Below are 115,343 nucleotides of genomic sequence, written 5' to 3' on the forward strand. Positions count from 1 at the left end.
TCCGGTCAGCCGGAAACCACCGGAATAGCGGTTACAGGAGGCCCGGCCAGCAACCCGCCCTTCGTCAAGAAACTCGATCGTGATCCGAGACCGGTCGATGATCCCGCTGCCGGCAAGGTCCTCAACAACCCATTCTGCACCGCGGAACAAACGTTCCCGGTCACCACCGCAGCCCATGAAGGTTTCACCGTCCAGGGTCAACCGAACCTGCGCCGGATACTGGGCCCCGGCCATATCGTCCTCGCACAGCTGGTGGGCTATACGGAATTCCAGTACCTGACTGTCGAACCGTGCCTCGTAGGTTCGCCCGTGCCGGTTGGCCAATGTTTCATTCAGCACGATCTGCTCGCTGAGCTGCTGATCGTATGGACGGCTCAGGGTCATCTGGTTCTGCTCAATCTGCACCGACCAGAATGGCTCGGTACCGATGGCACGAAACGAACTTTCGATCGCTCCCGGCTCCAGGCACTCGGGATAGACCTGTCCGCGCAATGTCAGTGTGCCCCGCTCTCCCTTGCCCCAGAAACTGGTATCCGGGTCGCCCGGCGCCTTGTAGAGCGCACCGGAGGCAGCCACTGCCGGCTTCAGAAGTACCCGCTTGTTCAGGTATTCCAGCCCCACCAGGTCACTGCCTTCGGAGCTGGTCATCCGAACATCCAGCTGACCGCAGCGATATTGGCCAAAATCGGACAAGCCCTCGGTTTGTGGATGGGAGGCACAGGCTGCCAGGGTGAGGCCCGTCAGCGCCACGACGGACAACGGCAATACTCGTCGCAAAAACATGAACACATCCTCTGTTGTTCCACACTACAGGTCGCCAGTTTAGAGATTCCCGGCCCGATTAACCATCATTGCGGACACGGGAACCTTGCATCCCGGAAAACAACCTTCGACGTGTCTCAGACAACCAGCGGAGCGGATTACTCCTTACCGCTGGGCTGTGGTACCGCAGTCATTCTTGTTCCATCGGCCGTTTCAAGCACCAATCGGCCGTCAGCCTCGAACTGATAATGCCGTATATCCCCCAGCAGCTTCAAAAACCGGTTTTCCTGCTGCATCAGAGGTTCAGGGCATGCCATGCGGGTGGCCGCCATGCGAGAGAGTTCAAGCTGGTTGCCATTGGCATCCCAGCCACCCTGGTAGCGGTTGCAGGAGGAACTTCCGGAAACCCGCCCTTCGTCAGTAAAGGCAATGGTGACATCACTGCCTTCTGCAACCGGGTCACCATCAATTTCCTCGACCTGCCACTGACTCCCTGCCAGGTTCATGGTTTTTTCCGTCACCCGTTCCTGGGACAGGGAACATCCCCATAACGACCCAGTGACCAACAACATAGCGAGAATATTCTTTGCAAGACTCATATAACCCCCTGAAATTTATGGAACAACCCTCACAGTCTACGCCTCGCCTGGTGGGAAATCGCTGACAGAAGCGTTAATCTTGCGTCATCAAAACACCGGGAGCACACCCATGACCGTCGAGCTCTACCAGTTCTGTATTTCCCACTATTCGGAGAAAGCCCGCTGGGCACTGGACTACAAAGGCGTCAACTACAAGCCGATCAATCTGCTCCCGGGCCAACATGCGCGAACCATCACGCAAATGACCAGGGCGGATTCCTCGGTGCCGGTGCTGGACCATGACGGCCAGATCGTTCAGGGTTCAGCGCAGATCGTGGATTATCTGGACCAGATGTTCCCCGACAACCCACTGACACCGGAAGACCCCATACTTCGTGAACAAGCCCTGGAATGGGAAAAAAAGCTGGATGAACAGGCTGGACCTGCTATTCGAACCTGGGTCTATCACTACTTTCTGCAACGGCCCAAAGTGGTGGTTCCTTTGCTCGCCGCCGGCACCCCATTCTATAACCGGATTCTGCTCAGCCTGGCCTTCAGCCGGGTGGATGAGATCATGCGCAAGTGGATGAAGATCAACCAGAAAACGGCAGATGCGGCGCAACAGACCCTGGAACAGCTGGTCACGGAACTAACCGACATCTACCGCCAGCGGCCCTACCTGGTGGGCGACCGGTTCAGCCGGGCAGATCTGGCCGCCGCAGCCCTGCTGGCGCCCCTGTTCCAACCGCCCCAGTATCCGGTGCCCTGGCCAAAACCCGCCCGTATTCCCAAACCGGTACAGAGCTGGCTGGAAGAGTGGCGCCCCAAACTCGAGCCGATCGAAGCCCTGTACCAGAAGCATCGCTGAGGGTGTTGATGTGTCGGAAACCGCCACTTTCGCTGACGTAATAGGACAGCGTGTTTGGCGGTGATTGTGCCAAGATAGACCCTGAACAAGAACAACACGGAGTTCCTTAATGGCACTGATAGACATGATGCAGGCGGTGCTGGAAAACAGCGGCCTGCTGGCACTGTGGCAAACCGTAGCCCCCTGGCTGGCACTGGATGAGCGCCAGCTTATTTTTGTGGTAGCCACACCGATTTTTGTCGGCGTTACCCTGTGGGAATACCTGAAAATCCGCCACGACCCGTCGCTGATGGATACCCGCGAGGCAGTCCGGAATTTCGCCCTGGGCGCTGGCTACCAGACCACAGAGCTGCTGTTCGCAGGCATCATCGCTTTTCCGGTTTATGCCCTGTGTTATCACTTCCGACTGTTCGACCTCGAGCTCAACTGGCTCACGGCCTTCCTTACCTTTCTGGGTGTCGACTTCTGTTTTTACTGGATGCACCGGGCCAGTCACCGGATGCGCTGGTTCTGGGCCGCCCACGTAGTGCACCACTCGTCAGAGCGGATGAACTTCTCAACCGCAATGCGCCAGAACGCCACCAATATTTTCAACGGCATGTGGATGTTCTATCTGCCGCTGGCACTGATCGGTTTCAATCCTGTCTGGATTGGCGTGGCCTATGCGTTTTCCCTGGTCTACCAGTTTTTTATCCACACTACGCTGGTGGGGAGACTGCCCGCCTGGGTCGAAAAGGTATTCAACACGCCAAGCCATCACCGGGTACATCACGGTCGCAACCCCGGCTACATCGATCGTAATTATGGCGGCACGCTGATCCTCTGGGATCGACTGTTCGGCACCTTCGTGGACGAAGATGCCAAGGACCCGCCCGAGTACGGCATCACCCGCCCGGTGGCCTCAAATAACCTGATTGTGCTGTGGACCCACGAATACGTGGACCTGTTCCGCGACATGCAGCAGCCAGGCGGACTATTGTCTCGACTCAAACACCTGTGGAAACCGCCGGAGTGGCAACGCCCGGCCGCAAAGGAACCCGGCCAGGAACATGCGCAAACAGACCCTGCTACTGACAACCCCTGACAACCATCAGATCAACGCGACCCTGTTTGAACCAGAGCCGTCACCCAACTGCTGCCTGATCATCAGCCACGGCATGGCCGAACATGGCAACCGCTATGCTGCCCTGGCCTCCTGGTTAGCCGGCCAGGGCGTGGCGGTCATCAGCTATCACCACCGCGGTCATGGCCCGGGCAGTGGTCACCCTGGACACTACGCAGACTCGGACGGCTGGCAGAAAGTGGTGGACGACCTGAACCAGGTGGTCCACTACGCCCGGGAACAGATGCCGGGCATTCCGGTCGCCCTGCTGGGGCACAGCATGGGCTCGTTCATTGCCCAAAGCTACGCCCAACAATACGGCCAGAACCTGGATACGCTGATTCTCAGCGCGACCAACCGAATCCACACAGCTGAACTTCGGCTCTCGCTGCTATTGGTGCGCCTGATACGGGCGCTGCGTGGGAAGCGGCACGCCAGCAAGACCATTGCCCGAATGACTTTTGGCAAATTTAACCGGATGTTCAAACCCAACCGCACGCCCTGCGACTGGCTCAGTCGGGACCCGCATCAGGTGGATCTGTACCTGGCCGACCCGTGGTGCGGATTTGAATGCACCACCGGGCTATGGCAAGACTTTATCCAGGGTATGCTGTCGATCAATCTCGCCCAGTGGCGCCCGGACCTGCCCGTTCACCTGTTCGCCGGCACCGATGACCCGGTGGGCGAAATGGGTAAGGGCATACGCCGTCACTTTCAGGCCATTCGGGAGGCCGGTGTGCAACAAGTCACCCTCCGGCTGTTTGAGGGCGGGCGTCACGAAACGCTGAACGAAACCAATGCTGACGTGGTCTGGCAGCACCTGCTGCAATGCTTGCCCGGCCGTAAGCAAAGCCTCCGCCGAAACCAGGCCCTGGCAGGCTGACATCACCGGCATGGTTTCTGGCCTGTTTGGCCGCAGAGCCTGCCACCGGATACCGCTAACCTGATCAGACTTCAACGCCACCACAAGGTAATGATCAGCGTGAGTATCGAACAAGAACATTGGGTGACCAGCGGTGACCTGCTCCTGTACGCCAGAGTCGAAGGTAATCCCCAGGCCACGCCATTGGTGTTGGTACACGGCTACCCGGACAACCACAGTGTCTGGGACAAGGTGACCGAGCAACTGAAAAAGGACTATCTGGTCGTCCGATACGACGTTCGGGGCGCTGGTCGCTCCGACAAGCCTGCCAGGACCAGTGCGTATCGAATGAAGTGGCTCGCGCAGGACCTCAAAGCCGTGGCCAACGCGGTGATACCCGGCCGCAGCTTCCACCTGGTGGCCCACGACTGGGGCTCTATCCAGAGCTGGGAAACGGTGACTACCGGAGCCCTGGACGGGCGCATTCGATCCTATACCGCCATTTCGGGGCCTTGCCTGGATCACGTGGGCTACTGGTTTCGGGACCAGATCATGGCGCCCCGCTCCGGGGGCACCACCAAGGTTCTGAAGCAGCTGGCCAGCTCCTGGTACGTGTTCATGTTCCAGTTGCCGGTGCTGCCCGAAACCCTGTGGAAGGCCGGCCTCGACCGCTTGTGGCCGGGGTATCTTCGCAAACACGAACAGATTGCCGATGCCCAGTTCAGCGAGTACCAGAAAGCCGACGGCCACTATGGCGTCAAACTTTACCGGGCCAACTTTATCCGCAAGCTGCTGCGACCAGAACCGCGACTGGCAGGCTGCCCAGTACAGGTGATCATCCCCACCCGAGATGCGTATGTGGGCCGCCAACTCACCGAGAACCTGGCCCGCTGGACCGGCAAGCTAACCCTGCAGGAACTGGATACCACGCACTGGGCACCCATCACCGAACCGGCGGCCGTGTCACGGTCGGTACGGGAATTTGTCGAAGCCCATCGCTGATATGGACGCCCCCCAAAACGCAAAAGGCCGCTGAAATTCAGCGGCCTTTAAGGCAGTTGCCAGGGGGGGAATCGTTCAGCGGGTGCCGTACACCACCATGGTTTTGCCCTTGACCCGAACCAGGCCCTGGTCTTCCAGCGTTTTCAAAACGCGGCCCACCATTTCCCGGGAACAGCCAACGATACGGCCGATCTCCTGGCGAGTGATTTTGATCTGCATGCCATCCGGATGCGTCATGGCGTCTGGCTCCTTGCACAGGTCCAGTAGGGTGCGCGCCACCCGTCCGGTCACATCCAGGAACGCCAGGTCGCCAACCTTGCGGGTGGTCTGGCGCAGGCGGGACGCCATCTGCTCGCCGATGAAATAGAGCACCCTTGGGTCCTGCTGGGCGATCTCACGGAACTTGGTGTAACTGATCTCCGCCACTTCACACTCGGTCTTGGCCTTGACCCAGGCGCTGCGGGAGTCCATGTTGTCAAACAGACCCATTTCGCCGAAAAAGTCTCCGGCGTTCAGGTAGGCCATGATCATCTCGCGGCCATCATCGTCTTCAATGATGACGGTGACGGAACCCTTGACGATGTAAAACAGGGAGTCGCTTTTGTCACCGGCATAAATAATGGTGCTTTTGGCGGGGTAACGCCGACGGTGGCATTGGGAAAGGAAATAATCCAGGTGTTTGGTTTTCTGCTCAACCGGCTTGACGATGGTAGCCATAGTGCGGGACATGCCTCCTCAGAGTCTGGCGATTCCTGATGTTTTTCTGCCCCGCATTTCCTTGCGGGTTTCGCGATTTTTATTGTTTGCAGCGCAACTTATAACAAGAAGGTCATCTTTCGGCAACTCGAAAGCGGATACAAGATGTATCTGGGATCAATGCCTCTTTGGTCGCAAGCGGTAGCTGTCGCCACTATCAGACTGTGCTAGCATCCTCCATCAAGCTCCGGAGCAACCTTGATCACATCCGGCCATTAACCATCATCCATGGGAGAACCAGATGAAAGCAACCGTCGACTGGACCGGCAACGCCAGTTTCAGGGCTACCAGTGGCAGCGGCCACAGTGTGCAGATGGACGGTCCGCCTGATCATGGCGGTGAGAACCTTGGGCCACGCCCCATGGAAATGCTGCTGATGGGCGTGGGTGGTTGCTCGGCCTTTGACGTGATGAGCATCCTGAAAAAGAGTCGGCAAGACGTCACCGCCTGCCATACAGAACTTGAAGCAGAGCGGGCCGATGCCGTACCGGCTGTCTTTACCAAAATACACCTGCACTTTGTGGTTACCGGCCACAACCTCAAAGAGAAGCAGGTCGAGCGGGCGGTAAGCCTGTCTGCTGAAAAATACTGCTCAGCGTCCATCATGCTCGGAAAAGCCGGCGTCGAGATCACCCACAGTCACGAAATCCGAGCCGCAGAGTAAGCGATTTCCGTAGCCAGCGCGCCCCATGCCGCCAGTGGGGCCACCGTAACCAAAAATGTCATTGTAGATACTATTCATTGACACACACGGTATGCATAATACGCAACTTTCTCCGCAGGTCTGCGCAAAAGGTGAGCAATTATTATGGAAACCAAACTCCAGCTGCACGGTTTCAACAACCTGACCAAATCCCTGAGCTTCAACATCTACGATATCTGTTACGCGCAGACCGAAGAACAGCGTGAAGCCTACATTGATTACATCGACGAGATGTACAACGCCGAGCGTCTGACCCAAATACTGTCTGACGTGGTCAAAATCATCGGCGCCAACATCCTCAACATTGCCCGTCAGGACTACGAGCCCCACGGCGCCTCTGTGACCATGCTGATTGCCGAGCATGAACTCACAGACAGCGAAGCCAACAATGAGGAATCTCCGGGCCCGCTGCCCGACACTATCGTGGCGCACCTGGACAAGAGCCATGTGACCGTTCACACCTATCCGGAAAGCCACCCCCACGATGGCGTCAGCACCTTCCGCGCCGATATCGACGTGTCTACCTGTGGCCTGATCTCGCCCCTGAAAGTGCTCAACTACCTGATCCACAGCTTCGATTCCGATGTGGTCACCGTGGACTACCGGGTACGTGGCTTCACCCGTGATGTCGATGGCACCAAGCACTACATCGACCATGACATCAACTCGATCCAGAACTACCTGACCGAGGACACCCAGAACGCCTATCAGATGATCGACGTGAATGTGTATCAGGAGAACCTGTTCCACACCAAGATGATGCTGAAAGAGTTCAACCTGGATAACTACGTGTTCGGTGTGAATGCCGGCGAACTGGACCCGGCCGAAGCCCAGTCCATCGAAGACCGACTGCGCCGTGAGATGCTGGAAATCTTCTATTCCCGAAACGTGGAATAACCCTGAACAGCGGTGGCCAGTTGCCACCGCTGTTCTTCTTCAGTTTTTTTGATCTGTCCCGCCAGAATTCTGCGTTTTCATCCTTCGTCTCTCCCCGGTTTAATAGAACTATCATCAACGAGAGGAGGACGACATGACGCTTCGCTCCCTGAAACAGATTATTCCCGCCCTTGGCACCTCTGATGGCGCCGGCGTAAAAATCAAACGCTCACTGGGTCAAAGCCAGGCTATTCGCATGGACCCGTTCCTGATGCTCGACGAGTTTGGTTCGGATCAGCCCCAGGACTACATTGCCGGCTTTCCGGCGCACCCGCACCAGGGTTTCGAGACAGTCACCTACATGATCGAAGGGCACATGCTGCACGAAGACCACCTGGGCAACCGGGGCAACCTTCGTAATGGTGGTGTGCAGTGGATGACCGCCGGCCGGGGTATCGTGCATTCAGAGATGCCGCAGCAGGAATCGGGCGTCATGCGGGGCTTTCAGCTCTGGCTGAACCTGCCGGCAGCCGAGAAGATGAAACCCGCCGGCTACCGGGACATCCAGCCGGAAGATATCCCGGTGTTCAATCAGCCCGGAGCCTCGGTGAAGCTGATTGCGGGGGAGATGAGTGTCAGCGGTGTGCAGATATCCGGAGCAGTGACCGGAGGCAGCACCGAGCCGGTGTACGCCGACATTCACCTTGAGCCCAACGCCCAGCTTTCGCTGCCCGTGGCACAGCCCCTGAACGCCATGCTGTACCTCTACGAGGGCAACGCGAGCCTGGTTACTGGTGAGGCGCAAACCCAACTTCGGCTATCGGCTGCAAACCTGCTGGATGACGGCGACGAGATCCTGCTGGCCGCTGGCGCATCCGGTGCCCGGATGCTGTTGATTGCGGGCCGACCGATAGGTGAGCCGATTGTTCAGTACGGGCCGTTCGTGATGAATACCCGTGAGGAAATCGAGCAGGCCCTGAGGGACTACCAGACCGGCCGTTTGACCGCCGCCTGAGCATCACGCGAAGGTTCGGCCCGACATCAGGCGTTGGATCATGGGGCGGATGATCAGCTCCATGGCCAACGCCATCTTTGGCCCGGGAATCACCAGGGTGTCGTGGCGAGACAGGGTACTCTGGGGAATGGCCTGTAACAGCCAGGAGAAATCCACCCCGTTGGAATCCCGGAAGTGGATCACCACCATGCTTTCATCTTCACTGGGCACGTCCCTGGCGACTAAGGGGTTGGAGGTATCCACCAGCGGTATCCGCTGAAAGTTGATATGAGTATGGGAAAACTGGGGCACGATGTCGTGCACGTAGTCGTCCATACGATTGATGATGGTTTGCACCACCGCCTCCTGGCTATACCCCCTCTGATTGGTATCCCGATGAATTTTCTGGATCCATTCCAGGTTCACAATGGGCACCACGCCGATCAGCAGGTCAACATACTGAGCTATGTTGTAATTGTCGCTGATCACTCCCCCATGCAGTCCTTCGTAGAACAGCAGGTCTGTATCGGCCGGTAATGGCCCCCAGGAAGTGAACGTCCCCGGTTTATGGCCCGCCTCCACCAGTTGGCGATCCTCATCGTGAACATACTGCCGGTATCGACCATTACCGGTATGGCTGTAGTCATAGAACAAGGCTTCCAGGCGATCAATATGGTTGGCCGCCAGGGCGAAGTGGTTACGCTCGCCAAACTGCCCCTTGGCCGCCAGCCGGGCCATTTGCTCCCGGGTATACCGGTGAAAACTGTCGCCACCCACCATGGCGGCCTTCAACTCTTCACTGGCAAACAGTCGCCTGAATATCTGGCTGGTGGTTGTCGTACCGGCTCCGGAAGAGCCGGTCACCGCAATGATAGGGTGGCGTTTGGACATAATGAGCAATTTCCCGGATCAGGTCAGGCTGGTGAGCAAGCGTGGTTTTTCAACAACAAAGCCCTGAGCATAGTCCACGCCCAGCTGTCTGAGCATATCCAGAACGTCACGGGATTCAACCTGGGAGGCAATCACTTCCCGGTTCATGTAGTGCGCCATGTCCACCATGGACCTCACCATCGCCTGGTCCGTCTGGCTCGACACCAGTTGGCCGGTAAAGGCACTGTCGATCTTGATCAGATCCACCGGCAGGGAACGCATGAAGTGGAATGAACTCGGCCCACTGCCGAAATTACCCAGACAGAATCGACAGCCAAGTTCTTTCATCTCCATGATAAAGTCGGCCACCGCCTGCACGTCATTAATGGCGGACGCCTCGGTCAGCTCAAACCACAGCCGTTCGATGGGCGCGTCTTTTTCACTGAGCTTCTCGTAGATAAATTCCAGCAAACTCTGATCATTCAACGAATACCCAGACAGGTTGATACACACGCCACCGACGTGTCGGGGGTCCGGTGCCTGGTCCCTCAGCCAGTCCAGCATATGCCCAACCACCCAGCGGTCCACCGCCTGCATGCGATCATAGCGCTCAGCCATGCGCACAAAATCCTGGCCGGTTATCAGGGCGCCGCTGTCATCGTACATGCTGATCAGAATCTCATACTGGGCCGTCATCCGGGCCTCGGCATGAAGCGGTATGATCTTCTGACAGCGCAGCAGCATGCGTTCGTCATCCGGATCCGACAGGCTGGCGACGCGCGCGGCGATCTGCTCCTGGCGGGCCTGGTCATCGGCATCCAGAGTAAATTCGGCGATCTTGCCCGGCCCCATTTTCCGGGCCTGGGATAACGCCTGCTCCGAACTTCTCAGCCAGCGTTCGGCACTCACCAGAGCCGGCAACTCGGCCACCAGGCCAACGTTGGCCGACAACGTATACTGGCGGCCGCCAAAGGCAAACTCAGCCGATTCAATGGCCTCGATCAGGGCCGCGGCCACATCCTGGCCCTGCTCTTCCGCAACCAGCATGGCGAATTCATTGCCGGCCAGGCGCGCCACCGGCATGCCATCACCCACATGGCGGCACAACAGCTCTGCCACTTGTTTAAGGGTTTCGTCACCGGCCTGGTAGCCAGCGGTATCATTGAGCAACCGGAAGCCACGGAGGTCCAGATGCAACAGAGTGCGGCTGTCTTCACGACGGGCCAACTGCTGCTCCAGCATCCGTTCAAACTCCCGGCGGTTAAGCAAACGGGTCAGCTCGTCATGGGTGGACGCCCAGGACAGCTGGTCATAAACGTTGCGGACCATGCGGTCGATACTTTCATCCACCAGCGGTCGGTCGTACTGGTTATCCGGCACAATAATGCCTTTGCGCATCTGTCGGGCCAGCGCGTCCAGCTCCAGCTCAACCACCCGCATGCCCTGATGATTGACAAAAACAAAGCGGCTAAAGCCCCGGGCGATCCAGACCAGCCGGATATACTGGGGTTCGTCAGGCCGGGTCTGGTCCCGCAGCCAGTCGCCGGTACGCAGCTGCTGCGACCGGTTGATCCAGCGTTGAAGGCTGCGCTGTTCCCGCTCGTTGAGGGTTTGCGGGTCTTTCTCCGCTGGTTTTGCCGGCGGCACTTCGACCATCTCAGGGGTTTTGTCGGGCCTGCGAACCAGGAATTGCTTCAATTCATCGCGAATCTGGGAAGACGGCATGTGATTGCTGGATATCGACGCCAGGCCGTCCTGGATCAGCCGCAGAAGCTCCGGCAGGTTGATACTGCTCTCCGGATCATCGGCAAAGGCCAGCAGCGAATCAATCACCGCCAGGTAGTCCTGCCAGAGCTGACTGTTTGGCCCCTGGCGAATCCAGGTCAGTGACAACAGGTCCCGCCAGCCGCCTTCCAGCAAACTGACCAGCGCCCGGGGAACCTTGCGACCGGCAATGCGCTGATCAATCGCGGCGCTCACCGCCGCCTTGGACTCAGACACCTTCTGGGCACCCTCGGCCGCTGCCGTTACACGCTCGACGTTCCGGCGGTAGACCAGATTCTGCCGGTCAATCAGGGTGTCCAGCTCGGTCACTGTCTGTTCAAACACGCCGGTGTCCTGCTCGAAATCCGTGGCAATGCGCTGAACCAGCTCGTCGACCCGTCGCTGGACCACCGGGTTCAGGCGGCCACCCTTGACCCCCAGCTGGGCCAAACGGTTCATCACGCCGCGGACAGGGCTGTCCTGATCCTCAAAAAACGCCGGATCCCGCATCACCACCTTGAGCACCGGCACTTCCAGCTGACGCATCCGGGCCTGCACATAGTCACTGAGTTTGGGGCTTTCCACGACACTTTTGAAAAAGCGATCAACGACATCCAGGGTTTGCTGCTGCTCGTCATCCAGCCGGGCTTCGCCGATTTCCTTGATCTTCTCGACCACCCGCTCTTTCAGCGGGGCGGCGGATTCTTCCGGGCCCGCCGCGCGTACCTGCAACTCCTGCAATTCCCGGTGCAGTTCACCGGTCGACAGTGGGCGCGCATTGGGGGCAAAGTCCTCCCGGGGACTTTCCCCTCGGGAAACCCGGCTTGCCTGCAGGGTTGTGAGCAGATTGCGAACGGTGGAAAACGCCGTCTGGGCGGCCTGGGCGTAGCCTCGGAATTCACCGGATAGCCGGCTTTTCAGGGCTCGGCTTGCGGGCGTGGCGCGGGATTCCTCGATGGGCTGAACCGGGCTCTCGGCTGGGGTCTCTTCTGGCCTGGTGACTGTCGGCGCAGGCGTGGACTCGTTCTTTGGCGGTGCCTGCTCACTGAGGTATTTGGACAGGTCCAGGTCTGGCAGCACGCCATGACGAATAAGAATGTTGTTCAATTCCCGGTACAGCGGCGCCAGTTGTTTAAGCACGGTTTGCTCAAAGGTCTTCAGGCAGACTTTCTCCACCTCTCTGGTTGCCTTGAGCTGTAACAGGGCATGATGGAAGGCCTCACAGACCAGCGCTGGCCCAAGCGGGTTGTGGTGGCCGGTGCGATTGGCAATACCGAGCTTGTCCAGTCGCAGCTTGAGCTGAAGCAGGTCGCCCCGGTACTGGGTATCGGCCCGAGTGACCATTACCCGGATGGTCAGCCAGTCTTCGAACTCGTTCTTGTCGACCACAGACAACTCAGCCCCCGGCACCCCCTTCTGGGCTGGTTTCAGAGGAGATTCCAGAAACCTCGCCATATGGTGCCAAAGAATCCTCTGGCGTGCCTGGAGCTGCCCTGAGGCGTCCATATACTCATTAGCCAACTGATCGCTGGGAGCCTTCTGGGCAGCCTTGCGGAGCGCATCGACCATCTGCACGAAACAGGCATCCATCAGCGGTTCGATGAAACTGGTCACGGTTTTGGCAGACTGATGCAGCACAAACTGCAACCGCTCACTGGGCGCCCGCAACGACGACCTGGCCTGATCACCACTGCTGCCGCAAAGCTGCAGCATGGCATTCAGGGCGTCCGGATTGGAGCGGGTGAAGTTCACCCCCATAGCGCCATCTATGCGCCGCACGGGGCTGACATGCAATTCATATCGGCGCTGGCCGTCCACACCTCGAAACCGAACCACCAGCTCGGACGGCTGGCTTTGATCGAACACCCGGTCCAGTTTTCGGGAGGTTTCACCGGAATAGCGGATGAACAGGCCTTCGGCGCAAAAATCAGCAATCTGGCAGGGCCAGGTATTACCGCCACCTGCGTCGATCTGTGCCGCGAGTTTAATGGGCTGTCGGGTACTGCTACGACGTTCTCTCGGATCCATGAACTACCTGACCAATTGATAAGCCGGCCTGGTCGCCAATGACCGTCGCCCTGGCGAACATCCCTGAGTTAGTGGCTGTGATCTGCTGTTATGATAAAAAGAGTATAGCCAGCCCCGGAAAACAGCCAGCGAGCCTGTCACGACGAGCACCAGGGCAGAGCCGGAAAGACCATCAATCACAACGTACGGATACATGAGACAGCTTAGTCAGATCTATCTTCTTTTGCTACTGTTAACAGGGCTCCAGGGGTGTTCGACCATTGGCTACTATGGCCAGGCAGTGGGCGGCCATCTTTCACTGATGCTGCGGGGACAAACCGTGGAATCGGTTGCCCGCGACCCACAAACCGACCCGGAACTGAAACGCAAACTGGCCGTTGCACAGTCCGCACGCACCTTCGCAAATGACGTACTTCAGCTACCCGTCGGCAAGGCCTTTACCAAATACGTTGAGCTGGACCAGCCCTGGGTTGTGGTCAACCTGGTTGCTGTACCCGAATTCTCGCTGGACCCTCACCAGTGGTGTTATCCCGTGGTGGGATGCCAGGCCTATCGAGGCTACTTCAATCTGGAGCGGGCGCGCAAGGAGCAGGCCCGGTTCAACGCACAGGATTACGACACCTTCATCGGCGCCGTCACTGCCTACTCTACCCTGGGCTGGTTCAATGACCCTCTGCACACCGGTTTTACCAGCCTGCCAGATGATCGCATGGTGGCACTGATGTTTCACGAACTGGCCCATCAGGTGGTGTATATCAAGGAAGACACCGCGTTTAACGAAAGCTTTGCCACCGCCGTTGAACTGGAAGGCCTGAGAATCTGGCTGGAACAGCAGGCGTCCGAAGCCGGTTTTGACCGCGCCCTGCAGCGGCTGGAGCACCGTAATCGGACCCTGGACCTGGTCAACGACGTCGGCGCACAGCTCCGACAGCTCTATCAGCAACAACAGGTACTGGCCGCCGACGTGCTAAGGGGCCGCAAGGCAACCCTGTTGGAGGAACTGGCCCATGCCTACGCCGAGCTATCAGAACACTACCCGGAGCCTGGCCCATTTGGCACACCGCCGGTGCGCCTGAACAACGCCAACCTGGCTCTGTTCCAGCAATACAACCAGCATGTGCCGGCATTCCGGCAATTGTTGCGGGATCACCACTACGACTTCGGACAGTTCTATGACTCGGTCAAGACCTTGTCCAGGGCCACGCCGGAGGAGCGGGAACAACAGCTCAGTGCCCTGTCACAACGGTTTGTAGAACACCTTTGAGTTGCGCTGAGTGTTGTAGGACGCCAGCTTTGGCCCGGGCAAATCCTGCACCGCCGTGGGCAGAAAACCCCGCTCCCGGAACCAATGTTCGGTCTGGGTAGTCAGTACGAACAGTTTGCGGATGCCCTGCCCCTTCGCCAGCTTTTCAATCATCGCCAGAATATCATCTCCCCGCCCGGCGCGCCGGTAGGAGGGGTCGACCGCAAAACAGGACAGTTCACCGGTACCTTCGTCCGGGTAATGATACAGGGCAGCACAGCCAACGATGGTGCCATCCCGCTCAGCCACGACGAAGCGGTCCACTTCGGTTTCCAGCATTTCCCGGGAGCGGCGCACCAGGATGCCCTGCTCTTCCAGGGGCTGGATCAACTCCAGAATACCCCCGATGTCTTCCACCCTGGCCTGGCGGATCTGCTCGTAGTTATCGCCGCTGACCAGGGTACCGGAGCCATCCCGGGTAAACAGTTCCTCCAGCAATGCGCCATCTTCCACGTAGCTGATGATGTGGGCCCGGCGCACGCCCTTCACACAGGCATCACAGGCTGCTTTGAGCAGTGCCGCGTCATGGCCGGTCACCACATTGGTATTGAGGCGTTCCGATGCCTGGCGAGCCGACAGCTCCCGAATCAGCGAACCGTCTTCCTCAAGCAGGCCTTCGTCATCGATGAACACGATCAGTTTTTCTGCCTGCAAGGCAGCCGCCACCTGGCTGCCAACGTCCTCGTAAGACAGATTGAAAGCATCACCGGTGGGCGAGTACCCCATGGGCGGCAACAGAACGATGTGGCCCTGTTCCAGCAGCTGTTCAATACCCCGGGTATCCACCCGGCGCACTTTCCCGGTGTAGCCGAAATCCACGCCATCCAGCACCCCCACCGGCTTGGCAGTAACATAGTTGCCGCTGGTGACCCGGATTCTGGCATTGTGCATGGGCGAGTTAACCAGGCCCATGGACAACTGGCTTTCCAGATAGGCCCGCAAGCCCCCGATGGCTTCCATGACCAGGGGCAAGTGATTATCCGGGGTGATGCGCAAGCCGCGGGCAAAGGCCGATTCAAGACCGGCGTCGTCCAGCCGGGACTGGATCTGCGGGCGGCCACCAAAGGCCACCACCAGGCGCACACCCAGGCTGCTGAGCAAGGCAATGTCGTGGATGATATTGATGAAGTTCCGGTGCTCAATGGCATCGCCGGGCATGGTCAGCACGACGGTTCGGCCGCGATGAGCATTGATGTACGGAGATGAGTGGCGGAATCCGTGCAGCCATTCGTTCGATTTCAAACCTTTTTCCCCTTCCATCACAGACAAAACTGCTTGATCAGACCGCGCAGAATATCCACGGTGGGCTGTAATTGCGCCATCTCAAGAAACTCGTCCGGCTGATGCGCTTGGTCAATGGAACCTGGTCCCATCACCAGGGTTTCCAGGCCTAGCTTCTGCAGCCAGGGCGCCTCGGTGGCGAAGGCAACCGCGTGGGCGGTATGGCCGGTCAGCGTTTCACAGGCTTTGACCAGGGCCGCGTCTGCCGGCGTTTCAAACGGCGGCACACCGTCGAACAAGGGCTCGAAAGTCAGGTTCAATTGCCGACGTTCTGCCAGGGGCTGCATCCGGTTGAGAATCGCCTGGCGCAGGGTTTCCATGTTCATCCCCGGCAACGGACGCAAATCGAAGTGGAGTTCGCACTGAGCGCAGATCCGGTTCGGGTTGTCACCCCCGTGAATGCAGCCCAGGTTCAGCGTCGGTACCTGCACTTTAAAGTTGGGGTTTCGGTATTGTTCCTGCCATTCCGTGCGCAGATTCAGCAGTTCCCCCAGGGCCTCGTGCATGCCCTCCAGGGCATTGCGACCAAGGTCCGGGTTGGAGGAATGGCCGGATTGACCATCAAACCGCAGCCGCTCCATCATGATGCCCTTGTGCATGCGCACCGGCTTGAGGTTGGTCGGCTCGCCGATGACCGCATACCGGGCCTTCGGTTTGCCGGCCTCCGCCAGTGCCCGGGCGCCGTTCATGGAGCTTTCTTCGTCCGCTGTGGCGAGGATGATCAGTGGTTGCTGAAGCGGCTGGTCGACAAAAGCTTTGGCCGCTTCAATGGCCAGCGGAAAGAAGCCTTTCATATCGCAGGTGCCCAGGCCGTACCAGCGATTGTCCTTTTCGGTCAGGGTGAACGGATCACTTTGCCAACGCTTGTCATCGAACGGTACGGTATCGGTATGGCCAGACAGCACCAACCCGCCCGGGCCGCTGCCAAGCGTGGCAATCAGGTTGTATTTGCCCGGCATACCCGGCACTTCCAGGATTTCCACCGCAAACCCCATGGGCTCCAGCCATTCGGCCAGGGTTCTTACAACCGCTTCGTTACTGTGGTCCCAGTCCGGTGATGCGCTGCTGATGGAGGGCAGCGAAATCAACCGGGTCAGCATGTCCCGGATGTCCGGTACGGTCTGTAACTTGTCAGTGCTGTGCGCCATGGTAGCCTCCCGGCCGTTGATCTCAGTCTGCCCTGCCCCGCCGCCAGACATCTAACTGGGTGATGGCCCGAATCAATATTGGATAAGCCACCTCTCCGCCGGCAACGGTGCGTGACACTTCCAGCTCACGCTCCCCCACGCTGACCAGGCGACCCTCTACCTGATTGCCGTTAGACAGCGTTACCCTCACCTGCCGCCCAAGCCAGGTCTGCGCCCCTTCCAGGTCCGCCGGGTACCATTGCTGAACACCGGGCTCCTCCCGGGGGATCACCGGTTCCAGTGCTTCCAGAGGCAACTGTGGCTCGGGGGCTTCCATTTCGGTCAGGTAGATATCGGGAACCCCGGCACCATTATAGTCAACCGGCCAGGCGGCTTCGGGCGCGGATTCAGAGCGAACGGGTATGCCAAAAGTGCCAGAGCCGGGTGTAATGGCAAATTGCAGCTCGCCACCTTCCATCAGCCACTGGCGGTAAAGTGCCAGCAATTGATCGCTGCCATCGTAGCCACGGGCTTGCAGGCCTGCCGCCATGACAGCGACCGCGTTACGGGCCCATTCGTTCACGTCCTGCCCGGTTTCCCGGGCACAGTAAGCCGACAGGCGGCGCATCAGGCCAGCGTCCCGAGAGGTAATACGAACCGGTTCAGCACTGCTCTCCAGGGTTGCCGCCAGGCTGGAGAGATTAACCCGGGCGCCCGGCCATTCCGCTTCCAGGCTGCCGGTTTCTGCACTATTGATCTCCAACCGGACACCTTCAGGGCCCTGCTTCAGGTGCACGTCGCCGTGAATAGCCGAAATCCCCATGCGCATCAGGTCGCCACTGCCCAGTTGCTGCCGGGGATCCGGCGCACAGGCCAGCGACACCAGCGGCGGCAGCCGTGATTGTGACTCGGCACCCGCGGTCAGCCAGTTCCGAAACATGGTCGGCTCCAGAGCCATGCTGGCCTGCTCTGCCGTCAGCGACCAGGTCGCTGGCAGCGGTGACGGGTTGGCCAGGGTGGTCAGAAGGGTCACAGGCGAACCGGCATCAAATTCAATCAGACCCAGCTGCAACGGCTGGGTCAGTCGAAAGTCTTCCCAACGGGACTGCCTCAAGGTCACCCGGCCGTCCAGAGCCGAGCCGATCTGGCCTCGCTCCAGCACACCATAGCTGGAGAGCTCCGACCGCGCTTGTGCCATGCGCTGATCCGTCAGCCACCAGACGCCGGCCTTGAAACCGACAAAAGCCACAATTCCCAACGTGATCAGAAATGACAACAGGCGCTTCATCCGGTTGCTCCCGGGTCAGGTTGTTTAGTTCCGGGAAATCAGGGTACCAACGCCTTCGTCGGTAAAGATTTCCAGCAAACAGGCATGGGCAACACGGCCATCAATGATGTGGGAGGTACGCACGCCGTTCTCCACCGCACTGAGCGCGCAGCGAATCTTCGGCAGCATGCCGCCGTGGATGGTGCCATCATCAATCAGGTCGTTAACCTGCTGGGCGGTCAGGCCGGTCAGCACCTTGTCTTCCTTGCTCTTCAGGCCGGAGACGTTGGTCAGCAGAATCAGCTTTTCCGCCTTCATGGCTTCCGCCACCTTGCCGGCCACCAGGTCGGCATTGATGTTGTAGGATGCGCCATCAGGGCCCACACCGATGGGGGCAATCACCGGAATCACGTTGCTGCGGGTGAGCATGTCGATCACATCGACATTAACACTGGCAACCTCCCCCACGTGGCCAATGTCGATGATCTCCGGTCGTTCCAGTTCCGGTGAACGGTCAACTACCTCCAGCTTGCGGGCACGAATCAGGTTGGCGTCTTTACCGGTCAGGCCCACGGCGGTGCCGCCCTGGGCGTTGATCAGGGATACAATTTCCTTGTTTACCTGGCCACCCAGCACCATTTCCACCACATCCATGGTTTCGGCGTCGGTCACGCGCATGCCGTTCACAAAGCGGGATTTGATGTTCAAACGCTCCAGCAGCTCGCCAATCTGAGGGCCGCCGCCGTGAACCACGATGGGGTTGATGCCCACCAGTTTCATCAGCACCACATCCCGGGCGAAGCTGCTTTTGAGCTCTTCGTTTTCCATGGCATTGCCGCCGTACTTGATCACAACGGTCTTGCCAGTAAATCTTTGGATATAGGGCAGGCCCCGGCTCAGTACCGAGGCCACCTGCATTGCTGTTTTACGATCCAGCGCCATGGTGATGTGTAATTCCTTGCTGTCAGAGAATGTGTCTTGTCAGAAGTCCGCAACCAGGTCGGGTGCGGACTTCTGTAATTGCTCACGGAAGACGGTCTTGATCCGTTCAAGAGCCTCGTCGGTTTCAGCCTCAAACCTCAGTACCAGAACCGGCGTGGTGTTGGACGCCCGGCACAGCCCCCAGCCATCGGTATAATCTACCCGAATGCCGTCGATGGTGCTGATGTTGCCGTCACCAAATTCACCCAGCTTGCCAAGGCGTTCAATAATCGCGAACTTCTCGGTTTCCGTCACCTCGACATTCAGCTCAGGCGTGCTGATATCCTCGGGGAAGTCGGCAAAGACATCGTCACTGTGACGATCCTCAATACCCAGGATCTCCAGCAACCGGGCGGCCGAATACAGCCCGTCATCAAAGCCGTACCAACGTTCACCAAAGAACACGTGGCCACTCATTTCACCGGCCAGCAGCGCGCCACTTTCCTTCATCTTCGCTTTCATCAGTGAGTGGCCGGATTTCCACATGATGGGCCGGCCACCGGCTTCGGAAATCACGCCTGCCAGGCGACGACTGCATTTCACATCGTACAGGACATCCGCCCCCGGGTTTCGGGACACCACATCCCTGGCGAACAGCATCAGCAACCGGTCCGGCCAGATGATCTTTCCGGTGTTGGTTACCACACCCAGGCGATCACCGTCACCATCAAAGGCCAGACCGATATCGGCGCCGGTTTCCTGAACTTTGGCGATCAGATCCTGCAGATTGGTTGGCTTGCCGGGGTCCGGGTGGTGATTGGGGAAGTCGCCATCTACCTCGCAATACAGCGGGGTTACCTCACAGCCAAGTTCCTCGATCAGCATGGGGCCGAGTTCGCCCGCGATACCATTGCCGGCATCCACCACGACTTTGAGCGGGGCAGCCACGGCGATGTCACCGACAATCCGGTCCAGATAGGCCCGGCGCACATCTTCCCGGGACTGGGCGCCCTGACCAGAGGTGAAGTCGGCGGTCTGAATACGCTGGTAAAGTTTCTGAATCGCCTCGCCAGACAGGGTTTCACCGCCCAGCATGATTTTCAGGCCATTATAGTTGGCGGGGTTGTGGCTACCGGTCACCATCACACCGGAGCCGGTTTGCAGCTGGTGTGTTGCAAAATAGAGCACCGGCGTGGGTACTGCTCCGACATGGATCACATTGCAGCCGGTTGCCATGATGCCACCGGCCAGCGCATCGGCCAGCTCCGGGCTGGAATGGCGACCATCGTAACCAATGCAGATGGAGGTAACTCCACGGGCCGAGGCCTCGGAACCAATGGCAAGACCAATCACCCTCACCACTTCGGGCGACAGGGTCTCACCCACCACTCCCCGGATGTCGTAGGCCCGGAAGATCTCAGAGGCAACATCCACAGACGGCAGCTCGGCTTCCACCACCTCGGGGATATCCTCATCGAACAGCGCATCATCACCACTGCCAAAGCCAAGCACATCCTCGTCGCCATCGAGCATGTCGATATCGGGCATGTCCTTGTCCTGGAACAGTGGCTCTTCTTCACCCGAAGCGGGCGCTCTGGTCTTTGCTGCCGCCGGCTGCGGTTTTGCGCTCTCGGCGGCTTTTGCCAGCCGTTTATCAACCATCTGCGACAGGCGGAACAGCACCTCGCCGGTAGATGCCACCATATCCCAACGGAAGGTCGGCAGTTTCACCCGCTCGCCGCCAAACACCTTGTGCGACCACTGGATCAAGGCCGTCACATCCTGGCGAATGCCTCGCTGGGCGCCGCCCAACAACACCCAGACAACAATTGCGGCCACCAGTGCCGGAATGCCGACCAGCACGGCGGCCACGATGGTATTGACCGGTGCCTCTGGCGCCCGGGCCGGCTGGAACACCACTGACCAGTCAGGATTCGACAGGGTTCTGGCTTCAGAAGGGCCCGTCCCCCGGCCGGCGCTGACCACGGTGCGCTGGGAACCCGATGCCGCCTGCACCAGCGACAACTGGCCTCCCAACTGGCGGTTGCCAACGGTCAGAAGCGGCTGGAGCTGATCCGCGCCGTAAACCACCAGCACACTGCCCTGGACGGCGTTGCTGACCGGATGTCGAACTGGCGCGGCGTACTGAAGATACCACTGATCGTTACGGGGAAAGGCGTCCGGCAATAGTGACTGCCCGTTCTCTGCCCTCCGTGCCAGCTCCAGGCCGGCAAACCCGAGCAGGCTGTCGCTGCTGCCGGTGCGGGGAATATCGCGGTAACGGAAGACAAAAACCGCCTGGGCTCCCGGCAACGCCGCCTGCAGCTGGCGCGCCAGCTCGTCCCGGTCACCTTGTTCGGCAAGCTGATTGCTCACATAGCGCTGATTGGCCAGGGCACGCACTTGTTCCTGCTGGGCACTAAAATACTGGTTCAGCCTCTGTTGGGCGCCATCGGCCTCAACCACCCGGGCCTGCTGGTAACTGCGCTCACCGGCGGGCACAATGACCAGGAAATGAAGCAGAGCCACCGCAACCACGCCGGCCAGAACCACCACCAGCGCCTGGTTGAGTGCTACAGTGTTGAGTCGCTTGAGGCCTGACCCTGAAGATTCTGCTTTTCGCTTGTTTTTCTTTCCCGGCTTCTTTTCGGGATTGTCATCCACCGACGGCTCTTTGATTTTCTTTTTACCGAGTTTCATAGTGCTTCCCGCAATGATTTTTACGTCCCGGACAATCAGTTACCAGCAAAGTATAGACGCCGACCTGCATAAACGCTGCCAGCCTCCGGTAACCGACTCAGTGCGTTCCGGTTGAACCAAACCCGCCCACGCCGCGGGTACTGGCGCCGAATTCCGACACCACTTCAAAGTCTGCCTGTACAACCGGCACCAGAACCAGCTGGGCAATACGTTCACCGATGGCGATGGTGAAAGCGGTTTGGCCCCGGTTCCAACATGACACCATCAATTCACCCTGGTAATCGGAATCGATTAACCCCACCAGATTGCCCAGCACGATGCCGTGCTTGTGGCCAAGACCGCTGCGCGGCAGGATCATTGCCGCCAGCGACGGGTCGGCAATGTGCACGGATAGTCCGGTCGGAATCAGGTGTGTCTCGCCCGGCTCGACCGTTAATGGCGCATTCAGGCAAGCACGCAGATCCAGGCCGGCCGAGCCCGGCGTTGCATACTCCGGAAACGGTATGTCGGTGCCAATTCGATCGTCCAGGATTCGTACCTGCAGTTTCTTTTGCGTCATGAGTTCCCGACCTTGTTGCTGTGTTCGGCGATCAACGCCACCAATGTGTCTGCGATGGCCTGTTTGCTATCCGGGCCAATCGCCTGCTCCCCGCTCGGCCAGAATACCGTGACGGCATTCTGATCGCTGTTAAAGCCCAGCCCCGGGACGGACACGTCGTTGGCCACGATCATATTGAGCTTCTTGCGTTGCATTTTATCGTTGGCATAGCGGGCGACATCTGTGGTTTCCGCGGCGAAGCCCACGGTAAACGGAGGATTCTTGCGGGCGGCAATGGTCGCCAGCGTATCTGGATTGCGCACCAGCGACAGCGTCATCGCTTCGTCCGTTTTCTTGATTTTGTCGCCGGCACAGGCCGCAGGCCGGTAATCAGCCACCGCCGCCGTGGCAATAAAAATGTCGCAGCCCTCCGCCACAACCCGCTCGGCTTCCTGCAACATGTCTTTTGCCGTCATCACCGGCCGGACTGCCACGCCATCCGGCACCGGCAGGTTAACCGGGCCACTCACCAGTACCACCCGGGCGCCCGCATCTGCTGCCGCCCGAGCCAGGGCATAACCCATTTTGCCGGAGCTGTGGTTGGAGATATAACGCACCGGATCAATGGGTTCACGGGTAGGGCCGGCAGTGATCACCACCCGTTTTCCCGCCAGCGCTCCGACAGTGGCCCGGGTTGCATCAGCCAGAATCCGGCTGGCAAGGGCGTCCGGCTCCAGCATCCGGCCAGGGCCTGTATCACCACAAGCCTGCTCGCCCTGATCCGGCCCCCAGACGGTAATCTGCGGGTCTTCCGCCAGCAGAGACATGTTTCTCTGGGTCCGGACATTCTTCCACATGGCCTGATTCATAGCGGGGGCCACTGCAATGGGCGCCTCAGTGGCACAACAGACCGTGGTCAGCAGGTCATCCGCCATGCCTTGGGCCAGACGGGCCAGAAAATCCGCAGACGCGGGCGCCACCACTACCTGATCGGCCCATTTGGCCAGCTCAATATGGCCCATGCCGGCCTCGGCCTCCGGGTCGAGCAGCGATGTGCGCACCGGCTCGCCGCTGAGGGCCTGAAACGTCAGCGGCGTCACAAATGCCTCGGCACCCCGGGTCATCACCACCCGCACTTCAAGGCCCGCTTTCTTGAGCAGCCGGACCAGTTCGGCGCTTTTATAGGCAGCAATGCCACCGGTGATTCCCAGCAGAATTCGTTTGGCAGCCATGAAGGGCTCCGTAATCCCGTAAAATGAAAGGGTTATAAGATAGCACGCCCGGGCCCGGCAGGCAGCCTGCAAGAGCACCCGTTCGTTTACCAAATGTTACTTTTTGGAGTAACCTTTGTAATTCTGAGAACCGATGCAGGATGCATCACAATCTGACACGCAAGGACGCACAGCATGAACAACCCTGCCTGGCCAACTGATGAACGGCCCCGTGAGCGCCTTCTGGCCCACGGCCCGGAAGCCCTGTCTGACGCCGAACTCCTGGCCATTTTCCTGCGCACCGGCACCACTGGCATGCCGGTGATGGACCTGGCCCGCCATCTGATCTCTGAATTTTCCGGCCTGCGGGGCTTGATGACTGCCTCCCGCAGGCAGTTCTGTGAGGTCAAAGGCCTGGGCACGGCCAAATACGCCCAGGTTCAGGCCGCCATGGAGATGGCCCGCCGGGTGATGGACGAACCACTGCGCCAGGGAGATCCGCTGCGCTCACCAGCTGACACCCGCCGCTTTCTCACCAGCCGGCTGGGCACTTACCCCCACGAAGTGTTCGCCGGCCTGTTCCTGGATAACCGCCACCGGGTAATTCAGTACCGGGAGCTGTTTCGCGGCACCATTGACGGTGCTGCCGTGTATCCCCGGGAAGTGGTTCGCCAGGCCCTCGAAGACAACGCCGCCGCTGTCATTTTTGCCCACAATCACCCGTCTGGCGTCGCGGAGCCCAGCCAGGCGGACATTTCCCTGACCCGCAGACTGAAAGAAGCGCTCGGACTGGTGGATATCAGGGTTCTTGACCATATGGTTATCGGCCACGGTGAGGTAATATCCCTGGCTGAACGAGGGTTGATGTAGCTGCAGCAGGGTCGCTTCCGGAAAACTGGCCAAATTCCCAACAATTTTTTGCGTTGGTCGGTCAGTTCTGGTATAAAAGCGTCCCTTTCTCTGGCGGCGTCTGGCGAGCAGCGTTCAGTTTAGAGGCGCGAACCGGTGGCAGTTATTGCTCCGGAGCAACCAGAGACGCATTAAAAAACGAATTCGTATTGATAGACCATTGCTCAGGTCGGAGGCAAGTATGTCCAGAGTTTGTCAGGTTACCGGTAAGCGTCCGGTTACCGGTAACAATGTATCCCACGCGATGAACCACACTCGTCGTCGTTTTCTGCCGAATCTGCAGAACCACCGTTTCTGGGTTGAGACCGAGAAGCGTTTCGTGAAGCTGCGCGTATCCACCAAGGGCATGCGCATCATCGACAAAAAAGGCATTGACGCTGTGCTGGCCGATCTTCGTGCCCGCGGCGAGAAAGTTTAAGGAGCCGCATCATGCGCGAGAAAATCAAGCTGGTTTCATCAGCAGGCACTGGTCACTTCTACACGACTAAAAAGAACAAGCGTAACACTCCGGAAAAAATCGAGATCAAAAAGTACGATCCGGTTGTCCGCAAGCACGTTGCGTACAAGGAAGCCAAGATCAAGTAATTGATCCTGCCTCCACAAAAAAACCCGGCCAGCGAGCCGGGTTTTTTTATACCTGAGCAAAACACCCCTGCACCGAAAGGGTCTCCAGACCTTAGAAGGTTTCCAGATACCCTTTCGGCAATGCCACATCCATGGCGATGGGCAAATGGTCCGATACCGGATAACTAATCACCTCGGCACGTCGGATTTCCAGGGAAGGACTGACCATAATGTGGTCCAGGGCCTTTTCGGGCCGCCAGCTGGGGAAGCTGTGAGCCGTGCCCGGCAGGGGAATCAGGTCGGTTTCTCTCAAGGGCGTTTGGGTCAGCAGCTGCTCTGCATGAGCATTCATATCCCCCATCAGGACTACGTGCCGGTAGTCGGCAATGAGATCCCGCACGTAACCCAGTTGCCGCTGCTGTGCCGCCTTGCTGAGAGACAGGTGCATTTGTACCAGTATGAGCGGATCGTCTTCCGAACCATAGCGGGCAATGATCGCTCCACGGCCAGGAATCAGGCCGGGCAGCTTGTGCTCAGTGACATCCAGAGGCCGATACCGACTCAACAGACCGTTACTGTGCTGCGCGATCTGACCAAGATTGCGGTTTAATTGCTGATACCAGTAGGGAATACCGGCGGCTTCTGCCAGATACTGAACCTGGTTGATATAGCCACTGCGCAAACTGCCACCGTCGCATTCCTGCAACGCCACCACGTCGTATTGCCGCAACAGGGTGGCAATACGGTCGAGATTCTCGATGCGGCGACGATGAGGCAGAAAGTGCTGCCAGCTGCGGGTCAGGTAGTGATGGTAAGACGAGGTATTGATGCCCACCTGGATATTGAAGGTGAGCAGCCGGATATGACGATGGGGCTCGAACTCAGGCACATGCTCGCTACCAGAACAGGCCCCCCGGGGACCTTCCGGCCCCCGGAGAATGCCATTAATCTGATTGCGCAGACGCTTATACATAACAGGGGATTCCCACGCTGAACCTGAACGCGCCCCTCAATACCGGCGGCTCACTCTGCCGCAGCACGTTCCTGCTCGACCAGGTAGTCAACCACAGACAGTACGGCCTCATGACCACCTGCCATTGAGGCGCTGACCACGTACTTGCCATTTACCAGCATAGTCGGTGTACCGGTGATGCGCGCGCCGCGGATCTTGGCCTGAGCCTGCTGAACCCGTGCACGAACACCGAAGCTGCGGTAGTTGTTGAGAAACTCCTCGGCATCAACGCCGTAGCCGCTAACGAAATCCGCCAGAGCTTCGGGGGAATTCAGGGGGCGACGTTCGCCAGCCAGCGCCGTAAACAGGGCGTCATGCACCTTGTCCAACTCACCCATGGCCTCCAAAGCATAAAAGGCGTAAGCGTGAGGCTCCCAACTTTGACCCAGTGCTGCCGGCAGCTTCACGAAATTCACGTAGTCAGGCGCCTGGTCTGCCCAAGACTCGATAAGCGGCTTGAAGGTATAACAGTGAGGGCAGCCGTACCAGAACACTTCGGCAACTTCTACGCCTTCGTCCGATGCGGTGCGAACCGGATTATCCAGGGTGCGGTAATGAGTGTTCTCAACCCATGACTGAGCCTGCGCAACAGCACCAACCGCCATAGACAGCGCGAAAACAACAACTGTGCCTAGTGTTCTTATCATCGGGAATCTCCGAGTTCGATGTTCTGATGTGACAACGATTATGACCCAGCAAACCGGGAAAGTTCCACTGCTGGCCAGAAGGGAATGGTTACGGAAAGGTAAGCAGTAAAAACCCCGCCTTGGCGGGGTTTTTACAACTCACTACGTCAAGCCGGACTCAGTTCAGGCCAGAAACGTAGTTTGCCAAGGCCTTGATCTCGGCATCGGTCAGACGGGTAGCCACGTCCACCATGATGTTGGCGTTGGTGGTACCTGCACGCTCGCCGTCACGGTAGGCTTTCAGCTGCTTCTCTACGTACTCAGCGGTCTGACCGCCCAGGCGAGGGTAGCCAGCTGGCTCGTTGCCAGCACCGTTCGGGCTGTGGCAACCGGCACATGCGGCAACGCCGGAGGCCATGTTACCGCCACGGAACAGCGCCTGGCCACGCTCGACCAGATCCGGATCGGCCTGGCCAACAACCATTTCCTGCTCGTTATAGTAGGCAGCCAGATCCCACAGGTCCTGATCAGACATATTATTCAGCAAGCCGGTCATTTCCGGAATCGGACGGTCTCCGTTTTTGATATCGACCAGTTGGCGATACAGGTATTTCTCGCCCAATCCGGACAATTTCGGATACACCGCCATGATCGGCTTGGCGCCGCCCTGGCCGTGACAGCTGGCACATACCGCTGCGTTCTGTTCACCCGCTGCCGGATCTCCTGCCCCGTGAGCCATTGCCGTCAGGCCAACTCCGAGAACAACTCCTGCGATCAGTCTTTTCATGCTCGCTCCGCTTCTCTCATCTTTGCATCTTGAAAGTATTCTTCGTTGTGCAGCCGGCAGGCGCCAATTTATCTGGCTTATCACCGGGGCTGACAGCGGCAACGCGCAGCGTCCCGCCGGAATTTGGTGTAGCATTATACATTAATCGCCGATAACTGAAATCCAAAGGAATACCAACCATCGTGGACCCTGATCTGACTCAAAAAAGCGTTTCGTTCAACAGTGCCCGTTTTCTGATCAGCGCGTCCAAACTGGACGAGTGCCCGCCAGACATCGGTGCCGAGGTTGCCTTCGCTGGGCGCTCCAATGCTGGCAAGTCCAGCGCGCTGAACGCCATTACTGCCAACGGCAAACTGGCCCGGACCAGTAAAACACCCGGCCGGACCCGGCTGATAAACTTTTTTACACTCAATAAAGAGAACCTGCGCCTGGTCGACCTGCCCGGTTACGGCTACGCCAAAGTCTCCCGGGACATGAAAGACGACTGGCAACAGCATCTGGGGCATTACCTGAATGATCGCCGCTGCCTGCGAGGCCTGGTGCTGGTGATGGATATCCGGCACCCACTCACCGACTTTGACCAAATGATGGTGGAATGGTGCGAGCATAACAACCTGCCGTTGATGATTCTTGCCACCAAAGCCGACAAGCTGAAATTTGGGCAAGCGAAAACGGCCATGCTGGGCATTGCCCAGAAGCTGAAACCCTATGCGTGCGTAGCACACCTGATCATGTTTTCCGCCACCTCAAAACGTGGCGTGGATGAATGCCGGGAAGCATTGACAGACTGGCTGGAAGCGCCGGAATCGGAAACCCCCTGATGAAAAAAACCGGCCTGCCATCAGACAGACCGGTGAAACGTCAGGGTTTGCGACGTACCTGAGAACTCACTCAGGAGACGCAGGAAATGTCCGGTTTCCCACGTCACTACCTTTGAACGCGATCGCGGAAAAAAGTTCAATTTTTAACCAATCCCGACAGAAACCCCGGTTTCAGCCCGCGAGGACTCACCGTTCTGCTCCGGATTTTCCGGCAGCGTTGGCCGATACTTTTCACGTAACGCCAGCACCTGCTCGCGATAATCCGGGGTCAGATAAGGCAATTCCAGAGTCAGCACCTGATAAATACCCTGCTTGAGCTCGGTGAGGGTGAGACTGGCAGGCTCGTCACTGGCGTGGGCTGTCTTCAGAAAAGCCATCCAGTTGGTGATGACCAGCCAGACGTTGAGCGACATGGCCGAACGTAAATCTTCCGGCTGCGGCTCGATAATGCCCGCCTCCGCCAGCTTGCCGAAGATCCGGTTGATGGCGGCCAGACATCGATTGGTGAATTCCCGATAGTCCTGGCGCAGCCTGGTATCGCTGTCCAGCAGGTATTCCAGGTCCCGGTGAAAAAACCGGTAACTCCACAAACCGTCAAACACCGATTCCAGATAAAAGGTCAGGTCGTCAAGCGTCAGCAGCCGATCCTCCGGAATATCGAGGTAATAATCCACCAGTTTTTCATACTCCTGGAAGATCTCGTAGATGATGTCGGACTTGTTCCGGAAGTGGTAATACAGGTTGCCCGGAGAAATCGCCAGGTGCGCGGCAATGTGATTGGTGGTGATGTTCCTTTCACCCCGCTCGTTAAAAAGCTCCAGACTGGATAGCAGAATCTTGTCTCTGGTTTTCATCGTCCCACCAGTGATTGTTGTTATCTGCATCACGGATGGCCCGATGAGCCAACCGTCATTTCTTGACTGCCTAGAGTATATACTCTAATAATAGCCTCAAGTGCAAATCGTCCAGATTTTAGCCAACCAAAAACAACAGGCTCAGGGTATCGCCCTGCAGCCAATGGGGAGAGAAACATGGGAGCCACTGTCGTCCAGCTCACCGAGAGCAAAAAGCAGATTCAGCACACCCATCGCGTGTTTGAGGACCAGAAGAAGGCGTTCCGGAACAACCCGATGCCGTCTCTGACCGAACGCAAGGAGAATCTGAAACGGCTCAAGCGTGCCTTGCTAAGCCATCAGGACCGTCTGGTAGAGGCCATTGACAGGGACTTCAGCTGCCGCTCCAAAGATGAAACCCTGATTGCAGAGGTAATGCCATCCATCCAGGGTATCAACTACACGCTCAAACATCTGAACGAGTGGATGAAGCCGTCCAAGCGGCACGTTTCGGTCCTGTTCCAGCCCGCCAGTAACAAGGTGCATTACCAGCCCAAGGGTGTGGTCGGTGTAATCGTGCCCTGGAACTATCCGCTGTATCTGGCCGTTGGTCCACTGGTGGCGTCTCTGGCTGCCGGCAATCGCACCATGATCAAGATGTCGGAATTCACTCCGCACACCTCCGCACTGTTCAAGGAAATCATTGAATCCATGTTCCCGGAGGACCTGGTGTCGGTGATTACCGGCGAGGCGGACGTGGCCGCCGATTTCTCCCAACGCCCCTTTGATCACCTGCTGTTCACCGGTTCCACTTCGGTAGGCAAACTGGTGATGCGCGCGGCCGCAGAAAACCTGACGCCGGTGACCTTGGAACTGGGCGGCAAATCGCCAGCGATCGTGTCTCCGGATGTGCCGATGGAAGACGCGGCCCAGCGAATTGCTTTCGGTAAGGCATTTAACGCGGGCCAGACCTGTGTGGCACCGGATTACGTTCTGTGCCCGGCAGACCGCGTGCAGGGCTTTGTGGACGAGTTTCGTTCGAAGTTTGCGGAGATGTATCCGAGCCTGCGAGACAATGACGACTTCACGGCGATCATCAATGAGCGCCAGTATGATCGCCTGCAGAGCTATCTGGAGGACGCCCGGGCCAAGGGCGCCGAGTTGGTGGAGATCAATCCGGCCAATGAGAACATGAAGGACGGTACCCGGAAGATTCCGCTGACGCTGGTGCTGAAAACCACGCCGGATATGAAGGTGATGCAGGATGAGATTTTCGGGCCGATTCTGCCGGTGGTGAACTACGGTGGTCTGGAGGAAGCGGTTCATTACATCAATGATCGTCCGCGGCCCCTGGCGCTGTACTTCTTTGGCTATGACAAGTCGCACCAGCAGTTTGTGGTGGATAACACGCTGTCTGGCGGTATGTGTATCAACGATGCGTTAATGCATGTGGCGCAGGATGATCTGCCGTTTGGTGGTATCGGTGATTCCGGTATGGGTCATTACCATGGCAAGGAAGGGTTCCTGACCTTCTCGCACCACCGGGCGATCTTTACCAAGCAGAAGTTCAACAGCGGCAAGTTTGTTTACGCGCCGCACGGAACGGCGGCCCATCGGATGGTTTATAAGCTGTTTATTCGCTGAAGCCCCGCTCGCCCCAGCCTTCGGGTTGGGTGCGGGCCGGGAGGTGGGATGCCTTTCCGGGACACGCCGTGAATACCCCTGTGGGGTCCAGCCGGCAATCATAGATTGCCGGCGTCAGTTTGTCGCATGAAGCTTCGCTTCATAATCGCTCGAACTGACCCATGTAGGCTTGAGCAAAACATCTCTGTTTTGCACAGTCTTGGAAAGACGCACCAAACCCCAGCCACCGGCACAGTGCCTGCCGCCCTATAACAATAACGTTAAAAGAAGCCTCAACAATGACCACGCCTTCCCAGAAATACTGCCCTGAAGATCAACCGGAACTTAGCCGACGCAGTTTCCTGAAAACCGGCCTCGGCGGCGCCATGTTCCTGAGCACCGTCAGCCTGACCGCCGGCCTCACGGGCTGCGCTACCGCTCCTGCCGGGCGGGTGAGTGCCGTTGATTCCCGGATGGACGCCAGTTACCAGTTCGAGTTTCTGAGCCGGGATGATATTGCCCTGTTTGAAGCACTGTTACCGGCGATGTTTGCCGGTGCGCTGCCGGAGGAGCCGAATCAGCGGCAACATGCGATTGCCGGGACCATTGAGCGGATTGATCAGGGCATTGTGATGTTCGGGCCAGCGAACCAGAAGGAGCTGCGCAAGCTGTTTGATCTGCTGAATTTCGCGCCCACCCGGATAACCCTGGCGCGGGTGTGGTCGGACTGGCCCTCTGTCAGTACCGATAGTGCCGAGGCGTTTCTTAACCGGTGGCGGGATAGCCGGATTGGTCTGCTGAACAACGGCTATATCGCCCTGACCAAGATCAGTAACGTGGCGTTTTATGGCCACGATCAACACTGGCATTTATCTGGCTACCCCGGGCCACCCGCCTGGGCGGTTGACGCCCTGCCCCAGTTCCACAACGCCTGACCCCATCGCAGATTACGGAGAGCAGTATGTCCATGAACGATCCTATCGCCCGGGGCCTGGCTTCTGGCTGGAATGTCACTGATGCCAGCAAACTGACCTCCGATCAAACCGTGGAAGCGGATGTGGTGGTGATTGGCACCGGTGCCGGTGGCGGCACCACGGCGGAGATTCTGGCCCGGCAGGGGCTGTCGGTCATTCTGGTGGAAGAAGGCCGGCTGTATTACCAGAAAGACTTCAAGATGGATGAGCTGACATCCTACGCCAGTCTGTACCAGGAAGGCATGAGCCGGGTGACTGCAGACGGTGCCATTGCCATTCTTCAGGGCCGCTGCGTGGGCGGCTCTACTACGGTGAACTGGACCAGCAGTTTCCGCACGCCGGACGAAACCCTGAACTACTGGAGCCAGAACCTGGGCCTGAGCGACCTGGCCCCGGACACCATGGCCCCCTGGTTCCAGGGCCGGGAAGAACGCCACACCATGGCGCCCTGGGTGACACCACCAAACCTGAACAACGACATTCTTAAGCAAGGTTGCGAAAAGCTCGGCTACTCCTGGCAGGTAATTCCGAGAAACGTCAAAGGCTGCTGGAACCTGGGTTACTGCGGCGTCGGTTGCCCCACCAACGCCAAGCAGGGCGCACTGATGACCACCATCCCCGGCGCCCTGGACAACAACGCCCAGCTGTTTCACGGCCTGCGAGCTGACCGGCTGGTGATGAACCAGGACCGCATCGACCACCTGCAGGCCAGCGCCATGGGCCCGAACGGTGTCACGCCCTCCGGCGTCACCGTCACCCTCAAAGCCCGCCATTTCGTGGTCGCGGCCAGCGCCATCGGCTCCCCGGGATTGCTGCTGCGCTCGGAACTGCCGGACCCCTATAAACGCGTGGGCAAACGCTCGTTCATCCACCCGGTCAACGCCACCGTCGCCCGCATGCCCGCCAAGGTTGATCCCTTCTACGGCGCGCCGCAGTCCATCTACTCCGACGAATTCAACTTCAAACACGGCGTCGACGGCCCGGTCGGCTACAAACTGGAAGTACCCCCGCTGCACCCGGCCATGGCCGCCGGCGTCGTCCCCGGCCACGGCCAGGAACAGAAAGACAACCTCGGCCAACTGCCCTGGATGCAATCCGTCATCGCCCTGCTGCGCGACGGCTTCCACGAAGACAGCCCCGGCGGCACCGTCAGCCTGCGGGACGACGGCAGCCCGGTACTGGACTACCCCATCACAGACTACCTCTGGCAAGGCATCCGCCAGGCCTACCTGGACATGGCCGAAATCCAGTTCGCCGCCGGCGCCGAAGCCGTCCAGGCCGTACACCTGGACTCCGGCTGGTACACCAGCTGGACCCAGGCCAAAGACGCCATCAACCAACTCCCCATGAAACCCCACCGCGCCCGCCTGTTCACCGCGCACCAGATGGGCGGCTGCGGCATGGGCGCCGATCCGAAAAACTCCGTGGTCAACGGCTTCGGCGAACACCACCAGGTGGCCAACCTGAGCATCCACGACGCGTCCATCTTCCCCACCAGCATTGGTGCGAACCCGCAGTTGTCGGTGTATGCCTTGGCGGCAAGGAACAGTAACCGTTTGGCGCAGAAGTTGAGCGGGGCATAATTGGATTGCCGGAGCGGCATGCAGATTGTCAGCTCGCATAGGCAGCGCCTCCCCTCCCGGGAATGTCGAAGGCCAGGGATGGCCTGAGTCAAGCGCACATGGATGTGCTTGTAGCGTTTCCCGGGAGGGGAGGCGCTGCCTATGCATGGCACACAACTAAGACAGCGTTGAACAGGGCTCTGGACTACAGCCCACCAAAGGTTCCTGCTATCCTACGGCCCATCAACAAAAGGAGCTGTGCATGCCAAAAGTCATCTACCCAGGCACCTTCGACCCCATCACCAACGGCCACACCGACCTCATAGAACGCGCCGGCCGCATGTTCGACGAAATCGTCGTCGCCGTCGCCTACAACCCGAAGAAACAGCCCCTGCTCAACCTCGAAGAACGCTGCGAACTGGTCCGCAAAGCCACCGCCCACCTCCCCAACGTCAGCGTCACCGGCTTCAGCAACCTACTGGCCGATTTCGTGCGGGAGCAGAACGCCACCGTCATCCTGCGCGGCCTGCGAGCAGTTTCAGACTTCGAGTATGAATTCCAGCTCGCCGACATGAACCGCCGCCTGGCCCCGGAAGTGGAAAGCGTATTCCTGACACCCGCCAACCACCTGTCGTACATCTCGTCGACCCTGATCCGGGAAATCGCCTCGCTGGGTGGCGACATCTCCGAATTCGTCGACCCCGCAGTGGCAAATGCCCTGAAAGAGAAGTTCAGCAAGTCCTGAGCAGAAATCGATAAAAAGCCCAGCCGGCGGCAGCCATCGGCTGGGCTTTTTCAAGAAGGAATTAAAGCAGTGGCGGCATCGGAATCTCGATGCCATTGATATCCAGAACCAGATCCTGCAGGCGGCCAGTCATGACCAGTTGGTCGCCGGCATCCACCAGCCACCCCTGTTTGATCAAGGGTGCCACCTGCATGCGCACGGCCGGATAGTTCTCAGCCAGGGCCAACGGCATACGGAAGTCCAGCGCCCCGGTTAAACCCTGCATCACCATCAGCATGTTGGCCCGCTCACTCTCAGACAACTCCGGGTGGGACAGGTCCAGGCTTCCCTGTACGGCTCCTTCGGGCGTATCCAGGCTCAACTCCCGGATGCCTGCGGAAAATCCGGCGGCCGCTAGCCCGCGAACCGAATCGTTAAACCGCTGCATCAGGGCCATCTGCTGCTCGAACGCCGCCTGCGGGGATTGACTGGCCTGCGCCGCCATCAGCTGCATGTCTGTCATCACCGAACTGAACTCATTCCAGCTGGCAACATCAAGACCATCTACAGCGAACTCAATCCGGTGCGGGCCGAAGGTACCGTCATCAAAGACAACGGAGTCCAGCGCCAGGGCAATCGAGGAATCCAGTCGCTCGCCTTTTCGGTCTGCCTCGCTATGACTGCTCAGCGCGATACCGTTAAACGCCATGGGCGGCACCTGAGGACCCTGCATGGTCAAGGCATCAATCGTGACCGCACCGGCGCCGGTCCAGATATCACCGGATAACCAGGCAAGGCTCTGCTCCATGTGCACGTTTTCAATGGTGACGTTCATCTCCGGCCCGGACAGCACTACCGCCGGCCAGACCATCAGCATGTCGGCTTTTTCACCCAAACGGCCAATGTCAATCCGTGCCAGACCACCGCTGCTGCGCAAAACACTACCACCGTGTGGCTCGCTTATCTCGATAGCAGGGGCCTGCAATTCCAGCGTGGCGGAACCCCAAACCCGGGTTTCCAGTGTCAGTTTTGGTTCGTCGTTGGGGAACCAGCCTGCCCCCTCCGGCTGCCAGCCTTCCGTAGGTCTGAAATTCAAGTGGCTGCCAGTAATGCCGTGAGAAACCTGAACCTCAAAATCTATGCGGTTACTCTCGCCCGTGGCGGGGTCCAGAAAGGTGGCTGTGCCAGAGACTTCGGAGCTCATCACACCGCGCCGGTAACGATCGGTTTCCATGCGCAGGAACGGCTGGGCATTGTTGACTTCCTGGGTCGCAGTCAGCCAATGTTGCTCAGTCAGATAGCCCACGCCCCAGGGGGCTACGCCAGCCACTACCAGTATCGCCGTGCCGGCGATGGTCCAACGTTTAAGATTCAAGGTTCCAATCCTGTTGTGTTTTTATTTCCTGCGGGCCGGGGGCCAGCGTATCAATTCGGTTTAGAGGTTAACCGGTCCAGCAACACCAGCTGCGAAGCCAAGCGTTCCTCTCCTTCTTCTGGCTGATTCTGTAGATAACTGCCATCAGACTGCAATACCCAGGACTGGCAGTTATCAGAAAGATAGGTATCCAGATCCTCGGTCACCCGCTCGATCAGCGCCGGCTCTTCGATCGGGAAGGCGGTCTCAACCCGGCTCAGCAGGTTCCGCTCCATACCATCGGCGCTGGAACAGTAAACGTCGGGTTTGCCGTTGTTGCCGAAGTAATATACCCGGGTATGCTCAAGAAAGCGCCCGATGATGGACCGCACCCGGATATTCTCTGACAGGCCCGGCACCTGGGGACGCAAGCAGCAGATACCGCGAATGATCAGATCAATACTGGCACCGGCCTGGGACGCCCGGTACAGGGCTTTGATCACCTGCGGCTCGGTCAGGGCATTGAACTTGAAGATAATGCGTCCGTTCTCCCCAAGCCCGGCTTCCCGCTCTATCAGACTGATCAGGCGATTGTGCAGTGTGAAGGGGGCGTGAAACAACTTCTTGATCTTCAACGCCTTGCCCATGCCGGTCAGCTGCTGGAACAGCTTGTTGACATCGTCACCGATGGATTCGTCGCAGGTCAGGAAGCTGTAATCGGTGTACAGCCGGGCGTTACCGGCATGGTAGTTGCCGGTACCCAGGTGCACATAACGGCGCAGCCGGCCTTCTTCCCGGCGCACAATCAGGATCATCTTGGCGTGGGTTTTGTAGCCCACCACGCCGTAGACCACAATCACCCCCGCCTCCTGCAGACGGCTTGCCAGCTCCAGGTTTTCTGCCTCGCTGAACCGGGCCCGCAGCTCGATAACGGCGGTCACTTCCTTACCCCGCCGGGCCGCATCCGCCAATGCCTCGACAATTTCAGAGTCGGCTCCGGTGCGGTACAGGGTCTGGCGAATCGCCAGCACATGGGGATCTTTCGCCGCCTGTCGCAGCAGGTCGACCACCGGACTGAAATTTTCATAGGGATGCAACAACAGCAAGGGCCGCTTGCGGATGGCATCAAACATGGATTCCTTGCTGCGAATCTGGCGCGGAATCGAGGATGAAAAACTGGAATAGGTCAGGTCGGGGCGATCCACCAGGCTGCCAACGGCCATCAACCGGGTCAGGTTGACCGGTCCATGCACCTGATACAGATCCCGCTCGGTCAGACCGAACTCCCGCAAGAGAAACTGCACCAATTCCTCCGGGCAGTTGTCGGCCACCTCCAAACGCACGCCGTCACCAAACCGGCGACTCAACAATTCGCCGCGCAGGGCTGACGCCAGGTCTTCCAGGTCGTCTTCCAGTTCAAGGTCAGCGTTACGGGTCAACCGGAACTGGTAACAGCCTTTCACTTCCATGCCCGGGAACAACTCGTCCGCATGGGCGTGAATCATGGATGACAGAAACACCAGGTTGTCGCCGCCGTCACAGACGTCATCCGGAAGCCGAACCAGGCGAGGCAAGGAGCGGGGTGCGGGCACAATGGCCATGCCGGTTTCCCGACCGAAGGCGTCTTTGCCATCGAGTTCAACGATGAAGTTGAGGCTCTTGTTCACCAGGCGTGGGAACGGGTGCGACGGGTCCAGCCCGATGGGGCTGACCACCGGTAATATCTCTTCCTCGAAGTAGTTCCGCACCCACTCTGCCTGGGCCGGCGTCCACTCACGGCGCCGGACAAAGTGAATGTTCTCTTTCTCCAGCTCGGGGATCAGCACGTTATTGATGATGTCGTACTGCTCGTGGATGTAGTCGTGGGCCACCCGGCTGATCTCCGCCAGCACCTGGTCTGGCTGCATGCCGTCCACGCCCACGGTCTCCCGACCGTACTTCATTTGCTGGCGCAGGCCCGCCACCCGAATTTCAAAGAACTCGTCCATGTTGCTGCTGAAAATGCAGCAGAAGATCAACCGGTTGATCAGCGGATGAGTGGTATCCAGCGCCTGCTTCAACACCCGGTAGTTGAACTGAAGCTGGCTCAGCTCGCGATTGAAATAGTTTTCACTGGCGTCCAGATTGATGTCTTCCCCCACCGGCGGTACATCTACCGGCGCTGGCACACTCTGATCACTGATCTCTGCGGTTTGCGCATTCTCGGTTGTCATTACTCTTCATATCCATGGTTATTTCGGGCGCCTTCAAGCCCTTCTATACCCGCGAACGATCCCTCATCAGTCTCGCTGCGCGCACTGCAAAATAGGTCAGGATGCCGTCAGCACCGGCACGGCGCATGGCCATCAGGCTCTCCATCATCACCGCATCGCCATCCAGCCAACCGTTCTGCGCAGCGGCCATATGCATGGCGTACTCACCACTCACCTGGTAGACAAACGTTGGCACCTGCAGTTCGGTTTTCACCCGGTGCACAATATCCAGGTAGGGCATGCCCGGTTTGATCATTACCATATCGGCACCCTCGGCTAGATCCATCGCCACTTCATGAATGGCTTCGTCACTGTTGGCCGGATCCATCTGATACGTCGCCTTGTCGGCCTTGCCCAGGTTGGCGGCAGAACCGACCGCATCCCGGAACGGGCCGTAATAGCTGGAGGCATACTTGGCAGAGTAGGCCAGAATCCGGGTATTCACATAACCGGCGCCTTCCAGGGCATCGCGGATAGCCGCCACGCGACCGTCCATCATATCTGAAGGGGCAACCACGTCAGCCCCGGCATCGGCATGGGACAACGCCTGGTTCACCAGAGCTTCAACGGTGACATCGTTCAACACATAACCGTTGTGATCAATAATGCCATCCTGACCATGGGTGGTGAACGGGTCCAGGGCAACGTCGGTGATCACGCCCAGTTCCGGCTGAGCTTTCTTCAGGGCACGAACCGCCCGCTGAGCCAGGCCGTCCGAATCCCAGGCACCCGAGCCAGACAGATTCTTCCTCTCAGCAGGGACGACCGGAAACAGCGCCACCGCCGGAATGCCCAGCTCCACCAGTTCCGCAGCCTGCTCCACCAGAAGATCGACGCTCAGGCGCTCCACCCCCGGCATGGACGGCACCGCCTCACGCTGGTTCTCGCCTTCAAGCACAAACACCGGGTAGATCAGGTTATCAGGCGACAGCTGGCTTTCCCGAACCAGTCGGCGGGAAAAATCACTGGCGCGATTACGGCGCAAACGGGTCGACGGATAGGCTCGGCTTGAAATCGGCGGGCGCTGTTTGGACACGGATAACCTCCTGAATATGGATGGCCTTGGAAAGTGATGACATCATACACCCCAGAGGCCACGCATTGCAGGTTTGAGCCCAGTGTGCCGTTGACCGATGACAATCCAGTGACAAAAAACGGACGGCCCTGCCACAAGATGGCAGTCGCCGCCCGCCAGTGAAGGGAATCAGATGGATCGGTTGTTAAACCCTACTTCCACCTTGCGTGGGGAGTCCGCACGGAACGTGGTGTCCACTTCCTGTATCCGACCGCCACTTTGCAGGAATGCTTCGATATCAGCCTGCAACTGGGCCCTGACCCGTGCCCTGCCGGCAATGGAATGGTTATCATCACTGTCGCTGGTCCAGTTACCGGACTGCTCCAGATTGCTTTCGTCGAATTCACTCATGGTATTTTCTCCATCAACGAAAACAGAACTACAAGCACTGTTGGCTCTGCGCCTGACAGCACCCCGTCTCGACCGCCGGCCGCCTGCGGCCCCGTCTTGGCGTCTTTATAATCCGGTTTTGGTGACGACGCTATTTCCTGACAACCACTTTTTTGTAACTTTTTGTATCCAATTTCAAGCCCATGATTTTAAAGATGTCTTGCATGACAAAACAAACAACCGCAAATTGACACAAAGAATGAACAGTGATTCACTACTTGTAAGGAGCCGGTATGGCCTATCGTGAAACCGAAAAGATGCGCGAACGGAAAGCCCGGGCACGCCAGAACATCATCGAGCGCACCTGGGAATGTGTCGCTGAAGGTGGCTTCCGAAGCGCCCGCATCACCCGGATTGCTGGCCTGGCCGGCGTTGCCACCGGCACCATCTATCGGCATTTCGAGTCCCGCGAGGACCTTTTTGCCGAAATCTTCCGGTTGGCCACCCAGCGGGAAGTCGACAAGGTGGCCGAAGCGCTCAACGTATCCGGGAACGCCGTTGAACGCCTCGACAACGCCTTGAGGACATTTGCCCAGAGGGCCCTCAAAGGCCCCATGAAAGCCTGGGCCCTGATCGCCGAACCGGTGGATCCGAAGGTAGAAGAAGAGCGACTGGTTTACCGAAAGGCTTACGCCAGCCTGTTTGAACAAGCGATCCGGGATGGCATAGCCGAAGGCTGCATACCGGACCAAAACGCACGGCTCGCCAGTACCTGCCTGGTGGGCGCGATATCAGAATCCCTGGTGGGGCCTCTGTCACCAACCCAGACAGACGTACCGCCGGGGCAAGACAACAACGAAGATGAGCTGGTCAACACCATCGTCTGCTTCTGCATACGGGGGTTGACCGGCACCAGGAGCTAACCATGAACAGCCCGCAGCGCAAGACCGAGTCCACCGCCGACAACCGCTACCTGTCGGCCACCCACGAGGTGATCAACCAGCCACGGCCGCTGGAGAACTACAACCTCTACGAACAGGACACCGCTCTGCGGGAGGCGGTACTGCGCGAGGGCGCCGGCTTCGCCAACGACGACCTGAGTCAGTTCGGCGCCTGGGCCGGCCAGGCAGATACCATTGACCTTGGTAACCAGGCCAACGCCAACAAGCCCTCCTTCCGCACCCACGACCGCTACGGCCACCGGGTAGATGAGGTGACCTTCCACCCGGCCTACCACGAACTCATGCGCGTGGCCCTGGAGAATGGCCTGCACAGCTCGCCCTGGACTAACCCCGGCAAAGGCGCCCACGTCGCCCGCGCCGCCAAATACTACCTGCACTCCCAGGTAGAAGCGGCGCACTGTTGCCCGATCACCATGACCTTCGCGGCCATCCCGTCGATCCAGAACCAGCCAGACCTGGCCAAACTCTGGGCTCCGAAAATCCTGGCCAACGAATACGACAGCCGCAACGTACCAGACACCGACAAAACCTCCGTCACCATCGGCATGGCCATGACCGAGAAACAGGGCGGCAGTGACGTACGCGCCAACACCACCGTGGCCTACCCGACAGGCCAGGAAGGCCCGGGCCAGCCCTATGAACTGGTTGGTCACAAATGGTTCGTATCCGCCCCCATGTGCGACGCCTTCCTGGTGCTGGCCCAGACCACCAGCGGCCTGTCCTGCTTCCTGATGCCCCGGTGGCGCCCGGACGGCACCAAGAACCCCTGGCAGGTACAGCAACTCAAGAACAAAATGGGCAACGTCGCCAACGCCTCCAGCGAAGTGGAAATCCGCGGCGCCCTGGCGTGGATGGTCGGTGACGAAGGCCGCGGCGTCAGAACCATCATCGAAATGGTCGCCATGACCCGCTTCGACTGCATGATCGGCAGCGCCGCCGGCATGCGTCAGGCCGTCGCCCAGGCCAGCCACCACTGCCACAACCGCAGCGCCTTTGGCGCAACCCTCAGCGACCAGCCGCTGATGCAGAACGTCCTGGCTGACCTGATCATCGAAAACGAAGCCGCCCTCGCCTACACCATGCGCGTAGCCCGGGCGATGGACAACCAGGACAACGAACACGAACGCCTGCTGGCCCGCCTGGCCACCCCCGTAGGCAAATACTGGATCTGCAAACGCACCCCCAACCACGCCTACGAAGCCATGGAATGCATCGGCGGCAGCGGCGTAATGGAAGACTGCATCATGCCCCGACTGTTCCGGGAATCCCCGGTCAACGCCATCTGGGAAGGCAGCGGCAACGTCCAGTGCCTGGACACCCTCCGCGCCCTGCAGAAAGAACCCGAAACCCTAGACGCCTTCTTCAAAGAAGCCACCGAGGCTCGTGGCACCGACCGCCGCTTCGACCAGTTCCTGGCGCAGCTCCAGCACGACTTCGCCGACATCAGCCACTTCCAGTACCGTGCCCGCAACCTCGTCGACCGCATGGCCCTGACCATGCAAGGCTCCCTGCTGCTGCGCTTCGGCGATAAAGACGTCGCAGACGCCTTCTGCGCGTCAAGACTACAATCCAGCGGCGGCATGAACTACGGCAACCTGCCCTCCGGCACCAACCCGGCGGCGATTATCAAAAGGGCGACGCCTGTAGTAGGCTAGAGGAAGAATTCGTCAGCTCGTCATTTCACCCCACAGAGGCGGACGAGCAAAGACTCCCCGAAGAAAGTCCGGGAAGCGGTGAGGGTGGGCTGTTCAAAACCTTGCGGAGCCATGGATGGCGGAGCAGAGCGTACAAGGACGTATCCACAGCGTGTTTTGAACAGCCCACCCTCACCGGTTCCTGCACCAAACGAGCCAGACCAAAAATGTCAGAAGCCCTGAGAAAACTGCTCAAAGAAGGCAAAAACCCACAACAGCATCAGGACATCACCCCCCACGTAGGCGTCCTCACCCTGCATTTCCAGCTCTACGCCTGCGAAGACCTCAAAGCCAAACGCAAAGCCTTCACCGCCATGAAAGCCATCTGGGGCAGAGAACCCGACCTGGCCGTTGCCGAAACCGCCGACCAGGAAGCACTGGACTGCGCCACCTGGACCATCGCCGCCCTCGGCGCCAGCGCCCAGCAAATCACCCAGCGCCTCGACCAGATCGAAAAGGACATCCAGGAGCGCATCGACGCTGCCATTCTGGATGTTCACCGGGAAATACTCTGATAGCCCCGGCGCCATAACACCAGCGCCCACAGGGCATAGCGTCATTCCTGTTCAGGCCTTATACTACCGCCCCTCAGGGAATACATGACCTGCAAGCACGCAGGCTATACTACGAGTGTCGGGCAACGCCCGGCTTCGTCCGCCGGGTTTCCGGAACCGACCTTGCGGATAACCACTGAAAGAAGTGTGTGGCTCTATGACCGGAAAGAAAAAATCCGCCCAGGCCTCCGTTGAGGCCATGTATCGCGTATTCACGGTGCCCGAGGCGCCGGAATCCACCCTGAGCCGCATCGACCAGAACATCTCCCGGAACCTGGCCGGCTTCCTGCAGGAACACATCGTCGCCGTTGAACGCGACCTGAGCGATGTCGAAAAGAACTTCGCCGACTCCGTGATTCCGGAAAAGCCGGTATTCGTCTCCGAACAGGCCCAGTTCCTGCTCGACAAACTGGTCGCTAACTCGGTGCACACCGCCTCACCGGCATTCATCGGCCATATGACTTCGGCACTGCCCTACTTCATGCTGCCGCTGTCAAAAATCATGATTGCCCTGAACCAGAACCTGGTTAAAACCGAAACCTCCAAGGCCTTCACCCCGCTGGAGCGCCAGGTACTGGGCATGATCCACCGGCTGGTGTACCAGCAGGACGGTTCCTTCTACCGAAAATGGATGCACGACCCCCGGCACGCCCTGGGCGCCATGTGCTCCGGCGGCACCGTCGCCAACCTCACCGCCCTGTGGGTCGCCCGCAACCGCGCCTTCCCGGCCGAAGGCAGCTTCCGCGGCCTGCACGAAGAAGGCTTGTTCCGGGCGCTGAGGTATTACGGATGCGAAGGCGCCGCCATCGTCGTCTCCAAGCGCGGCCACTATTCCCTGCGCAAAGCCGCCGACGTACTCGGCCTGGGCCGCGACGCCCTGGTGCCGGTGGAAACCGACGAATTCAACCGTATCCAGCCCGATGCCCTGCGGGACAAATGCCTGGAACTGCAAAAGCAGAAAATCAAGGTCATGGCTATCTGCGGCGTGGCCGGCACCACCGAAACCGGCAACGTCGACCCTCTGGACGCCATGGCCGACATCGCTAGGGAATTTGGCGCCCACTTTCACGTCGACGCCGCCTGGGGCGGGCCAACCCTGTTCTCCCGCACCCACAAACACCTGCTGCGCGGCATCGAAAAAGCCGACTCGGTCACCTTCGACGCCCACAAACAGCTCTACGTGCCCATGGGCGCCGGCCTGGTAGTCTTCAAAGACCCCGGCCTCGCCAGCGCGGTAGAACACCACGCCCAGTACATCATCCGGAAAGGCTCAAGAGACCTCGGCAGTACCACCCTGGAAGGCTCCCGCCCGGGCATGGCCATGCTGATCCACTCCGGCCTGAAAATTCTCGCCAGAGAAGGCTACGAAATCCTCATCGACCAGGGCATCGACAAAGCCAAAACCTTTGCCAACATGATCGATGAACAACCGGATTTCGAGTTGGTCACCCGCCCGGAACTGAACATCCTGACCTACCGCTATTGCCCGGAAGATGTGCAGCAGGCACTCGCCGTGGCCGACGAACTCCAGGCAGAGAAAATGAACACCTGCCTGAACCGCATCACCAAGTTCATCCAGAAAACCCAGCGGGAGCGGGGCAAGGCATTCGTCTCCCGTACCCGACTGGAGCCGGCCCGCTACTACCACTTCCCGTGCATCGTCTTCCGGGTGGTCCTGGCCAACCCGTTAACAACACCGGAAATTCTGGAAGATATTCTCAAGGAACAGCGGGAACTGTCGAACGAGGATGGCATTGCCGATGAGATTGCCATCCTGCACCAGATGGCAGCGGCCGTTCTAAAGCAGGATCAAAAACAGGCCAGGCAGGCCTGAGAGGAGTCAAATGTAGCTCGGCCCAATTGAGACCGTGTTACGGAATCCTTTCCACATCTTGGCGCAGCAGGTCAAAACCACGCAAAGTTTCGGGGCGGGGCTTGTGGGCGCCCTTTCCAAAACCTTGCGAAGCCATGGATGGCGGAACAGAGCGTACAGGGACGTATTAACAGCGTGTTTTGGAAAGGGCGCCCACAAGCCCCAACCTACTCCGAAAACGAACTTACTCCGAAGCCCGAAGCCCGAAGCCAAAACCAGAATCAGTAAAGCGCCTCTTCGTCATCCAGCACCTCGTGCAGGATCTCCAGAAACATCTTGTCTGCCTCGCTCCAGTTTTCCGGAATACGGATGGTGGTGTTGGCGCTGATCTCGCGGGCGATCAACTCATCGGAGTTGGGCTGCCCCTTGTATTTGCGGGCAATATCCATGGATTTGACCGCAATCGTCGGCTCGCTCATCACCTTCTTGATGAACACCCGCAACTCTTCAATCATCTTGGCCTGACGGCTCTCGGAAGATGAACTCATTCCTGACTCCCCGATTATGGATAGCGTTAAAGCAAACCGGCCCGCTCAGGGCCTGATGCCCATAGTATGGCCAATCCGCGGGGCGGTAACCAGCCCCGCATAAACCATCAGATCATCAGACCACGCAGGGCGAAGAACAGGAACGCCGCCATCAGGGCAGACGCCGGCACAGTGATGATCCACGCCGCAGCAATCCGGAACAGGTGCGAGCGCTTGACCATTTCTTCCTTGTAGATATTCTTCAGGCGCTTGCGTTCAGACTTGGACAGCGGCACCTGATCCTTCTTTTTCTTGGCCTGCTTCAGCAGATTCTCCATTTCCTCAACAGACGCATTCCGGAAATCATCCAGGAACGGCTTCAGTCGCTCCTGCTCAGCGGGATCATGATGCTCCATGATCTTGTGCAATTGGGTGGCATAGTTGGATTTCAGGTATTCCCTCAGGAAACCAACCCCGAATACGCCACCAATGGCAATATGGGTGGAGCTGACCGGCAGCCCCAACTGGGAAGCAAGGATAACGGTGAGTGCTGCGGACAATGCAATACAGAACGCACGGGTTTTGTCCAGCTCGGTGATTTCGCTGCCAACCGTCTTGATCAGGCGCGGGCCAAACAGCATCAGGCCCACCGCAAGACCCAGAGCACCGACCATCATCACCCAAAGCGGGATGCTGGCCGAGGTGACCACACCGCCACCGGCCTGGATGGCATCATTAATGGCCGCCAGCGGACCAATAGCGTTGGCCACGTCGTTGGCGCCATGGGCAAAGCTCAGGAGTGCTGCCGCGAAAATCAGCGGCCAGGTGAACAGCATATTCACACCATCGGTGCTGTTCTCCATGGTCGCCGCCTTACGGCCAACCAGGGTTCTCATGGCGAAAAACACCACTGCCGCCAATGCCAGACCAATCAAGGCGGATTGGGTGAAGTCCAGCTTCACCAGCTTGCTCACACCTTTGATCATCAGATAAGTGCCAAAAGCCCAGGCCATGATGGCCACCAGCCAGGGCACGAAGGTGCGGGCCGCTGACACCAGGTTCTTCTGGTACAGCACGGTCTTTTTGATCACAAACAGGAACAAGGCCGCCAGGGCGCCACCCAGTACCGGGGAAATCACCCAACTGGCAGCGATCTTGCCCATCACCGACCAGTCGGCGATGGCCCAGCCGCCAGCGGCAATACCGGCCCCCAGAACGCCACCAACAATCGAATGGGTAGTTGACACGGGCGCGCCCATCCAGGTGGCCAGGTTCAACCACAGGGCGCCTGCGAGCAGGGCTGCCGTCATCAGCCAGACAAAGGCGCGCGGGTCATCGAGACTGGTGGGATCAATAATGCCACCCTTGATGGTTGAGACCACATCGCCACCGGCAATGATCGCGCCACCGGCCTCAAACACCGCCGCCAGCAAAACCGCAGCGCCAAGCGACAGGGCACCAGAGCCAACGGCCGGGCCGACGTTGTTGGCAACATCATTGGCGCCAATGTTGATGGCCATGTAACCGCCAATAACAGCCGCCGCCATCAACAGCATATTATTGGGCAGGCCCTGGCTAAAGGAGCCAACCACAAGCCAGACGATAAGCAGGAACAGAACGCTCAGCCCGACCCGATACCGTTCCGTGGCGGGGCTGGTGAGCAGGGTATCCAGAAAGTTGCTGGAGCGGGCCATAAGCAATGTCATCTCTTGTGAGCTGAATGGACATCGGGCAGTCATGCCACGGGGGGCAAACTATAAAATTTTTGCCATAAAATTGAAACAAAACTGACACGCAAGGCAGGCGTCACATTCCCGTAAAGAGGGACTGCAAATGCTACATAATTTGGCGCATACTTCCGGAAAGAGCGTCAAAAAACGATAAAAGCGCCCATGACCTACGACACCCTAGCCGACCACGCCAGCTCCCGAGAACAGGAAGAGCGGCAAATCTCCCGATTGCTCAATGGCCTGTCCGTGATGGCCGTCGTGTTTCTGGCGGGCATTGGCACCAAGGCCTGGTATGCGGAGCACCCGGTTCATGCCTGGGTGCTCTGGCTGTTTATTGTTCCTGTTGCGTTCAACATGATCTGGTACGCCTGGACGCGGGATCGGGTTATGCAGAAGGCCGGCCTGCTGACCACCGTCGGTCTGTTGTTTGCCTACCTGCTGGCATCCGGCGGCGAGGGCAACACCGGCCCGCTGTGGTTCTATGTATTCCCGCCCTTGCTGTTCTACCTGACCAGTCTGAAAGGCGGCACCGCCATTCTGCTGTTCTGTTATCTGCTGGCGATCATTGTTTTCCAGTTCCCCGGGCTGCCACTGGTGACTGCGGAATATTCCACCGACTTCAAGATTCGTTTTTTCGCCACCCTGACCTTTGAATCCATTTTCTGCTTTGTACTGGAAGCGGGGCGCCTGCGCGCCAGGAACAGGCTTCTGGCCCTGGCAAAAGCCCATGAACGTGCGGCCCGAACTGACGAACTGACCGGGCTGGCCAACCGTCGGGAAATGCAGAACCGGCTGAATACCGAGTTCTCCCGCTTTAAACGCGCGGGCCACCATTTCTCGGTGGTGCTCATTGATCTGGACCTGTTCAAGCGCATCAACGACGGCTACGGCCACGACGCCGGTGACGCGGTGCTCCGGCAGTTTGCCGACCTTACCCATACCGTGGTGCGACAATCCGACCTGGCCGCCCGCTGGGGTGGGGAAGAATTTCTCCTGCTACTTCCAGACACCAGCCTGCTGCAAGCTCTGTCTCTGGCAGAGCGGCTGCGAGCCGAGGTGGCCAGTACGGAATTCCAGCATCAGGGAAAGATACTTCCGGTCACCATCAGCGCTGGAGTCTGTTCCATTTCCAAGGCGGGCTCAGTGAATGAATTACTCAAACAGGCTGACATCCAGTTGTATAACGCCAAAGACGCGGGCCGAAACCGCATTGCACCCCGGGTACGAAGCCAGGACACCCCGGAAGCAACCGAAACCCGGGCTTGAGCCCACAGGACACCATCGCTATGATCAGCCCCGGTTGGCCAAAGGGCCAAAGTCCTGACAAAGCAAAGGTGGTGACATGGCAGCAATTCGAGTTCTGGTTGGCAGTGTTTATGGTGGCGCCCTGCTGACAGCCCGCAAGATTCGCGAGGAACTGGAAGCCGACGGTCACCAGGTGGCGGTCCTGGAAAATCCGACCCTGGATGACATAACCTCCAATGATGATGCCCTGTTAGTCTGCACCTCCACGACGGGCCAAGGCGAAGTTCCGGCCAACCTTCTAACGCTCTATGTTGACCTTCGGGACCAACTCCCCCAGCAACCAGGCCGGCCGTTCGGGGTCATCGTGCTGGGCGATAGCTCCTATGGAGATACCTTTTGCGGCGCCGGCGACCTTATGGAAGAAGCTCTTTACGAGACCGGTGCCCGCAAAGTGGGTGAAACATTGAGGGTTGATGCCCTGGAAACCATGGAGCCCGAATCCGAGGCCCTTCCCTGGGTCAGGGACTGGATTAACGGGATTTGACCAACCGTTACACAAGTTACCAAATTCACGTGCCGTGATGCTTGAGCCGCCTCCGGCGACAGGCCATACTCGTCAGCATAACGACAATAACGGTAACCTGTGACTCTGATGAATTCGGCTAAGCTTCTAGCCCTGCTGTTTCTGTTGATGACGCTGCCGCTGAACGCTCAGCCGGCCGATCTCTCGTATATTCCAGACATGGACTATCTGCGATTGACGCCAGATACCCAACTGTCGCCCCAGCAGGCACTGGCCTCGGAGCATTGGCGGGCGCTGCCAGAGCAGACTCCAAATTTCGGTTACATAAGGGACCACATCTGGCTTCGCTTTCCAGTCAACAACCCGGAACTCATCACCCTGCTGGAAATCAGCTATCCCCAGCTTGATCACATCGACTTCTACCTGATCCGCAATGGCGATATCGTCCGCCATGACAGCACCGGCGACCAGAAACCCTTCCGGGAACGGCCGGTTCAGCACCCTCACTTTCTTTTTCCGTTTCAGCTGCAGCCCGACGCCAATTACCAGATCCTGCTGAGAGTCGAGACCCAAGGCGCCATGCAGATTCCCCTGAAGCTATGGAACAACCGCGCCTACTTTGAAAAGGCCTCGGTTGAAAGCCAGCTGCACGCCGGTTACTACGGCATTCTGATCACCGTTATCTGCTTCAACCTGTTTGTGTTTCTGGCACTGCGGGAACCGGTCTATCTACTCTATGTGTTGTCCACCTTCGGATACCTGATCCTGGTTGGAAGCCTGAACGGCGTTACCTATCAACTGCTCTGGCCAGAAGTCCCCGCCATACAGAACCGGGCCATGCTGTTAACCGTGCCCTTTGCCATGGTTTTCACGCTGCTGTTTTCACGGTCATTCCTTAGGCTGAAGCGATCCAGCCCAGTGCTGGACCGGCTGATTCTGTTTACCATTGCGCTCAATGTGCTGGTGGCGGCACTCACCTTTTTCACCGACTACAGCACCGGCAGCCGACTGACCGTTGCCCTTGCCATCCCCAGTTGTTTGCTGTTGACTGTGGTGGGGCCGCTCCAATGGGTCCGCGGTAATCCCCAGGCGGTCTACTACACCCTGGCCTGGGGCGCGCTTACGCTGGGCAGTGCCATTACCGCAGCCAACAAGTATGGCCTGATCCCCACCAATTTCATCACCGCCTATGGCATGCAAATCGGCTCTGCCCTGGAAGCCATTCTGCTGAGCCTGGCACTGGCTGTGCGCATCTACCGGGAACGCCAGGACAAGGTGCTGGCCCGGGAGGCCGAATTACGGGCACTGGAAGCCCGCCGATCCGCCGAGCTGCGGCTGATGGATCAGGCCCTGCATCACCCGCTGACTGGCCTGCCCAATCGCAGCAGCTTTGAGATGAAGCTCAGTGAGCTCACCCAGTCGAATGATCGCAAACGCTATGGCGTGGTGATTATTCACCTCAACAATCTGAACTCGGTAACCAAGACACTCGGCCACCGCAACAGCGATCGCATTCTGGAGTTGGCCTCCAAGCACTACAATGCGGTGATTCGGGATGTGCCGGGTGCCATTGCTATTGAACAGAGCGATATCCGCAATTTTTACGTGGCCAGCCTGGACCCGCAAACCTTTGCCTTCCTGGTCAATGCCAGCGAAGCCGAAGCTGCCACCCGGGCGGTACTGCGGAGCATTGAGGAGGTTCGTTACCCGGTCGATTTCCTGGGCATGCAAGTGCCACTGGCTCCCCAGCTGGGGGTGGCAATCTTTCCGGAACACGGTGCAGATGCCAACACCCTGATTCGGCGTGCGGTGATTGCTGAGGGCTCTGAGCGTGCCCGTGACCGCGGCATTGCCTATTACAAGCCATCCCGGGATTCCTACAGTGCGGAACGACTCACTCTGGTATCGGAACTGCGACACGCCATCGACAACAACACGCTGGCGCTGTACCTGCAACCCAAGCTGTCGCTCAAGTCTGGCCAGATAAGCGGATTGGAAGCCCTGATTCGCTGGCCGGACCGGGAACAGCCAGTGGCACCCGACCAGCTCATTGCCCTGGCGGAGCAAAGTGGTCTGATCAAGCCCCTGACCCGCTGGGTGCTTCAGGAAGCGTTACAGATACGCAGCCGGTTGCTGGAGCTGGGCTTCAACACGGGAATAGCCGTCAACATCTCACCCAACAACCTCCGGGAACCGGATTTCGCCGTGTTTGTTCAGCGCCTGATGCAGAGCTTTCACTCCCATCTGGGCGCCATCACCTTTGAGGTAACGGAAACCTCCATGATGCAGGACCCCGTGAACTCTCTGAAGGCATTGAATGCCCTCAACGCGGCGGGCATCCCGCTGTCCATTGACGACTTCGGCTCCGGGTATTCCTCGCTGTCTTACATCAAACAGCTGCCGGCCAGTGAGATCAAAATCGACCGATCGCTGATTACCGAACTGTCGCACCGGGAAGAGGACCGGGTGATTGTGCGGACCACCATCGATATGTGCCACAGTCTGGGCTATATGGTGGTTGCCGAGGGGGTTGAGGACGAGGAAACACTGCGCCTGCTGGAAGACATGGGCTGCGATCTGATCCAAGGGTACATCCTGACCAGACCGCTGCCCTTTGACGAGATGATTGACTGGATGTCTGGTCAGCCCAGGCGCTCGCGAATCAACGCTTCCTGAGTTGTTGAAGCCACCAGCACGCCGTCCCGGGTAAAGAAATTGCCCCGGTTAAATCCCCGGGCACCGGACGCACTGGGGCTGTCCTTGTCATACAGCAGCCAGTCGTCCATGCGGAAATCCCGGTGGAACCAGATAGCGTGGTCCAGACTGGCCACCTGCATCCCCTTGCTCATGAACGTCCGGCCGTGTGGATTCAGCGACGTGCCCAGAAAGGTAAAATCCGAGGCGTAGGTCAGCAGGCACCGGTGCAGAACCGGATCGTCCGGCAGGGGGCCGGCCGCCCGAAACCAGTTCTGCCGATGGGGCGGACGTTTCTCCGGTTTGAACGGATTCATCGGATTGACCGGGCGGATTTCTATAGGACGATCCTTGGTCATCACGTCCCGCAGTTTTTCCGGCAGTTTTTCGGCAATCAGCTTGCCCCAATCCTGCTCGGAACGCAGTGATTCAGGCTCTGGTGCCTCAGGCATCGCTAACTGGTGGTCAAGCCCCGGCTCAGTCACCTGAAACGACATGGAGCCGGTCAGGATTTCCTTGCCATCCTGGCGGGCGATGACGCGACGTACCGAGAAGGTGCCGCCATCACGAACCCGCTGCACCTCATAATCAATCGGCATACTGTGGTTGCCCGGTCGCAGAAAATAGGCGTGCAGCGAATGACATAGCCGGTCCTCAACCGTGCGACTGGCTGCCATCAGAGCCTGCCCCAGCACCTGGCCACCAAACACATGGGGAAACCCCAGGTCCTCGCTCTCACCCTGAAAATGATCATCACCGATGGGGGACAAGTCTAACAACTCCACCAGCTTACGGGTTACCTCTAGCATGCCTGCTCCTGTGTTTTGTTAGCTCACGAACGGGTTTTCTACCCCAGACAGCAAATTTTCGCAACGACAACAACAAGGCAAGGAAGAATATCGGGGCCGGATGGCCCCGATGGCAAGCTGATCAATCCTGGTGGAGAGGCGGCACTTCCCGCGCCAGCGCCTGCTTTTCAACGGCAAAGCGTCCGGTCACTGCAAAGCCCAGTGTTTCGCCATCAGGCGACTTGAACAGTGCTTTCACATCTGAGGCTTCCTGCTTTACCTGCCAGCTACCCTCGGCACCGGCCGGCGGCGGGCACACGGCTGTCGGGCAGCAGGGTGTCTTGACCATGATCGGCATGGTGCCATAACGGACCTCCGTGCGTTCACCCGAGAGGGTTTTCGCCAGAGCACGGGCACAGGCCATCAACGGCAGTACATACAGCAGCACCTGACCGTCCACTTCGGCGCAGTCGCCCAGGGCATAGACATCCTCTGCCGAGGTTTCCAGCGCACGGTTTACCTGTATGCCCCGCCCGGTGTCCAGCCCCGCGGCTTTCGCCAGCTCGGTTCGCGGCCGCAAACCAACCGCTGAAATCACCAGGTCAGCCTGCAGTGTTTCACCGTTACCTAGTGTCAGCCGGACACCGTCTCCGTCCTCATCAACCTGCTCGACAACGGTTCCCAGGTGGAAACGAACCCCAAGCTCCGTCAGCTCATGGCGAACAGCCTCAGCGGCGGGCTCCGGCAACAGGCTGGGCATCACCGTGGCGTCCGGTGCAATCACGTCGACCTCATAACCACCATTGCGAAGATCGTTGGCAAACTCACAACCAATAAGCCCGGCCCCCATGATCGCCACCCGCTTACCGCCTTCCAGCGCTTTGCGGAATGCCCGGTAGTCCAGCAGGTCGTTAATGGAGTACACACGGTCCAGGCCGTTACCAGCCAGACCAAGGCGGATCACGTCAGCCCCCCAGGCCAGCACCAGCTTGCTGTAACCTAGCCGTTCATCACCCAGGATCAACTCGTGCTTGCCGGTGTCTATGCCGGTCACCGTGGTGTAGGTGCGTACTTCCACCCCGAGCTGCTCAGCCATGGCTTCGGTATCGGCCTGGGCCAGCCCCTGGGCGTCTTTATCTTTGGTAAACCCGGTAGACAGCATCGGCTTGGAATAGCTGACGCCATCATCGGCGGTGACCATAACGATCGGGGTGTCTTTGTCCAGCTTGCGGAATTCGCGTACCAGCGAGTAGCCCGACAACCCGGTGCCTACAATCACAATCGGTGCCTGGTTGGTCATTCATCTGCTCCGTTTATCAGCCGATTTCGATCATCTCGAAGTCTTCTTTGCCAACGCCGCAATCCGGGCAAACCCAATCCTCGGGCACGTCTTCCCATTTTGTACCCGGCTCGATTCCATCTTCCGGCCAACCTTCGGCCTCATCGTAGATCAGGCCACAAACCACACACTGCCACTTCTTCATGCTATATCTCCCATCGATGTTGGCGGAATATTATTGTCTGACAATGCAACAATCAAGCATCACTTAAAATATTTGTCCGGGCAGGCCAGACAACCGTAGGGGCCATAATACTCGTCCCATTGCCGATGACCAATGCCAGCACGGACGCTCATCCCGGTATATTTGTGCCAATAGCTGTAACTATAGATAGCTTCCTGGTGCCACCCCCCTCCCTTCAATGGGCCCACTTCGGTATAATCGCCGGTTTTACGACAGGATCCGACCGTTATGACCGATACCGTCGCCGACATGAACCAGGTCATGGCCAAAGCCGACTGCCTGGTGAATGAGCAGCAGGTGAGCGCCGCCATCGACACGATGGCCACTGCCATTACCGAGCGCCTTAAAGACAGCAACCCACTGCTGTTCTGTGTGATGAACGGCGGTCTTATACTGACCGGACAACTGCTGCCCAGGCTTCTGTTCCCGGTTCAGGCGGAGTACCTGCACGCAACCCGCTACCGCCAGGAAACCACCGGCGGCATCCTGGAATGGAAGCTCCAGCCTCAGGCCGACATGAAAGGCCGCACGGTATTAATTGTCGACGACATCCTCGACGAGGGTACGACCCTCTGCGCCATTGCGGATTACTGCCTCGCTCATGGTGCCCGAGAAGTCCTGACCGCAGTTCTGGTCGACAAGGAGCATGATCGCAAGGCCCGCCCTGGCCTGAAAGCAGACTTCACCGGCCTGTATGTGGAAGACCGATTCCTGTTCGGTTATGGCATGGACTACAAGGGATACTGGCGCAACGCGCCCGGAATCTATGCCGTCAAAGGACTCTGACCACCGCAACGGGCCGATCATCCCCCCCACGCGCTGGTACCGTTCTCTTGCTGCCGCCGGGCTTCACAATCCGGCGGTGCACGGCCCGGCCCGGCACTGGCTCCAGGTGGAGGGCTCGTTTACCCGGGCGATCCAACAACAGTGCCGTTACCGCTTTCACGTGGAAGTCTGCAATGAGGGCTTCGCCGTGCCAACACTTGAGGAAGCCCGGCGCCTCGGCCTCGCGCCCCGGCAGCGGGCCTGGATCAGGGAAGTTCGCCTGTGCGGCGATAGCCAACCCTGGGTTCTTGCCCGCACCGTCATTCCCCTTGCCTGCCTCGAAGGCAAGGGCCGACGCCTTCGCAACCTCGGCAACAAGCCTCTTGGTGCCTATCTTTTCAGCCGTCCTGAATGGCTGCGCGGCCCACTGGAAACCGGGCTGTGCCAGAACACCGATGACCAGCAACCACAATTGGCCCGGCGCTCCCTGTTTCACCGGGGCAAAGAGGCCCTGATGGTGGGCGAGTACCTGCTGCCAACACTCTACCAGCAGTAAACGCGGGTTTAACCGGCGCCGCCAGGCTGGCTATAATCAGCCACTGCCAACGCACCCGACCGATGGAAGACCCTTGCCATGCTGCAGAACGCCCTGCCAGAACACGTCCAGAGCCGTCTGGCCGACTACGCGAAGCTGCTGCGCATCGACCGACCTATTGGCAGCCTGCTGTTACTCTGGCCTACCTGGTGGGCACTCTGGCTTGCCGCGGGCGGAATGCCGTCCCTGGCCAACATTGTGATCTTCACACTGGGTGTGTTCTTCATGCGCGCGGCAGGCTGTGCCATTAACGACTTCGCTGACCGAGACTGGGACCGTCATGTCAAACGCACCAAAGACCGCCCCCTGACTACCGGTCGCATCCGGGCCTGGGAAGCCGTCGCCCTGTTTGCCGGCCTGTGCCTGATGTCGTTCCTGATGGTCGTGCTGTTTACCAACTCGCTGACCCTGTACCTGTCATTCGGTGGCGCCCTGCTGGCGTTCATCTACCCGTTCATGAAACGCTATACCCACCTGCCACAGCTGTTTCTGGGTGCCGCCTTCTCCTGGGCCATACCCATGGCCTGGGCCGCCGAAGCCAACGAGCTGAGCCAGCTGACCTGGCTGCTGTTCACCGCCAACGTGCTCTGGACCGTTGCCTACGACACCCTCTACGCCATGGTTGACCGGGATGATGACGTCAAGATAGGCATCAAATCGACCGCCATCCTTTTTGGCGAGGCCGACCGGGCCATTATCGGCGCCTTGCAGGCGATGGTGGTTGTCATCCTGATCATGGTCGGCCGCCAGGCCGAGCTCGGCAGCTTCTACTATCTGGGCGTGACCGCCATGGCCAGTCTGTTTGTCTACCACCAGTACCTGGCCCGTGAACGCTCCCGGGAGGGCTGTTTCAAAGCCTTCCTCAACAACAACTGGGCCGGCTTTGCGGTGTTCGCCGGCGTGGCGCTCGATCTGATGCTGTAACGCCCCATCCATGTCATATACTTGTAACAAAGACGCGTTGTAATGACCCAGCAACATTACTGGGGAGCCATATTCGCTCCCGGGGTCTGACACAGGTTAATGCTCATGACTGGAAAAACTGTCCTGATCGTCGATGACGAAGCACCTATCCGCGAGATGATCGCGGTCGCGCTCGAAATGGCGGATTATGACTACCTCGAGGCAGCGGATGCCCGCGAAGCCCATGCCCTGATCGTCGATAAACAGCCCGACCTTATCCTGCTGGACTGGATGCTTCCAGGCACCACCGGGGTAGAACTCGCCCGGCGCCTTAAAAAAGAAGAAGCGACCGCCGACATACCTATCATCATGCTCACCGCCAAGGTTGAGGAAGACAACAAGATCCAGGGTCTTGAAGTGGGTGCCGATGATTACATCACCAAACCCTTCAGCCCGAGGGAGCTGGTGGCGCGCCTGAAGGCCGTACTCCGCCGCGCAACGCCGGCCGGCGTCGACAGCCCTATTGAAGTGGAGGGCCTGACCCTGGACCCGGTCGGCCATCGGGTTACCTCACCCGAAGGCGCCCTGACCATGGGGCCGACCGAATACCGGCTGTTGCAGTTTTTCATGACTCACCAGGAACGGGTGTATACCCGCTCACAACTGCTGGACCAGGTCTGGGGCGGCAATGTGTATGTTGAGGAACGCACCGTTGACGTGCACATACGGCGCTTGCGCAAGGCGCTCGGCGACAAGTACGATCATCTGATTCAGACGGTACGGGGCACCGGTTACCGTTTCTCAACACGGGCCGCCTGATCCACACCGGCCGTCACGCATCAGCGCCGGACACACAACAAGGCAGACTTTGATGCAACACAACTGGTCAAGATATCTGCGGCTGATCATCGCCGGCCTTGCTGGCACCACCCTGGTGGGCTGGTATTTCGGCTACCCATTGTATGGCCTGCTTGCGGGACTAATGGCCTACCTCTGGTGGACGCTGGGCCAGGCACGCCACCTCTACCAATGGCTGGCCAACCCCAGCGCCACCGGCGAGCCACCCAAAAGTATCGGCCTTTGGGGTGACATCTTTGACAACCTGCACAAACTTCACCAGGGCCACCTGCTAACCCAGGACCGGCTGCGTGCCCGGATCAACCGGGTGCAGGAGTCCACCAATGCCATGCGCGATGGCGTGATCATGACCGACGCCCGGGGCGCTATGGAATGGTGGAATGGCTCTGCAGAATACCTGCTCGGTTTCAAACGCCGCACGGACCAGGGGCAATACATCCACAACCTGATCCGCACCCCGGCGTTCAAGGCCTATTTCGACGCCCGGGATTACCGGGAGCCGCTGGAAATTCACTCGCCTGCCCGGCCCCACATCCACCTGCAGATACAGATCAGCCTGTTCGGCGATGACGACCGGCTGATCGTCGCCAAGGACGTCACCCGGCTTTATCAACTGGAACAGATGCGCAGGGATTTTGTCGGCAACGTCTCCCATGAAATGCGCACCCCCCTGACCGTCATCAGCGGTTATCTGGAAACCCTGGTTGATCACGGTGACGAACTGCCCCCGAAGTGGCGACGGGCCATCAACACCATGGCGGCGCAGTCCTCACGCATGGAAGCCCTGATAACCGACTTGATCCTGCTGTCAAAGATTGAAACCGGAGAACACACCGGCGACGATGCCCTGACCGATGTCGAACATCTAATCAATCAAATCTGCCACGATGCCAGGGCGCTCAGTGGCGACAGAAATCACAAAATTCTGGTAGAGGTCACCGACCACCGGCTGTTACGGGGCGATGAGAGTCAGCTCAGAAGTGCCTTTTCAAACCTGATTTTCAATGCCGTGAAATACACCCCGGCCAACGGCAGCATCGAAGTCTCCTGGAGTACCAACCGGGACGGCGCGTACCTGCGGGTAAAGGACACAGGTATCGGCATTGACCCGGTTCATATTCCCCGGCTCACCGAGCGCTTTTACCGGGCAGACCCGAGCCGACACAAAGATACTGGCGGTACTGGCCTGGGGCTGGCCATCGTCAAGCATGTACTGATCAATCACGACGGCAATCTCGAGATTCGCAGTAAGGTTGGCGAAGGCAGCGAATTTATTTGTCATTTCCCCCGGGAACGACTGGTGGAGCGGGTTCCGGAAACCAACGACCGCTGATTCGCCAGGCACCAGGATGCGCGAGCGACTACCTGCCGGCGCGGAACCGCGCCACAAACCGTGACAGGTCTTCCAGCTTCTTCGGATCTTCATCCACAAACCGAATGGTGACACTGACAAAGTCAGTGTCCTGGCGTTTGTCGACCGCCTGTAACTGATGCACATAACCATTCAGACGGGCCATCTGGCCGTCTCCAATGTCGATATCCACCACCGCCTGATCCAGAATGCCGGGGAAATCCTGGTCCCGCTTGGCAATCACCCGGACTTCCGTCAGGTTGATATCTTTCACCACAGACTTGAGTGTACTGTCGGAAAACCTTACAGATGCAAGGCTCATGGGCCCATGGCCTGCAGGCCGGGAAGTCGGCTCCGGACGGGCACCCGCCAACAGCGAATTATCCGGCGCCGGGGCACTGTCAGCAGGTTCTTTTCGGGGTTCCGGGACTTCCCGCTTCTGGGTGAGCAGCGCAGCGGACTCCTTGAAGGCATCTGCCGGCCTCTCCATGGATTTGCCTCCTTTCTCCATGGCATCGTTCAGGCGCCGCCCCATCACCTTGATGATTTTCTTGCTCAAACCTTCAGGGCTGAAAGGCTTGCCCAGGTACTCGGACACCCCTTCCTTCACTGCCTCGATCACGTGGTCCTTGTCGCCCCGGCTGGTAATCATGATGAATGGCACTTTCTCGTACTGAGGCTGCTGGCGCATCCACCGCAGCAGTTCCAGCCCGGACATCTCGGGCATTTCCCAGTCACACAGAACCAGATCAAAATTGCTCCGGGACATCAGCGACTGGGCCCGGCGACCATTCTGGGCGTCGGTAGTCTCGATCACCGGGAATCGCTGGCGTACGGTGCGCTTTACCAGATCCCTTACAAAACTGGCGTCGTCCACCACCAGCGCTTTCAGTGTTGCCATAAAACCATCCACTCCGGGCTTGCGTGCATCCGTAAACTATAGAACATCACGGGCTCAGCGTGACCCACCCGCAACAAAAAGACGACAAACACGACAGATGCCATCAGGCATTAAAGAATTGTCACACACCTGGCCCTCAGGCAGTGTTTTCCTGGCTGGAAAACAGGCTAACATGGCGACATCGATCGCTTACCTTCGTCCCGAGAGGTTTACTGTGGCTCATCTGATTACACAGCCGAACATCCGCCGTACCCTGGCTGCCCTGTCACTGTCGGCCCTGGCCTTTGGCGCTCAAGGCCAGAGCATACCGGTTATGACCGACGAGCAATTTGCCGAGTGCAAACAATCCCTCGAGGCCAGGGCTGTCGGTGCCGGCGTCAGCGAGGCTACCGCCCGGGACGTTCTGGCCAACGTTAACTATATTGAGCGGGTGATTGAGCTCGACCGTCGGCAACCGGAGTTCACCACCACGTTTGCCGATTACTTCAACCGCCGCGCGAATGAGTCCCGTACTACCAAAGGCCGGGAGTTACTCGAAACGCATCGGGATCTGCTCGACCGGGTTACCCGGGAAACCGGAGTTCCGGCGCCCTACCTGCTGGCGTTCTGGGGTCTTGAGACCAACTATGGCAGCTACTTCGGCAAGATGCCGGTGCCCAGCTCGCTGGCAACCCTGGCCTGCGACCAGCGTCGCAGCACATTTTTCACCGAGCAGTTCGTTGCGGTCCTGAAGATCATTGACGAAGGAGCCATTCCCGCCGAGCAGATGGAAGGCTCATGGGCCGGCGCCATGGGCCACGTCCAGTTTATGCCCACCGTGTTCCTGCAACATGCGGTCGATGCCGATGGCGACGGGCGCCGGGACCTATGGAACAGCCTGCCGGACGCCATGATGTCTGCGGGTAAGTTCCTCCAGTCCATGGGCTGGGACGGCGAGTATCGATGGGGTCGGGAAGTCCTTCTGCCAGCCAACTTTGACTTCAGCCTGTCCGATGGCCGCCGCTTACCATTGGCTGAATGGCGTGGCATGGGCATCACCGATGCCTTTGGCAACGCCCTGGCAAACGAACCGATAGAGGCGGCACTGGTGGTACCCAGTGGCCACAAGGGCCCGGCCTTTCTGGTTTACAGCAACTTTCGCGTGATCATGGGCTGGAACCGTTCAGAGTTCTATGCCATTTCGGTAGGCCACCTGGCGGATCGTATTGCCGGGGCCGGGGGGCTACAGAATCCGCCGCCGGAAGATCAGCCAACCCTGTCGAGAGACCAGATTATCCAGCTTCAGGAAAACCTCAACGACAAGGGCTTTGCCAGCGGCAAACCTGACGGCATCCTGGGCTCGAACACCCGCAAGGCCATTCGCGAGTTCCAGAAATCCCAGGGCCTGATTGCCGACGGCATGCCGTCGGAAGCCCTGCTCGAGACACTGAATGTGATCAGTGGAAGCTGACGCTCATTGCGTCAGCTTTGTTTACACCTTGTTCGCATACCAGATTACTAACCCTTTACTAACAATGGGTTAGCCATCTGGCACAGATCTGGCTTATGAATTCCAGCGATTCCCGAAGGTAACGGGAGAAACTGACTAGCTGGTAACAAGGTGAAGATCATGAACACATTAATGAAAGGACTCGTTGCAACTGCAGCCATGGGCTTTGCAGCGACAGCAGCAGCGTTCCCGGTTGACCTGGAAAACGTAACCGGTGCCTGGGGAAGCCCCACTGGCGGCAGCAATATCCAGGGCGTGGGAACTGATAATTTGCGCTGGGGTGAAGGTCTGGTTACCTGTTCCGGCAAACTTTGGTGGAAAGAGTGTTCACAAGGGCCGCAAAGCGGGTATGGGTTTGAGGGTGCCACCAACCTGCCTGAAACCATTACTTCCAGCGACCCGTTTGTTCTTGGCAGCTTCACCCACTTCAACAGCCGGATCACCGGCGACAGCATCACTGCCGTAGATCTGGATGTTTACGCAACCTTCTCGACAACCCCGGATAACGGCACTGTCACTGGCCCCTATACATTCCAGTTTTCCCATAACGAAACGCCCAATGTCTATTGTGGCCCACTGTCCTTTATCTTCGGTTGTTCAACCAAAGACGTTGATGACATTGTGCGCCTGGACAACATGATTGAAAGTTCAGAGTTCCAGTTCGGCTCCAGCATCTACTCGCTGACCCTGCTGGGCTTTGAGGGTGGCGTTGATGAGATTTATACCGCAGAAGGCAAGGCTACCTCGGTTAACCTGCTGGCGAAACTGAACGTTCGCTCCGTGCCAGAGCCCGGCACCCTCGCCTTACTTGGCCTTGGTCTGGCTGGTCTTGGCCTGGCCCGTCGCCGTAAAGTCTGATGCTCCCACACCGGCGGCATGCCCGCCGGTGTCTTTCCTCTCAACCAGTGATCTGATTCCGGAATCAGCGCATAATATCTGCTATATCCCTCACGATATTGTCGCGGAGATTCATGGATTCCATTACCCAAGCCGCTCTCGGCGCCTCTATTGCCGGTGCGGTTGCCGGCAAGACACTCGGTCGCTCTGCCCTGCTCACCGGCGCACTGTTGGGCACCCTGCCAGACCTGGACGTGGTCATCGACTACGGCAGTGCCGTGGCCAATTTCACACAGCACCGGGGCTTCAGTCATTCCCTGTTTATCCTGATTCCGCTGTCGTTCCTGATTGCCTGGGGCTTGTGGCGCTGGAAACCGCAGCTTTCCTATCAACGGTGGCTGGCCCTGGCAGGTTTGATTCTGGTCACTCACCCGCTGCTGGATGCCTTTACCACCTATGGCACCCAATTGTTCTGGCCCCTGGGAGACCCGGTTGCCCTCAACAGCATTTTTATCATTGACCCTTTGTATACCCTGCCCTTGTTGGCGGGTTGCCTGGTGTTCCTGATTCGCCCCCCGGCAACCAATGCCGTTGCCAGCGGCCTGGTGCTATCGACCCTGTACCTGGGCTGGACCCTGGTTGCCCAGCAGTGGATCACCGACAGGGTTCAACCCGCTCTGGCGGAGGTCGGTATGAACGAGGCCTCCTTGTTGGTTCAGCCGATGCCATTCAACACGATTTTATGGCGGGTAACTGCCATCACTGACGAACACAGGGTTGAAATAGTAACCGGGTTTCTCGATGGCAGCGATGAACTGAATCTGGAGCATTTCCCCCGCCGGCCCGATCTGGCGCAATCGGTTGCCTCCTTGCCGGAGGCCCGACGTCTTGAATGGTTTACCCGAGGCTTTCTGGACTACCGGCTAGCCGGCAACCAGATCACCGCTACAGACATTCGCCTGGGCATCCCCGGTGCTCACCCCTTTACCTTCATTCTGGCGGAGACCTCCGAATCCGGTGTTACTCCCATCCCCAGCGGCCGGCTGCCGCGGCCATCGGTTAACCGGGACGCCCTGCCGCTGCTCTGGTCAAGACTGACAGGACGAACGCCGGTGCTGTGCCTGGCAACCCTGTCTGCACCTCCGCAAGGGCACGGTTGCTGATGCGCCTGGATCAGTTTGTCGCCAACAGCAGCGGGCTTTCCCGCAAGGACAGCAAGCGAGCAATTTCAGCTGGGCGAGTGCAGGTGGATGGTAAAATGACCAAGGGTGCCAACAGCCAGGTTCCGGAGCACGCAAAGGTGACATTGGACAACCAGGCGCTGGCCCTGCCCGGTGGCCTGTACCTGATGATGAACAAGCCGGCCGGGGTTATCAGTGCCACCAACGACAGCAACCAGCCTACCGCTGTTGATCTTCTGCCCCCTGAACTGGCCCGACAGGTTCATATCGCTGGCCGGCTCGACAAAGACACCACCGGATTGTTACTTCTGACCAGCGACGGCCAATGGTCTCATCAGATAACGTCACCACGCCGGGCTTGCCCGAAAACCTACCGGGTTACCCTGGCCGAACCGCTGGACGAACATGCCTGCCAGGCACTTGAGCAAGGTATTGAACTGAAGGGCGAGCAAAAACCGACGCTACCCGCCCAGGTGCTGCAACACTCGGCAACCGAGATCGAACTGATCATCCGCGAAGGCAAGTACCATCAGGTAAAGCGCATGGTGGCCGCGGTGGGCAACCACGTAAAGGCACTGCACCGGCAGAGCATTGGCGACATCGTTCTCGACCCGGCCCTGGCGCCCGGGCACTACCGCTCATTGACCGCGCAGGAAATCCAGTCCGTGGCAGAGCCCGATTAGTCAGTGGCAATACGCTCGAACTTCTGGGCTTCCAGGTTTTTGCGCACCGCGCCCGCCTCAAAGACTTCACCGTTCATGGCAATATAGACACCCGGTGGCAGAAGCTGTGCCGCCGCCCAGGCAAAACCGATGTTGAAGGTGGCATCGCTGCGGCGCATACGGGCGGGCTGCATGGCACCGGTCAGCACAATGGTGCGGTCCGCCAGCGGCTTTAGCACCTGGGCGGTTTGGGCCATGGTATCGGTACCATGGGTAATCAGGATTCTGGAACAGTCCGAGGTACGAACAGCCTCCAGAATGGTCGCCCGGTCATCGTCAGTGAGTTCCAGGCTGTCCTTGCGCATCAGCTCGCGGATGATGTAGCCATCGTGGATATTGGACTCCTGGAGCACCTCCGGGAGCAGGCTCTCACCAATTTCAAACTTGCTGTTGGCATCAAAGTACACCTTGTCGATGGTGCCGCCGGTCGTCAGTATCTGGATCATCGTCAGCTGAAACCTGTTATTGGTTGATACGCGCGGTCTGGCTTCCCTCGGTCGCCGCCCAGGCCGCGTTTTTCTCCTGCTCGTAGCGTTTTGCCGCAGCCGCCACAGACCCGGGGTCGCCACTTGCCAGCCAACGTTTGATTCGGCCGGCATCGCCCATCGGCGATCGGGTGCCCAACGAATCCAGCAGCACCGTAATCACCGGCTTGCTGTCCATTTCGGACACCATGATCAGGCACCTTCCAGCCTCCGTCAGGTAGCCCGTCTTGCTCAGCCCTACTCCCCAGCTTTGACGATGCACCAAGGCGTTGGTGTTACCAAACGACAGGCTGTACCTGGGCCCCCTGAATTCAGCACGGTAATAGCCAGTGGTCGAGTATTCGCCAATCAGTGGATGCGCCAGTGCCGCATTGGCAAGCCGTACCAGATCAGAGGCGCTGGACACATTCTCGACAGACAGCCCGGTAGGATCAACAAACCGGGTGTTATCCATACCAAGTTCGACTGCCTTGGCGTTCATCGCCGCGACAAAGCCATCGAAACCATCGGGATAGGATCGCGCCAGGGTGTAGGCGGCAAAATTCTCTGACGACATCAGGGCAATTCTCAGCACGTCACTCCGCTTCAATCGCGAGCCCACGCGAATACGGGTCCAGGCATTTGCCGCTGCGGGCACGTGGCGCTCTTCGAAGGTCAGCCATTCATTCATGTCCTGGCCGGATTCCACAACCACCAGGGCAGTCATCAGCTTGGTGATTGACGCAATCGGAACCGGCCGATCGGCATTCTTGCCAAACAGCAGCGCGTCGTCTCCAGCAACCGCGGCGGCGGCATTGACCGATGCCAGTGCCGGCATTCCCTGACTGCTCGCCAGTACCGGGTTTGCCGACAACAACGTGACCGCCAGCAGCACCGGCATGATGAATAACCGCTTGATGAAAATCATACTGCGTTGCACTCCCGAACCTTATCCTGTCGCCTCGCCGAAACGCCTACTATACCAGCGCCAACCATCTGTTGCGCAGGTCTCATTTTAATCATGCGTTTTAAACAGCAAATGCAAAATACGATCAAATACATTAAAATTTGTTGAAATTCATATTGTTACAACGCGTTAACGGTTGTAATTTTAGGTAATCTTCAGCCGACCACGTTGCCAGGATGTTCACCGAATGGATTCCGAACCCGCAAACCAGACCAGCCGCCCCCCGCTGACCAGGCTGCCTTTTTTGCAATCACTGAATCGCTGGCTCCCCTTCCTCATCCTGTTTCTGGCCGCCGGCTACAGCCTAACCGCTGCGCTCCTCAATGCACCTTCCGCCGCCCCCGACCAGACCCTGACGGCAACCATTGGCAGTGCTTCTCCAGTCAGGTTGCACCCGCAGTCCCACTACCTGCTCGCCCCACTGGCCGAGGTACTTGAACAGCAACGCTGGCATTCCGGGGACTGGGAACCACTGTCAAAGGACCGTGCCGGCATCGGCTATCCGAGAATGCCCTCCACTTTCCGGATGACACTGACAACCGAGGGGCAAGAACCGGTCGACAGCCAACTGGTGGTACCGGCTCCCTATCTGGACCACCTCCAGCCGGCTCTGATTCATCCGGACGGTACCGTCGAGACGCTCCCGGTGATGGGTGACCAATACCCGTTTGATAACCGCTATGTGGCGCTGCCCCAGTGGATCTGGCCAGTCACTCTTCAGCCCGGCGAAACCGTATTGCTGATGGAGGTCAGGAACAGCGGCCCGGTGATGTTGCCGCTGTCTGTTGCAGGAGGCAATGAGGTCGTCAGCGAAGGTACCTTCAGCACCGCGTGGAAATCGTTTGTTACCGGATTGCTGGTGTTCGCCCTTTTACTCAACCTGAGCATCGTCGCCAAGCTGAAACGCCCCGGGCTTGCCTGGCTCAGTGTGCTGATGATCGGCGTAATTTACAGCCAGCTGGTTATGGATGGCCTCGGGCTATGGTTATTCTGGCCAGGCATGCCAGAGCTCAACTCACTGCTCTCGGTCAGCCTGTCGCTGTGCCTGATCGCGCTGTGCGAATTCACCCCCCATTTCATGGCCATCCACCGCACGGGCCGCAGAATTCTCCGGGGCTTCAGCATGGCTGCCGGGCTGCATTTGCTGGCCGCTCCTTTACCACTGCCATTACTCGGACAGGACGTTTTTCTGATCATCAGCGCCGCCGGTGGCGCCTTCATCCTGGCCCTGGTCCTCAGCCAGCTTCGCAAACACGTTTACGCCCGCTATTACGCACTGTCGGTGCTTGCCATTGTCCTGGGTGCCGCCATTAGTTCACTGCGGACCATCGGCTGGTTCCCGGTCACACCGCTGACCGACTCCGCCTTCTTTTTGGGGGCAGCCGCCGGATCGCTGATACTGACCAGCGGTGTTGGCCGTCTGCTGCTGGAAGAGCGTAAGCGTCGCCTGAGTTCGGATATTCGGGTGCAGGAGGAACAGAAACTGCGAGCCCGCATCGAGCGGGATTATGACCGGGTACTGAAAACCCACCGGGTTACCGGCAAACCGAACCGGCCGATGCTGGAAGAAACCCTGGGCAACATCGACTGTCAGCAAACCCCCTACACATTGTGTCTGATCCGCCTGGCGCGGTTCAACGAACTGGAACAGGCCCTGGGCTACCGGACAGCCGAAGACCTGCTCAAACAATACCTGCGTCGTTTGAACCGCTACCTCAAACGCACTCTCGGTGATCGGCTGATCATGATCAATGGCTACGGCATCGCCACACTCGACACCGTCAACCATGCCTTCGCCATGGTTCGCGGCAGTGACCCGGCACAGGACCGCGAATTACTGGAGACCGTCAGTCACTGGCTGTCAGAGAACTTCCGTGAGGGGCGGTTTTCGTTCTCCTGGGCGGCATCGATGGGGGTTGCCTACGCTCCCGAGCATGGCACCGATGCCGCCAGTGTGCTCTCCTCCGCTGGCTTTGCATCACTGGATGAAACCTGCCCGATGGCGATCTACGACCCAGCCATTGCCGACTGGCAGTACCAACAGCAAATCCTGATGCTGGATATTGAAGATGCCCTGCGCTGCGGCGACATGTGGCTGGAATACCAGCCCAAGGTGAGCATTCGGGATGGCAAGGTGCGCTCAACCGAGGCGCTGATTCGCTGGCAGCATCCGGAATTTGGCCGGATTCCCCCGGATCACTGGATTCCCCTGGCCGAACAGGTGGGCATCATCCATTCCGTGACCTTGTGGGTACTGGACCAGGCCTGCCAGGATTTTGCCCCATTGCAGGAGCGCTACGGGGAAAGCATCGGTGTTGCCGTCAACATCTCTGCCAAAGACGTTGCCCATCCATTGTTCCATGAGGAAGCCGGCGCCATCACCCGCCGGCACGGGGTCAGCCCGGACCGGGTCATTCTGGAAATCACAGAAACCGCCGCCATGGCCGACCCGGAAGTTGCCCGGCGCGCTATCCGGACCCTGAGCAGCATGGGGTTCCGCATTGCTCTGGACGACTTTGGTTCCGGGCACTCATCCCTGGGCAACCTGGCCAGCTTCCCGCTGGATGAACTGAAGATTGACCGCAGTTTCCTGCAAGACGTACTGCTCTACCCGGTCCGCCAGAAAATTCTGCGGGCAGCCCTCGAGCTAGGCGAGGCACTGGACCTTGGTGTGGTTGTTGAAGGGGTAGAGGATGAAGCCATCGCCCTGTGGCTGCAGCAGTTCCCCGGCCTGCACGGCCAGGGTTACTACTGGGCACGACCCGAAAGGGTCAGGGCAGCGCTGGTCAGCCCCCGATAACAACAGAGCCGCTACCGATCGTCACCCCGCCGCAGGATACAGCGCTGCCAGTGATGGCAGCCGGCTTGCCATTGATCATTACCGAAGGTGACCCTTCTGCAATCACTCTGGGGTGGCTGGAGTGCTTGGGCTTGGAATGGGGCGCAAGGGGGTCGCCCAGACGGGCAACTGGCTTGCCATCCACGAGTACATCGGGAGAACCGGCGAGAACCGGGGTGGGCGGGAAACCCTGATGGTCTGAACCAAGATCTCCCAACAGCACAATAGCTTTACTCATTGTCTGATTCCTTTCAGGACAAGTTTGGAAAAAACATCCTATAACGTTTCTACCGATAACCCAACCCATCGGTCGCGGCTTTGTGACGCTTCCGAAAAGATGCAATTACGACTGACCTGAATCAAGGGCTCCCCGGGCCGGGCGTTTTACACTTCTTTCACACTCTCAAGTTCGAAAGCCATGGAGGCCGCACCATGCCATCGCCCAACGTACAAGTTCCATCACCGGCTGCTGCATGCAACGGTGCAGCCTACCAACGCTGGCAGCAGGGCTATGGTGTTATCCGCCACTCGGAAGACACCGAAGCCAGGGTTCAGGTCCTGGCTCGAAAACTGGTGGCGGATGGCCTCCAGCCCGATACCGATACCGTCTACCAGAAACTGGCGTACCTCGACCGGCTAACCAGCGCAGGGCTCTGGTTGGTGGTGCACATGACCTACTGCAACCGGGTAGACATTTCCGGGGCGCCATTGGCTGCCCAGGATTTCAAAGCATCACCTGAGGGCCATACCGGTGGCGCCCTCAATATGGTGCCGGCCTACGCCGCTTATCTGGCCTTGAACAACCTGACCGGGCAAACCCGGAGCTGGCTGATGGGCCAGGGCCATTGCGTTGCCGCCGTCGACGCCCTCAACGTGTTGACGGGCAACCTGCATCCGGAACAGCGGGCGCGCTACCTGGCACCTGAAGGTTTGTCGCGGCTTGCCGCTGACTTCTACAGCTACCGCCAGAAGCCCGACGGTGCCATGGCCTCCCCCCTCGGCAGCCACGTCAATCCGCATACCGCCGGGGGCATCCTGGAGGGCGGCTACCTGGGCTTTGCCGAACTGCAGTACGCCCACATGCCGCTGCCGGGCGAATCGCTGGTGGCCTTCCTCTCGGATGGCGCCGCCGAGGAACAGAGAGGCAGCGACTGGATTCCGCGCTGGTGGCGGGCAGACGATTGCGGGCAGGTTCTGCCGATCATGATTGCCAATGGCCGAAGAATTGAACAACGCACCGAGCTAGGCACCCGGGAAGGGCTGGAGCGCTTCGCCGAACTCCTTGAAGCACACGGATTTGAGCCAGTACGTTTCGATGGCAAAGATCCGGCGGCGTTCGTCTGCACTTTATTTGATATGGAACGGACACTGGCCGCCCAAGGCGACGCCGCCAGCCGGGGTGAAGCCAGCTACCCTGTCCGTATTCCCTACGGTATCGCCGAAACCACCAAGGGTTTCGGGTTCTACGGTGCCGGCCAGAATTCCGCTCACAACCTGCCCCTGCCGGGCAACCCACGGCTGGACACGCGGGCCCGGGACCTGTTCAACGAGCACATCCAGCCTCTGTGGGTGTCACCGGAAGAACTTGAATGGGCCGTCGCAGCACTTAATGAGCACCGGCAGCAACAGCGCCCCCTTGAGCGGGATCACCCCCTGGCACTGCGCAACCCACGCGAACCCCAGGTTCCGGTATTGCCTTACAGTCAGGACAAGTCATCACCGATGACGGCAGTAGACGCCTTCTTCCGGGCACTGACCAAGAGCAATCCGGATCTTCGGCCCAGAGTAGGCAATCCGGATGAACTGGCAAGTAACCGGCTGACGGGTGTTCTCAAGGACCTCAGGCATCGGGTAAACGATCCGGAAAGCGATGACGAATCCATTCACGGCCATATCATCACTGCCCTCAACGAAGAGGCGGTGGTCTCCGCCTGCCTGGGGAACAAGGCAGGCCTGAATCTGGTCGCCAGTTATGAGGCCTTCTGCGTAAAAATGCTCGGTGCGGTGCGACAGGAGCTGATTTTTGCCAGGCACCAGAAAGAGGTGGGCAGGCCCGCCCGCTGGCTTGGCTTCCCGATCATAGCCACCTCCCACACCTGGGAAAACGGCAAGAACGAGCAGTCCCATCAGGACACCACATTCTGCGAGGCCATGCTGGGTGAAATGAGCGATGTATCCCGGGTGCTTTTCCCTGCCGACTACAACAGCACCCTCGCGGTTCTGCCGTCGGTATTCACCGAACGCGGAAGAATCAGCTGCATGGTTATCCCGAAGCGCGACCGGCCCTGTGTGTTCAATGCCAACGAGGCTGAACGCCTGGCCAGGCACGGCGCCCTGGTGGTCGACGAGGACACCTCCGCCGGTGAGGAGCCCCTGCTGCTGATTGCCAACGGTGCCTATCAACTGTCAGAGGCCATTCGCGCCTGCGAACGTTTGCGGGAAACCGGAACGCCGTTCCGCCTGGTCTACCTGCAGGAACCCGGGCGGTTCCGCCAGCCCCGGGATCCCCTTGAAGCGGCCGCCTGCCTGACCGAGTTCGAGCGGGAACGGCTGTTCCCGCACCGGATGCAGCGGCGAGTGGCACTAACCCATATACGCCCGGAAGTATTCCGGGGACACCTGCACACTCTGTTCCCCCAGCCCGCCCATTCACGGGTATTGGGATACATCAACCGCGGTGGCACCCTGAACGAAGCCGGCATGCTGTTCGCCAACCAGTGTTCCTGGGGCCACGCCCTGGCGGCCTGTGCCGACGTCATGGACAAACCGCCGGGGGAGTGGCTGTCCAGCGCAGAGCTGGCAGCCGTGGAAGGTCGCGGAGATCCTTCTGTTATTACCCGCGGCTTACCTTGAGGGCTACCCGACGGCGAATGGCCGTTTCTAGCTCCAGCAACATCAGAACGGCCACACCCACCACACAGGCAAAACCCAGCAATTCCAGTGATAGCGCGCTGGTGCCAAAGGTCGCCTGGAACCAGGGCGTATAGGTGAACAGCAACTGAAGGCCAATCACCGAAGCAACCGCCAGTAACACGATTGGCGTGCCCAGCACTCCCCGTAAGGTGATGGAAGGCGTATCCAGGTAACGTACGGCAAACAGGTAAAACACTTCCATCGCCACCAGAGTATTCACTGCCAGGGTACTGGCCACGGCCATATCATCGAAGCGATGCATGGCCCAGAACCAGGCCCCGAATATCCCCGCCAGGAACAGGAACGACACGAACACAACCCGCCAGACCACGAAGCCCTGTAACAGTGACTCTTCCTTGGGGCGCGGCGGCTGTTTCATGACGCCGGGTTCCGGGGGCTCAAACGCCAGTGTCATCGCCAATACCACTGAGCTGACCATATTGACCCACAGAATCTGCAAGGCTGAAATCGGCAAGGCAAGTCCCAGTAAAAGAGCCGTGATCAGACTGATGGATTCCCCCCCGTTGACTGGCAACAGAAAGGCAATGGCTTTACGCAGATTGGTATAGACCGTCCGCCCCTCCCGAACGGCCGCTGCGATACTGGCAAAGTTATCGTCCAGCAGCACCACGGATGACGCTTCTCTGGCGGCTTCAGAGCCTTTCACACCCATGGCGATACCAACGTCGGCCCGTTTCAGGGCCGGCGCATCGTTCACGCCGTCACCGGTCATGGCGACCACACCGTGCAGTGCCTGCAACGCCTGGACCAAACGCAGTTTGTGTTCAGGGCTGGTACGGGCAAACACATCCACCTCACCGGCCAACTCTCGCAACTGGTCATCATTCAGTTCGTCCAGTTCCTTGCCGGTGAGCACTCGCTCGCTGTTTCGTAAACCCAGTTTTCGGGCGATCGCTCCTGCGGTCAGGGCATGGTCACCGGTAATCATCTTCACCCTGATGCCCGCATTATGGCACTCTTCAATGGCCTGAATGGCCTCTTGCCGGGGTGGGTCTAACAACCCGACAACACCCAGAAGCTCCCCCCCCTGCTCAAGGTCTTCAACCACCAGTTGGCGCCCCGCTTCAGCCATTGGCTTTCGGGCAATCGCCAGAACCCTTAGCCCTTCCGACGCCATCTCGGTGACCGTGTCATCCCAGCGTTGTCTGTCGAGTGCCACCACACCACCGTCCCCGGTCACTTCACTGGTACACATCTCCAGTATCCGCTCCGGCGCCCCTTTCAGGTAGGCAACCTCATGGCCATGATGATCATGGTGAAGGGTCGCCATGAACCGGATGCGGGTATCAAACGGTATCTCATGGATTCTAGGCCAGTCTCCGGAACTGGATTCGGTATCGAATTCGGCCTTGCGGGCAAAGACCTTGAGGGCTGCTTCCATCGGGTCGCCGTGGATAACGGGGCGGCCATCCTTTTCACCCAGGCTGGCGTCATTGCACAGGGCGGTTGCCCTGGCCATTTCTACCAGCAATCCGGAACTCTCTACTGGTTGTTGGTCCCGGCAGATCATGCCATCGAAGCTGTAGCCTTCACCGGTAACATCGAATCTCTGACCACCGGCAACAACCGCCGTCACCATCATTTCGTTGCGGGTCAGGGTGCCGGTTTTATCCGAGCAGATCACCGACACCGCGCCAAGGGTTTCTATCACGGGCATACGCCGGACCACCGCCTGGCGTTTTGCCATTTGCCGAACACCGATAGCCAGGGTGATGGTCAGAATGGCCGGGAGCCCTTCCGGAATTGCGGCAACCGTCAGGCCCACAACCGCCATGAACAACTCCCGGAACGCTAGACCGCTGAATGCCAGGCCACCAAGGAAAATACCAATGCCGGCCAGTATTACAATAATGGAAAGCACCCGGGCAAAGCGATCCATCTGCTCAAGCAGCGGTGTTTTCAGTGACGTGGTGGTTGCCAGCAAGCCAGAGATTCGACCGATCTCGGTATTCGCTCCAGTACGAACCACCACACCGCGACCGGTGCCAGTAGCCACCATGGTGCCAGAAAACACCATGCTGACCTGATCACCCAAGGCTGCATCTGACGCTACCGGTTCTACGGCTTTGTCTACCGCCTCGGATTCCCCCGTCAGTATGGCTTCCTCAACCTTCAGGTTGTGGCACTTCTCCAGCCGGATATCGGCAGGCACCCGGTCGCCGGGCTCCAGCAGTACGGTATCGCCCGGAACCAGCCCGGTGGCATCCACCTGATGCTGACCGTCTTCCCGAACCACCCTGGCCTTGGGGGCCAGCATATGGCGAATGGCAGACAAAGCCTGCTCTGCCTTACCTTCCTGAATAAACCCCACCAGCGCCTGGATCACCACCACCGCCAGAATAACCCCGGAGTCCACCCAATGGCCAAGCGCAGCGGTAATGAACACAGCGGTCAGAAGCACGTAAATAAGGAAATTATTGAGCTGTCGAGCCAGACGGCGCAAAGGCCCGGCACTCCGGGTCTCTGGCAGCTGATTCGGACCATAGCTTGCCAGCCGGGCATCAACGTCGGCCTGCGATAAAGGGCTCGATGCTTTCAGGTGCTGACGAGCGTCGGCAACGGATGCGGCATGCCAAACAGGGCCGGCGGCCTCCGAAGGGGCGGCGCTTGGTCCGGAAGAAAACGATGGAGGGTTGGACATGTAGGCTCCCTGCTGATGAACGACCGTCTACTACAAACCAGTACGAACAAACTGCCAATGCGCCAGATCAAGGTACCGACAGAAAATCCGACCGCATCGGCGGCCTCATCACATTAGCCTGCGACCGGGCCCGGGGCAATCACCGGGCCCGGTCCGGCATCATGAAGCCAGGAGTTGCAGACTGCGCTGCCCTTCGCCGGGCAAAACCTGCCTGGTCGCAGATGGTTGTTGGTCGGCTTCATAATCGCGACTTTTGACGGTATCAACAAAGTACCAGTCAGCGCGCGCATGCTCTGGGGTGAACGTCACCAGCATATACCCCCTCTGGCTGATGTCGAGGTAGTCCAGATCATCAACCAGCAGTCGGATGCCCTGCTCAACTTGCGGAATCATCTCTGCCGGCAGCCCCAGATACCCCTCCAGCCCGGGCGAGGTCACCGAGGCCGTGGCAAACTCCACGCCTATCTGTCGCCCATCAATATCCTGGAGGTTGTTGGCCCAGGCGTTGTGGGTATCACCGGCCAGCACGACCAGATTCCTGTCCAGTTGGCGGGCGGTGGCGAGAACCACTTCCCGTTCGTGCTGGTAGCCATCCCAGGCATCCAGGTTATAGGATGCTGCCAGTTCAAGCCGCGCCAGTTCCTATTCGGTAAGTGTGGGGTTACCCTGCAGCGCCCGGGCTTTCAGCGTTGCCAGTTCGGCCAGTGATGCCGGCAGGTTTTCCAGATTCTGTGTCGCAATGGCCATCAGCAGCTCGGCGGGCAGGTTCATGCGCCCCATCAGCACCTGCTGGCCAAGCACCTGCCAGGTGGCCGTGCCCTGCGCAAGTGCCGACTGCAACCACAAAAGCTGTTCGGCGCCCAAAAGGGTGCGGTTCGGATCCCCTACTGCCGCCCGGAAAGCATCTACATCCAGGCCGCCTTCCCCGAGGTAGTTCATGTAATCCAGCTGCTGGTCACGGCCAATAATGCGGGTATGCAGCATATGCAGGTCAACCAGGTCACCAAACCGGAAACTCCGATAGATGGTTTCGTGACTACCCTCTATTACCGGGCGGATCGGCATCCACTCAAAGAAGGCCCGCAAGGCCGCTATTTTGCGTTCCCCGAAATCACCTTCGCCGAGCTCCGGATTGTGGTTCTCTGCACCCTCGCGCCAGGTGTCGTTGGTGACCTCATGGTCGTCCCATACCACGATGAACGGCATAACGCGGTGCAATTCCTGAAGGTCATCGTCCTTGCGATAGATGCGGTAGCGTTGGCGGTAATCCTGCAGAGTAATCAACTCCAGATTATTGGCCTCCGGGAAGGTGCGCCCCAATGCCTCGGCATCTGCTGCTGCGTAGCTGTCGGCCTCACTGCTGTATTCGTGGATGTAGTCTCCCAAATGAACCAGGGCGTCCAGATCCTGTCGGGTGGCAATCTCCCGATAGACATTGAAATAGCCCGCCGGATAGTTGGAGCACGAGACAACAGCCAGCTTCACTTGATCAATGCTGCCCTCAGGGAGGGTTATGGTAGTACCAACAGGCGATGTGCTGTTGGCGGAGCGGAATCGGTAGAAGTAGCGCTGGCGACACCATGGGTGAATTCAACGCTGCTATCGAACACACAACCCGCCAATCCGGTTGAGACAGCTACTGCTCCCATCCCCAAGGCCGAGGCTTTCAGAAAATCCCTGCGTGTTAACCGTGCCATTCTGTTCCCCTTATTATTCATTCTGAGCTTGTTCTGTTGTGGGCGGCCGCCCGATTCGCGACCGCAGACCAAACGCTAGACTGCTCAGATGAAAACCGCGTTGCCGGATTGCGACATCCCTGTGGCAAATGCCGACAACTGGGGGAAGGCAGGCACCAGGTCACAAAAAAAGGGAGCCGAAGCTCCCCTTTGATAGCTGATGATTGGCAGGTTACGACTACCCGCTGACAAACACCGGGCCGACACCGAAGTTCCAGAGAATGACCGAGCCAACACGAGTAGAAACGAGAATCACCAGGGCAACGGTCAGCAGGGCCCCGCCGTACATTACCGCACGCTCTTTCTCGATCCCCATCACGATGGGCAGGCCGTCATACATCAGCCAGGCACCGTAACAGGCTGCCGCCAGAAACACAGCCGCGTTGAACCATGGCACCGGGTACAACAGCGCAAAGCCAGCCAGGAACAGCGGAGTGCAGGAATAAGCCGCCAGGGCAATACCGTTAGAAGGTACGTGTTCCTCTTTGGCACCGTAGGTTTTTGCCATCCAGTTAATGGCGTAGCCCAGGGCAAAGACGCCCACCAGCATGGCAATGTATGTCAGGACGCTCAGCTGCAACGCACTGATTTCCGTCAGCTTGATCAATCGCTCGTTGCCGACGGACCAGCCGAAATGCGCGGTTGAGATGTAAGCACAGATCGGCGCGATGGCTGCCAGAATAACCACATAGGCAACATACAGCCGGGTTGGATGTTCGTGTTCTTTCTTTATGGATGCCCACTCTTGGTCCGGGTGGGTAAACAGACCAAACGCATGTGACAGGAGCATAGACCACCCCCTCGTTATTGATGTTATTGGTATGGGTGGATACGGTGCCTGAACGAGTTCAGACTTATCACCGTTCCTGTTCTTAACTATAGTCAAGAACGGTCAGGTTGAAAGCAGCACCTGATGCCATTTTGTTCGCGAATCCGGTGCTCTCAGATCATTTGGTTCTGTAAGCAGTATTCATCGGGTATGTCTGAACACTCGTATGACAAGGAATCCAAAACCAGACAAGGAGATGACCCACATGCCTGGAATCAGAAAAACAACTCACCTCACTGCGCTCGCCCTGGCCATTGCCGGCGCCAGTGCCAACGCGGAACTTCGCACCGAAACGGTCACCTATGAAGTGGATGGCCAGACCTTTAGCGGCTACATGGCCTGGGATGATGAAGACGAGGGCAAACGGCCCGGCGTTCTGGTGGTTCACGAGTGGTGGGGTCATAACGCCTTCGCCCGTGAGCAGGCAGAAAAGCTGGCTGCAGCAGGCTACACAGCCTTTGCCCTGGACATGTACGGTGACGGCAAGCTGGCTGAACACCCGGATACCGCCCAGGAATTCATGCAGGAAGCCACCAAAAACATAGATCAGGTGAAAGCCCGTTTCATGAAGGCCAAAGAACTGCTGCAGAACCACGAAAGCGTGGATGCTGGCCGTATTGCCGCCCAGGGTTACTGTTTCGGCGGTGCCGTGGTATTGAACATGGCTCGGCTTGGCGTTGATCTTGCAGGGGTGGTCAGCTACCACGGCGCGCTGTCCAGCCCGGTTCAGGCAGAAGCTGGCAAGGTAAAAGCCAAAGTGCAGGTTTACACCGGTGGCGCCGACCCGATGGTGCCTTCAGAGCAGGTGGCAAGCCTCGTTCGGGAGATGCAGAACGCGGAAGTGGACCTGACACTGGTGAGCTTCCCCGGAGTAACCCACTCTTTCACCAACCCTGGCGCAGACAAGGTTGCCGAACAGTTCGGGATGCCCATCGCCTACGATGAAACCGCTGCTGCCCGGTCCTGGAACGGCACCATGCAATTCTACAGTGAGATTTTCGCTCGCTGACCCGGTCGGGCCGGGTTAACGGCCCGGAATGCCAACAAAAAAGGCAGCCGAGGCTGCCTTTTTCTTGGTTATTGCTGAATCCCGTTAGGATTACAGAGCAACAACGTTCTCCGCCTGAGGACCTTTCTGGCCCTGAGTTACGGTGAACTCGACCTGCTGGCCTTCTGCCAGGGTCTTGAAACCAGAGCCCTGAATGGCGCTGTAGTGAACAAATACGTCCGGGCCGCCTTCACGAGTGATAAAGCCAAAGCCTTTTGCTTCGTTGAAGAACTTAACAGTACCGGTAGTAGTAGACATACTTAAACTTCCTGAAATCAATCATATTATCTGCTGCCACACACCTTCATGGTGTTGGTCAGCGTTTGACGGAAAAACTGAACTCGCGGGATCAAAAACAGGACGGTCACTACTAACTGCGGAGGTACGTCTTATTCATGAACTGCTTGGCTAATCTTTCCTACACGGACCACTCTACTCTGGAATTCCCGGCTTGCCAAGGGGCTTTTCAATAATTTATGTAGGTAGTCATACCCAGTTCCGGCGGCGCCCACGTACCCTTCAGCCCTTGATCAGACTGAAGGTATAAAAGCCCAGGGCAGTCATAAGAATAGACCCCACCACGTGGGCGATAATACCGGTGAGTGCCATGGCCCACTTGCCTTCCTGCAGTGCACCGAACATTTCCAGGGAAAAGGTCGAGAAGGTGGTCAGCGCGCCGCACAAGCCCGTGATGGCAAACAAACGCCATTCCGGTGCCAGAGCGTTACTCTGGGTAAAAAAACCAATCAGTAAGCCAACCAGCCAGCCGCCACTGAGATTGGCCACTAGAGTGCCCCAGGGCACCGCGTGGTAACTGGCATTCAGCCATAAGCCGAGCGCCCAACGAAGGTTGGCGCCGATCACGGCGCCAACGCTGACTGCAACCACTGAAAGCCACACCGCAACCTGCTCCGTCAGGCCAGGTTGTGGTCAATCAGGGTATCCTTGTTGCTGGCAAACTCATCAAACGGGAAGTCATCCACGGTGAGCATCTCCAGCACCACCTGCTCATACTGGCGCATGAAATCTGCTTCTTCCTTGGTGTAGATGCCCGCTTCCAGAGCCGCTTCAAAGCGCTCTTCCGGGTGCAATGCCGTCATCGGCAGTTCACCCTTGGCATAGGCCTTGGTGGCTTTGCGGTAGAGCTGCTCGGCCTTGTCGTAATCCTTGAGCAGACCGTTGTAGCGGGCTACCGGATTTTCCACGGTACCTTCGCCATCGGCGGTCCAGGCACCCGCCATCAGCTTGTTGCGGATGGGCGTATCGGTAGAGATCGCCCGCGCCAGCTTGCGCGCCAGATCATCGTGAGGCGTATCCCAGCGACATCCCAGCGGCAAGGTTACCGCCCGCAGGGCCAGGGCCACCGGACGATTCGGCAGGTTCTGCAGGAACTGATCCAGGGCCTGCTCAGTACGGTGTAACAAAAATGCCAGGCTGTACTGCATCAGCTCTTTCTCGCCTTCCACTGGCTGGGTCTCATGCCAGTTTTTCAGCACCATGGATGCCAGATAAAGGTTGGACAGCATGTCGCCGAGACGGGCGGAGATCAGCTCACGCATTTTCAGCTCACCGCCCAGTGTGGTCATGGCGGCATCGGCACACAGCCCAAAGGCGGAGCTGAACCGTGCCAGGGCCTGGGCATACTTGCGCGAAGCGCTGTCAAACGGCACATCGGCCTTGCCGACGCCCAGGGCCTGGGTGAACGCACGGGCGGCGTTACCAAATATCAGGCCGGCATGGCCAAAGAACGCCTCATCGAACGCCTTGATGTCGTCATTATCCTTGGCGGCCAGTTCTTTCAGGACGTACGGATGGCAACGGATCGCACCCTGCCCGAAGATCATCAGGCTGCGGGTCATAATGTTGGCACCTTCAACGGTGATTGACACCGCCGCACCGCTGAAACCGATCCCCAGATAGTTACGGGGGCCGAGGGTAACCGTTTTACCACCGTGAACATCCATGGCGTCGGTCAGGATTTCACGCTGGAACTCGGTCAGGTGGTACTTAAGGATCGCCGACGGTACCGCCGGTTTTTCACCCCGGTCGATCATGTTGGCGGTATGGTTCACCGCCGACTGGGCAATGTAGGTTTTCGCAGCAATGCGAGCCAGGGGCGCCTGCACACCCTCCATATCCGCCACCGGCGTATTGAACTGACGGCGAATGCGGGTGAATCCGCCAGCCGTGCCCACGGAGTAGGCGGCAGCACCAGCCGCACCAGACGGCAGGGTGATGCAGCGGCCGACAGACAGGCACTCAACCAGCATACGCCAGCCCTGGCCGGCCATTTCCTGGCCACCGATGATGTAATCCAGCGGGATAAACACATCTTTGCCCTTGATGGGTCCGTTCATGAACGGAGTACCGATCGGGCAGTGGCGACGACCGATTTCCATGCCGTCGGTGTCCCGGGGAATCAGGGCACAGGTAATACCGTAGTCTTTGGTGTCACCCAGCAGACCGTCCGGGTCAAACATCCGGAACGCCAGACCCACCACGGTGGCCACCGGCGCCAGGGTAATCCAGCGTTTCTCGAAGTTCAGGCGGATGCCCAGCAGTTCCTTGCCATCCACTTTCTGTTTGCAGACGATGCCGGTATCCGGCAGCGACGTTGCATCCGAGCCTGCCCGCGGGCCAGTGAGACCAAAACAAGGCACTTCACGGCCATCGGCCAGGCGTGGCAAATAGTAGTTTTTCTGTTCTTCGGTGCCGTATTTGACGAGCAGCTCGCCCGGGCCAAGGGAATTGGGCACACCCACGGTCACCATCAGCATTTCGTTGGCCGCCAGCTTCTGCAGCACGGCGGTTTGGGCTTTTGCCGAGAACTCCAGGCCACCGTATTCCTTCGGAATGATCATGCCGAAGAATTTCTCTTTCTTGAGGAAGTCCCACAGTTCTTTCGGCAGGTCAGCCCGCTCCACCGCCAGATCCCAGGCATTGCACATGGAGATCGCCTGGGTACATTGGTTATCAACGAATGCCTGTTCTTCGTCGCTCAACCCGGTATGACGGTTAATCAGCAGGTTATGCCAGTCCGGGCGACCGGTAAACAGCTCGCCGTCCCAGCCCACGGTGCCAGCCTCCAGCGCCACCTTTTCTGTCTCCGAGACCTTGGGCGCCACCTTCTTGAACATGGCGAACACCCGCGGGGTAAGCCAGTTGATCCGGAACTGCGGAAGCCCCGCCATCGCGGTAACGGCCGCACCAACAAATAACACCAGCGCGAGCCAGCCAGAGCCCGAGAAAAGGGCGATCACACCCACCACCGCCATAACACCAATAGCAGGCTTTGCACCGGATTCGCGGCGCAATACAAACAGCAGGCCGCCCAATGCGATCAGAAACAGTATCAACGTCATCACAGGTTCTCTCTGTCTTCCGTGGATTGGAGTCTTTGGACAATAACCAAAGCCTTATAACACTTCGTTACGTTCAACTTACTCTATCAGATGCCATGTTGCCAGATAACGCCCGCAACTCAGCCAGTTAGTCCACTTCAGGAGGTAACAATCACCCGAATACCTTCCAGCGCAAGACTGGCGTGCCCAACCGCTTCCCGGGCCGCGTCCAGCTGGCCGCGCAGAAAGTCGATCTCCTCACTGCGAATCGCCGGGTTTACCCTCTGCAATGCCTCCAGCCTGCGCACCTCCGGAACAAAGCCCGCCTCAACCTGCGCCAGCGCTTGCGCCTGCAGCTGCGCCAGATGCGGCTCTGCCAGTCGCTCAACGTGGTCCACCATGGTTTCCACCTCGGCCCGGATTTTCGGAACGATAGCCTGTGCCGTGCGCCGGCGAATGTTGGAACACAGCTCATTCAGGCGATCATGAGGTAACGCGTTGGACAGGTCCCGGCCATTCACATCCACCACCAGTCGCAGCGGTGAAACCGGCAGATAGCGGGTCAACTGCAGGGACTCCGGCGCCGGGCAGTGTACGGCAAACAAGGCTTCCAGCAGCAGGGTGCCGGGCGGCAGCGCCTTCACGGACAGATTGGCCAGCGCGGCCTTGCCCAGGCCCGAGCTGGTGACAGAATCCATCACGCCGGTCACCATCGGATGCTCCCAGCTCATGAACGCCATGTCTTCCCGCTGCAGGGCCTGTTCGCGCTCCCAGGTGACGGTCAGGCCGTCCTCCGGCAGCTCGGCAACATGGCCAGCCTGGTATTGTTCGCCAGGCTTGAGCACATCGGCATGCTCACTGTGGTCTTCAATATCCACACCCAGAATATCGAACGCCTGCACCATGTAATCACGGACCTGGGCCGAGCTTTCCTCCTGTTCGATACTGGCAATCAAGGCTTCGGCTTCATCCCGGCGGCAGGAGTTGAGCTCAATCAGGGCATCCCGGCCATTGTGCAGCAGGGTTTTGAGCCGCGCAGTTTCCTCGGCGCTGCTCGCCAGCATGGGTTCCAGAGCGGCGTCATCGCCCTCCAGCGCTTTCTGCCACTCGTCACCCACCTGATCGTGAACTGCCACACCTACGGCACAGCTCTCGGCAAAGGCATTCAACCCTTCCTGGAACCAGCGGTACTGCACTTCCTGACTGGTGCCCTGCAAGTAGGGTATGTGAATCCGGATGGCTTCGTTCTGACCGATACGGTCCAGCCGGCCAATTCGCTGCTCCAGCAGGTCCGCGTTGGCGGGCAAATCAAACAAAACCAGGTGATGGGCAAACTGGAAGTTGCGGCCTTCACTGCCGATTTCCGAGCAGATCAGCGCCTGGGCGCCCTGCTCGCTGTCGGCAAAATAGGCGGCGGCACGATCCCGCTCCAGCAGGCTCAGGTGCTCGTGGAAGGCGGCACTGCGAATGCCGGCCCGCAGCTGCAAGTAATGCTCCAGCGCCATGGCGGTATCAGCCCGGGCGCAGATCACCACCACTTTGGCTGGCCGCAGGCTGGCCAGTTTTTTCTCCAGCCAGGCCACTCTCGGATCCTTCGCCAGCCATTGTTCTTCCGGCACTGTCTGTTCAGGCGCCAGGCCAACATCGCCGTAGCGGCAGTCATCGTAAAGGGCAGGACACGGCAGAGGTTCCGGCAGCGGCTGGCGCTCCGGGAAGCCCTGAATCGCTGCCCGGGTGTTGCGGAACAGCACCCGGCCAGTGCCGTGCCGGTCCAGCAGCGCATCGATCACCGCCTGATGCGCATCATCCCGGGCCAGAAGCTCCTCCAGTTCATCACCCAGCCAGCCGGCAAGGGCCGTTTCGTCTTCAGGGCTGATGTGGTCCGGGGTTTCAAGCAGCCGGCGCGCCACTTTGTTGATCGTCTCGTATTGCTGTTCCTCCTCCCGGAACGCGTCCAGGGAGTGGAACCGTGCGGGGTCCAGCAAGCGCAAACGGGCGAAATGACTGGCCACACCCACCTGCTCCGGTGTGGCCGTCAGCAGCAGCAGGCCTTTGCTGGCCTCAGACAGGCTTTCAACCACCTGATATTCCGGGCTGGCCTGCTCCGGCGACCAGGCCAGGTGGTGGGCTTCGTCTACCACCATCAGATCCCAACCCGCCGCCAGGGCATGGTTGCGGGCCTGTTCGCTTTCAACCAGAAAATCGAGACTGCACAACACCAGCTGGTCTGCCTCGAACGGGTTGACGCTGTCGTCGTCACCGAAGATGTGGTTTACCAGCGCGTCCACATCGTCTTCCTTGGCCTTGATGTCGTCGTAGCGGCTTTGATCCACAATAGAAAAGCGCAGGTTGAAGCGGCGCAGCATTTCCACCAGCCACTGGTGAATCAGCGAATCCGGCACCACAATCAGCGCCCTTCGGGCCCGGCCGGTGTGCAGCTGATAGTGCAGGATCAGGCCAGCCTCTATGGTTTTGCCCAGCCCCACCTCATCGGCCAGCAACACTCTGGGGGCATGGCGGCGCGCCACTTCGTGGGCAATGTACAGCTGGTGCGGCAGATGCTGGGTGCGCGCACCAATTAATCCCTGGGCCGGGGAGGCCCGCAGGCGGTCCAGGTGCTGAAGGGTAGACACCCGCAACCGGAAAGCGCCGTTTCGGTCAAACTGACCGGCGAACAGGCGCTGGTGCGGGGCCGAAAAATTGACCGAACCGGCCAGCTTTACCTCGGAGATCTGCTGGATATTTTCGCCGTCATCGGCGTGGTACATCAGAACGCCATGGAGCTCCTCTACCGCACGGACCACATAGCGGTCACCCTCGAAGGTCTCAATTTCCTCACCCAGCTGGTAGACAATGCGCGACAAAGGCGCATTATCGACGGCATAGGTGCGTTCTTCATCGGCCGCCGGAAACCCCAGGGTAACTCTGCGCCCCGAGATATCGGTGACGATACCTAAACCTAAAGCGGTATCGCTGTGGCTGACCCAACGCTGACCGATGACAAATTCCGATGTTTCCAAGAAACCTCCGCAAGCAAGTTACTGTTGATTCGATGTATTTTCCCGCACCCAGTAGGCGGTTGCTCCGCACACTGCAGCCGGCACCACCACCAGATTAAGCACCGGCACCATGGCCGCCAGGGCCACCGGCAAGCCGAAACCCAGTGCTGACAGCCGCTGGGCCGCAAGATCCCGGCGCAGACGGGCAAAACTGACTTTATGGTTGTCAGCCGGATAATCCACGTACTGCAACGCCATCATCCAGCTGTTGAACAGGAACCAGAGTAAGGCCGCCACCAGGTTGACGACAGGAATCAGGCCTATGATGAACAGGCCCAGGGCGCGGGGAAGGTAATAGGCGATCTTCTGAACCTCGCGCCAGAGAATTCGCGGGGTATCCTTCAGCAGGGCTGCCCAGCCTTCGTCCGGATTGACCTCTTGGCCGGTCAGGTGCTTTTCGGTAAGCTCGGCCAGGTAGCCGTAGAATGGCGAGCCTATGAGATTGGCAACAATCACAAAGCCGTAGGCCAGCATGAGCAGAATCACCACGCCGTAAAGCAGCCAGAACAACCAGTCCAGGGCCTGCAACCAGGCCCAGTCCGGCAGCCAGGCCATGGCGCCGGCGATCATCGCCGAAAACAGTTCCGCCATGAAATAGAACATCAATCCAAACAGAAGGATGTTGATCACTAGGGGAATGATGACGAACAGACGCAGGCCAGGCAGGCGGATCAACCTGAAACCTTCGCCCAGATAACCCAGTCCTCTGAAAAAGTTACCGTTGAGCATTGCTGGTGATCCTCCGCTGCCATGACAAAAACGGGGCGCAAAGCATATCATGTCATGATCGTTCCCACAGCCCGCAACAACGCCCGGATGACTTAATGCTCCAATTTCAGCAAACCGTCTATACCCTTCTGCGCATGCGCCGGCTCTGGCAGGCAGTCTTGCTGGTCTCGGTGGCCGCCATCCTTTACCTGGCCACCACCAGCTCCAGCTATCCGATCCCCGCGGCTGCCAACGACAAGGTCAATCACATCATTGCGTTTATCGAGCTGACCATAGTCACCCGGCTGGCCTGGCCTCGTCTGAGCGCATTCTGGTACGCGCCGGCGCTGCTGGGCTTCGGCCTGGCCCTGGAGGCGGTTCAAGCCAACCTGCCCTACCGTGACTTCTCCATTGCGGACATACTGGCGGACGCCCTGGGCATCGCCATCGGCATGCTCCCTTGGCCCGGCATCCGTAATGCCGGCCGGCTGGATTTGAGAAATTCGCCCGATTCCGTGTGAGATATTTCCTACAAGCATGTGAGACCTTGTAGCTGCGTAGCGTGCGCGGACGCAAGCGTTCACCCAAAAAAATCACTTATATTAATGATTTTCAATGAAAAACATTAAAGCCCAAAGTTTCGTGTTCAATGAATCGTGCACAGTTCACACGCCTGCAAAGTTGGGATTGGTATGATGTTCAACGTCAAGGATGACAGGGAAAAGGATGACGCACTGGATGCACCCCTGCAGGGATTGTGGGGAGAGGCAAGGAAACAGGGACGCCTCGCTTAAGGGATAACGAATCGGATGGCTGGCTCGGACGCTGGCACCAGGGAACGGAGTGATGGATCCGGCAACAAGGTAGTTGCCCACCGCGCACGGAGGCGCCAACCTGTTCCAAATCTGAACTGCTCAGGATGGCGGCTCAGTACCTGCAAAGGGCATCCTGACGGTTGCCCTTTATTTTTTCACCCCCCTGCCCATTGCTACCTGCTGCCCTGCGCAAGATAGATGCGCACCTTATTGAACTCCTCAAATTCGTTCAGATCCGGCCAGGTTCTTGCCTCAATCACCGCCTGCTGTTCATACGCCGGATTGGCCAGATTCCTGACCCGGGAATCCGCCAGCAACACCTGGTCAGCGGCCGCACGAAATGACTCCAGCAGAGGCCGGTTATCTGGGTCGTATAGCACATCAGCCGCGGTGATCAGGTCCAGCTGCCCGGGCCGTTGCGCCCAGTCTGCGCACAGCTCCACCTGCACCCCGTTCAACTCAGCGTTGGCTGCAGCCGCATCCAGTGCTGCCGGGTCAATATCACAGGCAATGGCCCTGGCCGCCCCGGCCCGCGCCGCAGCCACCGCCACCACGCCTGACCCGGAGCCGAAATCCAGTACCGTTTTGCCCGCCACCAGATTCGGGTGGTCCAGAATCCACTGGGCCAACACCTGGCCACTGGCCCAGCAAAACGACCAGTACGCTGGTTCAGCCACCACGGCCTGAGCCTCATCATGGCTCAACGGCCCCTCAAGCACCGATGGATCAAACAGATAGAGCGGCAAACTCGGGCAGCCGGCCGGCGCCGATTGGGCCACCCGGCCGCGACTAAGGGTTTTGCGCAAGTGCAGATTGAGTGTTTCCGGATTCATCACTGGTCCTTTCAGGCCGTTTCCGAGGCGGCATTGTACCCTTTGGCCGGGATATCAACAGTCCGGTATACTGCCGCCTCACTCTGAGTAACAGCGACTCGTGGAAATGGCCAGCAGACCCGACACCGATGACTACCTCAACCTGTTCCTGAACGACATCCCGTTAATGGATGTGCGGGCACCGGTGGAGTTTGCCAAAGGCAGTTTTCCCTGTGCTGAAAATGCACCGCTGATGAACGATGAAGAACGGCACCGGGTGGGTATCTGCTACAAGGAGAAAGGTCAGGACGAAGCCATCAAGCTGGGCCATCAACTGGTCTCAGGCGACATCAAGGCGCAGCGCATAGAGGCCTGGAACCGCTTCATCGCCAGACACACCGAGGGATACCTTTTCTGCTTTCGTGGCGGGCTACGCTCACGGCTGACCCAGCAATGGATCAAAGACGCAGGCATTGACTACCCCCTGGTGAAGGGTGGCTACAAGGCGCTTCGGCGTTTCCTGATCGACAGCCTGGACCAACTGATTGCCAACGGTGATTACCGGATTCTCAGCGGACGCACCGGCACTGGCAAAACCCGTGTCCTGCTTGGGCTGCCCAATCCGGTCGACCTTGAAGGACTGGCCAACCACAGAGGCTCCAGTTTTGGCCGACAGGTTACGCCGCAACCTTCCCAGATAGACTTCGAGAACCGTGTGGCGGTTGCCATGCTGAAGGCGCATCACCTGACTGGTGGCTCAATCTACCTGGAAGATGAAAGCCGACTGATCGGCCGCTGCGCCCTGCCGGAGTCCCTGCGGGCACGAATGGCGGAATCGCCGTTGATGATTCTGGAACAACCCATGGAAGAGCGGGTTGCGATCATTCGCGCCGACTACGTAGAGGCCATGCTGCAGGACTACATTTCAAGAGACGGTGAAGAGGCCGGCTGGCTCAACTTCCGGGATTACCTGCTCAGTGCCCTGGACCGGATACGCCGGCGCCTGGGTGGTGAACGCTACCAGCAGCTCCGAGACCTGATGATCCAGGCGCTCGACCAGCAGCAGGCGAACGGCGCCCTGGACGGCCACCATGCCTGGATCGAAACTCTGCTCAACGACTACTACGACCCGATGTACGACTACCAGCTCAGCCAGAAACAGGGGCGGATTCTTGTACGCGGCAATCCGGAAACCATTCGCGACTACGCCAGAAACCACCACAAGCTCCTGAAATAAAGCGATTACAACATCTCTACGCAATGCAGGTTTAATCCATTTGTGCTCTATACTGCGTAGAGTCGGATTCCCTTGCGGCAATCGATTGTCCAGGCAGTTACACCTCAAAAAACACTAACGAACAAGGAGCTCCCCTATGGAAGACCTCTTCAGTGCCGACGGGCAGGCTACCCAATGGATGGATCAGGCAGTCGCCCTGACCATGGCCTATGCCCCCAAGGTGTTGCTGGCCATCATAACCCTGATCGTGGGTATGTGGCTGATCAACCGTTTTGTTTCGGTTCTTGACAAGAAACTGGGCCAAAAAGACCCCACCCTGAACAAATTCCTGTGCGGGCTCATCGGCGCGGTTCTTAAGGTATTGCTACTGATCTCGGTCGCCTCGATGATCGGTATTGCCACCACTTCCTTCATTGCCGTTATCGGTGCCGCCGGCCTTGCCATAGGTCTGGCTTTGCAGGGCAGCCTGGCGAACTTCGCAGGCGGTGTGCTGATCCTGATATTCAAACCTTTCAAAGTCGGTGATGTGATCGAAGCCCAGGGCTTTCTGGGTAGTGTGGTGGAAATCCAGATCCTCTACACCGTGGTCAATACCTTCGATAATCGCCGCATTGTTATTCCCAATGGCAGCCTGTCAAACGCCAGCCTTATCAATATGAGTGCTTATGAAACCCGACGTTGCGACATGACCTTCGGCATTGGCTATAACGATGATATTGATAAGGCCAAAGCCATCTGCAAGCGCCTGATCGAGGAAGACGAACGCGCCCTGAACGATCCCGAACCCCTGATCGTGGTTGGCGGCCTGGGAGACAGCTCCGTTGACCTGACAGTCAGAGCTTGGACCAAATCCGCAGACTTGTGGCCGTTCTACTGGGATATGCAGGAAAAGGTCAAGAAGGCCTTCGATGCAGAAGGCGTATCCATTCCGTTCCCTCAGCGCGATGTACACATGTACAAGGTCGAATGACGCGAACGGTTACACACAAATACAGATGGATACTCGCAAACAGCTCAACCTGGGCTAAGCTGTCGGTAAGAAGGGGCGCCCGCCCCTCTTGCCATCGGGGCCAGGCCCGGGAAGGCAGATGGCTCCACAACACCGACCATGCTGTCAGGAGGTTGTGACTATGCCGGTGAAGCAGTTAACAGAGTTCCTGGACGAGGCAGGTGTGGAATACATGTGCCTCTCCCATCCCCCCGCCTTCACGGCCCAGCAGCTGGCTCATCACGTCAAGATCGCCGGCGACCGGGTTGTTAAAACCGTCATCATCGAACTCGATGGCAAAATGGCCATGCTGGTGATGCCCGCTACCTGGCGGGTGCGCTGGGATCGGCTCTCCCGGGTGCTGGACACCGATTTCGTGGATCTTGCCGACGAACAGGAATTCCAGGACCGATTTCCCGAGTGCGAGGTGGGCGCCATGCCACCGTTCGGCAACCTGTTCGGCATGACGGTCTATTGCGCCGAAGTGCTGACGGAGCAGCCGGAACTGGCCTTCGCCGCCGGCACCCACACCGAATCCATTCACATGAAAACCGCAGATTTCCTGCAACTGGTCCACCCCATGGTGATCAACCAGGGCTTCACCCGGCCAGGCGCCCAGAAACCGGCCTGGCTGACGAAAGGCCGTCAACGGCCGGAAACCACTGAGGAAAAGACCGTATCCAGACTCGCGGGGTACTGAAACCCGGCGGATTGATCCCGGTCGCTTGTCTGGCTCGTGGCATCGCGTAAACTGATGCCATCAGACAGGAACCGGATATGACCCAAGCATTTGACATCATCATCGTTGGCGCCGGCATGGTCGGCGCCGCCCTTGCCAATGGCCTTGGCCAGCAGGGCATCACGGTCGGCCTGATTGACAAGGCCGAGCCCTCGGACTTTGACGCGGATGCCAGCCCCGATATCCGGGTATCAGCGCTCAGTGCCGGCAGCGAGCGCTATTTGCAAAGCCTGGGCGCCTGGCGCCGCATTCAGGCCATGCGCGCCACACCCTATCGCCGCCTGGCGGTGTGGGACGAGACCCCGCACCCACTCAGCCGTCTGCTGCCCGGCTCGTTGACCGAAGTGGAATTCAGTGCGGCCGATCTCGGCGCAAGCCATCTGGGCCATATCGTCGAAAACAGCATCACCCAGAACGCCCTGTGGCAAACCCTACAGGACGAACCCGACGTCACGCTGATTACCGGCCAGGGGCTCAAGGCGCTGACACAGAATGCCGAGCGTGCAACGATCACCCTGGACGATGGTACAGAACTGAGCGCCCAACTGATTGTCGGGGCCGACGGCGCGATGTCCAGAGTGCGGGAACTGGCCGGCATTGGCGTGACCCGTGACCAGTACGAACAACAAGCCATGGTGATTTCGGTCCGCTACCTGGGCCAGCCCGAGGACATTACCTGGCAGGGCTTTTACCCCAGCGGCCCCAGAGCCTTCCTGCCCCTGCACAGTGCGGGCGAGCAATACCCCGGTGAAACCTGGGGCTCTTTGGTGTGGTACGACAACCCGGCAAGGCTCGCTGAACTCAAGGCCATGGACAACATCACACTGATGGCGGAAATCCGCAAGGCATTCCCGGCACGCCTGCCGATGCTGACCCACATCGACGCCAAAGCCAGCTTCCCCATCGCCCGACAGCACGCCAAACACTATTTCCTGAACCGCGTGGTACTGGCCGGCGACTCCGCCCACACCATCAACCCCCTGGCCGGCCAGGGGGTGAATCTCGGCTTTCAGGACGCCCAATGCCTGCAGGGCCTTTTAAAAGAGGCCCGCCGCAGCGGCGATGACCTGGCCGGTGAACGCTGGTTGGCACTTTATGAAAAGCAACGCCGACCCGCCAACCGCCGCATGATGCTGGCCATGGACCTGTTCTATCATCTGTTCAGCAACGCCATCCCGCCGGTACACCTGGCCCGCAACCTGGGGCTTGGCGCTGCCCGCGCTTTGCCCTTCGCCCGCAACGGTGTAGCTCGCTACGCCATGGGCCTGGACGAGGAGCTGCCGGCCGTGGTCAGGCAGATTACTTCCCGGATTCCGGGTCTGAATCAGCTTTAACACCGAACAATAACCCCAAGGACAACCGAAAAGGAGCCACCATGTCAGAGACGATTTTCACCAAGATCATCAACCGGGAAATCCCCGCCGACATTCTCTACGAGGATGACGTTGCCCTGGCGTTCAGCGACATCAATCCTCAGGCGCCGGTGCATTTCCTGGTTATCCCGAAGAAGGCCATTGCCACGATCAACGACATCACCGAGGATGATCGGGAAGTGGTGGGGCATCTGTATGTGGTGGCAGCGAAGATTGCCAAAGAGAAAGGCTTTGCCGACGATGGCTATCGGGTTGTGATGAACTGCGGGGAAAATTCGGGGCAGACAGTGTTCCATATCCACCTGCACGTTCTTGCCGGCAAACCGCTGGGCTGGCCGCCTTATACTGACAAGATGAAGCAGGCCTGATTCTTCTACCTTCTTTTCCGGCACGCGGCTTAGGAGTAGGCATCCGAGCCGGTAGTGCTGTTCGGGAGACGCTCAAAGCATCCATGCGCGCTTAGCTTTGGCCATCCATGGCCAAAGATACTCCCGAACAGCACTACCGGCCCGGCTGCACCAGGCCTGGTGCCAAGCCTTCCAAAGCATCGAGTCTCAGGCTAGGGAAACCCATGCCTTGGTTCGGCTGGCTGGTGTGCGGGTTGGCTTTACGGGACTATCTTTCGCCAGGGATGGCGAAAGCTAAGCGCCCACGGATGGCTTGAGCGTGTCCCGTAAAGCCAACCCGCATGCCAGCCCTCCTCCAAAGCCCGCCCCCACGACAACGGGAACGGGATTTTAACGTTAACGGCCAACCACCTTCTCGGCTTCTTCCACGGGCGTATGGCGAACATCCTCGCCTTTGACCATGAAGATGACGTTCTCAGCAATGTTACAGGCGTGATCACCCACCCGCTCCAATGCCCGCAGAACCCACATCACCGACATACAGCGTGAAATGTTCCGGGTATCTTCCATCATGAACGTCAGCAACGTACGAGCCGCTGCCTGATACTCCTCATCTACCCGCTTGTCTTCCTTCATCACCCGCAGCGCCTGCTCCGAATCCAGACGCGCAAACGCATCCAGCGCATCGTGCAGCATGCTCAGCACATGAGTGGTAATGTGGCGAATTTCAACATATCCACGGGGCGCCTGACCTTCCTCGGACAACTTGATGGCCATCTTGGCGATCTTCTTGGCCTCATCGCCAACCCGCTCAAGGTCCGCCACCATCTTGATCACCGCAATCACCAACCGTAAATCCCGAGCCGTGGGCTGGCGGCGGGCGATGATCAGCGTGGCCTCTTCATCCAGATCCACTTCCATACGGTCAACCTTCTTGTCTCCCGCACGGACGTCTTCGGCCTGGTGACCATCACCGTCTACCAGCGCCTGAACTGCGCGCTCAACCTGGCTTTCAACCAGACCACCCATGTTCAGAAACTGGGTTTTCAGTTCGGTCAGCTCGTCATTGAACTTGTGGGAGATGTGATCCCCGTATACATCGTCCTTTTTATTCGGCATATCTGATATCTCCAATGTTCCCCGATGCCCTTAACCAAAGCGGCCAGTAATGTAGGATTCCGTCAGCTCGTGCTCCGGCGAGGTGAATACCTTGTCAGTCTCATTCACCTCCACCAGGTGGCCCAGATGGAAATAGGCGGTACGGTTAGAAACCCGAGCTGCCTGCTGCATGGAGTGGGTCACAATCACGATGGTGTAACTCTCCGACATCTCAGCAATCAGCTCTTCCACTTTTGCGGTGGCGATCGGGTCCAGGGCCGAGCATGGCTCGTCCATCAGGATCACTTCCGGACTAACAGCAATGGCCCGGGCGATACACAGGCGCTGCTGCTGGCCGCCAGACATACCGGTCGCGGTGGCACCCAGGCGATCTTTAACCTCATCCCAAAGACCGGCTTTGCGCAGGCTGTTTTCAACGATCTCATCAAGATCGGATTTTCGGTTGGCAAGACCGTGAATTCGAGGGCCGTAGGCCACGTTGTCGTAGATCGACTTGGGGAACGGGTTCGGCTTCTGGAACACCATGCCCACCCGGGCCCGCAGTTCAACAACGTCCCGTTTCGGGTCATAGATATCATGCTCGTCGAGCATCAGCTGACCTTTGACCCGGCAGATATCAATGCTGTCGTTCATCCGGTTCAGGCACCGCAGAAAGGTCGATTTGCCGCAGCCGGAGGGCCCGATAAAGGCAATGACTTCGTTACGGCCAATGTCCAGGCTGACGTTCTTTATAGCCCGATCCTGACCATAAAACACTTCCACATTACGCAGCTTGAACTTGGGGTCATCAGCGTAGGGGATCCCAACGGTCGCTCCTTCTTCAATGACCGTTTCCGCTGGCCGCTCGTCTTTTACCGGGACAATGGTCTCTTCCGGCATGTCCGCCTCACTCGTGATTGTCGGATTCATGGTATTCATTAGTACTCTCCTTACCACCGGCGCTCAAGACGTTTGCGCAGCCAAATGGCCAGTGCATTCATACTGATCATGAAGGTCAGCAGGATCATAATGCCCGCTGACGCCAATTCGATAAAACCCTGTTCCGCGCTGCTGGCCCACAGATAGATCTGTACCGGCAGTACCGTGGCGGAGCTGAAGAAGCCGTCCGGAATCTCCACGATAAACGCGACCATCCCTATCAGCAGCAACGGAGCGGTTTCACCCAACGCCTGCGCCATACCGATGATGGAACCGGTCATCATGCCCGGCATCGCCAGGGGTACCACGTGGTGCATCACCACCTGCATCTTGGAGGCACCGATGCCCTCAGCTGCCTCGCGAATGGAGGGCGGCACACTCTTGATGGCGGCGCGGCTGGAGATGATGATGGTAGGCAATGTCATCAGTGCAATGACCAGACCGCCCACCACGGGAACCGAACGCGGCATGCCAAACAACCCGATAAACACCGCCAGGCCCAGAAGACCAAAAATGATAGATGGCACCGCCGCCAGGTTGTTGATGTTCACCTCGATAAAATCAGTGAACTTGTTCTGTGGCGCGAACTCCTCAAGGTAGACTGCCGCAGCAACGCCAACCGGGAAAGCGATCACCAGGGTCACCGCCATGGTCAGCAGAGACCCGACGATGGCACCAAGGATACCGGCATTGGATGGCTCGCGGGAGTCACCAGACTGGAAAAACACGTCGTTGAAGACTGTTTCTATGACGCCTTGCTCCAACAGGTAATCGACCCACTCGATCTGCTGATCTGACAGTCGCACGCTGTAACTCGGGTTATCGGCATGCTTCACATACACCGACACCCGATCATGGGCCAGAAAGGTCATAGTCTGAGTAGTGCCAAGCAGCTCTGGCTGGCTGCGGAGCAAGTCTCGGATCTGATTCGCACCATAGCTACCCACCAAACGGCTCAACTCGCGCTGAGCCGCTCGGTCTTCCACATCCGGAATCAACTCACCAAGCGCATTGATGATCGGTGCGTTGAAATCCGCCATAGAGATCTGGTCAGCATCGGTGGGGTCATCCAGGTACATGGCCTCACCATTCAATTGAACATCCAGGGTGATCGTGGTTTTAATAAAACCGGTGTAACCCTTGCCAATGATATCGACAAACAGGATCACCAGTGCCGACAAAGCGATCGCAATGGCGGCCATGCCATAGGCCCGAAACCGCCGTTCCTTGCGATACCGACGTTTCAGGGACTGGCGGACAATCTCCGCCTGGGAGCGTTGATCAGTCATACTGTTCCCTATATTTACGCACAATCTTGAGGGCAATCACGTTCAGAATCAGTGTCACCACGAACAGCATCATGCCCAGGGCAAAGGCTGCCAGGGTCTTGGCGCTGTCGAATTCCTGGTCGCCGGTCAGCAGGGTGACGATCTGCACAGTGACAGTGGTGACAGAATCCAGCGGGTTGGCGGTGAGATTAGCAGCCAGGCCTGCGGCCATCACCACAATCATGGTTTCACCGATGGCGCGGGAAGCTGCCAGAAGAATGCCACCCATAATACCGGGCAGCGCCGCCGGGAAGATGACCTGTTTCATGGTTTCAGACTGGGTGGCGCCAAGAGCCAGAGAACCATCGCGCAGGTTCTGGGGCACTGCATTGATCACGTCGTCAGACAACGAAGACACGAACGGGATAATCATCACTCCCATCACCAGGCCAGCCGCTAGGGCGCTCTGGGATGAAGCATTGAGGCCTACGGTCTCGGCCAGGTCCCGGATAAACGGCGCCACGGTCAAGGCGGCGAAGAAGCCGTAAACCACTGTCGGAATACCCGCCAGCATTTCCATCATCGGCTTGATCACCGAGCGGGCCTTTTTACCGGCGTACTCGGAAAGGAAGACCGCCGACAGCAAACCAACCGGCACGGCCACAATCAATGCAATGGCGGAAATCAGCAGCGTACCGGTAAACAGCGGAATCATGCCGAAGGAACCGTCTGCACCTACCTGGTCGGCGCGCAGCGCAGTTTGGGGACTCCAGTTTGCACCCAGAAAGAACTCCCAGAAAGGCACCTTGCCGAAGAACCGGATGGTCTCGAAGATCACCGAAAAAATGATACCCACCGTCGTCATTACGGCTACGGCGGCGCACACAAAGAAGATTCTCCGCAGCGTGGTTTCAACACTCTCACGGGCGTTGATGTGAGGCGCTACCCGGAACCAGGCAACAACAGCGCCCAGCACCGCAATCAACAGGACCAGAATCGTTTTAAAGTTCTTGCTCTGGTCTCGCAGCGTCTCCAGTAACGACGCGGCACCCGCAATATGATCCGGTACGAACTCCGGGTTAAGCCTGCCCGCCGCGACATTGCCGATCTGGGAGACGACCAGGCTGGCCTGCCCGGCCGACTGGGGCATGGCCTCCGGGGGCAGGGACCCGATCACAATATTCTGGATAACCTTGCCTTCAAATCCCGCCCACAAAGCGAGCGTAATCAACGCGGGAATTCCGCACCACAATGCCGCCCTCGCAGCATAGTAAAACGGCAGTGATTTGAGATTACGTATACCACCGAGTGGCTCCGCCACGGCTCGCGAGCGCATATAGGCAAGGCTGTACGCCACCACTGCGAGCACAAGAACGATAGGCAACAAATTGGCCGATTGCATAACTATCTCTTTCCTGGAAGGGTTTCGAGCTGACCTATTGTGCCAGCAAACCCGAAGGATCTTTACTGGATACAACAAAGGAACGCAGCCTGCCGGCTGCATTCCTCTCTTTTCCGATCATCCCTGATCTGCCGCTGTAACGCTTACAACTCGTTACCGGTCATGGATTTCAGGGCCCTGGCATCCTTGGCCACCTGCATACGCGTGCTGCGCGGGTTGGGGATCAGGCCGACGTCTACCAGATAGCCGTTGTCGCCCCAGGCGCCCTCGCTGGTGAATTCGTTGACGTATTCCTGGATACCCGGAACCACACCCACATGGGCTTTCTTCACGTAGAAGAACATGGAACGAGCAACCGGATAGCTGTCATCACCGATGGTGTCCTGGGTGGGTGCAACGCCATCAATGTTGGCAACCTGCAGCTGGTTACGGTTCTCTTCGTAGAAACTGAAGCCGAATACACCGTAAATGCCATTATCACGCATCAGCCGCTGTACGATCAGATTGTCGTTTTCACCGGCTTCGATGAAGGCACCGTCTTCACGCATGTTGTGGCAGATGGCGCGCATGTCGCCCTTGCTCTTGGACTTGATCCAGTCGTACTTCTTACAGCCACCTTCCATTGCGATTTCCACGAAGGCGTCACGGGTACCGGAAGTCGGAGGCGGGCCCATTACGCTGATGGCGATGTTGGGCAAGTCAGAGCTGATATCGCTCCACTTCGTGTACGGGTTCGGCACCAGGTTCTCGCCGCCGTCCGGGTTCGGAACGTCTTTGGCCAGGGCCAGGAACAGTTGCTGCAGAGACAGATTCAGTTCCGGGGCATCGTTGCCAGCAGCAATCACAATACCGTCGCTGCCGATGCGCACTTCGGTGATATCTTTAACGCCGTTGGACTGACAAAGCTCAAACTCACTCGACTTCATGCGACGGGAAGCATTGGTGATGTCCGGGTGCTGGGTGCCAACACCGGCGCAGAAAAGCTTCAGACCACCGCCGGAACCGGTAGATTCCAGTTTCGGGGTCGGGAAGTCGGTGTTACGACCAAAACGCTCGGCAACCACAGTGGCGAACGGGTAAACAGTGGAAGAACCGACGATGTTGACGGTATCACGGGCCATGGCCGGGGTAGATACCGCCACAATGCTGCCAGCCAGGGCAACAGAGGCAAGAGCTGCTTTCAGTTTCATCACGTTAAGTCTCCATTATCGGTGGACGTTGTGTATGGATCTGCTTTACCGATAAGTGCATCCTAAGGAGTGTCTGTGACAAATTTGTTACAGCATTTGAAATATAGACGTCATTGTTCAAATTTTCTTGCAGCACGCCGCCAGCCCGTTACCATGCAGGGAAAACAACTCATAAGTATCTACAGGCGACGCCCATGACTGCATACGATGACGACAAACCCAAACCCCGCGGGGAACTCACCCTGCAAGTGGTGCCCCTGCCCTCAGACACCAACCCCAACGGCGATGTGTTCGCCGGCTGGCTGGTGAAACAGATGGACATAGCCGCCGCCACCATGGCCGGGCGTATTTCACAGGGCCGCAATGCCACCGTGGCCATGGACCGGATGGAATTTCTCTCACCTTTGCGGGTGGGCTCCCAGGTGGGCTGTTATTGCGAGCTGGTGGATATTGGCCGCAGCTCGATGAAAATCAATGTGGAGGTGTGGACCCTGGACCGCGCCTCAAAAAACCCGCGCAAGGTCACAGAGGGCCTGTTTGTGTACGTGGCGATTGATGAGCACGGCCGCATTCGGGAAGTGCCGGAACAAGGCCGCTGAACGGTTCCGCCACCGGTTCAGGGCCGGCATGACACCCGGCCCTCTCCCTTGAGTGCCTGATTACCGGGACGATTGCCAGCCGTGCAATAGCCGGGCGTAGTTCAATCGCTCCCAGGTGCCCGCATCCGGCGCGTTATCCAGAGACAAGGCACCCCGGGCCTCCTGCAGGGATTGATAGCCTATGCTGGCCAGCCGGGTGGTCAGTTCACCGGCCAGCCGTTCGAAAGCCGCAGGGCCGTGTTGAAGCACCGTTGATACCAGCTGCACCACCGTAGCACCGGAGAGTATGGCCTTGGCGGCATCGTCACCGGTATGCACGCCGCCAGACGCCGCCATGTCCATGCCGGTGCGGTTATACAACCTGGCCATGGCGTGCAGGCGCAAAGGCAGCTCGGCACTGGTTGACAGCACCACCTCCCGGCTCAACGCCAGCTGTTCCAGGTCGATATCCGGTTGATAGAACCGGTTGAACAGCACCAGCCCTCTGGCCCCCGCCGCTTCAACGCCCGCCACAAATGCCGGTAACGCCGAATAGAAGGGCGAGAGTTTGACACTGACCGGCACCGACACCTGCTCCACGACAGAGCGAATCACCACCAGCTGGCGCTGTTCCAGAGTATCGGCGGTATCACCCGCATCAGTAGCCAGGTCGTACAGGTTAAGCTCGATGGCATCAGCGCCGGCCTGCTCAAGTTCCGTGGCATGCTGGGTCCAGCCACCGGGGGAAATGCCGTTGAGGGAGGCAATCACCGGCACGCCCAGCTCCGCTTTCAGCTGCTGCAATCGTTGCAGGTAACTGCCGGAGCCCATCTCGAAGATCTCGGATTCCGGGAAAAACGAGCGAGCCTCAGCATCCATGTTGATACGGGAATCAATGAACTTGTGCGCGGCCATCTGCTCGGCCACCAGCTGCTCTTCAAACAGGGAGTGCATCACCACCGCACCGGCTCCAGCCTGTACGCAGGCCTTAAGGGTATCCAGCTCATCGGTCAGCGGGCTCGCGCCCAGCACCAAGGGCGACTTCAGCTCCAGGCCCAGCCAGCGGGTTGTCAGGTCAGTCATGGTTGCCTCCATCCCTGGCGGGCTTCTCATTCCCGGCATCATGGGGTTCAAAATGAATACCCGCCAGCTGCATATACAGCTCCCGTTGTTCTTTCGCGGCATCACTGGCGGCAGCGACCAGCTGTTCGTAGCGCTGTGGGTCCCGCAATTCCAGCATCCGGAACCGGGCCTCCTCCTGCATGTAGGCTTTCATCGGTACTTTCTGGCGCACGGAATCCAGTTGCAATGGCGGCAGGCCTTCCTCGATCCGCCTTGGATCAAACCGGTACAGTGGCCAGGCCCAGCTGTCCACCGCCCGCTTCTGCTGGGCCGGAGAGTTCACCAGGTCGTAGCCGTGGGCAATGCAGGGGCTGTGAGCGATGATCAGCGCCGGGCCGTCAAAGCTTTCGGCTTCCTGCAGTGCCTTGGTGGCCTGGTTGCTGTGTGACTGCATAGCAATCTGGGCCACGTACACGTGGCCATAACTCATGGCCAGCAGGCCCAGGTCTTTCTTGCGGGTTTCCTTGCCGGCGGCGGCGAACTTGGCCACAGCGCCCATGGGCGTGGCCTTGGATTGCTGGCCACCGGTGTTGGAATAGACTTCCGTATCCAGCACCAGCAACTTGATGTTTTGGCCGGAAGCCAGGGCATGGTCCAGCCCGCCGTAGCCAATATCGTAGGCCCAGCCGTCGCCACCAATCACCCAGACGCTCTTGGGACAAAGCTCATCCGCCAGGTTACCCAGCTCCTGCGCTTCGGAGCCTTTTTGGCCTTCAAGCCAGTTACGCAGTTGCGCGACGGCTTCGCGCCGGGCCGCCATGGCGCTCTCGTCGAGAGTGACACAGGGGCCGGTCAGGGCCTGGTAGAGTTCAACAGGGAGCTGCGCTTTCATGTCTTCCAGCAATTGCCGGGCCCGGCCAGCCAGTTTGCTCAGCCCCATGCGCATACCCAGGCCCAGCTCCGCGGCATCCTCGAACAACGAGTTGTTCCAGGTAGGTCCCCGGCCATCGGCATTCACCGTGTAAGGCGTGGTGGACAGGTTGCCGCCGTAGATCGAGGAGCAGCCGGTGGCGTTGGCAATCATCAGCCGGTCGCCCAGCAACTGGGTGAGCAATCGGATGTAAGGGGTTTCACCGCAGCCGGCACAGGCCCCCGAATACTCGAACAGGGGAATCAGTAACGGCAGGGATTTGAAGTCCCGGGGAATTCGGTCCCGAGGTACGTCCGGCAGGCTGCGCAGGAATGCCAGATTATGAGCCTCATCTTCCACATGCTCCTCAACGGGGCGCATGTTGATGGCCTTGCGCTTGGGCTGGGTGCGGTCTTTGGCAGGGCAGACTTCCACACACAAGCCGCAGCCGGTGCAATCCTCCGGGGCTACCTGAACCCGGTAGTCCAGCCCTTCCAGCTCGGCGGTGTGGGTTTCCGGTACCGCGCTGAAGCTTTCGGGGGCATCTTTCGCGCTGTCCGGCTCAAACACTTTGCTGATGATCGCCGTGTGGGGGCAGATCATGGTGCAGAAATTACACTGCACACACAGGTCCGATTCCCAGATCGGGATCTCCTGGGCAATGCTGCGTTTTTCATACTGGCTGGTGCCAGTGGGCCAGGTGCCATCCACCGGGAAGGCGCTGACCGGCAGTTTATCGCCCTGGCCATCCATCAGCAGCCGGGTAACTTTCTGCACAAAGTCCGGTGCATCGTCCGGCACTCTCGGGGGCCGGGTGCGGGTGGCCGTTACGGCACCGGGCACCGGCACTTCGTGGAGATTGTCCAGGGCGGAATCCACCGCCTCCACATTACGCCGCACCACCTCTGGCCCGCGCCGGCCCCAGGTCTGGCGAATGGATTCCTTGATATGGTTTATGGCCTCCTCACGGGGCAGGATGTCCGCCAGGGCAAAGAAGCACACCTGCATCACCGTGTTGATACGGCGCTCCAGGCCAGCCTGCTCGGCTACGCTGGCCGCATCGATCACAAACAGCCGGGCCTTGCGCTCCACCAGCACCCGCTGGGCTTCCACCGACAGCTGTTGCCAGGCCTGCTCCGCCGGCCAGGGCACATTCAAAAGTACCGTCGCCCCGGGCGCAGCGTGTTCCAGCACATCGAACTTCTCCAGAAACTGCGGCGCGTGCACCGCGACAAACTGGGCCTGACGAATCTGGTAACTGGAACGAATGGGATGCGGCCCGAAGCGCAGGTGGGAGACGGTGGTGGCACCGGATTTCTTGGAATCGTAAACAAAGTGCCCCTGGGCGAACAGGTCGGTGCCCTCGCCCAGAATCTTGATGCTGGCCTTATTGCTGCTGACCGTGCCATCGGCACCAAGGCCAAAGAACAGCGCCCGCCGGGTGTCTGGCGATTCGATATCCAGCTCGCTGTCCACCTCCAGGGACAAATGGGTAACGTCATCCCGAACGCCCACGGTAAAGCGGGTTTTCGGCGCCGGCTCCTGCATCTGGTCAAACACCGCACAAACCATGGCCGGCGTGAACTCCCGGGATGACAAGCCGTAACGGCCGCCGATCACGCGGGGCAGATTGGGTCGGTCACCCCGACTGAACGTTTCCATCAGGGCACCGCTGACTTCCAGCAGCAGTGGCTCGCCCTGGGCGCCGGGCTCCTTGGTTCTGTCCAGTACCGCCAACTGCTTCACGTTATCTGGTAACGCCTCAAGGAAGCGCTCGGTGGCGAAGGGCCGGAACAGGCGCACCTTGAGCACGCCCACTTTCTCGCCCTTTGCCAGCAACCATTCGACGGTTTCATGGGCACACTCGGCGCCAGATCCCATCAGAATGATGACCCGCTCGGCCTGCGGGTGCCCGACATAGTCAAACAACCTGTACTGCCGGCCGGTGATGTCGGCAAAGCGGGACATCACCGCCTCCAGATGCTCCGGAAAGGCCTGGTAAAACGGATTGGCCGCTTCCCGGGACTGAAAAAAGGCGTCGGGATTCTGGGAGGTGCCCCGTAGCACTGGGTGGTCGGGTGTCATCCGGCGATTACGATGGGCCTCAATGCCCTGGTAGGGCACCAATGCGTCCAGCTCATCGTCGCTGAGCGGGACGATCTTGGCGATTTCATGGGAGGTGCGAAAGCCGTCGAAGAAGTGCATTACCGGCACCCGGCTTTCCAGAGTCACTGCGTGGCCAATGGCCGCCAGGTCCTGTGCTTCCTGCACTGAGCCAGATGCCAGCAGGGCGAAGCCGGTGCCCCGGGCACTCATGACATCGGAGTGGTCACAAAAGATCGACAAGGCGTGGGTGGCCAGGCTGCGGGCGGCCACGTGCATGCAAAACGGCGTCAGCTCGCCGGCAATCTTGTACAGGTTGGGCAGCATCAGCAGCAGGCCCTGGGAGGCAGTGAACGTAGTCACCAGTGAGCCCGCCTGCAAAGCGCCGTGCATGGCGCCGGCCGCGCCGGCTTCGGACTGCATTTCCACCACACCCGGTACCTGGCCCCAAACGTTGGGTTTGCCCAGAGCCGCCCAGTCGTCGGCGTGCTCCCCCATGACAGAGGCCGGAGTAATCGGGTAGATGGCAATGGTTTCACTCAACCGATAAGCCACTGAGGCAACGGCTTCATTGCCATCGAGGGTGCGGAACTCCATGGATACCGTCCTTGTTGAAGCAGCGGGATAATATCCAGTCTAGGCAGGGCCTGTGAGGCCCGCAAGTTGGCGCCAGACCAACCTAACGGCCAGCTATCAGGTCACCCAGCAGGGCCCGGTAACGCCCCGCCAACCGAGACGCCCGCCAGGCATCAGGGGAAGCAGAAGCGGGTTTATCCACCATGATCTGTTCCAGGCAGTTAACGGCAGCCCTGGCTTCCGCTTCCGGGCTCGATTCATCACTCCGGTAACGGCAAGGCTCGGGCACATATTCCCGGTACGCCAGCCGGTCCGGCACCAGGGCCACACAGCCCGACGCCATGGCTTCCAGCACTGCCAGGCCCTGGAAGTCGTGCAAGGCTGTGGACAAAACAACGTCTGCCTCGCGCAGCAACCGGTCGTACTCATCGCGACTGTCCATAAAACCCCAGTGCTCGATGTAACCGGCAAATTGCTGGTGGATCCGGTCAAATGCCTCCGGATAACGGCGGAAGCCCTCCCCCACCACACTCAGACGAAAGGGCATGGACCGGCCCGCCAGCGCTTGTAAAAACACCAGCAAGCGATCTGGCCCCTTATCGTATTCCCATCGATGGTTCCAGAGCAGATGTGGGCACCGCCAGTTCAACGCGCGCCCCTGGTCGACAAACAGGCAGTCTTCAATCGGCACAGGCAGCACCCAGGATTTCTCTGTTAGTGCCTGCACCACCCCCGGCGGCACAGCATCGGGCATTTTGTCCAGTAAGGCGTCAACGCCCCGCAAGAAACTGTCCCGGTTCCAGGCGCTGTTGAACGCCACCGCGTCTGCCGCCAGCGCGCTGTATAGATTCACCATTTGCGGCTCCAGCCGACCCTGCTGCTGTTCGCTCACGGGGAAGGCAAACTGGTTTTCATGCATGTAGAGCAGGCACGGAGTGATTGCCAGCTGGGGATGCAGGCCCCGAAGGGTGGCCAGATCCACCATGGACGTGGCGATTATCAGGTCCCAGGGTTGTGACAGGCATGGCTCGGCCAGCCAGCTTACCGGGTTACCGCGAATGCGCCACTGGAAGAACCGGGGAGGAAGCGTCAGGGTCTGCCAGTGATAGTCGGGACACATCGCCACCAGCTGGTTCCGCCAGCGCTGGTGACTGGCGGCGTCATAGGCGGATAACAGAAGAGTTCGCGGGGTCATGGCGGTCCGTAACAGATGGGGCGGCTGGAATCGGGCTATTGTATTAGGCTGGCGCCTTGCCTCGGCCCAGCGACAGCAATCCGAACACCGGGCCCGGCAGCAACAGTAACGCCACCCACACACCCCAGGGGCTCCAGAGCCCGCTGGTGATCCAGATAGCGGGCAGCGTCAGACCAAACCCGATGGCATTCATCACCGCCAGTGAGGAACCAACCGTTTCTTTCGGTGCGGTAGCCGCCGCCAGAGCCGAGAACTGGGGCGAATCCGCCACCACGGCAATGCCCCAGATCATCAGTAACGCGATCAGCAGTGTTGGCGACAGGCCGTTCAACCAGGGGTACAGCAGGCACAGCGCCCCGGAGACCATCAGCGCCCGCCGCGCCACCCACTCACTGCCCCGGGTTCGACTGAGCCGGCCACCGCCGATACAGCCGGCGGCGCCGATACCGATGACCGCGAACGATAGCCAGGGCACCAGCGCCTCACCCTGCCCCAGGCGGTTTAACTCCCGGGCAATCAGTAACGGCACCAGAGTCCAGAACGCATAGAGCTCCCACATGTGGCCAAAGTAACCGCCGGCGACCGCCCGGAACCGGGGAATTCGCAGGGCGGCCAGCCCTTGGCTAATCGGCAACCCGCCATTGGCTTTGGGCAGGTGCGGGCCATCGCCGAGCAAGAACACCAGCAAACCGCCGGCCAGCGCCAGAACCGACGCCGCCAGCAACGGCCATTCCCACGGTAGGCCCAGCGTTGCACCCCGCATCAGATGAGGCAGTGCAGTCCCCAGCGTGAGCATGCCCACCAGCCACGCCAAAGCGGCGCCTGCGTGCTTGGGCGTCCAGGCAATGACCAGCTTCATGCCCAGGGGGTAGATACCAGCCAGGCACAGACCAGTGGCGAATCGCAACAGGCTGTCCACTGGAAACACCCCCGCAACCAGTACAAAACCGGCATTGGCCAGGGCGCCCAGCACACTGGAAACCAGAAAAATACGACTGGCGCCAAAACGGTCGGCCACCCCGGTTACCGCCAGGGTCAGCGTACCGACAATAAAACCGGCCTGAACCGACAGGGTAAGCCGTCCAAGATCCGATTCCGCCAGCGCCAGCTCATCAGAAAGGGATAACCAGACCCCATTGATACTGAACCAGAGGGACGTACCAAACAATTGTGCCAGCACGATCACTGGCAGGGAGTAACGCCGAAGCAGCCCGATCATATTTAATCTTTTTTATCGATGATGCCTGCAGCCTAGCTCGCCCGCCAAGAACCTGCCCATACTACTTTGGTGCCCGGCAGTCCCGGCTCACCAGGGCAGTTCCTCACCGTTGCTGTGCCAGAACGAACCGGAGTTCTCCAGGTTCAGGTTGGCAATGCGCTCAGCCAGGCCTTTGGCGGACTCTTCCGGCGTGATCAAACCACCAAAATTCACCATTCGGGTCTTCACATAACCAGGATGCAACTGAGCCACCGCAATGCCCCGTGGTTTCAGGTCCACGGCCAGTGATTTGCCAAAAGCGTTGAGGGCCGCCTTGGAGGCGCGATAGCCGTAGCGGCCGCCGGAATCGTTGTCGGCAATGGAACCCATGCGGCTGGTGATGTTGGCGATCTTGCCGCCTTCACGAATTTGCGGCACCAGGGCTTCGGTGACCCTCAGGGGCGCGTAGGCGTTGATTTCCATCTGGGTGCGGATGGAATCGAAGTCGATGCGGCCCAGCTGTTCGTCCTGCAACAGCCCGGCGTTGTTGATCAGCAGGCTGATGGACTTACCCACAAGCGCCGACGTGAGTTTCTCAATACCGGCATCGGTGGTGACATCCACCCCGTCAATCACCTGCTTGGCCACTTCTGACAGTTCATCCGAGGACTGCCTGCACACCCCGATCACTTCACAGCCTTGCCCCGCATAATGCCGGGCCAGCTCGAGGCCAATGCCACGGTTGGCACCGGTAATCACAACCACTTGGGGTTCAGACATAACACCTCCCTTCTACACGGTTTGCTCAGCCCTATTGGCAGGGTCTGCCGAATCTGTAATGGTTACACCATTGCACACCATCTTGCCAGTAACCCACGGTCGAGAAACAGCATCCATGAACCTTCGTACCCTCACCGCCGTTGCGCTCACCCTGGCCCTGGCCTCATCGCCAGTGGCAGCGGACATCGGTCTATCACCGTTTGTCGGTTACCGCATGGGTGGCTCGGTGGATATCGAGATGGCCGGCGCCAGCACCGATGACCAAATCCGCTTTCGCGATTCCGTGAGCCATGGACTGGTAATCAACTTCGACCTGCCGGAAGCAGGCAAACAGGGGGAGCTCTACTTTGGCCGACAAAACACCTCGGCCCGGCTAGACAACGGCCTGTTCGCCCCGGGCACCCGATCCATCGACCTGACCATCTACCAGCTGCAGTTTGGTGGGCTCTACTTTCCAGGCGGTAAAACCCATGGCGGGTTTGTCTCCGGCGTGCTGGGCGTTACCCGGCTGGAGCCGGATGATTCCCGCTACGACACCCACCACCGAGCCGCCCTGTCACTCGGCGGCGGCTACCAGTTTTTCTTGAGTGAACAATTGCGCTTGCGACTGGACCTGCGAGGTGTCTACACCGCCCTGAATTCGGGCGGCTCCGTGTTCTGCTCCGGGGGGTGTGAGCTCAAGTTCCGCAGCAGCGGATACCTGCAAGTGGAAGCCGGTGCTGGCCTGGTGGTGCGTTTTTAGCGCCCACTCAGGCCATCACCTGCCGCCGTTCAGGTAGCATGATTGATAGCAAAGCCGCCATGGCCACCAGCCCCGCCGAAATCCACAAACAGGCTTCCAATCCATACACCTGATACACCCAACCGGACAGGATGGTACCCAACAACCGGCCGGCGGCATTGGACATGTAATAGAACCCCACATCCAGTGAGACGCCATCGCCCCGGGCGTAGCTGACGATCAGGTAGCTGTGCAGGGAGGAGTTGATGGCAAACAGCACGCCGAACAGCAACAGCCCCCCGACAATGACCACCTGTGGGGACCAGCCCACCATCAGGCCACTGGCAATAGCTGCCGGGATAAGTGCCAGGAACGCCGCCCAGAGTACCGCCGGTTTCTTGCCTTCCATATTGCCGGTAATCCTGGGGGCGATGGTCTGGATAAAGCCATAGCCGATAATCCAGCTCGCCATAAAGCCACCGACTTTCCAGTGGTCCCAGCCAAATACGGTGTGCAGGTATACCGGTAACGCCACCACAAACCACACATCCCGGGCGCCGAACAGGAACATCCGGGCGGCAGACAGCACGTTAATCGCCCGGCTCTTGGACAGAATATCAGTGAACTTGGGCTTGGCCTTGCTCTTGCCCAGCTCCTGTTTAAGCAGGAACAGGCTGGCCAGCCATACCACCCCCAGGGCCACCGCCATGATCACAACGGCACCTGTAAAGCCGGCCGCCATCAGCAGCACGCCACCCAGGAAAAAACCCACGCCTTTAAGCGTGTTCTTGGAGCCAGTCAGGATGGCCACCCACTTGTACAGGGTGCCCTGTTGCTCATCCGGCACAAGCAACTTGATACCGCTCTTGGCGGACATCTTGTTCAGGTCTTTGGCGATGCCAGACAACGCCTGTGCCGCCATCACCCAGGGCACGGTCAGCATGGCCGCCGGCACCGCCAGCATGGCCAGCGCCACAATCTGTAGGAACAGCCCGATGTTCATGGTACGGTTCAGGCCCGTACGGGCCCCCAGATAACCGCCCACCAGGTTGGTTACCACCCCGAAGAACTCGTAGAAGATGAACAACAGGGCAATTTCCAGGGGTGAATAACCCAGCTGGTGGAAATGCAGTACCACCAGCATCCGTAGGGCTCCATCCGTGAGAGTGAAGGCCCAGTAGTTGCCGGTGATAACCAGGTACTGGCGAATGGCGGCATTCATATCAAGCCAGGCCCACTTTGCGCGCCAGCTCGGCGGTACGGTTGGCATAACCCCACTCGTTGTCGTACCAGGCGTAGATCTTTACCTGGGTGCCGTTGATGACCAACGTGGACAGCGCATCAACGATGGATGAACGGGGGTCGGTTTTGTAATCGATGGACACCAGTGGACGCTCTTCATAGCCCAGAATGTCTTTCAGCTCGCCCTCGGCGGCTTCTTTCAGCAGCCGGTTAACCGTCTCCACATCTGTGGGTTTTTCCACCTCGAACACACAGTCAGTCAGTGATGCGTTGGTGAGCGGAATCCGCACCGCGTGGCCGTCCAGCCGGCCCTTGAGCTCCGGAAAGATCTCGATAATCGCGGTGGCCGAACCGGTACTGGTGGGAATCAGTGAACTGCCACAGGCCCGGGCCCGGCGCAGATCCTTGTGAGGCGCATCGATGATGGTCTGGGTGTTGGTCAGGCTGTGAATGGTAGTGATGGAACCGTGCTTGATGCCCAGTTTCGCATGGATCACTTTGACCACCGGGGCCAGGCAGTTGGTGGTGCAGGAGGCTGCGGTGATAATCCGATCGGTGGCCGGGTCGAAGATGTGTTCGTTCACCCCCATCACAATGTTCTTGGCGCCCGCTTCCTTTACTGGTGCGGTGACCACCACCCGCTTCACACCCTGGTCCAGGTAAGCCTGCAAAACCTCAACTTTCTTGTTCACGCCGCTGGCTTCAATCACCAGATCACAGCCAGACCAGTCGGTATCCGAAATGGCCCAATTTCGGGTAACGCGCAGGTGCTGACCATCAATCACCATGTCGTCGCCATCGGCACTGGCTTCATGGCTCCAGCGGCCGTGGATACTGTCGAAATTCAGCAGGTGCGCGAGGCTTGCCACGTCGGTTCCCGGGTCATTGATGGCAACGAACTCCAGTTCCGGCCAGCCCCAGGCAGCCCGCAGCGCCAGCCGGCCAATGCGTCCAAATCCGTTAATACCTACTTTGATCTTGCTCATGGTGATCTCCTTGCGACCTTCGCAATCCGTATACTCGTTAAGTGATCAGGGGCACTGCACAACCGGGCGATCCGCCATGGCCTGCAATTGCGCCAGGGGGCGTTCGATCAACGCCCCGTTACTCAGAGCGGTCTCATCCAGAACCCGCGCCACCCAGGCCGGTAGCCGGGGGTTAAGGTAATAATAGACCCATTGGCCACGCCGCTCGGTTTCCAGAAGCTTGGCATCCCGCAGGCTCGCCAGGTGGCGGCTGACTTTTGGTTGCGACACCTCGAAGGCTTCGGTCAGTTCACATACGCACAGCTTTTCCTGATCCTTGATCAGTAACAGGGCGGCCAGGCGCAGGTCGTCGGCCATGGCCTTGAAGATCGCAACCGGGCTGTAATCGGCGGGTTTCAGGCCGGTTTCTTTCTGGTGCACCAGAGTAAAAAGGCCAAGGCGCTCCTTCAGCTCTTTCAATGTCAGGGCAAAGGTGGCGTGGCGATTGGTCTCTGCCGGGTCCGGAAAGTCCCAGGCAATCTGCTGAGCACCCTGGCAAGCGGCTGTGCATTCCCGGGCGGCTTTTTCACAAAGGGTGATCACGTAGTCCCAGTACTGGCCCTTCAGCTCGGCCAGCTGTTTGCTAAACAGCCCTTCGGTGGCAATACCGGCCTCGGACAATACCTGCAACGCCAGCGGATGCGGCTCTGTGGGCTGGGTGCCGGCGCTGGCCACTTCAAACTGGTCTCCGGCCATGTGCCGCAGCAAGGCCTCTGCCATGATGGAACGGGCACTGTTTGCGGTACAGATAAACAGAACTCGGCGCTTCATATCCACATCCCCAAATATACGTTTTTACGAATATTTAATTTTATGCATAATAGTGTGACAAGACGATGTCGTAAAGGACCAAACCTGAATCATGAACCTCCAAAACCTTCCCAACGTTGACGCCGACCTGTTCGAGACCCCGACAACCGGCAGGGTATTCTCGGCGTCCCCTTCAGAGCACCCAGCCCGAATACTGTTGCTGTACGGCTCCCTGCGGGAACGATCCTTCAGCCGACTTGCGGTGGAAGAAGCCGCCCGGTTGCTGGAAGCCATGGGCGCGGAAACCCGTATCTTCAACCCGCGCGGCCTGCCCCTGGCCGACGCCGAAGACGCCAGCCACCCCAAAGTTCAGGAGCTGCGGGAGCTGGTGCAATGGAGTGAAGGCATGGTGTGGTGCTCCCCGGAGCGGCACGGTGCCATGACCGGCATCATGAAAACCCAGATCGACTGGATTCCCCTGTCCCTGGGTGCTGTGCGCCCCACCCAGGGCAAAACCCTGGCCGTGATGCAGGTGTGCGGTGGCTCCCAGTCGTTCAACGCGGTGAACCAGTTGCGGGTGCTGGGCCGGTGGATGCGGATGCTGACCATTCCGAATCAGTCCTCGGTGCCCAAAGCATTCATGGAATTCGATGACAACGACCGCATGAAGCCGTCGGCTTACTACGACCGCATCGTGGATGTCATGGAAGAGCTGGTAAAGTTCACCCTGCTGGTGCGGGACCGCAGCGATTACCTGACCGACCGTTATTCCGAGCGCAGGGAAAGTGCCGAACAATTGTCCAAGCGCGTGAACCAACGTTCCATATAAGGAAGTGCAATGAGCAGTAACGAGCTGGCCGCGGAGGCTTCATCCGGCGGCATGGGTGTTTTCGAGCGCTACCTGTCTGTCTGGGTAGCCCTGGCGATTGTTGTCGGCGTAGCCCTGGGCCAAATGGCGCCCTCCGTGCCGGAAACCCTGTCCCGGTTTGAATACGCACAGGTATCCATCCCCATCGCCATCCTGATCTGGGCAATGATCTTCCCGATGATGGCCCAGATCGATTTCAGCGCCATTGTCGGCGTACGCAAAGAGCCCAAGGGGCTTGCCATCACCACCACGGTGAACTGGCTGATCAAGCCTTTCACCATGTTTGCCATCGCCTGGTTCTTTTTGATGGTGGTGTTTGAGCCCTTCATCGCACCAGAACTGGCGAGTGAATACCTGGCCGGCGCCATATTGCTGGGTGCTGCTCCGTGCACTGCCATGGTGTTTGTCTGGAGTTACCTGACCCGTGGTGACGCCGCCTACACCCTGGTACAGGTGTCCCTGAACGACATCATCATGCTGTTTGCCTTTGCGCCGATTGTGGTGTTCCTGCTGGGGATTTCGGATATCCAGGTACCCTGGGATACCGTCTTGATATCGGTACTTCTTTATATCCTGATTCCGCTGACCGCCGGCTATTTCACACGCCGCATCCTGATTGCCCGCCACGGCCAGCGCTGGTACGACGACGTATTCATGAAACGCCTGGGGCCGATGACGCCGGTAGCCCTGATCGTCACGCTGGTGCTGCTGTTTGCCTTCCAGGGTGAAGTCATTCTGCAGAACCCGTTGCACATTGCCCTGATTGCCGTGCCGTTGATCATCCAGACGGTGCTGATCTTTTTCATCGCCTACGGTTGGGCAAAGCTTTGGAAGGTACGCCACTGCATTGCTGCGCCCGGCGCCATGATCGGTGCCAGCAATTTCTTTGAATTGGCGGTGGCGGCCGCGATTGCCCTGTTCGGCCTGCAATCGGGTGCGGCGTTGGCGGCCGTTGTGGGGGTGCTGGTGGAAGTACCCTTGATGCTAATGCTGGTTCGCATCGCCAACAAGACCCGTGGCCACTTTCCTGCCTGAGCAAGATAAACATTACCCGCAAGGGCTCCTGTCCTGCGGGTAATCCACACCGCCTGTTCAGCCCCGCCCGCGCCTGATAATATCGCTCGCTGGCAAACCGGGAGTTGCCTCTCCCAGCAGACGGACAGGACATCATGGATTTTTTTCAGGCACTATTCCTCGGCCTTCTTCAGGGCTTGACCGAATTCCTCCCCATCTCCAGCTCTGGCCACCTGATCCTTGTACCCGCCTTTTTTGACTGGGCCGACCAGGGTGTCGGCTTTGACCTGTCCGTTCACGTAGGCACCCTGTTGGCGGTGGTGCTTTATTTCCGCAAAGACGTTTTCGCCATTACCCGGGACGGACTGTTATCTCTGGGCAAGCGCCAGATGATTGGTCAGGGCAATATGGCCTGGTTCCTGGTGATCGGCACCATCCCCGCAGGACTGGCTGGCCTGGCCCTGCTTGACATGATCGACAACGAATTGCGGGCTGTGGAGGTAATGTTCTTCACCACGCTGATTTTCGGCTTGCTGTTGGGTTGGGCTGACTGGCGCCCCAACAAGGGGCGCACCATGGATTCACTGACCTGGAAAGACGCGGTCCTGGTAGGCTGCGCCCAAGCCCTGGCCCTGATTCCCGGCACTTCCCGTTCCGGCGCCACCATCACTGCAGGCCTGTTCCTGGGCCTGTCCCGGGAGACAGCTTCCCGGTTCTCGTTTTTGCTCGCGATTCCGATTATCACTCTGGCGTCTGCGGTTAAATTGCTGGATGTGGCTTCATCGGATGTGATTGTCGACTGGAGCGGCTTTCTGGTGGGTGGTGTTACGTCGTTCATCACCGCCATTACCGCCATCCATTTCTTCCTGAAGTGGTTGAACAGGGTAGGCATGTGGCCCTACGTTCTCTACCGCATCGCATTGGCGGGTGTGATTTACGCGGTTCTGATGTAACGGCGGCCAGCACATTGCTTGGGGCGCAGAGTTGGGTAGGCCTTTCCAAAACTGTGCGGAGCCATGGATGGCGGAGCCTAAGCGTCACATGGATGTGCCGAAGGAGCGTGTTTTGGAAAGGCCTACCCAACCCTGTGCGAGACTCCTGAATTAGCAGGCCTCCAAAGGTGCATAGGCCAAAACCAGCCACTTGGCCCCCTCATCAAAGTTCACCTGCACGCGAGTGTGATGCCCGGTCCCCTCGGAGTTCATCACAATACCCTCCCCAAACTTCGGATGACGCACCCGCTGCCCCAGACTGAAACCCGACTGCTGGGCAGAATCCTGGCTGAACATGCTTTCATTGGGGCGTCCCACCATCGCCGGGCGGGTAACCGTATTGCGCAACCGCACTTCCTGCAGGCAATCCGCCGGGATCTCCCGCACAAACCGCGACAGCGCGTGGAACTTTTCCTGACCGTACAAACGGCGCGATTCCGCGTAAGTGAGTACCAGCTTTTTCATCGCCCGGGTAATGCCCACGTAAGCCAGGCGCCGCTCTTCTTCCATGCGCCCCGGTTCTTCCAGTGACATACTGTGGGGGAACAAACCTTCCTCCACACCCGCCAGGAACACAAGCGGGAATTCCAGGCCCTTGGCCGAGTGCAGGGTCATCAACTGCACGCTATCTTCATGGGCATCGGCCTGGGCTTCGCCGGCATCCAGCGCCGCCTGGGCGATAAACTCCGCCAGCGGGTCAACACCGTCTTCCACCTCGAAATCCGACAGCGCGTTCACCAATTCCTCCAGGTTCTCCACCCGGGCCTGGCCCTTCTCGCCTTTTTCGCTGGCGTGGTAGTCCTTCAAGCCACTGGCCTCGATGGCCTGCTTCATCAGGCCCTGCAATGACGCCTCACCGACCATTTCAGACAAGCCGTTGATGATCTCCATAAACGACTGCAACCCGGTTTTGGCCCGGCCTTTGACTTGGCCTGCCGCCAGCAGCCGCTCGGCCGATTCCCACAGGGAAATGCCTTGCTCGGTGGCGTATTCCCGTAATTCCGCCAGGCTCTTGGCGCCGATGCCCCGGGTGGGGATGTTTACTACCCGTTCAAAGGCAGCGTCGTCCCGGTGGTACTGCACCAGGCGCAGGTAAGCCAAGGCGTTGCGGATTTCCTGGCGGTCGTAGAAGCGCAGGCCGCCATATACCCGGTAAGGAATGCCCTGGCGCATCAGCGCCTCTTCCAGCACCCGGGACTGGGCGTTGGAGCGGTACAGAATGGCCGATTCGTTGCGCAGGTTGCCGTCGTTGACCCAGGCATTGATGGAATCGGCAATGTAATTGGCTTCATCCTGCTCGTTGAACGCCGCGTACAGGCTGATGGGCTCGCCATCCGGGCCGTCGGTCCACAATTCCTTGCCCAAACGGCCCTGGTTGTTGGCGATCACCGAGTTGGCAGCCTTCAGGATCATCTGGGTGGAGCGGTAGTTCTGCTCCAGGCGCACCAGCCGGGCATTGGGAAAGTCCCGCTGGTACTGCTGGATGTTCTCGATCTTGGCGCCACGCCAGCCGTAAATCGACTGGTCGTCGTCACCCACCACGGTCAGCGGCACCCGGTTGCTGGCCAGCACCTGCAGCCAGGCGTATTGAATGGTGTTGGTGTCCTGGAACTCGTCCACCAGAATATGCTGGAAGCGCTGCTGGTAATGCTTCAGCAGTTCCGGCCGGTGCAACCACAGTTCGTGGGAGCGCAGCAGCAGCTCGCCAAAATCCACCAGCCCGCCTTGTTGGCAGAGCTTTTCATACTGGCGGTAGATTTTCAGCATGGTGCTGGTGAAGTGATCGCCCGGGTTTTCCTGGATGTGATCCGCCCGCAGGCCTTCGTCTTTCTGACTGTTGATAAACCACTGGGCCTGCTTGGGCGGCCACTGGCTTTCATCAATCTGGAACTCCCGCATCACCCGCTTGACCATGCGCAGCTGGTCGTCACTGTCCAGCACCTGGAAATTCTCCGGCAGGCCGGCGTCTTTCCAGTGGGAACGCAGCAACCGGTGGGCAATGCCGTGAAAAGTACCGAACCATAACCCGCGGGAGGGAATGTTCATCATCTCCTCGATGCGGTAGCGCATCTCCTTGGCGGCCTTGTTGGTAAAGGTCACCGCCAGGATACCGGTGGGCGGTACCCGGTCTACCGTCATCAGCCAGGCAATGCGGTGCACCAGCACCCGGGTTTTTCCACTGCCCGCGCCGGCCAGCACCAGCAGGTGATCGTTCTGGGCAGTAACGGCCTCGCGCTGGGCGTCGTTCAGGGGGTCGATAATGTGGGAGACATCCATGGAGATTGACTTCATCACTGTTTAAATTTACAGGGCATTGTATCAGGCCTCAGCAGATACGTCCTTGGTCCCGGGCTGTTCCTATCAAACGGCGCGACTCCCAGAAAATCGGCAAATTACCCTCAAGCAAGCGGCATTCAGGCCGATACATCCCTTAACATACTGACACATTAATTCTGTGTCAGGCGTTCAAAAAACAACCTAGAATGCCGGCCGACTATAGTCTTAGGGCTGACCGACAGGGACTGACACCATGCTTTCATCACTCAAGATTTCCCACAAACTGGCCCTGCTGGTTATTGTTGCCATTACCGCCTTTGTGGTCAGCCAGACGTTTTCGATTATCACCGAACGCAGCAACTCCGAGCGGTTGACCGAAGTAAGGAACCAGCTTTACCCGTCGCTTGAACTGTCCACCATCAATCAGGGGCATTTGCAGCTGATCGAGACTCAGATCAACAGTGCGGTCACCACCGGGGATGACCAACAACTGGCGGCCACCAGCGACCAGAAAGATGAGATTGCAGCCAATCTCCGCAAGATCGCTGCGCTCAACCCAGGCTTAAGCCAACAAGCAACCGGCCTGAGCAGAGACCTCGAGACCTATTACGGTAACGCAACGCGCATCGCCACGGCCATTATTGAAGGCACCGCCGATTTCAACCGCATAGGCCAGGACGCCTCCGCCAACGCCAATCGCTTGGAAACACTGCGGAATGACCTGGACTCCATGCGCAGCGCCATGGAAACCCGCTTGATCCAGGCCATTGACAACACCACAGCCGCCTCCAGTGAGGCTGGCACAGTGTCCCTGGTCATTCTGGTGGTGGCATTGATTGCCCTGGTCACCCTGAGCCTGATTATCGGCCGCTCGATCTCAAGCAGCCTTAACCAGATCATCAGCTCTCTGCGTAACATGGCCTCAGGCGAAGGAGACCTTACCTCCCGTATTCATTACGAAGGAAAAGATGAGCTCAGGGCGCTGGTAAACCAGTTCAACCGGTTTGTGGAGAAGCTGCACAAGTCCTTTGCCACCATCCAGCAGGATATTGGTGAACTTAACAATGTTGCCTCGCACCTGGCCGGCACCAGCCGGACCAACCTGGGGCGCATCAGCCAGCAGGCCCAGGCCATCTCCTCAACCCGAAACTCCGTTGAAGAACTGGTGAAAAGCGTCGAGGAAGTGGCGGGCTTTGCCTCGTCCGCATCTGACCAGACTCAAGACGCTGCAAAGTTTGCCACTACCGGTCAGCAAAAGGTCAACAGCAATATCAGCACCATCCGGGAACTGATGGCAGAAATCGAAAAAACCGCCGGCCTGGTAAACCAGTTTGATGAGTTCTCTGTGAAGGTGGGCGGCCTGCTGGAGACCATCCAGAACGTTGCCGAACAGACCAACCTGCTGGCACTGAATGCCGCCATCGAAGCTGCCCGCGCCGGCGAGCACGGCCGCGGCTTTGCCGTGGTGGCAGACGAAGTACGGGGACTGGCCGTGCGCACCCACAAGGCAACCGAAGAGATCCAGCAAGTGATTTCCGAGTTGTCCAAGTTGTCGGGCAACGCCGTTACCTCCATGAAGGGCAGCGTGGAAATGGCCCGTGAGGGCGTTGATGCCACCACTGAGTCCGGCGAGGTCCTGAGCAAGATCCTTGACAACGTGCAGCAGATCAGCGAGCTGAACGAGCAAATTGCCGCTGCCACCTATGAGCAGAGCACCACCTTCAGCGAAGTCACCGGCCACATGGGCGATATGCATCGCAACGCCGAGGCGGTGATGGAAAGCACCGATGAGCTGGACAACGTCAGCCGAAAGATCCAGGACGTCAGTAATGGATTGCATAGCGTTGCCGGCCAGTTCCGCGTTTAATACCCAACCAAAGACTAGGATGTACATGATGAAAAGACTGTTCTCCGTCGCGCCCCTGGCGTTGGCGATTGCCGCTACGCCCGTCATGGCACAAGACACCGAGCAAACCCTCGAGCGCATGCAGCAACAGCTGAACGCCATGCAGCAGCAGCTGAACTCTGCCCGCAACACCGGCGTCCGGTTTAACGGCTTTTTCAGCACCGGTTACGCACGTGCCAGTAACGACGCAGGCTACGCCGGCATCACCGAAGAATCCGAAGTAAAAGACCTCAGCCTGTTCGCGCTTCAGGGTACTTTTGATGTTACCCAGAAGAGCCAGATTGTGATGCAGCTGGTTGGCCGTGGCGCTGATGACTGGGAGCCAGAAGTGGAATGGGCCTACCTGAGCCACCGCCCAACCAACAACCTGCAGCTGCGCGCCGGCAAGATGCGTATTCCGTTCTTCATGTACTCGGACTCCCTGGAAGTCGGCTACGCCCAGCCATGGGCCCGTCCGCCCCAGAGCGTTTATGGCCCGATTGCAGTGACCAGTTACGTGGGTGCCGATGCCAGCTACAACTGGAACTTTGACAATTCCTCACTGAACGCCAACTTCTTCACCGGCTTTACCGACGAAGACGGTAACTCGGGTGATGTGCAACTGCGCAACATTGCCGGCCTGAACCTGAGCTGGACCGACTATGTCTGGACCATCCGGGGCGTTGCTGCAACGGCTGAAGCCGATATTGATGCCACTCGTCTTGCTGCACAGGCTCCTGCAGGCTCGAATGTAGACACAGTGCTTGCTGATGGCGAGC

Annotated in this window: 100 protein-coding genes and 1 pseudogene (2 of these 101 only partly in view); 48 read left to right on the forward strand and 53 right to left on the reverse strand. The window is 58.8% G+C overall.

The window, feature by feature from the left end; translation table 11 throughout:
* On the reverse strand, positions 1-783 hold the 5' portion of the coding sequence (locus ACTZWX_RS09515) for an META domain-containing protein (RefSeq protein ID WP_444713727.1). Its footprint begins 195 nt before the window's first position; 783 of the gene's 978 nt are visible here — the first part of the coding sequence; its start codon is at positions 781-783; its stop codon lies beyond the left edge, outside the window.
* A gap of 137 nt (positions 784-920) precedes the next feature.
* Positions 921-1,361: an META domain-containing protein gene (locus tag ACTZWX_RS09520; protein ID WP_444713728.1), complete on the reverse strand. Its 441-nt coding sequence runs from the start codon at positions 1,359-1,361 to the stop codon at positions 921-923.
* Positions 1,362-1,470: 109 nt separating this feature from the next.
* Here ACTZWX_RS09520 and ACTZWX_RS09525 point away from each other — a divergent pair, with 109 nt between their 5' ends.
* The 4 genes from ACTZWX_RS09525 to ACTZWX_RS09540 all read left to right on the forward strand — a co-directional run bounded on the left by ACTZWX_RS09525 (position 1,471) and on the right by ACTZWX_RS09540 (position 5,174).
* Positions 1,471-2,208, forward strand: a complete 738-nt coding sequence (locus tag ACTZWX_RS09525) for a glutathione S-transferase family protein (RefSeq protein ID WP_444713729.1) — start codon at positions 1,471-1,473, stop codon at positions 2,206-2,208.
* A 109-nt stretch (positions 2,209-2,317) separates the two neighbouring features.
* Entirely contained in the window at positions 2,318-3,292 is a 975-nt protein-coding gene (locus ACTZWX_RS09530; RefSeq protein ID WP_444713730.1) for a sterol desaturase family protein, read from the forward strand.
* The gene (locus ACTZWX_RS09535; protein WP_444713731.1) at positions 3,258-4,193 is read left to right on the forward strand and encodes an alpha/beta fold hydrolase; all 936 of its coding nucleotides are present in this window, start codon (positions 3,258-3,260) and stop codon (positions 4,191-4,193) included. Before ACTZWX_RS09530 ends, ACTZWX_RS09535 begins: the two co-directional genes overlap by 35 nt.
* A 90-nt stretch (positions 4,194-4,283) precedes the next feature.
* A complete protein-coding gene (locus ACTZWX_RS09540; protein WP_072676145.1) occupies positions 4,284-5,174 on the forward strand; it encodes an alpha/beta fold hydrolase in 891 nt (296 codons plus the stop codon).
* 75 nt (positions 5,175-5,249) lie between these two features.
* Here ACTZWX_RS09540 and crp read toward each other — a convergent pair whose 3' ends face one another.
* Positions 5,250-5,891 carry a cAMP-activated global transcriptional regulator CRP gene (gene crp, locus ACTZWX_RS09545; RefSeq protein WP_007153756.1) on the reverse strand — a complete coding sequence of 214 codons (642 nt, stop codon included), beginning with the start codon at positions 5,889-5,891 and terminating at the stop codon, positions 5,250-5,252.
* Between the two features lie 280 nt (positions 5,892-6,171).
* Between crp and ACTZWX_RS09550 the strand changes: the two genes are divergently transcribed.
* The 3 genes from ACTZWX_RS09550 to ACTZWX_RS09560 all read left to right on the forward strand — a co-directional run bounded on the left by ACTZWX_RS09550 (position 6,172) and on the right by ACTZWX_RS09560 (position 8,524).
* Positions 6,172-6,594 carry an OsmC family protein gene (locus ACTZWX_RS09550; RefSeq protein WP_319634030.1) on the forward strand — a complete coding sequence of 141 codons (423 nt, stop codon included), beginning with the start codon at positions 6,172-6,174 and terminating at the stop codon, positions 6,592-6,594.
* Positions 6,595-6,738: 144 nt separating this feature from the next.
* Positions 6,739-7,530, forward strand: coding sequence for an adenosylmethionine decarboxylase (gene speD / locus ACTZWX_RS09555; protein ID WP_061330812.1), 792 nt, complete (start codon positions 6,739-6,741; stop codon positions 7,528-7,530).
* A gap of 133 nt (positions 7,531-7,663) precedes the next feature.
* Entirely contained in the window at positions 7,664-8,524 is an 861-nt protein-coding gene (locus ACTZWX_RS09560) for a pirin family protein (protein WP_444713732.1), read from the forward strand.
* Positions 8,525-8,527: 3 nt separating this feature from the next.
* Here the strand turns inward: ACTZWX_RS09560 and ACTZWX_RS09565 are convergent, their stop codons facing one another.
* Both ACTZWX_RS09565 and ACTZWX_RS09570 read right to left on the reverse strand, forming a co-directional pair.
* Positions 8,528-9,394 carry a phosphoribulokinase gene (locus ACTZWX_RS09565; RefSeq protein ID WP_444713733.1) on the reverse strand — a complete coding sequence of 289 codons (867 nt, stop codon included), beginning with the start codon at positions 9,392-9,394 and terminating at the stop codon, positions 8,528-8,530.
* A gap of 18 nt (positions 9,395-9,412) precedes the next feature.
* Positions 9,413-13,165 carry a DUF1631 family protein gene (locus ACTZWX_RS09570; RefSeq protein ID WP_444713734.1) on the reverse strand — a complete coding sequence of 1,251 codons (3,753 nt, stop codon included), beginning with the start codon at positions 13,163-13,165 and terminating at the stop codon, positions 9,413-9,415.
* A gap of 193 nt (positions 13,166-13,358) precedes the next feature.
* Here ACTZWX_RS09570 and ACTZWX_RS09575 point away from each other — a divergent pair, with 193 nt between their 5' ends.
* Positions 13,359-14,429: an aminopeptidase gene (locus tag ACTZWX_RS09575; protein WP_444713735.1), complete on the forward strand. Its 1,071-nt coding sequence runs from the start codon at positions 13,359-13,361 to the stop codon at positions 14,427-14,429.
* Here ACTZWX_RS09575 and argA read toward each other — a convergent pair.
* The 7 genes from argA to coaBC all read right to left on the reverse strand — a co-directional run bounded on the left by argA (position 14,403) and on the right by coaBC (position 23,534).
* Positions 14,403-15,710, reverse strand: a complete 1,308-nt coding sequence (gene argA / locus ACTZWX_RS09580) for an amino-acid N-acetyltransferase (protein ID WP_072678107.1) — start codon at positions 15,708-15,710, stop codon at positions 14,403-14,405. The two genes, ACTZWX_RS09575 and argA, sit on opposite strands and share 27 nt — an antisense overlap.
* Positions 15,711-15,727: 17 nt before the next feature.
* Positions 15,728-16,897: an acetylornithine deacetylase gene (gene argE, locus ACTZWX_RS09585; RefSeq protein WP_444713736.1), complete on the reverse strand. Its 1,170-nt coding sequence runs from the start codon at positions 16,895-16,897 to the stop codon at positions 15,728-15,730.
* A gap of 22 nt (positions 16,898-16,919) precedes the next feature.
* Positions 16,920-18,164, reverse strand: a complete 1,245-nt coding sequence (locus ACTZWX_RS09590) for an acetylornithine deacetylase (RefSeq protein WP_444713737.1) — start codon at positions 18,162-18,164, stop codon at positions 16,920-16,922.
* 24 nt (positions 18,165-18,188) lie between these two features.
* A complete protein-coding gene (argB, locus tag ACTZWX_RS09595) occupies positions 18,189-19,085 on the reverse strand; it encodes an acetylglutamate kinase (RefSeq protein WP_444713738.1) in 897 nt (298 codons plus the stop codon).
* Between the two features lie 39 nt (positions 19,086-19,124).
* Positions 19,125-21,764: a phosphomannomutase/phosphoglucomutase gene (locus tag ACTZWX_RS09600; RefSeq protein WP_444713739.1), complete on the reverse strand. Its 2,640-nt coding sequence runs from the start codon at positions 21,762-21,764 to the stop codon at positions 19,125-19,127.
* A 97-nt stretch (positions 21,765-21,861) separates the two neighbouring features.
* Complete coding sequence (gene dut, locus ACTZWX_RS09605) at positions 21,862-22,323, reverse strand: dUTP diphosphatase (protein WP_444713740.1); 462 nt, start codon at positions 22,321-22,323, stop codon at positions 21,862-21,864.
* Complete coding sequence (coaBC, locus tag ACTZWX_RS09610) at positions 22,320-23,534, reverse strand: bifunctional phosphopantothenoylcysteine decarboxylase/phosphopantothenate--cysteine ligase CoaBC (protein WP_444713741.1); 1,215 nt, start codon at positions 23,532-23,534, stop codon at positions 22,320-22,322. Before coaBC ends, dut begins: the two co-directional genes overlap by 4 nt.
* A gap of 174 nt (positions 23,535-23,708) precedes the next feature.
* On the opposite strand from coaBC, the gene radC reads away from it, so the two are divergent.
* The 3 genes from radC to rpmG all read left to right on the forward strand — a co-directional run bounded on the left by radC (position 23,709) and on the right by rpmG (position 25,007).
* Complete coding sequence (gene radC, locus ACTZWX_RS09615; protein ID WP_106693971.1) at positions 23,709-24,383, forward strand: RadC family protein; 675 nt, start codon at positions 23,709-23,711, stop codon at positions 24,381-24,383.
* A gap of 220 nt (positions 24,384-24,603) precedes the next feature.
* Positions 24,604-24,840, forward strand: coding sequence for a 50S ribosomal protein L28 (rpmB, locus tag ACTZWX_RS09620; RefSeq protein ID WP_058091504.1), 237 nt, complete (start codon positions 24,604-24,606; stop codon positions 24,838-24,840).
* A gap of 11 nt (positions 24,841-24,851) precedes the next feature.
* Positions 24,852-25,007: a 50S ribosomal protein L33 gene (rpmG, locus tag ACTZWX_RS09625; RefSeq protein WP_008173465.1), complete on the forward strand. Its 156-nt coding sequence runs from the start codon at positions 24,852-24,854 to the stop codon at positions 25,005-25,007.
* A gap of 91 nt (positions 25,008-25,098) precedes the next feature.
* Here the strand turns inward: rpmG and ACTZWX_RS09630 are convergent, their stop codons facing one another.
* From ACTZWX_RS09630 to ACTZWX_RS09640, 3 genes are all read right to left on the reverse strand, one after another.
* Positions 25,099-25,959, reverse strand: coding sequence for an endonuclease/exonuclease/phosphatase family protein (locus ACTZWX_RS09630; RefSeq protein ID WP_444713742.1), 861 nt, complete (start codon positions 25,957-25,959; stop codon positions 25,099-25,101).
* 50 nt (positions 25,960-26,009) lie between these two features.
* Positions 26,010-26,645 (reverse strand): thiol:disulfide interchange protein DsbA/DsbL, encoded by a 636-nt coding sequence (locus ACTZWX_RS09635; RefSeq protein ID WP_058091506.1) that lies wholly within the window; start codon positions 26,643-26,645, stop codon positions 26,010-26,012.
* Positions 26,646-26,802: 157 nt separating this feature from the next.
* Positions 26,803-27,411 carry a c-type cytochrome gene (locus ACTZWX_RS09640; protein ID WP_072676135.1) on the reverse strand — a complete coding sequence of 203 codons (609 nt, stop codon included), beginning with the start codon at positions 27,409-27,411 and terminating at the stop codon, positions 26,803-26,805.
* Positions 27,412-27,593: 182 nt separating this feature from the next.
* Between ACTZWX_RS09640 and yihA the strand changes: the two genes are divergently transcribed.
* Positions 27,594-28,232, forward strand: a complete 639-nt coding sequence (gene yihA / locus ACTZWX_RS09645; protein ID WP_058091508.1) for a ribosome biogenesis GTP-binding protein YihA/YsxC — start codon at positions 27,594-27,596, stop codon at positions 28,230-28,232.
* A 143-nt stretch (positions 28,233-28,375) separates the two neighbouring features.
* Here yihA and ACTZWX_RS09650 read toward each other — a convergent pair whose 3' ends face one another.
* A complete protein-coding gene (locus ACTZWX_RS09650; protein WP_072676133.1) occupies positions 28,376-29,086 on the reverse strand; it encodes a TetR/AcrR family transcriptional regulator in 711 nt (236 codons plus the stop codon).
* A 177-nt stretch (positions 29,087-29,263) separates the two neighbouring features.
* On the opposite strand from ACTZWX_RS09650, the gene ACTZWX_RS09655 reads away from it, so the two are divergent.
* The 4 genes from ACTZWX_RS09655 (at position 29,264) to coaD (ending at position 33,969) form a co-directional block, all read left to right on the forward strand.
* Positions 29,264-30,709: a coniferyl aldehyde dehydrogenase gene (locus ACTZWX_RS09655; RefSeq protein ID WP_444713743.1), complete on the forward strand. Its 1,446-nt coding sequence runs from the start codon at positions 29,264-29,266 to the stop codon at positions 30,707-30,709.
* A 278-nt stretch (positions 30,710-30,987) separates the two neighbouring features.
* The gene (locus ACTZWX_RS09660; protein WP_444713744.1) at positions 30,988-31,623 is read left to right on the forward strand and encodes a hypothetical protein; all 636 of its coding nucleotides are present in this window, start codon (positions 30,988-30,990) and stop codon (positions 31,621-31,623) included.
* 26 nt (positions 31,624-31,649) lie between these two features.
* Positions 31,650-33,245 carry a GMC family oxidoreductase N-terminal domain-containing protein gene (locus ACTZWX_RS09665; RefSeq protein ID WP_444713745.1) on the forward strand — a complete coding sequence of 532 codons (1,596 nt, stop codon included), beginning with the start codon at positions 31,650-31,652 and terminating at the stop codon, positions 33,243-33,245.
* A gap of 241 nt (positions 33,246-33,486) precedes the next feature.
* Positions 33,487-33,969 carry a pantetheine-phosphate adenylyltransferase gene (coaD, locus tag ACTZWX_RS09670; RefSeq protein WP_152439260.1) on the forward strand — a complete coding sequence of 161 codons (483 nt, stop codon included), beginning with the start codon at positions 33,487-33,489 and terminating at the stop codon, positions 33,967-33,969.
* Positions 33,970-34,030: 61 nt separating this feature from the next.
* Here the strand turns inward: coaD and ACTZWX_RS09675 are convergent, their stop codons facing one another.
* The 4 genes from ACTZWX_RS09675 to ACTZWX_RS09690 form a co-directional block, all read right to left on the reverse strand.
* A complete protein-coding gene (locus ACTZWX_RS09675; protein WP_444713746.1) occupies positions 34,031-35,323 on the reverse strand; it encodes a DUF945 family protein in 1,293 nt (430 codons plus the stop codon).
* 50 nt (positions 35,324-35,373) lie between these two features.
* The gene (ppk1, locus tag ACTZWX_RS09680; protein ID WP_444713747.1) at positions 35,374-37,515 is read right to left on the reverse strand and encodes a polyphosphate kinase 1; all 2,142 of its coding nucleotides are present in this window, start codon (positions 37,513-37,515) and stop codon (positions 35,374-35,376) included.
* Positions 37,516-37,558: 43 nt separating this feature from the next.
* Entirely contained in the window at positions 37,559-38,590 is a 1,032-nt protein-coding gene (gene hemB / locus ACTZWX_RS09685) for a porphobilinogen synthase (RefSeq protein ID WP_444713748.1), read from the reverse strand.
* Between the two features lie 168 nt (positions 38,591-38,758).
* Positions 38,759-38,980, reverse strand: a complete 222-nt coding sequence (locus ACTZWX_RS09690; RefSeq protein ID WP_061330833.1) for a hypothetical protein — start codon at positions 38,978-38,980, stop codon at positions 38,759-38,761.
* A gap of 272 nt (positions 38,981-39,252) precedes the next feature.
* Here ACTZWX_RS09690 and ACTZWX_RS09695 point away from each other — a divergent pair, with 272 nt between their 5' ends.
* The 4 genes from ACTZWX_RS09695 (at position 39,253) to panP (ending at position 44,003) form a co-directional block, all read left to right on the forward strand.
* Complete coding sequence (locus tag ACTZWX_RS09695; RefSeq protein ID WP_444713749.1) at positions 39,253-39,882, forward strand: TetR/AcrR family transcriptional regulator; 630 nt, start codon at positions 39,253-39,255, stop codon at positions 39,880-39,882.
* Between the two features lie 2 nt (positions 39,883-39,884).
* A complete protein-coding gene (locus ACTZWX_RS09700) occupies positions 39,885-41,576 on the forward strand; it encodes an isovaleryl-CoA dehydrogenase (RefSeq protein ID WP_444713750.1) in 1,692 nt (563 codons plus the stop codon).
* Positions 41,577-41,782: 206 nt separating this feature from the next.
* Positions 41,783-42,130, forward strand: coding sequence for a DUF503 domain-containing protein (locus ACTZWX_RS09705; RefSeq protein WP_444713751.1), 348 nt, complete (start codon positions 41,783-41,785; stop codon positions 42,128-42,130).
* Positions 42,131-42,326: 196 nt separating this feature from the next.
* Positions 42,327-44,003, forward strand: coding sequence for a pyridoxal-dependent aspartate 1-decarboxylase PanP (panP, locus tag ACTZWX_RS09710; RefSeq protein WP_444713752.1), 1,677 nt, complete (start codon positions 42,327-42,329; stop codon positions 44,001-44,003).
* Between the two features lie 260 nt (positions 44,004-44,263).
* Here the strand turns inward: panP and ACTZWX_RS09715 are convergent, their stop codons facing one another.
* Both ACTZWX_RS09715 and ACTZWX_RS09720 read right to left on the reverse strand, forming a co-directional pair.
* On the reverse strand, positions 44,264-44,530 hold the full coding sequence (locus ACTZWX_RS09715) for a hypothetical protein (protein ID WP_058091522.1): 267 nt from the start codon (positions 44,528-44,530) through the stop codon (positions 44,264-44,266).
* 107 nt (positions 44,531-44,637) lie between these two features.
* Positions 44,638-46,203, reverse strand: a complete 1,566-nt coding sequence (locus ACTZWX_RS09720; RefSeq protein WP_444713753.1) for an inorganic phosphate transporter — start codon at positions 46,201-46,203, stop codon at positions 44,638-44,640.
* 198 nt (positions 46,204-46,401) lie between these two features.
* Between ACTZWX_RS09720 and ACTZWX_RS09725 the strand changes: the two genes are divergently transcribed.
* From ACTZWX_RS09725 to ACTZWX_RS09735, 3 genes are all read left to right on the forward strand, one after another.
* Positions 46,402-47,505 (forward strand): GGDEF domain-containing protein, encoded by a 1,104-nt coding sequence (locus ACTZWX_RS09725; RefSeq protein ID WP_444713754.1) that lies wholly within the window; start codon positions 46,402-46,404, stop codon positions 47,503-47,505.
* A 76-nt stretch (positions 47,506-47,581) separates the two neighbouring features.
* Positions 47,582-48,028 (forward strand): flavodoxin, encoded by a 447-nt coding sequence (locus ACTZWX_RS09730; protein WP_444713755.1) that lies wholly within the window; start codon positions 47,582-47,584, stop codon positions 48,026-48,028.
* A 108-nt stretch (positions 48,029-48,136) separates the two neighbouring features.
* The gene (locus ACTZWX_RS09735) at positions 48,137-50,683 is read left to right on the forward strand and encodes an EAL domain-containing protein (protein WP_444713756.1); all 2,547 of its coding nucleotides are present in this window, start codon (positions 48,137-48,139) and stop codon (positions 50,681-50,683) included.
* On the opposite strand, the gene tesB is transcribed toward ACTZWX_RS09735, so the two are convergent.
* From tesB to ACTZWX_RS09750, 3 genes are all read right to left on the reverse strand, one after another.
* The gene (gene tesB, locus ACTZWX_RS09740; protein WP_444713757.1) at positions 50,650-51,510 is read right to left on the reverse strand and encodes an acyl-CoA thioesterase II; all 861 of its coding nucleotides are present in this window, start codon (positions 51,508-51,510) and stop codon (positions 50,650-50,652) included. The genes ACTZWX_RS09735 and tesB overlap by 34 nt on opposite strands.
* Before the next feature lie 121 nt (positions 51,511-51,631).
* Positions 51,632-52,789 (reverse strand): NAD(P)/FAD-dependent oxidoreductase, encoded by a 1,158-nt coding sequence (locus ACTZWX_RS09745; RefSeq protein WP_444713758.1) that lies wholly within the window; start codon positions 52,787-52,789, stop codon positions 51,632-51,634.
* Positions 52,790-52,805: 16 nt separating this feature from the next.
* Positions 52,806-52,973 (reverse strand): rubredoxin, encoded by a 168-nt coding sequence (locus ACTZWX_RS09750; protein ID WP_008173532.1) that lies wholly within the window; start codon positions 52,971-52,973, stop codon positions 52,806-52,808.
* A 267-nt stretch (positions 52,974-53,240) separates the two neighbouring features.
* On the opposite strand from ACTZWX_RS09750, the gene ACTZWX_RS09755 reads away from it, so the two are divergent.
* The 5 genes from ACTZWX_RS09755 to phoR all read left to right on the forward strand — a co-directional run bounded on the left by ACTZWX_RS09755 (position 53,241) and on the right by phoR (position 57,466).
* Positions 53,241-53,798, forward strand: a complete 558-nt coding sequence (locus ACTZWX_RS09755; RefSeq protein WP_444713759.1) for a hypoxanthine-guanine phosphoribosyltransferase — start codon at positions 53,241-53,243, stop codon at positions 53,796-53,798.
* The gene (locus ACTZWX_RS09760; protein ID WP_444713760.1) at positions 53,779-54,333 is read left to right on the forward strand and encodes a chorismate--pyruvate lyase family protein; all 555 of its coding nucleotides are present in this window, start codon (positions 53,779-53,781) and stop codon (positions 54,331-54,333) included. The genes ACTZWX_RS09755 and ACTZWX_RS09760 overlap by 20 nt, the downstream gene beginning before the upstream one ends.
* 78 nt (positions 54,334-54,411) lie before the next feature.
* The gene (gene ubiA / locus ACTZWX_RS09765; RefSeq protein ID WP_444713761.1) at positions 54,412-55,296 is read left to right on the forward strand and encodes a 4-hydroxybenzoate octaprenyltransferase; all 885 of its coding nucleotides are present in this window, start codon (positions 54,412-54,414) and stop codon (positions 55,294-55,296) included.
* A 105-nt stretch (positions 55,297-55,401) separates the two neighbouring features.
* Positions 55,402-56,094 carry a phosphate regulon transcriptional regulator PhoB gene (gene phoB / locus ACTZWX_RS09770; protein WP_444713762.1) on the forward strand — a complete coding sequence of 231 codons (693 nt, stop codon included), beginning with the start codon at positions 55,402-55,404 and terminating at the stop codon, positions 56,092-56,094.
* Between the two features lie 52 nt (positions 56,095-56,146).
* On the forward strand, positions 56,147-57,466 hold the full coding sequence (gene phoR, locus ACTZWX_RS09775; RefSeq protein WP_444713763.1) for a phosphate regulon sensor histidine kinase PhoR: 1,320 nt from the start codon (positions 56,147-56,149) through the stop codon (positions 57,464-57,466).
* Between the two features lie 28 nt (positions 57,467-57,494).
* Here phoR and ACTZWX_RS09780 read toward each other — a convergent pair whose 3' ends face one another.
* Entirely contained in the window at positions 57,495-58,385 is an 891-nt protein-coding gene (locus tag ACTZWX_RS09780) for a response regulator (protein ID WP_444713764.1), read from the reverse strand.
* Between the two features lie 313 nt (positions 58,386-58,698).
* On the opposite strand from ACTZWX_RS09780, the gene ACTZWX_RS09785 reads away from it, so the two are divergent.
* The 4 genes from ACTZWX_RS09785 to ACTZWX_RS09800 all read left to right on the forward strand — a co-directional run bounded on the left by ACTZWX_RS09785 (position 58,699) and on the right by ACTZWX_RS09800 (position 62,575).
* Positions 58,699-59,835 (forward strand): lytic murein transglycosylase, encoded by a 1,137-nt coding sequence (locus ACTZWX_RS09785; protein WP_444713858.1) that lies wholly within the window; start codon positions 58,699-58,701, stop codon positions 59,833-59,835.
* 159 nt (positions 59,836-59,994) lie between these two features.
* Positions 59,995-60,732 (forward strand): THxN family PEP-CTERM protein, encoded by a 738-nt coding sequence (locus tag ACTZWX_RS09790; RefSeq protein ID WP_444713765.1) that lies wholly within the window; start codon positions 59,995-59,997, stop codon positions 60,730-60,732.
* 113 nt (positions 60,733-60,845) lie between these two features.
* The gene (locus tag ACTZWX_RS09795; protein ID WP_152439275.1) at positions 60,846-61,874 is read left to right on the forward strand and encodes a metal-dependent hydrolase; all 1,029 of its coding nucleotides are present in this window, start codon (positions 60,846-60,848) and stop codon (positions 61,872-61,874) included.
* Positions 61,829-62,575, forward strand: a complete 747-nt coding sequence (locus tag ACTZWX_RS09800; protein WP_444713766.1) for a pseudouridine synthase — start codon at positions 61,829-61,831, stop codon at positions 62,573-62,575. The genes ACTZWX_RS09795 and ACTZWX_RS09800 overlap by 46 nt, the downstream gene beginning before the upstream one ends.
* On the opposite strand, the gene ACTZWX_RS09805 is transcribed toward ACTZWX_RS09800, so the two are convergent.
* Both ACTZWX_RS09805 and pbpG read right to left on the reverse strand, forming a co-directional pair.
* A complete protein-coding gene (locus tag ACTZWX_RS09805; protein WP_444713767.1) occupies positions 62,572-63,060 on the reverse strand; it encodes an asparaginase domain-containing protein in 489 nt (162 codons plus the stop codon). The two genes, ACTZWX_RS09800 and ACTZWX_RS09805, sit on opposite strands and share 4 nt — an antisense overlap.
* 16 nt (positions 63,061-63,076) lie before the next feature.
* A complete protein-coding gene (gene pbpG / locus ACTZWX_RS09810; RefSeq protein WP_228703885.1) occupies positions 63,077-64,006 on the reverse strand; it encodes a D-alanyl-D-alanine endopeptidase in 930 nt (309 codons plus the stop codon).
* 226 nt (positions 64,007-64,232) lie between these two features.
* Here pbpG and ACTZWX_RS09815 point away from each other — a divergent pair, with 226 nt between their 5' ends.
* Positions 64,233-66,845 carry an EAL domain-containing protein gene (locus ACTZWX_RS09815; protein ID WP_444713768.1) on the forward strand — a complete coding sequence of 871 codons (2,613 nt, stop codon included), beginning with the start codon at positions 64,233-64,235 and terminating at the stop codon, positions 66,843-66,845.
* Here ACTZWX_RS09815 and ACTZWX_RS09820 read toward each other — a convergent pair.
* A complete protein-coding gene (locus tag ACTZWX_RS09820) occupies positions 66,832-67,122 on the reverse strand; it encodes a type VI secretion system PAAR protein (protein WP_152439278.1) in 291 nt (96 codons plus the stop codon). The two genes, ACTZWX_RS09815 and ACTZWX_RS09820, sit on opposite strands and share 14 nt — an antisense overlap.
* A gap of 194 nt (positions 67,123-67,316) precedes the next feature.
* On the opposite strand from ACTZWX_RS09820, the gene ACTZWX_RS09825 reads away from it, so the two are divergent.
* The gene (locus ACTZWX_RS09825) at positions 67,317-69,737 is read left to right on the forward strand and encodes a phosphoketolase family protein (RefSeq protein WP_444713769.1); all 2,421 of its coding nucleotides are present in this window, start codon (positions 67,317-67,319) and stop codon (positions 69,735-69,737) included.
* Here ACTZWX_RS09825 and ACTZWX_RS09830 read toward each other — a convergent pair.
* The 4 genes and pseudogenes from ACTZWX_RS09830 to ACTZWX_RS09845 all read right to left on the reverse strand — a co-directional run bounded on the left by ACTZWX_RS09830 (position 69,718) and on the right by ACTZWX_RS09845 (position 74,985).
* Positions 69,718-72,459: a cation-translocating P-type ATPase gene (locus tag ACTZWX_RS09830; protein WP_444713770.1), complete on the reverse strand. Its 2,742-nt coding sequence runs from the start codon at positions 72,457-72,459 to the stop codon at positions 69,718-69,720. The genes ACTZWX_RS09825 and ACTZWX_RS09830 overlap by 20 nt on opposite strands.
* A 159-nt stretch (positions 72,460-72,618) precedes the next feature.
* Positions 72,619-73,944 (reverse strand): annotated as a pseudogene (locus ACTZWX_RS09835) (alkaline phosphatase D family protein).
* Between the two features lie 26 nt (positions 73,945-73,970).
* Entirely contained in the window at positions 73,971-74,177 is a 207-nt protein-coding gene (locus tag ACTZWX_RS09840; protein WP_444713771.1) for a twin-arginine translocation signal domain-containing protein, read from the reverse strand.
* Positions 74,178-74,373: 196 nt separating this feature from the next.
* Positions 74,374-74,985, reverse strand: coding sequence for a Yip1 family protein (locus tag ACTZWX_RS09845; protein ID WP_072676108.1), 612 nt, complete (start codon positions 74,983-74,985; stop codon positions 74,374-74,376).
* 244 nt (positions 74,986-75,229) lie between these two features.
* Between ACTZWX_RS09845 and ACTZWX_RS09850 the strand changes: the two genes are divergently transcribed.
* Positions 75,230-76,033, forward strand: coding sequence for a dienelactone hydrolase family protein (locus tag ACTZWX_RS09850; protein WP_152439282.1), 804 nt, complete (start codon positions 75,230-75,232; stop codon positions 76,031-76,033).
* A 90-nt stretch (positions 76,034-76,123) separates the two neighbouring features.
* On the opposite strand, the gene ACTZWX_RS09855 is transcribed toward ACTZWX_RS09850, so the two are convergent.
* The 5 genes from ACTZWX_RS09855 to cysZ form a co-directional block, all read right to left on the reverse strand.
* On the reverse strand, positions 76,124-76,330 hold the full coding sequence (locus ACTZWX_RS09855; RefSeq protein ID WP_008172950.1) for a cold-shock protein: 207 nt from the start codon (positions 76,328-76,330) through the stop codon (positions 76,124-76,126).
* A gap of 261 nt (positions 76,331-76,591) precedes the next feature.
* Positions 76,592-76,972 carry a fluoride efflux transporter CrcB gene (gene crcB / locus ACTZWX_RS09860; RefSeq protein ID WP_061330859.1) on the reverse strand — a complete coding sequence of 127 codons (381 nt, stop codon included), beginning with the start codon at positions 76,970-76,972 and terminating at the stop codon, positions 76,592-76,594.
* Between the two features lie 14 nt (positions 76,973-76,986).
* Positions 76,987-79,434, reverse strand: coding sequence for an acyl-CoA dehydrogenase (locus ACTZWX_RS09865; RefSeq protein ID WP_444713772.1), 2,448 nt, complete (start codon positions 79,432-79,434; stop codon positions 76,987-76,989).
* Positions 79,435-79,571: 137 nt separating this feature from the next.
* Positions 79,572-82,433 (reverse strand): RNA polymerase-associated protein RapA, encoded by a 2,862-nt coding sequence (gene rapA / locus ACTZWX_RS09870; protein ID WP_444713773.1) that lies wholly within the window; start codon positions 82,431-82,433, stop codon positions 79,572-79,574.
* A gap of 18 nt (positions 82,434-82,451) precedes the next feature.
* The gene (gene cysZ / locus ACTZWX_RS09875; protein ID WP_444713774.1) at positions 82,452-83,201 is read right to left on the reverse strand and encodes a sulfate transporter CysZ; all 750 of its coding nucleotides are present in this window, start codon (positions 83,199-83,201) and stop codon (positions 82,452-82,454) included.
* Between the two features lie 95 nt (positions 83,202-83,296).
* On the opposite strand from cysZ, the gene ACTZWX_RS09880 reads away from it, so the two are divergent.
* Positions 83,297-83,701 carry a VanZ family protein gene (locus tag ACTZWX_RS09880; protein ID WP_444713775.1) on the forward strand — a complete coding sequence of 135 codons (405 nt, stop codon included), beginning with the start codon at positions 83,297-83,299 and terminating at the stop codon, positions 83,699-83,701.
* Positions 83,702-84,168: 467 nt separating this feature from the next.
* Here ACTZWX_RS09880 and ACTZWX_RS09885 read toward each other — a convergent pair whose 3' ends face one another.
* Positions 84,169-84,828 (reverse strand): class I SAM-dependent methyltransferase, encoded by a 660-nt coding sequence (locus tag ACTZWX_RS09885; protein ID WP_444713776.1) that lies wholly within the window; start codon positions 84,826-84,828, stop codon positions 84,169-84,171.
* 106 nt (positions 84,829-84,934) lie between these two features.
* On the opposite strand from ACTZWX_RS09885, the gene mnmH reads away from it, so the two are divergent.
* From mnmH to ACTZWX_RS09910, 5 genes are all read left to right on the forward strand, one after another.
* Positions 84,935-86,044, forward strand: a complete 1,110-nt coding sequence (gene mnmH / locus ACTZWX_RS09890; protein WP_444713777.1) for a tRNA 2-selenouridine(34) synthase MnmH — start codon at positions 84,935-84,937, stop codon at positions 86,042-86,044.
* Between the two features lie 136 nt (positions 86,045-86,180).
* Positions 86,181-87,014: a mechanosensitive ion channel family protein gene (locus ACTZWX_RS09895; protein WP_444713778.1), complete on the forward strand. Its 834-nt coding sequence runs from the start codon at positions 86,181-86,183 to the stop codon at positions 87,012-87,014.
* A gap of 160 nt (positions 87,015-87,174) precedes the next feature.
* Positions 87,175-87,732 carry an aminoacyl-tRNA deacylase gene (locus ACTZWX_RS09900; RefSeq protein WP_072676099.1) on the forward strand — a complete coding sequence of 186 codons (558 nt, stop codon included), beginning with the start codon at positions 87,175-87,177 and terminating at the stop codon, positions 87,730-87,732.
* 77 nt (positions 87,733-87,809) lie between these two features.
* Positions 87,810-89,105 (forward strand): FAD-dependent monooxygenase, encoded by a 1,296-nt coding sequence (locus ACTZWX_RS09905; protein WP_444713779.1) that lies wholly within the window; start codon positions 87,810-87,812, stop codon positions 89,103-89,105.
* Positions 89,106-89,146: 41 nt separating this feature from the next.
* Positions 89,147-89,512 (forward strand): histidine triad nucleotide-binding protein, encoded by a 366-nt coding sequence (locus ACTZWX_RS09910; protein WP_152439291.1) that lies wholly within the window; start codon positions 89,147-89,149, stop codon positions 89,510-89,512.
* Between the two features lie 375 nt (positions 89,513-89,887).
* On the opposite strand, the gene phoU is transcribed toward ACTZWX_RS09910, so the two are convergent.
* The 5 genes from phoU to ACTZWX_RS09935 form a co-directional block, all read right to left on the reverse strand.
* The gene (phoU, locus tag ACTZWX_RS09915; RefSeq protein WP_072676097.1) at positions 89,888-90,610 is read right to left on the reverse strand and encodes a phosphate signaling complex protein PhoU; all 723 of its coding nucleotides are present in this window, start codon (positions 90,608-90,610) and stop codon (positions 89,888-89,890) included.
* Between the two features lie 30 nt (positions 90,611-90,640).
* Entirely contained in the window at positions 90,641-91,528 is an 888-nt protein-coding gene (gene pstB / locus ACTZWX_RS09920; RefSeq protein ID WP_444713780.1) for a phosphate ABC transporter ATP-binding protein PstB, read from the reverse strand.
* 11 nt (positions 91,529-91,539) lie between these two features.
* Positions 91,540-92,817: a phosphate ABC transporter permease PstA gene (gene pstA / locus ACTZWX_RS09925; protein ID WP_444713781.1), complete on the reverse strand. Its 1,278-nt coding sequence runs from the start codon at positions 92,815-92,817 to the stop codon at positions 91,540-91,542.
* On the reverse strand, positions 92,810-94,198 hold the full coding sequence (pstC, locus tag ACTZWX_RS09930; protein ID WP_444713782.1) for a phosphate ABC transporter permease subunit PstC: 1,389 nt from the start codon (positions 94,196-94,198) through the stop codon (positions 92,810-92,812). The genes pstA and pstC overlap by 8 nt, the downstream gene beginning before the upstream one ends.
* Positions 94,199-94,341: 143 nt before the next feature.
* Positions 94,342-95,391, reverse strand: a complete 1,050-nt coding sequence (locus tag ACTZWX_RS09935; RefSeq protein WP_444713783.1) for a substrate-binding domain-containing protein — start codon at positions 95,389-95,391, stop codon at positions 94,342-94,344.
* A 191-nt stretch (positions 95,392-95,582) separates the two neighbouring features.
* On the opposite strand from ACTZWX_RS09935, the gene ACTZWX_RS09940 reads away from it, so the two are divergent.
* Positions 95,583-95,987: an acyl-CoA thioesterase gene (locus ACTZWX_RS09940; RefSeq protein ID WP_444713784.1), complete on the forward strand. Its 405-nt coding sequence runs from the start codon at positions 95,583-95,585 to the stop codon at positions 95,985-95,987.
* A 60-nt stretch (positions 95,988-96,047) separates the two neighbouring features.
* On the opposite strand, the gene ACTZWX_RS09945 is transcribed toward ACTZWX_RS09940, so the two are convergent.
* From ACTZWX_RS09945 to ACTZWX_RS09965, 5 genes are all read right to left on the reverse strand, one after another.
* On the reverse strand, positions 96,048-97,049 hold the full coding sequence (locus ACTZWX_RS09945; protein ID WP_444713785.1) for a dihydroorotate dehydrogenase-like protein: 1,002 nt from the start codon (positions 97,047-97,049) through the stop codon (positions 96,048-96,050).
* On the reverse strand, positions 97,042-100,638 hold the full coding sequence (nifJ, locus tag ACTZWX_RS09950) for a pyruvate:ferredoxin (flavodoxin) oxidoreductase (protein ID WP_444713786.1): 3,597 nt from the start codon (positions 100,636-100,638) through the stop codon (positions 97,042-97,044). Before nifJ ends, ACTZWX_RS09945 begins: the two co-directional genes overlap by 8 nt.
* Before the next feature lie 82 nt (positions 100,639-100,720).
* On the reverse strand, positions 100,721-101,812 hold the full coding sequence (locus tag ACTZWX_RS09955) for a tRNA-queuosine alpha-mannosyltransferase domain-containing protein (protein WP_444713787.1): 1,092 nt from the start codon (positions 101,810-101,812) through the stop codon (positions 100,721-100,723).
* A 43-nt stretch (positions 101,813-101,855) separates the two neighbouring features.
* A complete protein-coding gene (locus tag ACTZWX_RS09960; RefSeq protein ID WP_444713788.1) occupies positions 101,856-103,031 on the reverse strand; it encodes an MFS transporter in 1,176 nt (391 codons plus the stop codon).
* An 87-nt stretch (positions 103,032-103,118) separates the two neighbouring features.
* Entirely contained in the window at positions 103,119-103,790 is a 672-nt protein-coding gene (locus ACTZWX_RS09965) for an SDR family oxidoreductase (RefSeq protein WP_444713789.1), read from the reverse strand.
* 115 nt (positions 103,791-103,905) lie between these two features.
* Here ACTZWX_RS09965 and ACTZWX_RS09970 point away from each other — a divergent pair, with 115 nt between their 5' ends.
* A complete protein-coding gene (locus tag ACTZWX_RS09970) occupies positions 103,906-104,532 on the forward strand; it encodes a hypothetical protein (protein WP_444713790.1) in 627 nt (208 codons plus the stop codon).
* 7 nt (positions 104,533-104,539) lie between these two features.
* On the opposite strand, the gene arsJ is transcribed toward ACTZWX_RS09970, so the two are convergent.
* The 3 genes from arsJ to ACTZWX_RS09985 are packed head-to-tail and all read right to left on the reverse strand — an operon-like array spanning position 104,540 to position 107,549.
* Positions 104,540-105,733: an organoarsenical effux MFS transporter ArsJ gene (gene arsJ, locus ACTZWX_RS09975; RefSeq protein ID WP_444713859.1), complete on the reverse strand. Its 1,194-nt coding sequence runs from the start codon at positions 105,731-105,733 to the stop codon at positions 104,540-104,542.
* Position 105,734: 1 nt separating this feature from the next.
* Positions 105,735-106,739, reverse strand: a complete 1,005-nt coding sequence (locus ACTZWX_RS09980) for an ArsJ-associated glyceraldehyde-3-phosphate dehydrogenase (protein ID WP_444713791.1) — start codon at positions 106,737-106,739, stop codon at positions 105,735-105,737.
* 45 nt (positions 106,740-106,784) lie between these two features.
* On the reverse strand, positions 106,785-107,549 hold the full coding sequence (locus ACTZWX_RS09985) for a metalloregulator ArsR/SmtB family transcription factor (RefSeq protein ID WP_444713792.1): 765 nt from the start codon (positions 107,547-107,549) through the stop codon (positions 106,785-106,787).
* Between the two features lie 91 nt (positions 107,550-107,640).
* On the opposite strand from ACTZWX_RS09985, the gene arsH reads away from it, so the two are divergent.
* From arsH to ACTZWX_RS10000, 3 genes are all read left to right on the forward strand, one after another.
* Positions 107,641-108,357 carry an arsenical resistance protein ArsH gene (arsH, locus tag ACTZWX_RS09990; RefSeq protein ID WP_444713793.1) on the forward strand — a complete coding sequence of 239 codons (717 nt, stop codon included), beginning with the start codon at positions 107,641-107,643 and terminating at the stop codon, positions 108,355-108,357.
* Between the two features lie 9 nt (positions 108,358-108,366).
* Positions 108,367-109,431: an ACR3 family arsenite efflux transporter gene (gene arsB, locus ACTZWX_RS09995; protein WP_444713794.1), complete on the forward strand. Its 1,065-nt coding sequence runs from the start codon at positions 108,367-108,369 to the stop codon at positions 109,429-109,431.
* 134 nt (positions 109,432-109,565) lie between these two features.
* A complete protein-coding gene (locus ACTZWX_RS10000) occupies positions 109,566-110,363 on the forward strand; it encodes an undecaprenyl-diphosphate phosphatase (RefSeq protein ID WP_444713795.1) in 798 nt (265 codons plus the stop codon).
* 150 nt (positions 110,364-110,513) lie between these two features.
* Here ACTZWX_RS10000 and uvrD read toward each other — a convergent pair whose 3' ends face one another.
* Positions 110,514-112,679 carry a DNA helicase II gene (uvrD, locus tag ACTZWX_RS10005; RefSeq protein WP_444713796.1) on the reverse strand — a complete coding sequence of 722 codons (2,166 nt, stop codon included), beginning with the start codon at positions 112,677-112,679 and terminating at the stop codon, positions 110,514-110,516.
* A gap of 253 nt (positions 112,680-112,932) precedes the next feature.
* Here uvrD and ACTZWX_RS10010 point away from each other — a divergent pair, with 253 nt between their 5' ends.
* Positions 112,933-114,546, forward strand: a complete 1,614-nt coding sequence (locus tag ACTZWX_RS10010) for a methyl-accepting chemotaxis protein (protein WP_444713797.1) — start codon at positions 112,933-112,935, stop codon at positions 114,544-114,546.
* Between the two features lie 28 nt (positions 114,547-114,574).
* Positions 114,575-115,343, forward strand: the 5' portion of a protein-coding gene (locus ACTZWX_RS10015; protein ID WP_444713798.1) for a hypothetical protein. It continues 437 nt past the right edge of the window; 769 of the gene's 1,206 nt are visible here — the first part of the coding sequence; its start codon is at positions 114,575-114,577; its stop codon lies beyond the right edge, outside the window.

Source organism: Marinobacter sp. NSM, assembly GCF_052380025.1.
GTDB lineage: Bacteria > Pseudomonadota > Gammaproteobacteria > Pseudomonadales > Oleiphilaceae > Marinobacter.

Excerpts from the sequence above, each read along its gene's own strand:
- ACTZWX_RS09520 (WP_444713728.1), bottom strand. The coding sequence starts at position 1,361 with ATGAGTCTTGCAAAGAATATTCTCGCTATGTTGTTGGTCACTGGGTCG.
- ACTZWX_RS09525 (WP_444713729.1), top strand. The coding sequence starts at position 1,471 with ATGACCGTCGAGCTCTACCAGTTCTGTATTTCCCACTATTCGGAGAAA.
- ACTZWX_RS09530 (WP_444713730.1), top strand. The coding sequence starts at position 2,318 with ATGGCACTGATAGACATGATGCAGGCGGTGCTGGAAAACAGCGGCCTG.
- ACTZWX_RS09535 (WP_444713731.1), top strand. The coding sequence starts at position 3,258 with ATGCGCAAACAGACCCTGCTACTGACAACCCCTGACAACCATCAGATC.
- ACTZWX_RS09540 (WP_072676145.1), top strand. The coding sequence starts at position 4,284 with ATGATCAGCGTGAGTATCGAACAAGAACATTGGGTGACCAGCGGTGAC.
- crp (WP_007153756.1), bottom strand. The coding sequence starts at position 5,891 with ATGGCTACCATCGTCAAGCCGGTTGAGCAGAAAACCAAACACCTGGAT.
- ACTZWX_RS09550 (WP_319634030.1), top strand. The coding sequence starts at position 6,172 with ATGAAAGCAACCGTCGACTGGACCGGCAACGCCAGTTTCAGGGCTACC.
- speD (WP_061330812.1), top strand. The coding sequence starts at position 6,739 with ATGGAAACCAAACTCCAGCTGCACGGTTTCAACAACCTGACCAAATCC.
- ACTZWX_RS09560 (WP_444713732.1), top strand. The coding sequence starts at position 7,664 with ATGACGCTTCGCTCCCTGAAACAGATTATTCCCGCCCTTGGCACCTCT.
- ACTZWX_RS09565 (WP_444713733.1), bottom strand. The coding sequence starts at position 9,394 with ATGTCCAAACGCCACCCTATCATTGCGGTGACCGGCTCTTCCGGAGCC.
- ACTZWX_RS09570 (WP_444713734.1), bottom strand. The coding sequence starts at position 13,165 with ATGGATCCGAGAGAACGTCGTAGCAGTACCCGACAGCCCATTAAACTC.
- ACTZWX_RS09575 (WP_444713735.1), top strand. The coding sequence starts at position 13,359 with ATGAGACAGCTTAGTCAGATCTATCTTCTTTTGCTACTGTTAACAGGG.
- argE (WP_444713736.1), bottom strand. The coding sequence starts at position 16,897 with ATGGCGCACAGCACTGACAAGTTACAGACCGTACCGGACATCCGGGAC.
- ACTZWX_RS09590 (WP_444713737.1), bottom strand. The coding sequence starts at position 18,164 with ATGAAGCGCCTGTTGTCATTTCTGATCACGTTGGGAATTGTGGCTTTT.
- argB (WP_444713738.1), bottom strand. The coding sequence starts at position 19,085 with ATGGCGCTGGATCGTAAAACAGCAATGCAGGTGGCCTCGGTACTGAGC.
- ACTZWX_RS09600 (WP_444713739.1), bottom strand. The coding sequence starts at position 21,764 with ATGAAACTCGGTAAAAAGAAAATCAAAGAGCCGTCGGTGGATGACAAT.
- dut (WP_444713740.1), bottom strand. The coding sequence starts at position 22,323 with ATGACGCAAAAGAAACTGCAGGTACGAATCCTGGACGATCGAATTGGC.
- coaBC (WP_444713741.1), bottom strand. The coding sequence starts at position 23,534 with ATGGCTGCCAAACGAATTCTGCTGGGAATCACCGGTGGCATTGCTGCC.
- radC (WP_106693971.1), top strand. The coding sequence starts at position 23,709 with ATGAACAACCCTGCCTGGCCAACTGATGAACGGCCCCGTGAGCGCCTT.
- rpmB (WP_058091504.1), top strand. The coding sequence starts at position 24,604 with ATGTCCAGAGTTTGTCAGGTTACCGGTAAGCGTCCGGTTACCGGTAAC.
- rpmG (WP_008173465.1), top strand. The coding sequence starts at position 24,852 with ATGCGCGAGAAAATCAAGCTGGTTTCATCAGCAGGCACTGGTCACTTC.
- ACTZWX_RS09630 (WP_444713742.1), bottom strand. The coding sequence starts at position 25,959 with ATGTATAAGCGTCTGCGCAATCAGATTAATGGCATTCTCCGGGGGCCG.
- ACTZWX_RS09635 (WP_058091506.1), bottom strand. The coding sequence starts at position 26,645 with ATGATAAGAACACTAGGCACAGTTGTTGTTTTCGCGCTGTCTATGGCG.
- ACTZWX_RS09640 (WP_072676135.1), bottom strand. The coding sequence starts at position 27,411 with ATGAAAAGACTGATCGCAGGAGTTGTTCTCGGAGTTGGCCTGACGGCA.
- ACTZWX_RS09650 (WP_072676133.1), bottom strand. The coding sequence starts at position 29,086 with ATGAAAACCAGAGACAAGATTCTGCTATCCAGTCTGGAGCTTTTTAAC.
- ACTZWX_RS09655 (WP_444713743.1), top strand. The coding sequence starts at position 29,264 with ATGGGAGCCACTGTCGTCCAGCTCACCGAGAGCAAAAAGCAGATTCAG.
- ACTZWX_RS09660 (WP_444713744.1), top strand. The coding sequence starts at position 30,988 with ATGACCACGCCTTCCCAGAAATACTGCCCTGAAGATCAACCGGAACTT.
- ACTZWX_RS09665 (WP_444713745.1), top strand. The coding sequence starts at position 31,650 with ATGTCCATGAACGATCCTATCGCCCGGGGCCTGGCTTCTGGCTGGAAT.
- coaD (WP_152439260.1), top strand. The coding sequence starts at position 33,487 with ATGCCAAAAGTCATCTACCCAGGCACCTTCGACCCCATCACCAACGGC.
- ppk1 (WP_444713747.1), bottom strand. The coding sequence starts at position 37,515 with ATGACAACCGAGAATGCGCAAACCGCAGAGATCAGTGATCAGAGTGTG.
- ACTZWX_RS09690 (WP_061330833.1), bottom strand. The coding sequence starts at position 38,980 with ATGAGTGAATTCGACGAAAGCAATCTGGAGCAGTCCGGTAACTGGACC.
- ACTZWX_RS09695 (WP_444713749.1), top strand. The coding sequence starts at position 39,253 with ATGGCCTATCGTGAAACCGAAAAGATGCGCGAACGGAAAGCCCGGGCA.
- ACTZWX_RS09700 (WP_444713750.1), top strand. The coding sequence starts at position 39,885 with ATGAACAGCCCGCAGCGCAAGACCGAGTCCACCGCCGACAACCGCTAC.
- ACTZWX_RS09705 (WP_444713751.1), top strand. The coding sequence starts at position 41,783 with ATGTCAGAAGCCCTGAGAAAACTGCTCAAAGAAGGCAAAAACCCACAA.
- panP (WP_444713752.1), top strand. The coding sequence starts at position 42,327 with ATGACCGGAAAGAAAAAATCCGCCCAGGCCTCCGTTGAGGCCATGTAT.
- ACTZWX_RS09715 (WP_058091522.1), bottom strand. The coding sequence starts at position 44,530 with ATGAGTTCATCTTCCGAGAGCCGTCAGGCCAAGATGATTGAAGAGTTG.
- ACTZWX_RS09720 (WP_444713753.1), bottom strand. The coding sequence starts at position 46,203 with ATGGCCCGCTCCAGCAACTTTCTGGATACCCTGCTCACCAGCCCCGCC.
- ACTZWX_RS09725 (WP_444713754.1), top strand. The coding sequence starts at position 46,402 with ATGACCTACGACACCCTAGCCGACCACGCCAGCTCCCGAGAACAGGAA.
- ACTZWX_RS09730 (WP_444713755.1), top strand. The coding sequence starts at position 47,582 with ATGGCAGCAATTCGAGTTCTGGTTGGCAGTGTTTATGGTGGCGCCCTG.
- ACTZWX_RS09735 (WP_444713756.1), top strand. The coding sequence starts at position 48,137 with ATGAATTCGGCTAAGCTTCTAGCCCTGCTGTTTCTGTTGATGACGCTG.
- tesB (WP_444713757.1), bottom strand. The coding sequence starts at position 51,510 with ATGCTAGAGGTAACCCGTAAGCTGGTGGAGTTGTTAGACTTGTCCCCC.
- ACTZWX_RS09745 (WP_444713758.1), bottom strand. The coding sequence starts at position 52,789 with ATGACCAACCAGGCACCGATTGTGATTGTAGGCACCGGGTTGTCGGGC.
- ACTZWX_RS09750 (WP_008173532.1), bottom strand. The coding sequence starts at position 52,973 with ATGAAGAAGTGGCAGTGTGTGGTTTGTGGCCTGATCTACGATGAGGCC.
- ACTZWX_RS09755 (WP_444713759.1), top strand. The coding sequence starts at position 53,241 with ATGACCGATACCGTCGCCGACATGAACCAGGTCATGGCCAAAGCCGAC.
- ACTZWX_RS09760 (WP_444713760.1), top strand. The coding sequence starts at position 53,779 with ATGCCGTCAAAGGACTCTGACCACCGCAACGGGCCGATCATCCCCCCC.
- ubiA (WP_444713761.1), top strand. The coding sequence starts at position 54,412 with ATGCTGCAGAACGCCCTGCCAGAACACGTCCAGAGCCGTCTGGCCGAC.
- phoB (WP_444713762.1), top strand. The coding sequence starts at position 55,402 with ATGACTGGAAAAACTGTCCTGATCGTCGATGACGAAGCACCTATCCGC.
- phoR (WP_444713763.1), top strand. The coding sequence starts at position 56,147 with ATGCAACACAACTGGTCAAGATATCTGCGGCTGATCATCGCCGGCCTT.
- ACTZWX_RS09780 (WP_444713764.1), bottom strand. The coding sequence starts at position 58,385 with ATGGCAACACTGAAAGCGCTGGTGGTGGACGACGCCAGTTTTGTAAGG.
- ACTZWX_RS09785 (WP_444713858.1), top strand. The coding sequence starts at position 58,699 with ATGACCGACGAGCAATTTGCCGAGTGCAAACAATCCCTCGAGGCCAGG.
- ACTZWX_RS09790 (WP_444713765.1), top strand. The coding sequence starts at position 59,995 with ATGAACACATTAATGAAAGGACTCGTTGCAACTGCAGCCATGGGCTTT.
- ACTZWX_RS09795 (WP_152439275.1), top strand. The coding sequence starts at position 60,846 with ATGGATTCCATTACCCAAGCCGCTCTCGGCGCCTCTATTGCCGGTGCG.
- ACTZWX_RS09805 (WP_444713767.1), bottom strand. The coding sequence starts at position 63,060 with ATGATCCAGATACTGACGACCGGCGGCACCATCGACAAGGTGTACTTT.
- pbpG (WP_228703885.1), bottom strand. The coding sequence starts at position 64,006 with ATGATTTTCATCAAGCGGTTATTCATCATGCCGGTGCTGCTGGCGGTC.
- ACTZWX_RS09815 (WP_444713768.1), top strand. The coding sequence starts at position 64,233 with ATGGATTCCGAACCCGCAAACCAGACCAGCCGCCCCCCGCTGACCAGG.
- ACTZWX_RS09820 (WP_152439278.1), bottom strand. The coding sequence starts at position 67,122 with ATGAGTAAAGCTATTGTGCTGTTGGGAGATCTTGGTTCAGACCATCAG.
- ACTZWX_RS09825 (WP_444713769.1), top strand. The coding sequence starts at position 67,317 with ATGCCATCGCCCAACGTACAAGTTCCATCACCGGCTGCTGCATGCAAC.
- ACTZWX_RS09830 (WP_444713770.1), bottom strand. The coding sequence starts at position 72,459 with ATGTCCAACCCTCCATCGTTTTCTTCCGGACCAAGCGCCGCCCCTTCG.
- ACTZWX_RS09840 (WP_444713771.1), bottom strand. The coding sequence starts at position 74,177 with ATGAATAATAAGGGGAACAGAATGGCACGGTTAACACGCAGGGATTTT.
- ACTZWX_RS09845 (WP_072676108.1), bottom strand. The coding sequence starts at position 74,985 with ATGCTCCTGTCACATGCGTTTGGTCTGTTTACCCACCCGGACCAAGAG.
- ACTZWX_RS09850 (WP_152439282.1), top strand. The coding sequence starts at position 75,230 with ATGCCTGGAATCAGAAAAACAACTCACCTCACTGCGCTCGCCCTGGCC.
- ACTZWX_RS09855 (WP_008172950.1), bottom strand. The coding sequence starts at position 76,330 with ATGTCTACTACTACCGGTACTGTTAAGTTCTTCAACGAAGCAAAAGGC.
- ACTZWX_RS09865 (WP_444713772.1), bottom strand. The coding sequence starts at position 79,434 with ATGACGTTGATACTGTTTCTGATCGCATTGGGCGGCCTGCTGTTTGTA.
- cysZ (WP_444713774.1), bottom strand. The coding sequence starts at position 83,201 with ATGCTCAACGGTAACTTTTTCAGAGGACTGGGTTATCTGGGCGAAGGT.
- ACTZWX_RS09880 (WP_444713775.1), top strand. The coding sequence starts at position 83,297 with ATGCTCCAATTTCAGCAAACCGTCTATACCCTTCTGCGCATGCGCCGG.
- ACTZWX_RS09885 (WP_444713776.1), bottom strand. The coding sequence starts at position 84,828 with ATGAATCCGGAAACACTCAATCTGCACTTGCGCAAAACCCTTAGTCGC.
- mnmH (WP_444713777.1), top strand. The coding sequence starts at position 84,935 with ATGGCCAGCAGACCCGACACCGATGACTACCTCAACCTGTTCCTGAAC.
- ACTZWX_RS09895 (WP_444713778.1), top strand. The coding sequence starts at position 86,181 with ATGGAAGACCTCTTCAGTGCCGACGGGCAGGCTACCCAATGGATGGAT.
- ACTZWX_RS09900 (WP_072676099.1), top strand. The coding sequence starts at position 87,175 with ATGCCGGTGAAGCAGTTAACAGAGTTCCTGGACGAGGCAGGTGTGGAA.
- ACTZWX_RS09905 (WP_444713779.1), top strand. The coding sequence starts at position 87,810 with ATGACCCAAGCATTTGACATCATCATCGTTGGCGCCGGCATGGTCGGC.
- ACTZWX_RS09910 (WP_152439291.1), top strand. The coding sequence starts at position 89,147 with ATGTCAGAGACGATTTTCACCAAGATCATCAACCGGGAAATCCCCGCC.
- phoU (WP_072676097.1), bottom strand. The coding sequence starts at position 90,610 with ATGCCGAATAAAAAGGACGATGTATACGGGGATCACATCTCCCACAAG.
- pstB (WP_444713780.1), bottom strand. The coding sequence starts at position 91,528 with ATGAATACCATGAATCCGACAATCACGAGTGAGGCGGACATGCCGGAA.
- pstA (WP_444713781.1), bottom strand. The coding sequence starts at position 92,817 with ATGACTGATCAACGCTCCCAGGCGGAGATTGTCCGCCAGTCCCTGAAA.
- pstC (WP_444713782.1), bottom strand. The coding sequence starts at position 94,198 with ATGCAATCGGCCAATTTGTTGCCTATCGTTCTTGTGCTCGCAGTGGTG.
- ACTZWX_RS09940 (WP_444713784.1), top strand. The coding sequence starts at position 95,583 with ATGACTGCATACGATGACGACAAACCCAAACCCCGCGGGGAACTCACC.
- ACTZWX_RS09945 (WP_444713785.1), bottom strand. The coding sequence starts at position 97,049 with ATGACTGACCTGACAACCCGCTGGCTGGGCCTGGAGCTGAAGTCGCCC.
- nifJ (WP_444713786.1), bottom strand. The coding sequence starts at position 100,638 with ATGGAGTTCCGCACCCTCGATGGCAATGAAGCCGTTGCCTCAGTGGCT.
- ACTZWX_RS09955 (WP_444713787.1), bottom strand. The coding sequence starts at position 101,812 with ATGACCCCGCGAACTCTTCTGTTATCCGCCTATGACGCCGCCAGTCAC.
- ACTZWX_RS09960 (WP_444713788.1), bottom strand. The coding sequence starts at position 103,031 with ATGATCGGGCTGCTTCGGCGTTACTCCCTGCCAGTGATCGTGCTGGCA.
- ACTZWX_RS09965 (WP_444713789.1), bottom strand. The coding sequence starts at position 103,790 with ATGTCTGAACCCCAAGTGGTTGTGATTACCGGTGCCAACCGTGGCATT.
- ACTZWX_RS09970 (WP_444713790.1), top strand. The coding sequence starts at position 103,906 with ATGAACCTTCGTACCCTCACCGCCGTTGCGCTCACCCTGGCCCTGGCC.
- arsJ (WP_444713859.1), bottom strand. The coding sequence starts at position 105,733 with ATGAATGCCGCCATTCGCCAGTACCTGGTTATCACCGGCAACTACTGG.
- ACTZWX_RS09980 (WP_444713791.1), bottom strand. The coding sequence starts at position 106,739 with ATGAGCAAGATCAAAGTAGGTATTAACGGATTTGGACGCATTGGCCGG.
- ACTZWX_RS09985 (WP_444713792.1), bottom strand. The coding sequence starts at position 107,549 with ATGAAGCGCCGAGTTCTGTTTATCTGTACCGCAAACAGTGCCCGTTCC.
- arsH (WP_444713793.1), top strand. The coding sequence starts at position 107,641 with ATGAACCTCCAAAACCTTCCCAACGTTGACGCCGACCTGTTCGAGACC.
- arsB (WP_444713794.1), top strand. The coding sequence starts at position 108,367 with ATGAGCAGTAACGAGCTGGCCGCGGAGGCTTCATCCGGCGGCATGGGT.
- ACTZWX_RS10000 (WP_444713795.1), top strand. The coding sequence starts at position 109,566 with ATGGATTTTTTTCAGGCACTATTCCTCGGCCTTCTTCAGGGCTTGACC.
- uvrD (WP_444713796.1), bottom strand. The coding sequence starts at position 112,679 with ATGGATGTCTCCCACATTATCGACCCCCTGAACGACGCCCAGCGCGAG.
- ACTZWX_RS10010 (WP_444713797.1), top strand. The coding sequence starts at position 112,933 with ATGCTTTCATCACTCAAGATTTCCCACAAACTGGCCCTGCTGGTTATT.